Origin of the sequence: Deinococcus yavapaiensis KR-236 (assembly GCF_003217515.1) — a bacterium.
Classification (GTDB): domain Bacteria; phylum Deinococcota; class Deinococci; order Deinococcales; family Deinococcaceae; genus Deinococcus_A; species Deinococcus_A yavapaiensis.
The window spans coordinates 1-109,017 of sequence record NZ_QJSX01000017.1; the positions used below are offsets into that span (position 1 = coordinate 1).

At 65.1% G+C, this 109,017-nt stretch carries 96 protein-coding genes; 52 read left to right on the forward strand and 44 right to left on the reverse strand.

Annotated features, from left to right (window positions below):
• Positions 1-342: 342 nt before the first annotated feature.
• The 4 genes from DES52_RS18150 (at position 343) to DES52_RS18165 (ending at position 3,103) form a co-directional block, all read left to right on the forward strand.
• Positions 343-690, forward strand: coding sequence for a hypothetical protein (locus tag DES52_RS18150; RefSeq protein ID WP_110888258.1), 348 nt, complete (start codon positions 343-345; stop codon positions 688-690).
• A gap of 98 nt (positions 691-788) precedes the next feature.
• Positions 789-953 carry a hypothetical protein gene (locus DES52_RS23125; protein WP_170131149.1) on the forward strand — a complete coding sequence of 55 codons (165 nt, stop codon included), beginning with the start codon at positions 789-791 and terminating at the stop codon, positions 951-953.
• Between the two features lie 1,184 nt (positions 954-2,137).
• Positions 2,138-2,620, forward strand: coding sequence for a response regulator (locus tag DES52_RS18160; RefSeq protein WP_110888260.1), 483 nt, complete (start codon positions 2,138-2,140; stop codon positions 2,618-2,620).
• Positions 2,621-2,884: 264 nt separating this feature from the next.
• On the forward strand, positions 2,885-3,103 hold the full coding sequence (locus DES52_RS18165; RefSeq protein WP_146237371.1) for a hypothetical protein: 219 nt from the start codon (positions 2,885-2,887) through the stop codon (positions 3,101-3,103).
• On the opposite strand, the gene DES52_RS18170 is transcribed toward DES52_RS18165, so the two are convergent.
• The 3 genes from DES52_RS18170 to DES52_RS18180 all read right to left on the reverse strand — a co-directional run bounded on the left by DES52_RS18170 (position 3,090) and on the right by DES52_RS18180 (position 4,143).
• Entirely contained in the window at positions 3,090-3,452 is a 363-nt protein-coding gene (locus DES52_RS18170; protein WP_110888262.1) for a hypothetical protein, read from the reverse strand. The two genes, DES52_RS18165 and DES52_RS18170, sit on opposite strands and share 14 nt — an antisense overlap.
• 8 nt (positions 3,453-3,460) lie before the next feature.
• Positions 3,461-3,796: a hypothetical protein gene (locus DES52_RS18175; protein ID WP_146237372.1), complete on the reverse strand. Its 336-nt coding sequence runs from the start codon at positions 3,794-3,796 to the stop codon at positions 3,461-3,463.
• Positions 3,797-3,867: 71 nt separating this feature from the next.
• Positions 3,868-4,143 (reverse strand): hypothetical protein, encoded by a 276-nt coding sequence (locus tag DES52_RS18180; RefSeq protein WP_110888264.1) that lies wholly within the window; start codon positions 4,141-4,143, stop codon positions 3,868-3,870.
• A gap of 431 nt (positions 4,144-4,574) precedes the next feature.
• Between DES52_RS18180 and DES52_RS18185 the strand changes: the two genes are divergently transcribed.
• On the forward strand, positions 4,575-5,438 hold the full coding sequence (locus DES52_RS18185; RefSeq protein ID WP_146237373.1) for a GNAT family N-acetyltransferase: 864 nt from the start codon (positions 4,575-4,577) through the stop codon (positions 5,436-5,438).
• Positions 5,439-5,648: 210 nt separating this feature from the next.
• On the opposite strand, the gene DES52_RS18190 is transcribed toward DES52_RS18185, so the two are convergent.
• Positions 5,649-6,464 carry a class I SAM-dependent methyltransferase gene (locus tag DES52_RS18190; RefSeq protein ID WP_110888266.1) on the reverse strand — a complete coding sequence of 272 codons (816 nt, stop codon included), beginning with the start codon at positions 6,462-6,464 and terminating at the stop codon, positions 5,649-5,651.
• 177 nt (positions 6,465-6,641) lie between these two features.
• Here DES52_RS18190 and DES52_RS23615 point away from each other — a divergent pair, with 177 nt between their 5' ends.
• Complete coding sequence (locus DES52_RS23615) at positions 6,642-6,776, forward strand: hypothetical protein (protein WP_281268586.1); 135 nt, start codon at positions 6,642-6,644, stop codon at positions 6,774-6,776.
• Positions 6,777-7,401: 625 nt separating this feature from the next.
• Positions 7,402-8,064, forward strand: a complete 663-nt coding sequence (locus tag DES52_RS18195) for a DAPG hydrolase family protein (protein WP_110888267.1) — start codon at positions 7,402-7,404, stop codon at positions 8,062-8,064.
• Between the two features lie 49 nt (positions 8,065-8,113).
• Here the strand turns inward: DES52_RS18195 and DES52_RS18200 are convergent, their stop codons facing one another.
• The 5 genes from DES52_RS18200 to DES52_RS18215 form a co-directional block, all read right to left on the reverse strand.
• Positions 8,114-9,112 carry an acetylxylan esterase gene (locus DES52_RS18200; protein ID WP_110888268.1) on the reverse strand — a complete coding sequence of 333 codons (999 nt, stop codon included), beginning with the start codon at positions 9,110-9,112 and terminating at the stop codon, positions 8,114-8,116.
• Between the two features lie 414 nt (positions 9,113-9,526).
• The gene (locus DES52_RS18205; protein ID WP_245901128.1) at positions 9,527-10,558 is read right to left on the reverse strand and encodes an alpha/beta hydrolase; all 1,032 of its coding nucleotides are present in this window, start codon (positions 10,556-10,558) and stop codon (positions 9,527-9,529) included.
• A gap of 384 nt (positions 10,559-10,942) precedes the next feature.
• The gene (locus tag DES52_RS23620) at positions 10,943-11,077 is read right to left on the reverse strand and encodes a hypothetical protein (RefSeq protein WP_281268587.1); all 135 of its coding nucleotides are present in this window, start codon (positions 11,075-11,077) and stop codon (positions 10,943-10,945) included.
• Complete coding sequence (locus DES52_RS18210; protein WP_245901130.1) at positions 11,044-11,535, reverse strand: NADPH-dependent FMN reductase; 492 nt, start codon at positions 11,533-11,535, stop codon at positions 11,044-11,046. Before DES52_RS18210 ends, DES52_RS23620 begins: the two co-directional genes overlap by 34 nt.
• Before the next feature lie 372 nt (positions 11,536-11,907).
• The gene (locus DES52_RS18215) at positions 11,908-12,360 is read right to left on the reverse strand and encodes a MarR family winged helix-turn-helix transcriptional regulator (RefSeq protein WP_211317959.1); all 453 of its coding nucleotides are present in this window, start codon (positions 12,358-12,360) and stop codon (positions 11,908-11,910) included.
• A gap of 102 nt (positions 12,361-12,462) precedes the next feature.
• Here DES52_RS18215 and DES52_RS18220 point away from each other — a divergent pair, with 102 nt between their 5' ends.
• A complete protein-coding gene (locus tag DES52_RS18220) occupies positions 12,463-13,509 on the forward strand; it encodes an Atu2307/SP_0267 family LLM class monooxygenase (protein ID WP_110888269.1) in 1,047 nt (348 codons plus the stop codon).
• 628 nt (positions 13,510-14,137) lie between these two features.
• Positions 14,138-16,834 carry an AfsR/SARP family transcriptional regulator gene (locus tag DES52_RS18225; RefSeq protein WP_110888270.1) on the forward strand — a complete coding sequence of 899 codons (2,697 nt, stop codon included), beginning with the start codon at positions 14,138-14,140 and terminating at the stop codon, positions 16,832-16,834.
• Here the strand turns inward: DES52_RS18225 and DES52_RS18230 are convergent.
• Positions 16,824-17,801: a WD40/YVTN/BNR-like repeat-containing protein gene (locus tag DES52_RS18230; protein WP_146237374.1), complete on the reverse strand. Its 978-nt coding sequence runs from the start codon at positions 17,799-17,801 to the stop codon at positions 16,824-16,826. The genes DES52_RS18225 and DES52_RS18230 overlap by 11 nt on opposite strands.
• A 297-nt stretch (positions 17,802-18,098) precedes the next feature.
• Between DES52_RS18230 and DES52_RS18235 the strand changes: the two genes are divergently transcribed.
• The 3 genes from DES52_RS18235 to DES52_RS23130 all read left to right on the forward strand — a co-directional run bounded on the left by DES52_RS18235 (position 18,099) and on the right by DES52_RS23130 (position 20,111).
• A complete protein-coding gene (locus DES52_RS18235) occupies positions 18,099-18,551 on the forward strand; it encodes a phosphotransferase (RefSeq protein ID WP_170131150.1) in 453 nt (150 codons plus the stop codon).
• A 490-nt stretch (positions 18,552-19,041) separates the two neighbouring features.
• Positions 19,042-19,962 (forward strand): MerR family transcriptional regulator, encoded by a 921-nt coding sequence (locus tag DES52_RS18240; protein WP_110888273.1) that lies wholly within the window; start codon positions 19,042-19,044, stop codon positions 19,960-19,962.
• On the forward strand, positions 19,959-20,111 hold the full coding sequence (locus DES52_RS23130) for a hypothetical protein (protein WP_170131151.1): 153 nt from the start codon (positions 19,959-19,961) through the stop codon (positions 20,109-20,111). Before DES52_RS18240 ends, DES52_RS23130 begins: the two co-directional genes overlap by 4 nt.
• 274 nt (positions 20,112-20,385) lie before the next feature.
• On the opposite strand, the gene DES52_RS18245 is transcribed toward DES52_RS23130, so the two are convergent.
• The 3 genes from DES52_RS18245 to DES52_RS18255 form a co-directional block, all read right to left on the reverse strand.
• Positions 20,386-21,219, reverse strand: a complete 834-nt coding sequence (locus DES52_RS18245) for a GNAT family N-acetyltransferase (RefSeq protein WP_146237375.1) — start codon at positions 21,217-21,219, stop codon at positions 20,386-20,388.
• A gap of 272 nt (positions 21,220-21,491) precedes the next feature.
• The gene (locus DES52_RS18250) at positions 21,492-22,253 is read right to left on the reverse strand and encodes a class I SAM-dependent methyltransferase (protein ID WP_110888275.1); all 762 of its coding nucleotides are present in this window, start codon (positions 22,251-22,253) and stop codon (positions 21,492-21,494) included.
• 247 nt (positions 22,254-22,500) lie between these two features.
• Complete coding sequence (locus DES52_RS18255; protein ID WP_110888276.1) at positions 22,501-23,232, reverse strand: TetR/AcrR family transcriptional regulator; 732 nt, start codon at positions 23,230-23,232, stop codon at positions 22,501-22,503.
• A gap of 148 nt (positions 23,233-23,380) precedes the next feature.
• Between DES52_RS18255 and DES52_RS18260 the strand changes: the two genes are divergently transcribed.
• Positions 23,381-24,247 carry an SDR family oxidoreductase gene (locus DES52_RS18260; protein ID WP_110888277.1) on the forward strand — a complete coding sequence of 289 codons (867 nt, stop codon included), beginning with the start codon at positions 23,381-23,383 and terminating at the stop codon, positions 24,245-24,247.
• Between the two features lie 481 nt (positions 24,248-24,728).
• Here DES52_RS18260 and DES52_RS18265 read toward each other — a convergent pair whose 3' ends face one another.
• Positions 24,729-25,631 carry an NmrA family NAD(P)-binding protein gene (locus tag DES52_RS18265; RefSeq protein WP_110888278.1) on the reverse strand — a complete coding sequence of 301 codons (903 nt, stop codon included), beginning with the start codon at positions 25,629-25,631 and terminating at the stop codon, positions 24,729-24,731.
• Between the two features lie 335 nt (positions 25,632-25,966).
• Here DES52_RS18265 and DES52_RS23540 point away from each other — a divergent pair, with 335 nt between their 5' ends.
• Positions 25,967-26,152 carry a hypothetical protein gene (locus DES52_RS23540; RefSeq protein WP_245901132.1) on the forward strand — a complete coding sequence of 62 codons (186 nt, stop codon included), beginning with the start codon at positions 25,967-25,969 and terminating at the stop codon, positions 26,150-26,152.
• A 416-nt stretch (positions 26,153-26,568) separates the two neighbouring features.
• On the opposite strand, the gene DES52_RS18275 is transcribed toward DES52_RS23540, so the two are convergent.
• A complete protein-coding gene (locus tag DES52_RS18275) occupies positions 26,569-27,552 on the reverse strand; it encodes a hypothetical protein (protein ID WP_110888280.1) in 984 nt (327 codons plus the stop codon).
• A gap of 174 nt (positions 27,553-27,726) precedes the next feature.
• Complete coding sequence (locus DES52_RS18280) at positions 27,727-27,906, reverse strand: hypothetical protein (protein WP_110888281.1); 180 nt, start codon at positions 27,904-27,906, stop codon at positions 27,727-27,729.
• A gap of 893 nt (positions 27,907-28,799) precedes the next feature.
• Between DES52_RS18280 and DES52_RS23135 the strand changes: the two genes are divergently transcribed.
• From DES52_RS23135 to DES52_RS23780, 3 genes are read left to right on the forward strand one after another with little or no spacing between them, the layout of a single operon-like run.
• Complete coding sequence (locus DES52_RS23135) at positions 28,800-29,072, forward strand: hypothetical protein (protein WP_170131152.1); 273 nt, start codon at positions 28,800-28,802, stop codon at positions 29,070-29,072.
• A gap of 26 nt (positions 29,073-29,098) precedes the next feature.
• Positions 29,099-29,434 carry a CPBP family intramembrane glutamic endopeptidase gene (locus tag DES52_RS23140; RefSeq protein WP_170131153.1) on the forward strand — a complete coding sequence of 112 codons (336 nt, stop codon included), beginning with the start codon at positions 29,099-29,101 and terminating at the stop codon, positions 29,432-29,434.
• On the forward strand, positions 29,353-29,538 hold the full coding sequence (locus DES52_RS23780) for a hypothetical protein (protein ID WP_425451133.1): 186 nt from the start codon (positions 29,353-29,355) through the stop codon (positions 29,536-29,538). Before DES52_RS23140 ends, DES52_RS23780 begins: the two co-directional genes overlap by 82 nt.
• A gap of 78 nt (positions 29,539-29,616) precedes the next feature.
• Here the strand turns inward: DES52_RS23780 and DES52_RS18290 are convergent, their stop codons facing one another.
• The gene (locus DES52_RS18290) at positions 29,617-30,063 is read right to left on the reverse strand and encodes a MarR family winged helix-turn-helix transcriptional regulator (RefSeq protein WP_110888283.1); all 447 of its coding nucleotides are present in this window, start codon (positions 30,061-30,063) and stop codon (positions 29,617-29,619) included.
• A gap of 32 nt (positions 30,064-30,095) precedes the next feature.
• The gene (locus DES52_RS18295; protein WP_110888284.1) at positions 30,096-30,509 is read right to left on the reverse strand and encodes a DUF6069 family protein; all 414 of its coding nucleotides are present in this window, start codon (positions 30,507-30,509) and stop codon (positions 30,096-30,098) included.
• A 395-nt stretch (positions 30,510-30,904) separates the two neighbouring features.
• Between DES52_RS18295 and DES52_RS18300 the strand changes: the two genes are divergently transcribed.
• Entirely contained in the window at positions 30,905-31,747 is an 843-nt protein-coding gene (locus DES52_RS18300; protein ID WP_170131154.1) for a sugar phosphate isomerase/epimerase family protein, read from the forward strand.
• 340 nt (positions 31,748-32,087) lie between these two features.
• Entirely contained in the window at positions 32,088-32,969 is an 882-nt protein-coding gene (locus DES52_RS18305) for a DMT family transporter (protein WP_110888286.1), read from the forward strand.
• A 57-nt stretch (positions 32,970-33,026) separates the two neighbouring features.
• Here the strand turns inward: DES52_RS18305 and DES52_RS18310 are convergent, their stop codons facing one another.
• The gene (locus DES52_RS18310) at positions 33,027-33,638 is read right to left on the reverse strand and encodes a helix-turn-helix transcriptional regulator (protein WP_110888287.1); all 612 of its coding nucleotides are present in this window, start codon (positions 33,636-33,638) and stop codon (positions 33,027-33,029) included.
• A gap of 189 nt (positions 33,639-33,827) precedes the next feature.
• Here DES52_RS18310 and DES52_RS23145 point away from each other — a divergent pair, with 189 nt between their 5' ends.
• Both DES52_RS23145 and DES52_RS18320 read left to right on the forward strand, forming a co-directional pair.
• Positions 33,828-34,583, forward strand: a complete 756-nt coding sequence (locus DES52_RS23145; RefSeq protein ID WP_170131155.1) for a plastocyanin/azurin family copper-binding protein — start codon at positions 33,828-33,830, stop codon at positions 34,581-34,583.
• An 11-nt stretch (positions 34,584-34,594) separates the two neighbouring features.
• Positions 34,595-35,035: a CHRD domain-containing protein gene (locus DES52_RS18320; protein WP_110888288.1), complete on the forward strand. Its 441-nt coding sequence runs from the start codon at positions 34,595-34,597 to the stop codon at positions 35,033-35,035.
• A gap of 161 nt (positions 35,036-35,196) precedes the next feature.
• Here DES52_RS18320 and DES52_RS18325 read toward each other — a convergent pair whose 3' ends face one another.
• The 4 genes from DES52_RS18325 to DES52_RS18340 all read right to left on the reverse strand — a co-directional run bounded on the left by DES52_RS18325 (position 35,197) and on the right by DES52_RS18340 (position 39,424).
• Positions 35,197-35,679: a hypothetical protein gene (locus tag DES52_RS18325; RefSeq protein ID WP_110888343.1), complete on the reverse strand. Its 483-nt coding sequence runs from the start codon at positions 35,677-35,679 to the stop codon at positions 35,197-35,199.
• 154 nt (positions 35,680-35,833) lie between these two features.
• Positions 35,834-36,838, reverse strand: a complete 1,005-nt coding sequence (locus DES52_RS18330; protein WP_110888289.1) for an ornithine cyclodeaminase family protein — start codon at positions 36,836-36,838, stop codon at positions 35,834-35,836.
• Positions 36,838-37,818, reverse strand: coding sequence for a threonine ammonia-lyase (locus tag DES52_RS18335; RefSeq protein ID WP_110888290.1), 981 nt, complete (start codon positions 37,816-37,818; stop codon positions 36,838-36,840). The genes DES52_RS18330 and DES52_RS18335 overlap by 1 nt, the downstream gene beginning before the upstream one ends.
• Positions 37,819-37,942: 124 nt before the next feature.
• Entirely contained in the window at positions 37,943-39,424 is a 1,482-nt protein-coding gene (locus DES52_RS18340) for a potassium/proton antiporter (protein ID WP_245901135.1), read from the reverse strand.
• A 562-nt stretch (positions 39,425-39,986) separates the two neighbouring features.
• On the opposite strand from DES52_RS18340, the gene DES52_RS18345 reads away from it, so the two are divergent.
• The 3 genes from DES52_RS18345 (at position 39,987) to DES52_RS18355 (ending at position 43,467) form a co-directional block, all read left to right on the forward strand.
• Positions 39,987-41,366 carry a serine hydrolase domain-containing protein gene (locus tag DES52_RS18345; protein ID WP_146237376.1) on the forward strand — a complete coding sequence of 460 codons (1,380 nt, stop codon included), beginning with the start codon at positions 39,987-39,989 and terminating at the stop codon, positions 41,364-41,366.
• 272 nt (positions 41,367-41,638) lie between these two features.
• On the forward strand, positions 41,639-42,193 hold the full coding sequence (locus DES52_RS18350; protein ID WP_110888293.1) for a TetR/AcrR family transcriptional regulator: 555 nt from the start codon (positions 41,639-41,641) through the stop codon (positions 42,191-42,193).
• On the forward strand, positions 42,178-43,467 hold the full coding sequence (locus tag DES52_RS18355; RefSeq protein ID WP_110888294.1) for an MFS transporter: 1,290 nt from the start codon (positions 42,178-42,180) through the stop codon (positions 43,465-43,467). Before DES52_RS18350 ends, DES52_RS18355 begins: the two co-directional genes overlap by 16 nt.
• A 110-nt stretch (positions 43,468-43,577) precedes the next feature.
• Here the strand turns inward: DES52_RS18355 and DES52_RS18360 are convergent, their stop codons facing one another.
• Positions 43,578-44,660: a carboxypeptidase-like regulatory domain-containing protein gene (locus tag DES52_RS18360; protein WP_110888295.1), complete on the reverse strand. Its 1,083-nt coding sequence runs from the start codon at positions 44,658-44,660 to the stop codon at positions 43,578-43,580.
• A gap of 493 nt (positions 44,661-45,153) precedes the next feature.
• Complete coding sequence (locus tag DES52_RS23150) at positions 45,154-45,372, reverse strand: hypothetical protein (RefSeq protein WP_170131156.1); 219 nt, start codon at positions 45,370-45,372, stop codon at positions 45,154-45,156.
• An 85-nt stretch (positions 45,373-45,457) separates the two neighbouring features.
• On the opposite strand from DES52_RS23150, the gene DES52_RS18370 reads away from it, so the two are divergent.
• From DES52_RS18370 to DES52_RS18385, 4 genes are all read left to right on the forward strand, one after another.
• Positions 45,458-46,270, forward strand: a complete 813-nt coding sequence (locus DES52_RS18370; RefSeq protein WP_170131157.1) for a GNAT family N-acetyltransferase — start codon at positions 45,458-45,460, stop codon at positions 46,268-46,270.
• A 190-nt stretch (positions 46,271-46,460) separates the two neighbouring features.
• A complete protein-coding gene (locus DES52_RS18375) occupies positions 46,461-48,485 on the forward strand; it encodes an HD domain-containing phosphohydrolase (RefSeq protein WP_110888297.1) in 2,025 nt (674 codons plus the stop codon).
• A gap of 196 nt (positions 48,486-48,681) precedes the next feature.
• On the forward strand, positions 48,682-50,742 hold the full coding sequence (locus DES52_RS18380) for an ATP-binding protein (RefSeq protein WP_110888298.1): 2,061 nt from the start codon (positions 48,682-48,684) through the stop codon (positions 50,740-50,742).
• Between the two features lie 234 nt (positions 50,743-50,976).
• Positions 50,977-52,380, forward strand: coding sequence for a DEAD/DEAH box helicase (locus tag DES52_RS18385; RefSeq protein WP_110888344.1), 1,404 nt, complete (start codon positions 50,977-50,979; stop codon positions 52,378-52,380).
• Between the two features lie 274 nt (positions 52,381-52,654).
• Here DES52_RS18385 and DES52_RS18390 read toward each other — a convergent pair whose 3' ends face one another.
• The 5 genes from DES52_RS18390 to DES52_RS18410 form a co-directional block, all read right to left on the reverse strand.
• Complete coding sequence (locus DES52_RS18390; RefSeq protein WP_110888299.1) at positions 52,655-53,200, reverse strand: dihydrofolate reductase family protein; 546 nt, start codon at positions 53,198-53,200, stop codon at positions 52,655-52,657.
• A gap of 264 nt (positions 53,201-53,464) precedes the next feature.
• Positions 53,465-53,968, reverse strand: a complete 504-nt coding sequence (locus DES52_RS18395) for a cupin domain-containing protein (RefSeq protein WP_170131158.1) — start codon at positions 53,966-53,968, stop codon at positions 53,465-53,467.
• A gap of 449 nt (positions 53,969-54,417) precedes the next feature.
• Positions 54,418-56,505 carry an ATP-binding protein gene (locus DES52_RS18400; protein WP_170131159.1) on the reverse strand — a complete coding sequence of 696 codons (2,088 nt, stop codon included), beginning with the start codon at positions 56,503-56,505 and terminating at the stop codon, positions 54,418-54,420.
• A 358-nt stretch (positions 56,506-56,863) separates the two neighbouring features.
• Complete coding sequence (locus DES52_RS18405) at positions 56,864-57,304, reverse strand: hypothetical protein (protein ID WP_110888302.1); 441 nt, start codon at positions 57,302-57,304, stop codon at positions 56,864-56,866.
• Between the two features lie 137 nt (positions 57,305-57,441).
• Positions 57,442-57,816 carry a hypothetical protein gene (locus DES52_RS18410; protein ID WP_211317960.1) on the reverse strand — a complete coding sequence of 125 codons (375 nt, stop codon included), beginning with the start codon at positions 57,814-57,816 and terminating at the stop codon, positions 57,442-57,444.
• A gap of 130 nt (positions 57,817-57,946) precedes the next feature.
• Here DES52_RS18410 and DES52_RS18415 point away from each other — a divergent pair, with 130 nt between their 5' ends.
• The 7 genes from DES52_RS18415 (at position 57,947) to DES52_RS18450 (ending at position 66,494) form a co-directional block, all read left to right on the forward strand.
• Positions 57,947-58,702 (forward strand): DeoR/GlpR family DNA-binding transcription regulator, encoded by a 756-nt coding sequence (locus DES52_RS18415; RefSeq protein WP_110888304.1) that lies wholly within the window; start codon positions 57,947-57,949, stop codon positions 58,700-58,702.
• 84 nt (positions 58,703-58,786) lie between these two features.
• Complete coding sequence (locus DES52_RS18420; RefSeq protein ID WP_110888305.1) at positions 58,787-62,674, forward strand: PAS domain S-box protein; 3,888 nt, start codon at positions 58,787-58,789, stop codon at positions 62,672-62,674.
• Positions 62,667-63,077 carry a response regulator gene (locus DES52_RS18425; RefSeq protein ID WP_110888306.1) on the forward strand — a complete coding sequence of 137 codons (411 nt, stop codon included), beginning with the start codon at positions 62,667-62,669 and terminating at the stop codon, positions 63,075-63,077. The genes DES52_RS18420 and DES52_RS18425 overlap by 8 nt, the downstream gene beginning before the upstream one ends.
• A 125-nt stretch (positions 63,078-63,202) precedes the next feature.
• On the forward strand, positions 63,203-63,679 hold the full coding sequence (locus DES52_RS18430; RefSeq protein WP_110888307.1) for a MarR family winged helix-turn-helix transcriptional regulator: 477 nt from the start codon (positions 63,203-63,205) through the stop codon (positions 63,677-63,679).
• Between the two features lie 61 nt (positions 63,680-63,740).
• Complete coding sequence (locus tag DES52_RS18435) at positions 63,741-64,667, forward strand: VOC family protein (protein ID WP_110888308.1); 927 nt, start codon at positions 63,741-63,743, stop codon at positions 64,665-64,667.
• A gap of 42 nt (positions 64,668-64,709) precedes the next feature.
• Positions 64,710-65,627 carry a VOC family protein gene (locus DES52_RS18440; protein ID WP_110888309.1) on the forward strand — a complete coding sequence of 306 codons (918 nt, stop codon included), beginning with the start codon at positions 64,710-64,712 and terminating at the stop codon, positions 65,625-65,627.
• Between the two features lie 504 nt (positions 65,628-66,131).
• The gene (locus DES52_RS18450; protein ID WP_110888311.1) at positions 66,132-66,494 is read left to right on the forward strand and encodes a hypothetical protein; all 363 of its coding nucleotides are present in this window, start codon (positions 66,132-66,134) and stop codon (positions 66,492-66,494) included.
• A gap of 63 nt (positions 66,495-66,557) precedes the next feature.
• Here the strand turns inward: DES52_RS18450 and pstS are convergent, their stop codons facing one another.
• Both pstS and yczR read right to left on the reverse strand, forming a co-directional pair.
• Positions 66,558-67,586 (reverse strand): phosphate ABC transporter substrate-binding protein PstS, encoded by a 1,029-nt coding sequence (pstS, locus tag DES52_RS18455; RefSeq protein WP_110888312.1) that lies wholly within the window; start codon positions 67,584-67,586, stop codon positions 66,558-66,560.
• A gap of 647 nt (positions 67,587-68,233) precedes the next feature.
• A complete protein-coding gene (gene yczR / locus DES52_RS18460; RefSeq protein WP_110888313.1) occupies positions 68,234-69,676 on the reverse strand; it encodes a MocR-like transcription factor YczR in 1,443 nt (480 codons plus the stop codon).
• A 60-nt stretch (positions 69,677-69,736) separates the two neighbouring features.
• Here yczR and yczE point away from each other — a divergent pair, with 60 nt between their 5' ends.
• The 6 genes from yczE (at position 69,737) to DES52_RS18485 (ending at position 73,430) form a co-directional block, all read left to right on the forward strand.
• Positions 69,737-70,363 (forward strand): membrane protein YczE, encoded by a 627-nt coding sequence (gene yczE, locus DES52_RS18465; RefSeq protein WP_170131160.1) that lies wholly within the window; start codon positions 69,737-69,739, stop codon positions 70,361-70,363.
• Positions 70,364-71,013: 650 nt separating this feature from the next.
• Positions 71,014-71,895: an alpha/beta fold hydrolase gene (locus DES52_RS23325; RefSeq protein WP_211317961.1), complete on the forward strand. Its 882-nt coding sequence runs from the start codon at positions 71,014-71,016 to the stop codon at positions 71,893-71,895.
• Complete coding sequence (locus DES52_RS23330) at positions 71,892-72,245, forward strand: alpha/beta fold hydrolase (protein WP_211317962.1); 354 nt, start codon at positions 71,892-71,894, stop codon at positions 72,243-72,245. Before DES52_RS23325 ends, DES52_RS23330 begins: the two co-directional genes overlap by 4 nt.
• Before the next feature lie 83 nt (positions 72,246-72,328).
• Positions 72,329-72,682, forward strand: a complete 354-nt coding sequence (locus DES52_RS18475; RefSeq protein WP_110888314.1) for an aminopeptidase P family N-terminal domain-containing protein — start codon at positions 72,329-72,331, stop codon at positions 72,680-72,682.
• An 8-nt stretch (positions 72,683-72,690) separates the two neighbouring features.
• Entirely contained in the window at positions 72,691-72,900 is a 210-nt protein-coding gene (locus DES52_RS18480; protein ID WP_110888315.1) for a hypothetical protein, read from the forward strand.
• Positions 72,901-72,947: 47 nt separating this feature from the next.
• Positions 72,948-73,430, forward strand: coding sequence for a M24 family metallopeptidase (locus DES52_RS18485; protein WP_170131161.1), 483 nt, complete (start codon positions 72,948-72,950; stop codon positions 73,428-73,430).
• Between the two features lie 484 nt (positions 73,431-73,914).
• On the opposite strand, the gene DES52_RS23625 is transcribed toward DES52_RS18485, so the two are convergent.
• Positions 73,915-74,820, reverse strand: coding sequence for a ParB/RepB/Spo0J family partition protein (locus tag DES52_RS23625; RefSeq protein ID WP_110888317.1), 906 nt, complete (start codon positions 74,818-74,820; stop codon positions 73,915-73,917).
• On the reverse strand, positions 74,810-75,568 hold the full coding sequence (locus DES52_RS18495) for a ParA family protein (RefSeq protein WP_170131162.1): 759 nt from the start codon (positions 75,566-75,568) through the stop codon (positions 74,810-74,812). Before DES52_RS18495 ends, DES52_RS23625 begins: the two co-directional genes overlap by 11 nt.
• Positions 75,569-75,758: 190 nt before the next feature.
• Here DES52_RS18495 and DES52_RS18500 point away from each other — a divergent pair, with 190 nt between their 5' ends.
• Positions 75,759-76,235 carry a hypothetical protein gene (locus tag DES52_RS18500; protein WP_110888319.1) on the forward strand — a complete coding sequence of 159 codons (477 nt, stop codon included), beginning with the start codon at positions 75,759-75,761 and terminating at the stop codon, positions 76,233-76,235.
• A gap of 542 nt (positions 76,236-76,777) precedes the next feature.
• On the opposite strand, the gene DES52_RS18505 is transcribed toward DES52_RS18500, so the two are convergent.
• On the reverse strand, positions 76,778-78,037 hold the full coding sequence (locus tag DES52_RS18505; protein ID WP_110888320.1) for an MFS transporter: 1,260 nt from the start codon (positions 78,035-78,037) through the stop codon (positions 76,778-76,780).
• A gap of 89 nt (positions 78,038-78,126) precedes the next feature.
• On the opposite strand from DES52_RS18505, the gene DES52_RS18510 reads away from it, so the two are divergent.
• Entirely contained in the window at positions 78,127-78,366 is a 240-nt protein-coding gene (locus tag DES52_RS18510; RefSeq protein WP_146237378.1) for a hypothetical protein, read from the forward strand.
• 673 nt (positions 78,367-79,039) lie between these two features.
• On the opposite strand, the gene DES52_RS18515 is transcribed toward DES52_RS18510, so the two are convergent.
• From DES52_RS18515 to DES52_RS18540, 6 genes are all read right to left on the reverse strand, one after another.
• Positions 79,040-80,881, reverse strand: a complete 1,842-nt coding sequence (locus DES52_RS18515) for a glycoside hydrolase family 3 protein (RefSeq protein ID WP_110888322.1) — start codon at positions 80,879-80,881, stop codon at positions 79,040-79,042.
• A gap of 39 nt (positions 80,882-80,920) precedes the next feature.
• Entirely contained in the window at positions 80,921-81,985 is a 1,065-nt protein-coding gene (locus DES52_RS18520; protein WP_110888323.1) for an ABC transporter ATP-binding protein, read from the reverse strand.
• On the reverse strand, positions 81,963-83,870 hold the full coding sequence (locus DES52_RS18525) for a dipeptide/oligopeptide/nickel ABC transporter permease/ATP-binding protein (RefSeq protein ID WP_110888324.1): 1,908 nt from the start codon (positions 83,868-83,870) through the stop codon (positions 81,963-81,965). Before DES52_RS18525 ends, DES52_RS18520 begins: the two co-directional genes overlap by 23 nt.
• The gene (locus tag DES52_RS18530; protein WP_110888325.1) at positions 83,867-84,853 is read right to left on the reverse strand and encodes an ABC transporter permease; all 987 of its coding nucleotides are present in this window, start codon (positions 84,851-84,853) and stop codon (positions 83,867-83,869) included. The genes DES52_RS18525 and DES52_RS18530 overlap by 4 nt, the downstream gene beginning before the upstream one ends.
• Before the next feature lie 99 nt (positions 84,854-84,952).
• Positions 84,953-86,584, reverse strand: a complete 1,632-nt coding sequence (locus DES52_RS18535; RefSeq protein ID WP_110888326.1) for an ABC transporter substrate-binding protein — start codon at positions 86,582-86,584, stop codon at positions 84,953-84,955.
• A 118-nt stretch (positions 86,585-86,702) separates the two neighbouring features.
• Complete coding sequence (locus DES52_RS18540) at positions 86,703-87,728, reverse strand: LacI family DNA-binding transcriptional regulator (protein WP_110888327.1); 1,026 nt, start codon at positions 87,726-87,728, stop codon at positions 86,703-86,705.
• Positions 87,729-88,771: 1,043 nt separating this feature from the next.
• Between DES52_RS18540 and DES52_RS18550 the strand changes: the two genes are divergently transcribed.
• Complete coding sequence (locus DES52_RS18550; RefSeq protein ID WP_110888328.1) at positions 88,772-90,049, forward strand: ABC transporter substrate-binding protein; 1,278 nt, start codon at positions 88,772-88,774, stop codon at positions 90,047-90,049.
• Positions 90,050-90,168: 119 nt separating this feature from the next.
• A complete protein-coding gene (locus tag DES52_RS18555) occupies positions 90,169-90,393 on the forward strand; it encodes a hypothetical protein (RefSeq protein WP_110888329.1) in 225 nt (74 codons plus the stop codon).
• Positions 90,394-90,580: 187 nt separating this feature from the next.
• Here DES52_RS18555 and DES52_RS18560 read toward each other — a convergent pair whose 3' ends face one another.
• Positions 90,581-91,615 (reverse strand): M23 family metallopeptidase, encoded by a 1,035-nt coding sequence (locus DES52_RS18560; RefSeq protein WP_110888330.1) that lies wholly within the window; start codon positions 91,613-91,615, stop codon positions 90,581-90,583.
• A 523-nt stretch (positions 91,616-92,138) separates the two neighbouring features.
• The gene (locus DES52_RS18570; RefSeq protein WP_110888332.1) at positions 92,139-95,243 is read right to left on the reverse strand and encodes a PxKF domain-containing protein; all 3,105 of its coding nucleotides are present in this window, start codon (positions 95,241-95,243) and stop codon (positions 92,139-92,141) included.
• 398 nt (positions 95,244-95,641) lie between these two features.
• Here DES52_RS18570 and DES52_RS18575 point away from each other — a divergent pair, with 398 nt between their 5' ends.
• From DES52_RS18575 to DES52_RS18605, 7 genes are all read left to right on the forward strand, one after another.
• The gene (locus DES52_RS18575) at positions 95,642-97,462 is read left to right on the forward strand and encodes a PAS domain-containing protein (protein WP_110888333.1); all 1,821 of its coding nucleotides are present in this window, start codon (positions 95,642-95,644) and stop codon (positions 97,460-97,462) included.
• A complete protein-coding gene (locus tag DES52_RS18580; RefSeq protein ID WP_110888334.1) occupies positions 97,425-99,410 on the forward strand; it encodes an ATP-binding protein in 1,986 nt (661 codons plus the stop codon). The genes DES52_RS18575 and DES52_RS18580 overlap by 38 nt, the downstream gene beginning before the upstream one ends.
• 418 nt (positions 99,411-99,828) lie before the next feature.
• Entirely contained in the window at positions 99,829-100,284 is a 456-nt protein-coding gene (locus tag DES52_RS18585; protein WP_110888335.1) for a MarR family winged helix-turn-helix transcriptional regulator, read from the forward strand.
• Positions 100,281-102,353, forward strand: coding sequence for an MDR family MFS transporter (locus DES52_RS18590; protein WP_110888336.1), 2,073 nt, complete (start codon positions 100,281-100,283; stop codon positions 102,351-102,353). The genes DES52_RS18585 and DES52_RS18590 overlap by 4 nt, the downstream gene beginning before the upstream one ends.
• 219 nt (positions 102,354-102,572) lie before the next feature.
• Positions 102,573-103,994, forward strand: a complete 1,422-nt coding sequence (locus tag DES52_RS18595) for a hypothetical protein (protein WP_110888337.1) — start codon at positions 102,573-102,575, stop codon at positions 103,992-103,994.
• 671 nt (positions 103,995-104,665) lie between these two features.
• Positions 104,666-105,784, forward strand: a complete 1,119-nt coding sequence (locus DES52_RS18600; RefSeq protein WP_110888338.1) for a hypothetical protein — start codon at positions 104,666-104,668, stop codon at positions 105,782-105,784.
• A 566-nt stretch (positions 105,785-106,350) separates the two neighbouring features.
• Complete coding sequence (locus DES52_RS18605) at positions 106,351-107,208, forward strand: tyrosine-type recombinase/integrase (RefSeq protein ID WP_170131163.1); 858 nt, start codon at positions 106,351-106,353, stop codon at positions 107,206-107,208.
• A gap of 76 nt (positions 107,209-107,284) precedes the next feature.
• Here DES52_RS18605 and DES52_RS18610 read toward each other — a convergent pair whose 3' ends face one another.
• Positions 107,285-107,980: a hypothetical protein gene (locus tag DES52_RS18610; protein ID WP_110888340.1), complete on the reverse strand. Its 696-nt coding sequence runs from the start codon at positions 107,978-107,980 to the stop codon at positions 107,285-107,287.
• Between the last annotated feature and the right edge of the window lie 1,037 nt (positions 107,981-109,017).

The following is a 109,017-nucleotide window of genomic DNA, read 5'->3' on the forward strand; positions in this document are numbered from 1 at the left end:
CGCTCGACGCCGAGGCGAGGCTGGTGGTGAGGGTGAGGGCGGCGAGGGCGGACAGGGCGAGCGTGCGGATCGTGCGGGTCATGGGGAGTCTCCTTGGCGAAGCGGTCTCGCTTCTGATGGAGACAGTGTCGCCGTGCCGTGTTCAAGCGCCGCGTACAAGATGTTCACGACTCGCGTGGGCCCATGCTCCTCGACGCCTTCGGAGCGACGACTACTCAGGAATAAGTACGAGGGAGAAGGGCGGTCGTACCGAGTCCTCAGGGCGCGCGAACGGGAGGTCGGCGCGTACCTTGAGGTCATCAGCGAACGAAAGCACGAGCGCTGAAACAAAAGGAGCACGACATGACCACCAAGACCCTGACCGCCTTCGCCACCCTCGCCGCCCTCGCTACCTTCACCTCCGCGTCCGCTCACACCATCGAACAATTCCTCGACGCCGGGAGCGGCAGCAGCAGCAGTTTGACGGCCAAGTACCGCCCCATGCGCCCCGCCTTCAACGCCGCCCTCTCGTACCGCTCGCCCGTGAACCACGCCAACGTGGTGCTCCAAGCGAAGACGCACCGCAAGTTCAGCGCGTTCTCGGCAGTCGTGAACATCACAGCCAACACCATGACGAAGCGGTTCGAAGCGAGAACGGCGATCGCCGCGCAGGCGCGTGGCCCCATGCGATTCGCCAGCAAGTCGGTGTGACAATTCTTGTCAGGTTACGCACGCATAGATCGACCAAAGGGGGAAGGATCATGACGGAACATCAAGTTCGAATGGCGCAAGAACACGGGATGCATCGCGTGGCAGATTTTCAGCGGCAAGCGGCGTTGGAGCGGCAAGTCACTCGAGTGTCCCTGCGTTCGCGACTCGGTCGTGCGCTGGCCATGCTCGCCGAGCGCCTCGCCCCAGACATCTACGCGACGCCCGAGGTCAGCAGGCCCTCGGTGAAGGAGGCGGGCATTTGACGCCGAACAATCGACGATACGAAGGAGGAGGGCGCCCGGTGGGCGCCCTCCTCCTTTTACACGCTGGGCGCGCCGAGGCGAATCTGCAGGCAGATGGGCGACGGAAGCTTCCCCGATCTCGACACTCTCGCCTTGGCCAAGAGCAGCTTGGTTTGGAGATCTCAGCCGCTCTAGGCTCGTACGGCCCGGACTCGGTCGAATTCGAGCGCGGAGCCGTCGCTTTGTCGCCTGTCCTCCACGGGGACAACAGGTGCCTTCTCGCGGCTCATTGCAACACGAGTGCCGCATCGGCCTGAAGTCCTTCTAAGACGAACTTCAAGTGACTGGAACGCGCAAAACGGAGGAGCGTCGACTCAAGCCGACCAGCTTTCGTTGTCATGAGTGCCGATCAAGCCTCCCTTACCCAACACGAGTCCACCCACTCATCGGAAGGACGAGAGTGCAGATGAGCTTCCAGAAAGCTTCGAGGGCGCTTCATGGCCAACGACAAGTGATCCGAGCGCTGCCCCACCTACACGCAATCGGCCCTCACGTACGGACGAACGACCATTCGTTTCCGAGCGCTGACGTGATTCACGGACCCTGGAACGCAAACATCCAACACTCGATGCGGCCGTCACCCACGAACGCATGGCCGCTCGCTCAGACGTGCTGGCGCCACCCGCCGCGCTGAGAACCACGACACCAACACGCCTCGAGGACGTCACACGATCCGCGTGAGCCCAACCCTTGATTGGCCGAGGCCGCAAGACCTCTTGACAACTCGCACTCTCGGCGCCGCGAGGCGCACCGTGCCCGAACGGGTACAGGAGGATCACTCTGATTTCTTCGAGAACGATCGCTCTGGGTACATTCGAGTTAGGCTCCATCGCATGGGCGGCCAGCCCTCACTCCATCAACGCCACGGGTACCCTCAACAACGGGAGTGTCACCAGCAACTTCAAAGAGGCGGGCATCGGCGCGAACCAGAATATCGATGACACCTCGAGCGCCATGGGAACGGCCGTGTTCGCCTGCTTCACCCGCGGGGGCAACCACCCTCAAGACAGCAAAAAGGAAGGCCCGAGCACGCTCAGCACCTCAGGTACGTTCAATTTCCTCCACATGACCGACGCGGGAATCGAACGAAGCTCGGTTCCCGGTATGCCTGTTTCCTTTGCCAACCCGGTCAGTGAGGCACGCGTATGAACGACGTGTCACGTCAGGCTGGACGAGCCTACCCTGAGGACGAGACGCATCCGTTCATCCTCGTGATCGAGGACAACGAGGCCGACAGCGACCTGCTGCGGCAAGCGTTCGCGTGCGTGACGTCACCGCGCATTCCGGTCGTGCTGCGCGTCGAGCACGACGGCATGGCGGGCTTGGAGGCCGCGCGACACGTGCAGCCTCGCCTCATCCTGCTCGATCTTGGGCTGCCCACGCTCGACGGTCTGGAGGTGCTGCAAGCCCTCAAGGCGGACGCGTTGACGCAGAGCATCCCGATCATCGTGTTCACCGAGCAGGGCGCCGATGAACAAGTGATGGCCGCTTACCGCCGCTACGCCAACGCGTACGTGCGGAAGGTCGGAACCTTCGACGAGATGTGCCGCGTCGTCGAGGCCGTGACGCGCTTCTGGCTCGGCTCGGTGCTGCTGCCCGGCGACGGATGGCCTCGCGTACCGACTTGAGCGTGGTAGGACGAGAAACTGCACGGCTACGTTGCCTGCCCGCCGCCCTCTTGCGGCCGTCGCGGTATTGTCCTTCCTCGAGCGACGCCGAGACGCTCACGCTTCACGCGGTGTTCCGCTCGCACTCGCCGCGAACACCACCTCAGGTGTCCAGGGATGTCCCCGGCATCCCGCCGTTTCACATCGCCGGGTTTCGACGTCCACGCACCTCTGGACGGCTTCGATCTCGCGCGCGTCCAGATCTACGCGGATGGCACAGCGTGCGTGAGTCTCCTCGAGCTGCCACCACGCGGCTTCACGGTCGCCGTGGGCGAGCGGACGCTCGGTGACGTGCTCGGGCCGCGCCTCGTGCTGGCGCCGAGGGACGATTCCTGCCTCGTCGATCCGCGCAAGCTCGCCGAGGAGGACGGCCAACAAGCAAAGGACGCGGCCGAAGCCGCGCCCGTACGATCTCCAGCGCCTCGCCAACCTAGCGCAGCGTGAACTCGTGATGCCGTTGCGTTTCGCTGTCGAAGAGCGTCACGTGACGCTGGTCCACCACGCTGTTGAAGTCCCGTCCGCTCAGCGCGTCACGGCCACTGAACGCGCGGTCTTGTAGTTGTAACGACAGCCGCGTTTCCGTGCCCCAGTCGTACAGTTCGTACTGTCCATCTCGGAAGGAGCCGCTGATGTTCACGCTGCGGTCGTCATCGTAGACGTTCGTCACGAGACCGATTCGCCCGGTGAAGTTCGTACTGCGGTCATCGTCGTGGCTACGAACTCCGAGGTACGCCCGATCGGCGAGAAGGGACGCGGCGATCAACGCGATGCCTTTGCGGGTGCTGGTCTGCATACGTCACCTCAACGCGTGAGTTGTTCGTTCACGAAAGTCCCGAAGTAATCGATGCTGCTGGCTCCCGCTTGCTGAAACGCTTGCCGAAGTTGCTCTTTCACTCGGTGATCGTCGCGTGGCATGTCCACCAAGACCACCAAGTGTTCCCTTTGCAACGCCTCACGGTACTTCGTGATTTCGCGTTGCTCGTCCGTCATGCCTTGCGCGTTCCGCACGAGGCGCACCAGCAATCCACCACGGTGACCTCGGCTGTTCAACTGCCGAATTCCCATGGAGCCTTCCAGCACGCTCAAGTGTTTGGCGTTCATGCCCAGCGTGGCGAGCGTGTCACGTAATGCCGACACTTGCTCGGGTCGATTGAAAACGCCGTACAGTCTCGGGCGAGGAATCAACCCGAAATGCGAGACGCGCGCGCTCACCGGCTCCCCTCGCTCGAGGTCTGTCTACGTCGGCGCGGCACTGGTAGAACCAGCGGCACCATCTTGCGGTACTTGAACGTCCGCATGGCCTCGTCGAAATGGTGGGCAGCGTCCCCGGATCGGCCTTCGTCGCGCCAGCGTTCGAGGTGGTCAGGCCGAACGCCGGGCGTCAAGAGCTTCGGCAGCTTCTTGAATGCTTGGCTTGCTCGACGCGCGGCACGCCGCGCGCTCAAAAGCAGCGCCGTGAGGTAGTTTTGTCGTGTGTGCTTCATCTCTTCCCTCCGTCCGCGAGGTGACCGCGGCGTCTGGGACGCACGACGCTGCGTCCGGTAATTCTGATCCCGGTTCGCGTGCCAAGCGAGCGTCGTTCGTTGAAGGACGAAAGCAGGAGGCTTCCGCTTGTCACAAGTCGTGATGCACTTCAACGTTCGATTCATGGTAAGCGCGCCTCCGACTTGCCATTCCCTTCGGGCTTCCGTTGTGAAGGAGTGGTAGGGTGTTTGGCCTGGACGATTCGGCATCGAACGGCTCGTCGCGGCCTACATCAGCGCCTCGCCCGTTTCCACGCTCGCATCCCTCGAGCAGCGCTCTTGCGGTACGCTTGATGCACCTCAGCACTCCTAATCGAGCGCGTCCATCTCATCGTGCATCGCCTTCGGACGCCACGCTCGGCCCCCACCGTTCGAAACACCGGAGGATCCGCATGACGTCCAGCCAGTTCCATTTCGATCCACAGATGGCCCCGCTCGACCTTCGAGTGCTCGTAGAGCAGCGCGACGCCTTCTATCAGCACACGCTCGACGGGTATCGAGCGCTGCCGCCGGACTTCCAGCAGCGAGCGGGCATCGAGCGCATCCCGTTCAGCGCGGGCGTCTTGCACTTGATGCGCGTGCTTCCCCTTCCGACGTTCAACTCGGTGCGCGGCTTCGGTCTTTCGGCGCCCGCCACGGAAGAGGACATTGCCGCCCTCCTCGCGACGGTGGACGCGTGCCGGGCGCCCGCGTGGGGCTTGGTCGTCGATCCTCGCACGCGACCAGCCGACCTTCCCGTCATGCTCGAAGCGCACGGCATCCGAGAGGTGTACCGGCAGGTGGTGCTGTACGCTTCCGCGTCCACTGCACGCGCCGCCCTGGAGCTTCTGCCAGAGGGCGGACCCGTGGCGGTGGAGATCTCGCAGTCGAACGTGTCGGCGGCGGTCGCGCTTTTGATGTCGCAGTTCGGCATGCCCGCGTTGGCACAGGAGTTCCTCCCGCTCACCATGACGACGTTGGGGTGGAAGGGGTACGTCGTCGAGGAGGAGGACGGGCCGAGCAGCGCCGGATTCCTGACCGTGTTGGAAGAGAGGGCGTTGCTGCACACGACCGCGACACGTCCGGAGAGTCGGGGGCGCGGCGGGCAGCGCGCACTCATCGCGAGGCGCTTACGGGAAGGCTTGACGTTGGGGTGCGAGCACTTTTTCGTGGACGTCACGGCCGGTGAAGTGAATACGAGCCGGCGGAACTTGGAGCGGATGGGCTTCCGCCCCGTCTTCGAGGTGGCGTACTTCACGAAGGCGAGCTCGAACTGATCGGAAGGGCGAGAAGGGCAGGACGAACCTTCGCTGACACGCAAACAATCGCGACGGGCGTACTACAAGATTCCAGCTCTTCTGGAGCGGCGAGGTGCGCCGAAGGCAAACTGGGAACACTCGAACCGGCTTGCCTTCGTGCGCCAGCGAGGCAGATGACCTCGTGAGCGTCTGTCGTGGTCATCGGCTTTTCGTCACGCGCTTTTCGGGTTAGGCGCGAATGGCTTGTACGGTCAGCAGGTCGCTGTACACAATCGTCCTGCCGTCCTGCGCCTGATTGTTGTCCGACCAAAGCGCCGTCAAGTCACGTTTGAGCGCTGCTTGTCCAGCCTCGTCGAGAACGGCGAAGGCGCGGTTGGTGGGGCCGTAGTAAGTCGCGAAAAACTCGACCGTCCGCTCGGGCGAGAACGGATAGTCAAACTGGTACGAGCCGTGCGTCATCACAACGTCGCGCACCCGGTCGCCGAGACGCTCACGCACGGTGTCCTCGTTGCCCCACAACAACGGTGACGGCATCGGCGCGGGCGGCACATGCCGTCCGATCACCTTGAACATCTGACCGATGAAGCAAGTCGGCGTCCAGTTGCCCATCACGATCCGCCCTCCTCGCCGGCACACACGCGTGAGCTCTTTCGCGACCAAATCCGGGCGGGGAGCGAACATCGCCGCGAACAAACTCAGGACCACATCGAAACTCGCGTCAGGATATTGCAGGTCTTCCGCGTCCCCCTCTTCGAAGGTCACGTCGACCTGCTCTTTACGGGCCCGTTCACGCGCATGTTCGATCAGGTTCGTGGCGATGTCCACGCCCGTCACGATCGCGCCGGCTTGCGCGGCGGGAATCGCTGTCTGACCTGCACCGCACCCCACGTCGAGCATGCGCTCGCCGAGCTTGAGGTCGGCGCGCTTCAAAAACTCCAGCGCGCCGGGCAAAAGCGGCGTGGCGAAGGTGCTGTAGTCTCCGCTCATCCAGGTGGCTTTGAGGCGGGCCTTCAGGGCGTTCATGTCCGTCTGCGGCTGCGTCATTTGAACTCCTCCTTCTGGAATGCGGCTGCGGTCCGCCGAACGCCAGCGTTCGGGCCCGACAAAGAAGCGTCATGGTGGCCAAGCGTGACCGGATGCAAAGGGAGCGGGGATGGCCGGGCCGGTCACCGTGCTGGGACTCGGGGCGCCGTCCGGGGCGGTACACGTCGGGAGTTCTCGATGACGACGATCCTCTGCTTCTGGATGGACGTGACGCTGGTCGGCGTGGCGGAGTTCGGCGCCGTTCGCGGCGGTGCCGCGTGCTCGATCGCTCTTCACGGATCAGCCACGGCGCTCGTTGCTCACCTGGGTTGAACAAGCCGCGCGGGCAAGCTCCTTGGACTTCCCTGTTGTCCGAGCCTCCGGAAATGACGGAGAACGGCGCGCGGGTCTTTGACAATTCATCTTAATTCGTGTGGACATCGCAATACTTCATCGGCGCGACAGCCAGTACTCACCTTTTCCCGGCGAAGCGCTTGTCGGGGAGACGCCGAGAATGGCCTCGACGACACCCGCGAGGAAGACCGTAGGACAACGACCGGGGATATTCGGCGGAGTTCAAACAAGAAGCCGGCCGGTTGGTCAAGCAAACCCGACGTCACGCTGGCGCGTCGCCCGAGACCTCGAACGTGGCGAGTCGCTGCTGCACGAGTGGGTGCGCGAACATCACCAATAGGGCGCGGCGGCCTTTCCGCAGTCATGCAAACCGCGGCTCAGCCCCAAGCAGCAAGAAATCAAGCGCCTGAAGCGGAAGAACGACATCTTGCCCCAGGAACGAGAAATCCCAAAACAAGCAGACGCGTTCTTCGCTCAGGAGGTCCGGCCTTTTCGGTTCGAGTGAATCCGAAGAAACCCATCCCTCCCACCGCCATGCCTCCACCCATGAAGGGCGCCGGGAGGAATCACGGCCGAATCATGAGTTCCGGTGCACCCTGCACGTATGACGCGCTCCACCGGTCCCGCCCGCGCCCACCCCTTACCGCCCCCGCTGGACTTCGGTTGGCGCATGCGCACCCTCGACACGGCACAAACCTCGTTGCATTTCCGCCGCGACGGCCTGATGGAACTCACCATCGACCACGCGCTCCTCAAGAACATTCATCCCGCCATGCTGCGCTGGTGGTTCGAAGGCGTCCACCTCGACATGCCCTACGCGGGCCGCGTGTATCCCCGCTACCGCGTGTGGCACCCGCGCGATCACATCGCGCTGACCAAACCACGCCTCGTCCGCGACGGCCGGGTGGGCGAAGGCGCGCACTTCCGCATCATGGAAGTTTTCGGACGTGACGAACGTTACCGAGTGGACTCCGTGGAGTACGTCGAGAAGCTCGATGACACCGGCATTCGCCTCGTGAAGTTCTTGGCGGGCGTGCCGGTCTTCAGCTTGGAGCACTGGTTCACGAGCGTCCCGGGCGGTACGCGGTACGAATCGCAAATGCTGGTCGGCACGTCGAGTCCGATGTTCCGGCGCGTCTTGAACGGCCTGCTCACGCGGCGCGTCTTTCCGGAAGCGATGGGCCGAGCGTGGTTGCGGCACAACATCGAAGAAGTCGGGAACTTCGAGTTCTTCCTGCCGGACTTGTGGTCCACGCGGAGCATTTGAAGTCGCGCCGCTGTGCGGGGCTTCCCGACGCGTCAGGGCCGGAAGCGAGTCACGCGTCGACCTCCATCGCTCGTGGCGTCCGCCACGTCTCCTCCAAGAAGGCGAGGCGGCGCAGCGCATGCGGTCCCTCCCCCGCTTCATGGCCGGAGTACGGATACACGGCGATGTCCTTCGCGCTTCGCACGCCATTGAACGCCGCGAAGACCGTGCTCGGCGGGCACACCTCGTCCATCAAGCCGACGCTGAAGAGCGCGGGCGCCTTCACGCGACGCGCGAACGACACGCCGTCGAAGTACGCGAGCGTCTCGAACACCCGCTCGATTCGGTCGCGGTGCGTTCGCAAGTACCCGGTGAGTTCGGCGTACGGCTGCGCGTTCGTGATCGCCACCGCCCGTTCGAAGTGGCACAGAAACGGCACGTCGGCCAGCAACGCGCTCACGTCCGGCATCAAGGCCGCCGTCGCGAGGGCGATGCCGCCGCCTTGACTGCCGCCCGCCACGGCGATCCGCGCCGCGTCCACGCCCGGCAGCGCGCGCGCCGCTTGCACCGCGCGCGCCGCGTCCGTGAAGACACGGCGGTAATAATAGGTTCGCGGATCGAGCAGACCCCGCGTGAGGAAACCTGGGTGTTGCCCGCCGAGCGGCGCGGGGTCCGGATCGGGCGTGTCGCCTCTGCGCCACACGCTGCCTTGCCCGCGCGTGTCCATCACGAGGTGCGCGTACCCGGCGCTCGCGTACAACAACCAGTCGCTCGGCAAGCCGCGACCACCGCCGTACCCGATGTACTCCACGACGCACGGCACCGAACTCGGGGCGTCTCTCGGCGCGATCAGCCAAGCGCGCACCGCTTGCCCGGCGTATCCCGCGAAGGCCACGTCGTGCACGGTGAGGCGCTTGAGCGGCGTGTCGACCGGGCTGACGTCGAGCAGCAGCGGGTGCGCGTGGGCGTCCGCGAGAGTGTCGGCCCAGAACGCGTCGAAGTCTTGGGGTTCACGCACGGTTGGCGTGTACGATCGCAATTCCGCTTCTGACAAGTCAAACCACGCCATGGACACCTCCGGAAGTCACGGTGACCTGGGCGCCGCGCACGTGCCATCGCACCTTCCGGTGGAATGCAACGCGCTCGGTACGTCGAGGTCCGCGTGCAGACCATCTTCGTCGCGCCGCAACTCTACGTCAACCGCACCGCACCGCCTCGCCCATCAGCGCCGTACTCCGCGAGGAAGGGCACGTGAAGACTTCCGGGCGATCGCAACGCGGGACGAACTTCCTCGCCGTGGCGCTCGTCACGCTCGTCCCGTGGTGATCGCCGGGAAGCGGCTCAGGCGGGCTTGCGGCGAAACTGACCGATGCCCGACAACACGGAATCGTGGTGACTCCCTGCCGTCAGCCAGCGGGGATGTCGATTGGCGAGACTGCTGTTTTGTCAGCTCGGGAGATGAATGCGTCGACGAAGTGTCTTGTCATTCGGACGGCTCGTTCGGAGGGTCGAGGCGCAGCCCACGCCGTAACGCATCGAGGCTCCGCTCCAGGAACACGCCGGATACCGACGCGCCCGGCATGAACAGCTCACTCGCGTGGAACGCGCCGTCCACCTCGAAGAACTCGCATGGCACGCCCGCCGCCGTGAGGCGACGTGCATACTCCCGGTCTTCGAGGTAGAACAAGTCCAGCGTTCCCACCCCGATCCACGCGGGTGCGAGGCCCGAGAGGTCCTCGCGTCGGGCGGGCGCGGCGTACGGGGGCGCGTCCTCCACGCGAGGCGCGCGTCCCAGGTAGGACGTCCAGCCCAGCCGATTCGAGCCGGGCGTCCACACGAACTCTCCCCGCCCGTCGTGATCCGCGCGCAGGACCGTTCGGTCGTCCAGCATGGGATACAGCAGCAACTGGAACGCCGGGCGTACCTCTCCCCGATCGTGCGCGAGTTGCGCGAGGCTCGCCGCGAGTCCCGCCCCGGCACTGTCCCCCGCCACGGCGATTCGCTCTCGGTCCACTCCGAGCTCGGGGGCGTGTTGGTGAAGCCACGTCAGCGCGGCGTAACAGTCCTCCAGCGGTCCTGGAAAGGGCGTGCCGGGCGCGAGACGGTACTCGACGTTCACCACGAGCAGCCCGAGTTCGTTCGCGAGGCGCGCGCACTGCCGATGGTACGCGTCCGCAGAACCGGTGATGAAGCCGCCGCCGTGGATGTACAGCAACGCTGCCGAATTTTGCTGCCCGCCGAGAGGTCGGTACAGCAGCACCTTCACGTCCGGTGCGCCCGCCGGGCCGGACACGTCTCGCGTCTCGAAGCTCACGTCGATTGGATCGGAGACACGGCGCGGAACGCGGCCGAGTCCCGCGACGATCGCGGCGGTGACGGCAGGATGCCGCAAGCGCAGCAGCGGAGAGCGCAACTCCGGATGCAGCCGCGCGTACGACGCGGCACGTCGTGAGTACATCCACATGCCGAGCGCCCCCAGCGCCAAACCGAAGCCGAGCATTCTTGTGGTGTTCATGGAAACCTCCCTGGTACGGAGCCTACCGGACGGACCAGCCACCGTCGGACGGCAGGAGCGCCCCATCATCGTCGCCGGTCATCCGCACGTTGCTCCGTGCGGGACGCTCGGGCGGCGTCCGCCCTGAGGATCGAAGGTCGCTTCGATGTTCTTGATCCTTGACCACTTCCTAGTTTGGAAGCACGCGTGCGGTCTGCGCGGCGTCTCTCCTAGATTGCATCTGGATGCACGGCAACGATGAAAGGGTGCTCGCGACTCTCCACGTCGATCAAGCACTTTCGAGAAAAGAGGAGTCCGGACGGGCGTCGGCGCACGCGGGTCGGCAGGCGTCGAAGATCCGCGCCTTCGAGAGCGCGTTTGGCCGGGTGCTTTCGAAGGTTCCGTTCAGGTGGTCGGCTGGGCCGTGGGGTTGCGCGCCGTCTTGAGGACGGTCGCCCACCAAGCGAGTTCGTCGAGCATGCCCTGCACGCCCGGCACGAGGTACGTCAAGTCCTCGATGGTCTTTTTCTGCTGCAACACCGCGAAGAAATCTCCACCCTGCAGGTGAACGGACGTTCGGATCGGCACCATCTGAAGCTCGATCGCGACGAGGCGCAATTGTTCGATCGCGCGGGCCGCGCCGACGGAGCCGTACCGACGAACGCGACGGGCTTTTTGTTCCACTCGGGGTACGCGTAGTCCAGGGCGTTTTTGAGCACGGCGGTCGGGCCGTGGTTGTATTCGGCGGCGATGATCACGAAGCCGTCGAACTCCGTGAGTTTCTGCTGCCAGCGGATCGCCACTTCGTTCTGGCTGGGCACCCAGGCGTTCGACGCGACCTCGTTGAACAGCGGCATCGGAAAGTCTCGCAGGTCGAGGAGTTCGAAATCGAGGTCGGTGCGTTGCCGTGCGTGGCCGAAGAACCACGTGGCGGGCTTGTCGGCGAAGCGGGTGTCGCGGGTGCTGCTGAGGATGATGCCGATCTTGGGGTTCGTCATGTGCGCCTCCTGGCGTGTGTCGCGTGCGGTGGACGTTCGTGTCCCGAGCGGTCGGTGGAGTGTGGAAGTCGTTGGTCAGGCGTCGAAGGGCCCGATCCAGGAGCGGCCGATGTTCATCGGCCGCTCCTGGACGGCCAGCACGAGGGCGGTGGAAAGGCGCGGGCTGAAGGCCCGGAGGATTTCCGCGAAGCCGATCAGGCGGATCGCGCGGAGTCGAAGTCGTTCGTGGGGGCGTTCGCGGGCGTGACGATCTTGGGTTTGGGCTGGGCGAGGAGGGCTTGCAGGGGCCAGAGGGCCGTATGCATGGAGTGCTCCTTGTGCGGCGGAAGCGTGAACGTCTCGGTTTAGGCCTAAAGCGTTGAGGCCAAATAATCAGCGAGGAGTTCGCTCAAGTCGACGTAGCAGCGTCGACAGTTCCACCTGCTCCTCGGGAGTGAGGGCCTCGAACTGCCCGACCAGCCAGTCCTCGTGGATGGGAACGAGGGTGTCGAACAGCGCCCGCCCGGCGGGCGTGAGGAACAGCAGCTTTTCCTTGCCGGCGGCGCGACGTTCGATCAGGCCGCGCCGGTCGAGGACGAGAAGCAGTTGACTGGAGTTGCCCTCGGTCACGAGCAGCTTCTGGCTGAGGTCCCGCTGGGTGAGGCCGGACTGACCGCCGATCGTCGCGATGACGTTGAACTGAGCGGGGCTGAGGTCGTGCGTCCGGAGGACCTCGGTCCAGGCTTTGGTGACGTGCTGGGTAAAGCGAGCCATCCTCAGCCAGGCGAGCACGGCGGGACGGCCGGTGCTGGCGTGGCGGGTCGCGGGAGGAGGCGCTTGCTTCACGAAATCACTTTAGTGCTAAAGTGAGCCTTCGTCAATCTCAACAGGAACTGACGCGGCCTGATCCGACCATCAATCGTTCCACACATCTCGCAGGAGACCATCATGCAAATCGGCATCGACTCGTTCGCCGCCACCGTCACGGACCCCGCCACCGGCCTCGCCCTCTCCGGCGCCGACCGCCTCAACCACCTCGTCGAGGAGATCGAACGCGCCGACACCGCCGGCCTCGACGCCTTCGGCGTCGGCGAACACCACCGCCGCGAGTACCTCGACGCCGCGCCCGCCGTCATCCTCGCCGCCGCCGCCGCGCGCACCCGCCACATCCGCCTCAACAGCGCTGTCACCGTCCTCAGCGCCGACGACCCCGTCCGCGTGTTCCAGCAGTACGCTACCCTCGACCTGCTGTCCAGAGGCCGCGCGGAACTCGTCGTCGGACGCGGCTCCTTCGTGGAAGCCTACCCCCTCTTCGGCCTCGACCTGCACGACTACGACGCGCTCTTCGCCGAGAAGCTCGACTTGCTCCTGAAGCTTCGCGACGTGGAACACGTCCACTGGCAGGGCCGCTTCCGCGCGCCCCTTACCGGGCAGGGCGTCTACCCTCGCCCGCATCAGCAGCAGTTGCCCGTTTGGGTCGGAGTGGGCGGCACGCCCGCGTCGTTCGCGCGCGCCGGAACGCTCGGCCTGCCCTTGATGGTCGCCATCATCGGCGGGGACTTCCGCCGCTTCCGTCCCCTCATCGACTTGTACCGCCGCGCGGGCATGGCCGCTGGACATGCCGAAGAGACGCTGCGAGTGGGCGTGCACGCCTTCGGCTTCGTCGCGGAGACCTCCGAGGCGGCACGGGACGCGTTCTACCCGGGTTGGGCGCGGATGCTGGAAACCATCGGGCGTGAACGTGGCTGGGCCGCTCCGTCCCGCGCGCACTTCGACGCCGAGTGCGGCCCGACCGGCGCGTACCTGATCGGCGGTCCGCGCGAGGTGGCGGACAAGGCGGTGTGGGTGAACGAGGTGCTCGGCGGCGTGTCCCGGCTGACCTTCCAGATGACGAACGTGGCCATGGCGCACCCGCGCATGCTGCGCGCGATCGACCTGCTCGGAAGTGACGTCGCGCCCCGCGTGCGTGAGCGGTTGGCAGGGGTCGGGCGATGATGCCGAGCCCGGCGCGGACGTGGCCGCGAGCCTGTGTCGGGCGCCTTTGGCATCGTTGTTCGGACGAACGTGACGTGCAGTAGGGGAACCAACCGTGACGGGAGGTTACGGAGGGATTCCGAAACGCGTCACGGGCGCCCTCGCCCAAGCTTGGCTCATCGCGCCGGAGTTGGCAACCACCTGTCCTACAGGGAAGGCGAGCTGGTCATCTCGCTGACCTGTACCTGTGGTGAGCTTGGCTGCTGGCCTCTCCTCGCACGAGTGGACATCACTGAACATGGGGTTCGTTGGCTGGACTTCGAGCGACCGCACCACTCAGCGTGTGATGACGAAGAAGTGGTCACTCGGGACGACCGCCGTGCGCTCGGGCGCGAGTGTAAAGCTACGAAGGGTTCGGCTCGTTCGTCCTCGGCCATGCGGGCGTAGTCGGCGGCGCGTTCCGGAGAACGCAATCGAAACGGTGGCGCACCGGGCGCTCGGACGGCTTCAACGAAGGAATTCATGCTCGTACCGTGCGGGCGAAGCGGACGGGCGCACAGCCGGAAACGACTTACCCGGATTGTACCCGTGAGCGCTCCCCTCGCGGAATGCGTGAAGGCCAGAGCGTCAAGCCTTGCCATAATGAAGCGTGGCGCCTTCGTCCGACCCGCTGCCCATCCAGAACGATTTCGCGCCACCCACCCCCCTGCCTCACGAAATCGAGCGCCCCCGCCTGCTGACGCGGCTCGACGCGCTTGGAAACGCGCGCATCGTGGTGCTCACCGCCGGCAGTGGGTACGGCAAGACGACTGCGCTCGCGCAGCACGTGCGGCGCTGCGGCGACACCACGGTGTGGCTCACCCTCACCGAAGACGATGCCGACGCGAGCGTCGTCGCGCGTCGCGTTCGGGAGGCCGTACACGCCGCCCTTTCCTTGCCGCGCTCCGCGGCGGCGTCCGCCGCGCCCGAAGCCGAAGGGCGAGCACTTGCCCTCGCGCTGCGCGCCGCGCCGTGCCGCGTACGCCTCGTCCTCGACGAAGCGCACCACCTCTCCAATTCCGGCACGGCGTGGCTGCACGCCCTCGTTCACGCGTTGCCCGCCGGACATCAAGTGCTCGTCGCGACGTACGACGCGGCCGCCCTGCGCCTCGCGCGTCTCGTGGCGGACGGACGCGCCGCCTTGCTCGGACCGGACGACCTCGCCTTCGACGCGCAGGAGGCGCGCGCGGCGCTGCAAGGCCGAGCCGCGCCTACCACCCTCGAAGGCTGGCCGGTCGGCGTCGCGCTCGTCGCGTCCGGCGCCTCACCGCTCCTCGACCCGGACGACCTCGCCCGTGATGCCCTCGCGCGACTGCCGGACGCCTTGCGAGGCGCGCTCGCAGAAGCGAGCGTCACGGATCGTTGGGCCGAGGACGCTCCTTCCCTGGCGCATTTGCCCGCCGGTTGGCTCGTGGATGCGCGCCGCGCCGGATTACCTCTCGTTCCCCTGGGTGGCGGTGCGTTTCGACCGCACGCCCTGCTTCGGTCGGCCCTCGATGAGGAACTGCGCCGCCACCCCTTGTGGCGCGCCGAGCTGCACTCGCGGGCGAGCCGCGCCGCCGAAGCGGACGGGCGTCCATTGGAAGCGTTTCGGCACGCCCTCGCGGCCAACCGTCCCGAGGACGCCCAGCGGCTCGCGGCTCGCCTCGTGCCCGACCTCGCCGAGCGGCTCGAGCACGCACTCGTGCGTCGCCTCCTCGAAGCCTTACCGACCGACGTTTTGAGCGACGAGTTGCGTCGCCACTTGGGCGCGGCGCGCTGCGCGACCGGGGACTTTCAAGGTGGCGTGCCGATCCTCGAGGCGTTACGCGCCGAAGGTCGAGCGGACGCGCGAACGCTGTACTGGCTGCACGTCGCGGCGGGTCGCGCGGGTCATTACGCGACGTCGCTGCGTCTCGCCGACGAAATCGAAGGGCTCACGCACGATCCGCGCGCCTCCCTCACGGCGGCGCGCGTCCGCTCCGCCGCACTTCACCTGCTGGGCCGTTACGACGAGGCGCGCGCCGCCGCCGAGCTGGCCTTGCGCTTCGCGCGCGACGATCACGACCTTCCTCAGCAAGCGCTCGCTGCCTACGCGCTCGCCTTGATCGACGTGCAGCGAGGTGAACTCGGCGAGGCGTGGCGAGGCTTCACCGAAAGTTCCGTTCAATTCCGCGCGCTCGGTCGCCCTCTCGCGGCCCTGCCCGCCGAGCACATGCTCGCCGTTCTCGACGTGACGCGAGGCGACCTCGACGCGGCGCGCGGGCGCCTCGACACGGCCATCGCGCAAGCGGAAGCGGCCGACGACATGCACCTCCCGTCGTTGCTCGGAGCGCGCGGCTCGTGGCACGCCGCGCGCTCCGAGTGGGCTGAAGCGGCCGCGTGGTACGGCCGCGCCCTCGATGCGAACGCGCACAATCCCCGCAGCGCTTTTCACCGCGTCTCCCTCGGCGCGAAACTGACCGAGGCTCAGCGTCGCGCGGGCAACGCGGAGGCTGCCCGCGCGGCGCTCGACGCCGCCCTGCTCGCCGCGCGGGACTGCAACGCGCCGGAAGCGCTCGCCGACTTGGCGTTCGCACAAGGCGCGGCCACGCCCGACGCTCGCCCCGGATGGCCGCGCGAAGTCACAGGCGTCGCCACTCCTCTCGTACCGTTGCGTCTTTTCACGTTGGGCCGCTTGCACGTCACCCTCGGAGAGCGAGCCGTGAAGCTTCCCTTCGCGAAGTGCGGGGAAGTCCTCGTCTGGCTCGCTTTGCACGGCCCGACGGCTCGTCAGCGGTTACTGCACGAACTGTGGCACGGCTCAGGTGATCGACGACACGCGGAGTACTTGCGAGTCGTCGTGCGGCGCTTGCGCGCCGCCCTCGGCGGAAGAAGCGACTTCGACCCGGTGCCGAACGAAGGCGGCATCTACCGCCTCTCCGAACGCTTCACCGTGACGGTGGACGTGCTGACGTTACGCGCCGCCGTGACGAACGGCGATCCGAGCGCCCTGCGAGCCGCACTCGACGAGGTGCGCGGCGTCTTCCTGCCGGAAATGGACGGCGAGTGGGTAGATACCTGGCGTGCGCGCGCCCACGAGGACGCGTTGCTGTCCGCCGTGACGCTCGGAGCGTCTCGCGAGCGCGCCGGGAAGCTCGATGACGCCTTGGAGGCGTACCGTCGGGCGCGCGACCTCGACGCGGTTTCGGAAGCGGCCGCGCGAGGCTTGACGCGCACCGCGAACGCGGCGGGACACCCCGACGTCGCGCGTCGCGCTCGCGAGGAGTTCACAGTCGCATGGCGAGACACCTTCGGAGACGACCCGCCCGCCGACCTCAAGGCGTGACGAACAACAAGCGACGCACGCTGAAGCGACCTTCGCCCGCCTTCTGAGAAACGTTCGTCCAAGTCCATCCGTCCGGGCTCACGTAGCGTGCGCCGTCCGCACCGGTCGCGACGAAGGTGCCGCCACCGAAAGCCACGTCGAGGAGGCCCACGCCGCGCCCCAAGTCGGGAGACTCCACCCAAGTCGAGCCGTCTTTCGATGTCGCGAGGAAGCCGAAGGTGCCCGCCGCGACGAACACGCCGTTCCCGAAACCCACGCCGTCCGCTTGCCGCAATGCCTCGATGGGCGTCCACGTGCGCCCGAAGTCTTTGGAAACGAAGCGGTCCTCGTTGAGGGAGCCGACGGCGACGAGCGTCTTGTCGCCGTCCCACGCGATGTCCGTGAAGGAGACGGGTGGAAGGCGACGCGAATTCGCCACCGTGCTTTCAAGGACGAGCTTGCCATCCTTCACGCTCATGACCGTGACGCGCGCCTCGCTTCCCACCAAGAAGAACTTCCCGCCGAAGAAGCGCACCGCTTTGAACGTGACGGCCCGACGGATCGTTTGTGGGTCCGTGACGGCGGGCGCGCCGGTCGCGCCCGCTCCCCACGTCGTCCACGTCTCACCGTCCGGCGAGGTCGTGATCGCTTCACCGCCGCCCACGGCGACGAAGAGGCCGTCGCCGAACGCGACGTCACGCAGCGTTTGAGCGGACGCCCAGTTCTCGAAGCCGAAGGGCACGTCACGCCATGTGCGCCCCTCGTCCTTCGAGAGCAGAATGGTGCCTTCGCCCACCGCGACGAAGCGGTCCGTGCCGCGCGCGAGCCCCACGAGCTTCCCGCCGCGCGGTTGGGCGTACAGCTTCGTCCACACCTTCCCGTCGAGCGAGGTGGCGATGAACGAGGAATTGCTGCCGCCACGATCCACGGTGTCGGACCCGACACCCCAGAACAACCCGGCCGCCACCGCGCTCGACGGCGCAGCCATGAGAGCAGCGGCCAGAAGGACCGCGACGCGGCGGTAGGAACGACGGACAGCGAGAGAAGACAGAAAGGAGGTGTGTTTCACCCCGCGAGCGTGCCAGCTCCCCCGGGTACGATTCGGGTACATTTCGCGTAGCAACGTCATACCCGGACCTGAATCGAAAGGAACGGAGGGCGCGCACGGTCGGCGTGCGGAACCGTACCCGACCCGCTCGCAGCGCTCTCCGCACACTTCGACCTCCTGGGTGGCGAGGCGAACGCGACGGCGTAGCGCGTCGCGTACGTGGAGACGACTCGGCGTGTGAGCGCCTCCTACGCGAGGTTGCCGCGCGTGGTCGTGCATGGAGACTTCAACAGCGTCAACATTCTGTACGAGGACCCTTCCGTGACGGCCGCGCTAGGCCTCGAGTTCGCCTGCGTCGGCGCTCGCGTGCTCGACATCACGACGGCGCTGATGGAAGTGCTCGTCCGGACCGAGCCGGACTGGACGCTCGCTCGCGCGTTCCTCCGGAGGTACGGCCCGCTCGAGGAGGACGAGGCGAACGCGCTCGCCGCGGCGATGCTGCTGCGGCAGGCGGCGCTGGGCGTGTGGAGCGTCGGGCAGGTCGAGGCGGGCGCACCGGAGGCGGCGCGGGCCGGAGCGCGTCTGCGGGCGCTGCCAGAGCTTCTCGTGTGGCTGGGCTCGCATGACGCGAAGCTCACGACCGTGGGACTCCACGAAGGCGAGCGGTTCGAACAGCTTGAAGCACGGTGAAATCCCGGCCCCGTCCCCGATGCGATGGCCGTGGAACCGCCCGAAGCCGACCTTCTCGTAGGCGCGACGTTCGTCACCGCCGAGTCGATCAGGATTCGTGTCGCTTCGTAGCGAACGACCAGGACATTCCGGGTGAAGTCATCGATCCCGGCGCTGCCCGAACCCAGAACAGTTGGGTCGGCTCGCCGAGGAATACGTCGAGCCCCGCGATATCCACAAGGTCGCACAGTCCTGGGTGCGGGCAGTCTGAACCCCGAGGAAAACGCGGGACGGGTTGTTTACCTTTTCTTTTCAAACCGATGTTGCGCCTGCCTGCCTACCCACGTCGAGCAGGAAGAGTTCGCGTTACCGCCCTGTCGTCATGACGCTCGAACGGGTCACGTTCGCAGGTATCAATAATTGTAGGGACCGGCCCGAGTGGCGGCCCCGCTCCGCAGGTGTGAGGGGCGCCCTTGACCTTCCCGTCACTGGAACCCGTAGCGTGCGTGACATGCCCGCCCGCCTGACCATCTCCCGCTTCGCCGTCCTCACCGGCCTGTCCGCCAAGACCCTGCGGTACTACGACGACGTCGACTTGCTTCGCCCCGACCACGTCGATCCACTCACGGGGTACCGCCTCTACGGCGTCGCGCAGATTCAGCGTGCCGTCCACATCCGGCGCTGGCGCGAACTCGGCGTGCCGATCGACGAGATCCGCACGCTCCTCGACCAGCCCACCCTCGCCCGCGAGGTGCTTTCGCGTCACGAGGAACGCCTCACCACCGAGATTCACGACCGCCAAGTGTCCCTCGCGCACCTGCGCCGCATCCTTCAGGAGGACCCCATGGAATACCGCGTCGAACAGCTCCCTCAACGTCAGATCCTCACCATTCGTACGCGACTCGTGCCGCCGCACTACGAGGTCATTCCCGAGGCGCTGCGAGAACTCGTGACGTATCAAAAGACCCGGGGGTACCGCGTGGCCGCGCCGAGCTTCTTCGTTCATCACAACGACGACGCGGGCGACGGCAGCCTCGTGGAGGTCTGCGTGCCCGTCGAGGGCGAGGTGGAGCCCGCCGGGCGCATCGAGGCGCGGACGTTTCAGGGTGGCCCGGCCTTCGTGGGGCGCTTCGTCGGACCGTACGACCGGACGGGCGCGGCGTACGCCGTGGTGGTGGAGGAGGCGCTTCGGCGTGGGCTGCGCATCACAGGCGTCACGGTCGAGTTCTACGTGAAGAGCGTTCCAGACACGCCGAACCCAGAGGAGTACGAAACGGATATCGCGTTCTTGCTCGACGAGTCGAACGCGAGCGAGGACGACGTGCCGAGCGTGCGTGAAGCCGTGATGCTAGGACGTGCCATGAGCGTCCGCATCGACGGCGAAGTGAACGACGACGAAGGGCTTGTCTCCCGCGGCTGGGTGGTCGAATGACCATTCCCTCCGCTCGCTTCTACATCCTGCACTCCAGCGACCGCCGCGAGATGCGCGAGTTGCCCGCTGATCCCGACGCGCCGACACGCTGTAAGACGCGGTCGGCGGGAACATCGAGTACACCTCCCCTGCCTGGCACGGCTTTGTAAAGCACGAGGGCATCATCAACGACGAGGGCGCGTTCTACCTTCCGCCGGACACGTACGGCTCGCTAACCGTCGGCTTGGACTTGAGCATCTACGAGCCGTGGCGCGGTTTCGTGGTGATCGATCGTGCCCGGCGAGTCAGGCTCGAACGCTCAGAAGCGAGAAGCGGAAACCGCTTGATTCCACGAGCACGACTTCATGCCGCAGGCCTCTTGAACGACCGCGTCGGCACCGGCTCGTCTCTGCAAGGCGCTCGCCCTCGCCTTCGACCGCACGCTCATCCTTTTCCAGGTCCGACGAGACTGCCACGCGGCGTCCACGTCGTTTTGATCTGTGCCACTCGGAAGCCGTTCTTCTCCAAGTTCTGCTGGCTGCGCGACGTGAACGCCGTCGTCACCGTCGCGAACTCGCACACGCCCGCCACATCCGCCAACCGCGCTCGGATCAAAGCCATTTGCGCGCCGCGACCACGCATCGCCGGAAGTGTCGTTGCCCCCGTCAAGAAGGCAGTCTCGTCGTGCACGTATAAAGTCGCCACGGCGGCCGGTTCACCCTCGACCACCGCGAGGTAACGCCGAACATCCGGCGCGTTGTGTTCGAGTACGGCCAAGGCTCGTTGCGCTGGATGTGTGAATGCATAGCCGCTCAACAGCACCTCGTTGAAGGTTTCCATTTCTTCGCCAGCAGCCAGTTCACGGACCATCACGCCCGGCACCGTGACGGTTCGAGGCGCGGTCGCCGTGGCGTACAAGGTGGCGCCGACGCCGCAGGGCGTGAATCCTCGATCGAAGAGGGCGGCTCCGACAGTGGGCGTGAGACGGGTGGCCCAAACGCTCACGCTGGGGGTGATGCCTGAGGACGTGTAAAGCGAAAGGACGTCATCGAGAGCGGGGCACGTGAGGTCGTTCAGGCCGACGACACTGTTGTACCAAGGAAGGTGTGGGAGGGTCGCGACACGATGTGCGAACAGTTCGCCGTGCTGAGCGACCGTCACTTCGTAAGGATTCCCAGGAAGCTTGGCGGCGCGGAGAAGGGCCTCACGGCCCTTACGGGCAATGGTGGACTCCAATCGTTCGATCAGCGTGGACGTGAGCACGGGTGGGGCTACCATAAAGTCTCCGGCGTGACGGCGCTCCTTGCCGTTTCTTCCCTTAGCTTACACGGCCCTCGAGATTCTCCTCGAAGAGGCTGAGGCGCGCATCGCCCGCGATCTTCACGCTGACCGAACGATTGCGTCGTCAAGGTCGCGACTTCGACGAGCTGGGCCGTATCAGCGACGCCCAGCCTGCTTCTGAAGGCCCGTGCTGCTGCCCGGTAACGCACGACCCGCCATGTTCACCTCCACCGTGCATAGCGTATTCAATCGAGTCTCCCGGTTGGGCTTCAGTCCTCGCGGACGACTTTGGCAAGAGCAAGACTCGCTGTCACCGTCCACCGATCGCCTCGGACGGTCGTTACCAGCCAGTCATTCAAGGCCGCTTTGGCTCTCAGCCAAGCCGCTTCGGAGCACGCAAAGCTCTGCCGGTAGCTTTCAAGCAAGTTCAGCGCATCGCCGCGCGAGAGCCAGATTGTGGTCGTCACAGGTGCCACGTGTACCTGCTCAAACACCCGGCGCAACGTGCGCTCCAAACGTGTCTCCAGCGCTCCCTCCTGGACGTGATGTACAAACAGCGATGCGATTTCCGGATGGGCCTGGGTTGCCTGCTGCAAGCCCTGCCAGAACTCACGGAGGTGGGAGGAATGATTGCTGGTCACCCACAGCGTCCCTCCTCTTGCCATTGAACGCCCGCATGCTTGCAGCGCCTGCTCAGGATCAGTGACGTGAAGCAGCGCGTGAAGAAACGTGATGGTACTGAAACGCCGCTCGTCCAGGGGAAGGCCACTGGCCTCAGCGACATGCCACTCCAAACTTGGATACCTAACGCGCGCAGCATGGATCGCAGCCGTGTCTTGGTCGACCCCGACCCGTTCGCAAGTCACGGGCAAGCGCCCGAGGAAATCGCCTTCTCCGCAAGCCACGTCGAGCACATTGCTTACGCGGCCAAGGCGCTGAGCAACAATGGCGTGTGGGTTCCAAGCCACTGCTTCGAGCACTTCCCGCCGAAGATCAAACGGTGCGCGGACGTGGCGTTGATCCAAGGTCATGCTTTAGCGTAGACGACCCCGAGAAGTCTGCAAACGACAAGTTGTGCGTCAGGACAGCCGAAGCAACTTTGAGCCGAAATGAGCTCATGGTCTTCGCCTGGCCAAAGCCGAGGTGCGATGCAACGAGTTGCGAAAAGACGGTTTCGATGCGTTTGTGAAGCTTGCCGTGCTTTCAGGATTCCAACTTGCGACGTAGTGGGCTGTCAACTTTGGTTTGTCTGCCACGTGAGCTGGACTTTGTGGCTCCTCAAGGAGTCGAGGGAAAGCTCAAGGTGGCCAGTCGATCGAGCCACTCATTCAAGAGGTGCTGCTCTCCCGACGAGAGTGTGCCCGCCGTTTCGGGCAGCACGGCTTGCAGGGCCACGGCGCGCGCCGCCACCCGTTGCGCGTGAGCTTCTTCGCTCGGAGCGCTCGCCGGCGGGGTGATGGTGATCGCCGCGAGCACCGCTTCACGCATGATGACGGACAAGTGAGGATCGCGCGCTTCGAACGGCGTGCCGATAAGAGATCGCGTGAGCCCTTCGCCCGCGGCGGACATGAGTTGCACGGCGAGGGAAACGCTCACTTTCAACCGTCCCGCTTGCGCCACGCGGGTGACCAATTCGTGCAACACCGCTCGGCCGTCACGCGCCGACGACGTAGCCGTTCGAGTTAGCGGATCGCCCTGGATCAGGACGTACACGGCTGGGTTCGCCAGCCCGAAGGCGACGTGCGCGTCCCATCCGCGCCGCAGGTCCTCGATGGGATCGTCGCTCGGTCGATGGAGGACCTTGTCGTGCACGTATGCGGCGAACGTTTCGTGGGCGGCCGCGTCGAGCAGGCCTTGCAAGTCGCCGAACTGTCGGTAGAGGGTGGGGACTTGGACGTTCGCGGCCGCGCTGATCGCTCGGGTGGAGGCGGCTTCGCGGCCACCTTGGGCGAGCAGGTCGGCGGCCGCTTTGAGGATGCGCTCTCGAACGGTTGCAGTTCGCTCCTGCATGTTAGCCAGGATAGCGCGTAAATGTTATCGACCTTGCGTTATCGGTGAAATAGGATTAGTGTTATCCATGTTAACGCCGTTGTTCACGGCAACGCTTTACGCCCGTCGAGTTTCACGGCCCCCGCCCGCCATCCGCAAGGAGAAGTTCATGATCGTCGTCACAGGAGCCACCGGTCGACTCGGCCGCACCATCGTCGAGCACCTCCTCACCCGCCTTCCCGCCGAGCACATCGGCGTGAGCGTGCGAGATCCCAACAAAGCCGCAGACCTCGAAGCCCGCGGCGTCCGCGTCCGCCACGGTGACTTCAGCGATCCGTCCAGCCTCGCCCACGCCTTCGAGAACGCCGAGCAGATCCTGCTGGTCTCCTCCAACGCCCGCGCTCAAGGCGGCGACCCGCTCGCGCAACACCGCGCCGCGATCGACGCCGCGTGCACCGCCGGCGTCGATCGCATCGTCTACACCAGCCAAATGGCCGCGAGTCCCACCTCCGCGTTCCCGCCCGCCGTCGACCATGCGGCCACCGAAACGATGCTTCAGCAGTCCGGTCTGGCCTGGACGGCCCTTCGTCACGGCTTCTACGCGTCGAGCGCCCTGGTCTTCTTGGGCGACTCGCTCGAAACGGGCCTGCTCGAAACGCCCGCCGACGGCAAGATCGCTTGGACGACGCATGCCGACCTCGCTGAAGGAGCGGCGATCGTTCTCACGGACTCCGGTCACTTTGACGGTCCGACGCCGCCGCTCACCGGCGCGCACGCGCTCGACTTCGCCGACCTCACGAGCGTCGCCTCCGAGTTGCTGGGCCGCTCCGTTCACCGCCAAGTGGTGCCAGAGGGCGCCTTCGCCGCAAAGCTCCCGGCGCGTGGTGCGCCGAGCGGCGCGGTGAACATGCTGCTGGGATTGTACCGAGCGAGCCGCGCCGGGGAGTTCGCCATCGTCGATCCATCGCTCGAGCGAATGCTGGGCCGCCCCGCCACAACAATTCGTGACCTGCTCGCACACCACCTTCAGCGCTGACTCCACCCGTCGAAGTCACTCACGGAGTCGAAGGCTTGAAATCGACCGTTCTGTGTTGACATGCCCGTAGCAGGACTCTGTCAGAAGTGGGTGACTGAGCGCCGCCCACCTCGTCGTGCCCGATCTCGACCTTCATGCAGATCCCGCGTAATTGGCCGCGCGCCTTTTCCGACTTCCTGACTCCGTGCCTGAAGACATCCGACCATTCCAAGCAACATGCCTGCCTCCCTCGCTACCCGTGCGGCCTCCTCGCGCTCCGATTTCCGACCAGAACATTCACTCTGTGCGTATCGCCACGTACGACCCGTTCCGGTGTCGTTCCATGGCCTGAGTTTCAGATGAATCAGCGCAGCTTGGGAGCGTCGAGAAGCGTCTCCAGCAGCATGCTCCATAGCAAGTGTTCTCTACCCGTGGTGCTTTCTCACAACATCCGTTGGCATGTCGGGTTCGACCCTCGAACTCGGATCCAGGCTGCTCTCGATCAACCTGGTCGGCGCGTGGTCATGTGTGTGCGTACGGAAGTCCACCGCAACTCCGGGTACCGATTCGTGTCGAGCGGGTCGAGCTTTCCTTGGCCGCTGAACATGTCACGCATGTATTGCATTCCCTGCCATGCCGGGAAGGTCTCCCTCGGTTGCGGCGCCACTCGCTGCGCGACCTTGATCATCAGGCCGAGCATCCTCAGGCTCCCGACATGCAGCGTTTGGTAACGCTCGCTCGTCACCTCGCTCATCACCCCGGCGAGTTCCCGCGCGCTGAGCGTGTCGCCCGAGATGCGCAGGAAGCGTGGCGTCCTATCGTCCATCGCAGCGGCAGCGACATAGACGGCCACATCGTCCTTCGTGGTGAAGTCCAACGGCTGATCGGCGTTGCCCCAGTACAGGATGCGGTGAATCATAGGCTGGATGATTGGCATTTCCGCGCCCAGCATGTCCATGAATGCACCGTTGAGCACCGATGTGACCTGAATAGGCGCAAGGTCAGCGCGGGCCATGAATTCGCGCCGAAGGTCAAGGTTGCGGTTATCACCCGGCGTGGTCCTCGTGAAATCCTCCGAGTAGTCCGACGGGATAAAGCGCGGCACACCAGCCTGGACAGCGGCATTCAGCAACACCCCCTGACGGCCCAGGATGACGTCATGGAGACCGTTGAGGGCAGAGACGACGCACTTGGTTCCCTGTAGGACCCCGGCCATCGCGCCCACGTCGTTGGGATCGGCCTCGGCGAGTGTCAGACCGAGGGCGGTCAGGTGCGTGCGGTCAGCAGCCGAGATATCAGGGCGAACCAACGCCAAGACCACCGCGCCACGTGAGATGAGAGCCCTGGCGATGCGGGAGCCCAGGTCGCCGGTCGCACCGGCGAGCGCGATGGTGGGTGGGGTCATATGGCGTTCATCTTGGACGCGTGGTGGTGCCAGCGTCAAATGACTGGAGGCAGCGTCCATCCCCGCTGGTAAGAGACGCTGCTTGCTGACCAACGAAGGGGTCGAATCACGAGTCATGAAGCTATTTCACGGCTCGTGTCATTCCTCCTAGGTAGTCGACCGACACTACATCTCAACTCCAAAACAAGCAGTTGGGCATCGTTGAACGAGTCGATTCCAGGCAACACCAGAACCACGGGGTACGACGCGAGGTCGAAGTAACCTCGATCGTCTGCCCGCACATCACGAGGACGTGCCGGGCGTCACTCGTCCACGCGCGCCACTGTCCGCGGTGCATGGCAACCTTCAACTTCCCGCTTCGGACGCGGGTGAGGTCACTCGTCATGACTGGTGGGCGGGAGGATCTCGATGCCGATCACGCCGAGCTCACCGCTGTGCTCGATGCGGTCGATGAAGTCCCCGTGTGCTTTGCCGAGCAGTTCAGCAACCTCGAGGCGATCCTACAGGCGGGCGGGGCGTAATTTGACTCCCCGGAGTGGAGTTCGTGGTCGGGGATTTCGGCGCGCATGACGGACGTCCACAAGCGTTGGCGTTCGTGCGCCGTGGCGATCCCAGCGTGTTTGGCGTGCGTGGCGAGTTCACGAAGGCGGTCTTGCACCTTGCGTTTTCTCAACGAGCCTGACCCTTGCGAGGGGAGCGCCAGTCTATTTGTACCGACAGTGATGGCGGCGCGCGTCGCGTTGGGCTTGGCGTGGAAGGCGAGCGCGAATTACTCTTCGCGGTCTTGCGAGGTGAGTTCGGGTCGTGGGGTGGCGCGTCCCTTGGAGATCGCCTTCTGCGCCTTGCGCGTCATGCACTCAGGATGTGTCGGGCGCGGGGAGGGTTGTAGGGCGCAGGCCCTCCCGCCGGGAGGGCCTGGCATGAAAGGCGAGCGGTGTTACGGCAGTTGGAAGTCCTTCCCGGCGAACGACACCAGGTACGTGGTCGGTGTGGGAACGTCGACTGCGTCAGGATTCAGTGTGAACGCGCGAACGCCCACGGTGTACGTTTTTCCAGCGCCAGCGGTCAACGTCAAGTTTTTGAGGGTGCCTTGCGTTGCACCGCCGACATTGGCGGACGTGAGGAGGGTACACGCGAGGCGGCTGTTGAGGTTGCCCGTGCAGTCGTACACCTGCAGGTAGTACGTGGTGGCGCCCGGCACGGCACTCCACGTCGCGCGGACCGATGTCGTGCTGGCGGCCGTGACCGTCACGTTTGTCGGCGCGGGCAGCACTGGCGTGACGTCAAGAACGGAGGTGTCCTCGTAGACTTCTCCGTCGATTGTAGTGCTTGCTCTGTAGGTGCCTGCGACCGCGGCAGACGCGTGGATGGCAGCTCTGAACGTCTTGTTGGCAGGGGCGGGGAAATTCAGTTGCCATCCTGCTGGGCCTTCGAGGTAGACGAAGGAATTCGGACTGGAGCCATCGGCGCGGCGTACCTTGACGAAGATGCCATGAAGTTTCGGCACGTCCGTGCTTGCGCCATTGTAGGTGGAGGCATTGTAGGTGCCCATCACCAAGTCGAGGCCGTACGTGTCGAGTTGGATGCTGCGCGTGACGCCTCCTGTGGATGCGGTGATGGTGACAGGCGTGTCGCTGAGTTTTTTGATGGTGACGATTCCATAGTTGTCAACGGTCGCGACGTTGGAGTCACTCGACGTCCAAGCGATGGTTGCACCGGGAATGTCAACGCCGCCCGAGTCCTTCGCGGTGGCGTTGAGGTCGTACGTGCTGTTGACTTTGGCTTTGTTGTTGCTTGGGATGCCAGTCACGGCGATGGTGGCGATGGAGGGACCGGTCGACGCTGCGTTACAGGCGGCGAGCGTGAGCGTGAGGGCGAGGAGTCCGGCTGGGATGGTGGCCGCCTTGATTCCAGTGCTCATGGTTTCCCTCCTGCCTTCGGTGAGCTGGGAAAGAAACCTGCCTACCAAAGGTGAACGTAGCGTACGTGATGCGGGATTATGTAACGGTCAGTAAACGTAGTCAGGGCTACGGATGGACGTGCGGTGTTCTCGTTTAGTACACCTACGATTCTTCTGAATTTCATTTGGTGCGTGTCATGGTCGCTGTCTCGTCTGAGGTCGCTGCTCGGTGAGGGTGCGGGCGCAGGCGATGATCGGGTCGTCGCTGCTCAGCAGGAAGACGTGGATGAGGAGTTGCTCGACTTCTTCGGGGGTGAGGGTGTCGCTGAGAAGGGCGAGGTAGCGTCGCGTGAACGCGTCGACGAGGGAGTTCATGCGTGCGCTGCTTTCTCGAGTGCGCGTTGGGCGATGGCGTTGGTGCGTGAAGGCAGCCGCCGCAAACGCCCTGACAGCAGGTGGGAAGCCCGCTACACCGCGGGTGGCCCCCGGCCGTAAGCAAATCCAAGAGCATCTACGGCAAGGCTCGCGCGGCCGTCACCGAGAAACTCACAACTGCGCTCACGGAAACCGTCCTTACCGAGGCGGGGTGGGTGCGAGGACGGTGGCGGACATTGCGGGACACGCAGACGTCTCGATCCCCTTGAAGTTGTACCCGCACTCCCCCGCGGAGGAGCGTAAAGCGGCGTTGTTGCGCGCGTCGGCTGGGCTGGGTGAATTGCTGGATGCGAACTCGTAGGGGGAGGGGTAGCCCGAAAGGGCTAGACGCGTCGTCCTTTTTGTTCTTGCCAACTGCTTGCTGTAGGGTTTGGAATGCTGTGTTTGGCGGCGTGTCCCTCGGTTTTCGCGTGCGTAACGCTGGTGTATTGAGGTTATTTGTAGAGGCGTAGGGGTACGGTTAGGGGTATCAGGGCATGACTTTTGAGAAGGTCCGTGCTGAACGCCTGCTTTAGTCTGGGGCAGTCATGGAGAAGTCCCTTGTAAACACCATTCATTGCCAGTGCGACCGATCCTATCGGTTTCGGCATCAAGGCTCAGAACACCTTGTTTACGTATTCGACAAGCGATGGCCGTGGAGTAAACCTGCGTGGCGCCTTTGGGGGATGTGGCCGTCAACCATCGAAAAATTCGTGTGTAAATGCGGGCGGAACTTACACGTTCATCGGCGGTGATGCCTACTGGGCCGTCAACTTTGGACCGGTGCCACCCGAGGCGGAGAGCGCACGCTGAAGGGGAAATCGAGCCGTTCCGAGGACGGCGAGGAGGACCCAATGATCCAGCCGTCAGGTCACGCCACCGCCACCACGTTCCCGAGAGGTCAGGGAGTACGCGTGGCCGTGCTGCTAACCGCCCTCAACATGCTCGTCGCCGCGACCGTCGGGTTGATCGCGCTGAAGTTTACGTACAGCGTGAACGCGTCGCTCGTGGCGCTCGTCGTGATGAGCGTCTTCACGCCCCTCGTCGTGAAGGCGCTGAGGTTCTGGGAGGAGGTGGGGTTGAACCGGCCCCACGCGTGGCGCGTGCTGATAGTGCCCTTCTGGTGACGCTGGTCCTGCCGTCCCTGGGAGGCATGCACGTTCCGTCCGCCAGGACGATCCTGCTGCTCGCGAGCGGGCACCGGCTGACCGGCTGGCACGAGGAGTTGTGGTCACGTGGGCTGATCCTGCGGCTGCTGAGCTCCTCGGGGGTGCGGCGCGCCGTGGTGGTGTCGTCGCTGTTGTTCGCCGCGCTGCACCTCGGGAACGTCCTTTACCGCGAGCCCTTGATCGTGGCGGCGAGGCGGTGGGCGAGCTGTGCTTGGGCATGGCGTACGCCGCTGTTCGGATGCGGACGAGGTCGTTGTGGCCGGCGATGCTGGTGCACGCCCTACATGACTTCACGCTGCACTTCACGACGTTCCCGGTAATCGCGCTGAACGTCTTCCAGGACGTGGTGCTGCCGGCATACGCGCTTGTCGTGCTGCGTGGCGTACCTCAGGCAGCGGCGACACCCGACCCTTCGACGCCTTGAACAAGCCCGCCTGACCTTTACCCGAACGTCGTGCCTGAGCGGGGTGTGGACGTGCGCGGATGCAGTCGGGGCGGGCAGTCAGCTGCAGGTGGCGGACGCGACGGCATTCAAGTTGCGAGCCACCGTCCCGAGCAGTTCGCGTAGGGCACCGAGCTGAGCTTCGTCGAGTCCAGCGCCCGACACCTCGGCCAGATCGCGCCAAAGTCCCTCGATGTCTGCCCGCAGCCCATGTGCCTGCTCGGTCGGCGCGATGCGCAGACTGCGCCCGTCGGTCGGGTCCGTGCGGCGTTCGAGCAATCCGGACGACTCCATGCGAGAGACCATCTTGTTGATGGTGGGGGCCTGCACGCCGAGGCGGTCCGCGAGGGTCGATTGCGTCTGGGGGCCTTCGTTCCAAAGCACGAACAGCAGTTGCTCCTGGCCTGGATGTAAGCCGCGCTCGGCGAGTAGGGTGGTGGTGCGGGCACGGTGGGCGCGGCACACGGCGATGATCAGCTCGTTCAAGCCGGACTGGGAAGGCAGCATGGTGTCATATGGTATCCGTTCGTTCTGTGTCGTCACTTGGCGTGGCGGCCAGACGGGGCGAGCAACGGAATCAGCCACACCACGATCACGCCGACGATGATGTGCAAGGGGGCGGTGGCGAGGGCGAATCCCTCGTGAAGCGGCTGGATGAATTGCGGGAGGGTGCTGAGGACGGCGAAGGTGACGCCGACCGCACGGAAGATCAGGGTGGCGTTCGTGACACGACGGGCCAATCGCTGATACAGCAGTGCGCCGATCAAGGCCGGAAGGATGGCTGTCACGGTGATGGACAAGAGGTTGAGCTCCTCATAGGCGCGTCCGGTGACGGCGACCGACGCGTAGTACCACGCGTTGGCGACGATAGCGGCAACGACGCCTGCGATCAGACCCGCGCGCAGGGCGGTCGGGATTGCGGGAACGGTGGTTGTCTGAGCGGTCTGGGTCATACTGGTCTCCTCGGGTTGAATGCACGTCACTCGTTTGGATGAGCCGCGCGACCAGGGGTCCTTTCGGAAGCGGATTCAATCGCGGTCACTGATTAGCCGGCTAAGAATAAGTTAGCCGGCTAATCTAAATTTGTCAAGTCCAGATCGCCGTGAGGTTGAGAGACGAAAAGTGAATAGCCAGGCGGCCCCCAAATGAGGGCGGAACCTTCCGATTCGTACAAGGCGGTCCGTGCATTCGGCAAGGTCGCGGCGGTCACCGTGGCGGACAGCACGCCCGAGCCGAGCACCACGCCGATCTAAGGTAAAAATACAGGCGGTCAAGGAGAAAGCACGCCGAGGCGCGAAGGATCATCGACGCGGCGCCAATTCACGACACCTCGAAAGGTAGGATGCTCATGGACCTCTTCGTCTTCCGCCCCCTCTGGGGCGTCGCGACGCCCCTACGTGACGCGCTTCCCGCCTTCCGCGCCCAAGGATACCGAGGCGTGGAAGCACCCCTCCCGGACGTGGCGCACGCCTCGGGCTTCAAGGCACTCGTGCGCGAGCACGACCTCGAATACATCCCGCTGATCTTCACCAGCGATCTCGGCGACGGGGCCCCCAACTTCAAGGCGCATTTGGACAGCTTCCAGCGGGAACTCGACGTGGCGTTGACCTTCGCGCCGACCCTCGTGAACGTGCACGCGGGCGTCGATCATTGGAGCGAACGTGAAGCGGACGCGTTCTTCGCGGGCGCGCTCGACGTCGAGCGCAACGCTCCCGTGCCCGTCGCGTTCGAGACGCATCGTGGCCGCACGCTCTTCACGCCTTGGGCCACGCGCAGGCTCGTCGAGACCTTCCCGGACTTGCGCCTCACCGCCGACTTCAGCCACTGGGTGTGCGTGTGCGAGCGTCTCCTCGACGATCAACTCGACACGTTTCACCGAATCGCACCGCACGTCGTGCACATTCATGCGCGCGTCGGCTTCGAGGAAGGACCGCAAGTCTCCGATCCACGCGCGCCCGAGTTCGACCTTCACCTGAAAACGCACGAACGGTGGTGGACCCTCGTGTGGGAAGCGCAACGAGCGCGAGGCGCGCAGCGCTCGACGCTCACGCCCGAGTTCGGCCCACCGCCGTACCAACCGGTCTTGCCGTACACGCGGGCGCCCGTCGCCCCGCTCGCCGACATCTGTGATTGGATGGCGAACCGTCAAGCCGAGCGGTTCGCGAACTTCGAGCGCGCTCGAATCCCGTGACGAAGGTCGGCCTACAACCGGGAATCGGAGTGCTACGGTGATCTTCCATGTCCAGGTACCACTTCGAAACCGCGAGGACCAGGACGCCTTGTGGATCACGACGTCGATCCTCGGCGAGGCTCCTTCGAACTATCCTGGCAGCACTCGGAGGAAGCCGCGCCGAATTTGGCGAAATCGCGTGTGCCGCGCTCGTTTCGAGCTGTGAAAGCGGCCGTGCGCCCGAGGAACGTCTCCTGGTAGGAAGTGCACGTTCCGAGATGTCCGGCGACCGCTCGGTGCGGCGCGGCGCGGTGAACCTCCGGTGTCGAGCCGGGCGGCGTCTCATCGATGCGAGGCCGTCATGATCTCGGCTTGGCGGGCGGCCCTGCCGTTCGCCTTCGTGCTGTTGTGGAGTACCGGATTCGTCGGCGCGAAGCTGGGGTTTCCGTACGCGGAACCGTTCACGTTCTTGAGCATTCGCTACGCCCTCACGGTGCTGTTGCTGCTGGTCATCGCGTTCGTCACTCGCACCGCCTGGCCGCGCGGCTGGCGCGAGGTGGGGCACATCGCGCTCAGCGGCCTCCTTCTGCACGCCCTTTACCTCAGCGGCACGTGGTACAGCATCTACCTGGGCCTTCCGGCGGGCGTCGCCGCGCTCATCGGGGGGTTGCAGCCGATCCTCACGGCGGCGATCTCCCCGCTGTTCGGCGACCGCGTCACGCCACGGGTTTGGGGGGGATTGCTGCTCGGGTTGAGCGGCGTGACGCTGGTCGTGATCGAGAAGCTACTGCTCGCGCAGCACCAGCCGCTCGCCGCTGGCGCTCTGCTCGCCTCGGGCATCGGACTTCTGTCCACCACGGTGGGCACGCTGCATCAAAAGCACTTCTCCGCGCGGATGCCATTGGTGAGCGGCACGATCGTTCAGTACGCCGCGACCCTCGTGGTGGTGTGGCCCGCCGCATTGATGTTCGAGAGCAGGCGAATCATCTGGTCGGGGTCGTTCGTCTTCGCGCTGAGCTGGCTGATCTTGGCGCTCTCGGTCGGCGCGGTCTTTCTGCTGCTGTACCTGTTGCGTTCTCGCAGCACCACGCGGGTCACCAGCTTGCTGTACCTCGTGCCGCCCGCGACCGCCGTGGAGGCGTACCTGCTCTTTCACGAAACGCTCGGGCTGGGCGCCGTGGTGGGCATGTTGGTCGTGGCGGGCGGCGTGTGGCTCGTCGCGACCGACCGGAAGGCCACCTGACCGCCCGCGACGTGATGCGAGCAGGGCGGGCGGCGGAAATTTCCGCCGCCCGGTTTTCTATCCTCCGCTTCGGCCGATGGTGAGGCGGCAGGCCCGTTCGCCGTCTCGCTGGCAGGCGGGCCGTTCCGCTGGCAGGCCCGTGGCGAGGGTCAGGACGCGTGGCGCGAGATCGCAGACGGCTTCGAACTTGCGGCCGACGGCAAGGTACGGGCAGTTGTAGGCGTGAACTTCCCACCCGCCCGGTGTTCGTTCGAGGTCGACCAGCGGGCCTGAGAGGTCGAGGTGGTGGACGGCGGCTTTGAGGCGGTCCTCGCCGTTGAGACCGTGAAGTTTGGGGGTGAGTTCGTGAACGAGGTGTTCGGTGAGGTGCGTCATCAGGGCCGGAAGTTCCCCGTGGGCGTTGGCCGTGGTGAGGACCAGCTCCAGCAACTGGCGGTATTGCTTCGGAAACAAGCCTTCGGCGGTGTCGGTGAGCTGGTACGTCTTCGCGGGCCGACCGACGCCGTCGGAGTCGACAGGACCGCCTTGCTGCACGAAGCCTTGACGTTCGAGCAGGTGCAGGTGATGGCGAACGGCGGTCTCCGCCAAGCCGAGATGATCGATGAGTTGCTTGATGGTCGTCGGTCCGTTGCGCTTGAGGTGGGCCAGCATCGCCTCGCGTGACTCCATTTCCACAATTTACGCTATTGCATTAGGGATTATGCGCCGCTACGGTAAAGAAAGCGCTTCGGACGGTTCCAAGCCCACCAGACCGAAGGGCACGCACCGAAGTCCCTCGAGCACGTCGAACGTCACACGACCGATGCAGAGCGACCATCTTCCCTTACGCCTCGTTATCCTCTTGCGGGAGGTCTACTTATGATCCGATTCATGGCGGCGCTCCTCGCCTGCACCTGCCTCACGTCCGGCCTCGGGCAACTTCAGCCTCGAACGGAATTCACCGTCGACTTCAAGCACCTGGCGACGTCGCGAGACCCGAACGCGGCAGGCACGGTCCGCGTCGAGACACTCGGCAGCCTCCGTCGCACCACCCTGACCTTGAAGGGCCTCGCGCCGCGAACCGTCTACGCCGCGCACTACCACGCCCTCGCGCCGAATTACACGGGCGACCCCTGCCTCTCGAACGGCCCCGTCACCGTCGGTTTCCCCACCTTCACCTCCGACAGCCAAGGTCGCGCGACGACCACCATGCTCACCGCAACGAAAAAAATCGCGGACAATGCCGGCGCGTACATCAACGTGCACGTCCAGCGCGACCTTTCCATCATTCCGCTGTGCGCCGTCATGACAGGCAGTCCGTCCAGCCAGCCCGCGGCGACCAACGCGCCCAATGTCAACGTGCCCACGCCGAACCGTCCGCTGACGCAAACGATTCGCATCGTCGACAACGCCTTTCAGCCGAAAACGCTGACGATCGCCGTCGGCACGACGGTCGAGTGGACGAATCAGGGACGGGTGTCGCACAATGTGCTTTCCACCACCGGCGCGTTCGGCTCGGACGATCTCCCGGCGGGCAGCACGTTCCGTCACACCTTCACGCGCGCCGGGACGTTTCCGTACTACTGCTCGTATCACGAGGGCATGGCCGCCACGATCGTCGTGACGGGTCCGTGAAGGAGGTCCGTATGAACGCAGGAAAGCTTGGACTCACGCTCGTCATGACGGCGCTGCTCGGAAGTTGCATGATGACGCCGCGCAGCCTGGCGTTTCGTCACAATCCGGTGCCCGCCGACGCCGCCGCGAACGGCACCGCGGTCGTCACGACCGACTTGTACGGCGCGGTGACGACCACCCTCACGTTGTCGGGCCTCACGCCGAACAAAGCGTACGCCGCGCACTACCACGCGTTCGGGCCTGCCTCGAGCACCGACCCGTGCGCCTCGAACGGTCCCGTCAGCGTCGGCTTTCCCCCGTTCACGGCCGACGCCATGGGAAACGCCCGGGTGAGCGTCACGAGCGAGTTGGCGAAGATCACCGGGGACGCGGGCGCGTACATCAACGTGCACTTCGCGGACGACCTGACGGTCATTCCGTTGTGCGCGCCCATCAAGACCAGCAAAGGCTGAACCAAGAGACGGCACGCTCGGAAGAACAACTTGGCGGCGTGAGCACGGGGCCGTTTTCGACGTTCGTCGAGAACGGCCACCCCTCGTTGAGCCGAGAGAGCGGACGAACTTCGGCGGCCTACGCTGCCTCGCCGTGGAAGTTCCGTTTCGAGCCTTTGTGGTCACGAAGGCGGCCAAGCGACTTGCCGCTCTTCGAAGGCGCGCCGAAGAGCGGCCGTCAAGTTCCGCTGCAAGCGCCGATCGGCCAGCTCGACGATTCGAGGATTTGGAAAGCACTGCGGCCGCACGTTCAGCACCGCTCGCACGACGGCTTCATCCGGCCATTCAGGATGGGTGGTCGCCAAGGCGAACAAGGCGAACGCGGCGCTTCGGCTGACTCCCGCCAAGCACGACACGTGCAAGTGCGTCGGTCGGTGCGTTGCCAAGAACTCCTCGATGGCTCTCAGGTGCTCGGCGTTTGGCGCGATTTGCCCCTCGGCGTCGAACCATACATCATGCACGCGCAAGTTCAAGCGTGGTCCCTCGTGCTCGGCCAGCCGCCTCGACCCGTCGCTCAAGTGCGTTCCCGGATCGAGCGCCACGATCACCGCCTGCTCGTTCGACAACGTCGGCATGTCCGCTTGTCCGCTGATACTGACTCGCACGTCGGCCTCCTCTCCATTCCGCTCGCCGCGCGTCCGAACTTCGACCCACGGAAAGGCGTGCGCGTCACCGAGGCGCACAGGACGCTCGCCCTCGAAAGCTCCCTCTCGGGCGGCGGGCGACGCGTCCTCCCCGTTCGCCTTCTTTCGCTACCGCCTACAACGAAACGGACTTCAAAGCTTGCCGCGCCGTCGCGACGCGCAACGCCATCCCGGCGAGCGCGGTGTCTTGGAACGACACGCCCGTCGAGTCGAACACCGTGATTTCCCGGTCGTTCTCGCGTCCGGGCCGAAGGGCCGCGCACACCTCGCCCAACTCGGCGTGCACGTCTTCCACCCGCATCAAGCCCCGAGCGACGGGCGCTTGCAACTCCCCGATGCCGACGCTCTGCCCGCGACGGTCCACCACCACCTTCGCGCTTGCCACGAGCGCAGGGTCGAGTTCCTGCTTTCCGGGCGCGTCCGAGCCCATGGCGTTCACGTGCGTTCCCGGCGTGATCCACTCCCGCTCGATGATCGCTCGCGTGGCGGGCGTGACGGTCACGACGAGGTCCGCTTCATGGCAGGCCGCCTGCCCGTCCATGACCACCTTCGCCGTCACGCCCGGAAGGTTCAGGCGATCCACGAAGGACTCGGCTCGCTCGCGCGAGCGCGACCACACCCTCACTTCGCGGACGGACCGCACGTGCGTGAGCGCTTCGATTTGCGCCCGCGCTTGGCCGCCCGTTCCGAACAACGCGACGACCGACGCGTCCTCCCGCGCGAGGCGGCGCGCGGCCACCGCGCCCGCGGCGGCGGTGCGGAACTCGGTGATGGCGTTCGCGGCGAGCAGGGCCGCGGGTTGCCCCGTCCGCGGGTCGCCCAGCAGCATCGCCGCGCTGTGCGTCGGAAGGTGACGCTCGACGTTGCCGGGAAAGTAGGAGCCCATCTTCAGTCCGAACACCTCCAGCATCTCCTCGCCGTTTCCGAGGCGCAAATGAGAAGTTTTGAGGCTGTAGCGTCCCCCGTTGAGGCTGTGCCCCACGACCGGAAGGACCGTCGCTTGGCCGCGCGCGTCGGCCGCGAAGGTCACGTCGATCAGCTCGATCACGTCCGGCCAGACGAGCAGCGAGCGAATGGTCGCGTCGTCCAGCACGGCGAGCGTGACGGGTCCATGCGACATCAAGCGTCTCCCTCGGTCAGCAACTCCACCAGCAAGTCCGGATCGAGGTTCCCTCCGCTCAGCACCGCCACCAGCGGCCCCGTCTCGCCGAGTTCCTCGCGTCGGTACAACGCCGCCGCGATCGTGACGGCGCCGCTCGGCTCGGTGACGAGGCGGGCGCGCAGAGCAGTTTGTCTCGCGGCGCGGCGCAACTCCGACTCGGTGACGGTGACGATGTCGTCCACGAAGGCCTGAACGTGCGTCCAGTTCAGGGCGCCGAGGTGTTGGACGCGCAGACCGTCCGCGAGGGTCTGCCCGACTTGCTCGGCGGGGTAGGTCACGAGGTTGCCGCTGCGAAGGCTGTCCCGAGCGTCGGCGGCAACTTCCGGTTCGACGCCGATGACGCGCGCGTCCGGACGCGATTGCTTGATGGCGGCGGCCACACCGGAGATCAGGCCGCCGCCACTGACGGGCACGAGGACCGCGCCGACGTCGCCGAGATCCTCGAGGATCTCCAAGCCCACCGTGCCCGCCCCGGCGATGATGCGGGGGTCGTCGTAAGGCGGAACGGGCGAAAGGCCACGTTCGCGTGCGAGTTCCTCGGCTTTGCGAGCGCGGTCCGCGCTGGCAGGGCCGACGACGACGACTTGCGCTCCGAACGCGCGGGTCATGTCGAGTTTGAGGCGTGGCGCGTTGCTGGGCATGACGATCACGGCGGGAATGCCGAGTTGCCGCGCGGCGTACGCGACGGCCTGAGCATGATTGCCGCTGGAGTGCGCGACGACTCCGCGCGCGCGTTCCTCGGGGGTGAGGGTGAGCAGGGCGTTGAAGGCTCCGCGCAACTTGAACGCCCCGGTCGGCTGGAGGCTCTCGGGCTTGAGCCAGAAATCCTCCAAGGGAAAGGGCACGAGGGGAGTGCGAACGACATGAGGTCGGACGCGTCCTTGCGCGGCTCGAAGGGCGTCGAGGCTGACGAGGGGGGTGGTCGTGTCAGGATGCATGGGAAACCTCTTTGGCTGCGTGGAGAAGACTCGCTTGGTGATTCACGGACATTATCGCCTGGGTTGGGAAGAGGGCCGGTTCAGCCCTCCGCGCGCTCGGCGATAACGGCGCTCTCCACGGGCATCAAGGCGCTTGAGAGCGTCGCTGCGCGATGCGTTCTCGCACGGCTTCGAAGAACTCGGGACTGCCCAGCACTTGGATCTCGTCGCCCGCCTCCAAGGTGGTGCTGCCGTTGGGCACGATGTACTCGCCCGCGCGGTGAATCAGCAAGATCAGCGCTTCCGGCGGGAAGTTCAAGTCCACGATGCGGCGACCCACGACGGGAGAATCCTCGGGAACCGTGACTTCCACGAGGTCCTGCTTTCCCGCTCCGGTCGGCGTGAACGACAACCGCCGCGTGTTCTTCGACTTCGTGGTCTCGACGACGTTCAACTGCCGTGCCACGAAGGGCAGTGTGGTGCCCTGCACGAGGAGGCTGGTCAGCATGATGACGAACGCGACGTCGAAAATCGTTTGGGAACCCGGAAGGTGTTCGAGCAGCGGAAAGGTCGCGAGGATGATCGGCACGGCGCCGCGCAAGCCCACCCAGGCGACCATGGTCTTGTGCGCGCTGGGCGCTCGGGCGAGCGCGAGGCTGGCGAAAACGGCGAGCGGACGCGCGAAGAACATCAGGAACAGCGAGATCAGCAAGGCCGGAACGGCGAGGGCGGCGACTTGGGAAGGAAAGACCAGGAGGCCGAGCAGCAGGAACATCCCGATCTCCACCAGGTACGTGAGGCTCTCGTGCCACTGGCGCAACGATCGCTTGTGCACGAACGCGCTGTTCCCGAGGATCACGCCCGTGATGTAGACCGCCAGGAAGCCGCTACCGCCGAGCAACGCGGTCGTTCCGTACGTCAAGCCGACGATGGCGACGGACAGCACCGTGTACAAGCCTTCGGAAGGCAAGTCCACGCGGTTGATGAACCGCACCGCCAGCCGACCGAAGCCGAATCCGATCACACTTCCGATCAGCATCTGCTGAAGAAACAAGGGAATGATCGCGTACCACGGAGTGTTCGGGTGCCCGACGAGGTGGGTCAAGCCGATCACCAAGAACACCGCCATCGGGTCGTTCACGCCCGACTCGAACTCCAGCAGCGGTCGAATTCGTCCTTTTAAGCCGAGGGCGCGCTCTTTGAGCACCGAGAAGACGGCGCTCGCGTCCGTCGAGGACACGACGGCGCCCAGCAGGAAGCTCGTGAGCCATTCGAGGCCCAGCAGGGCATGCGAGACCACGCCGACGAGGGCGGTCGTGAGAATCACGCCGAGCGTGGCGAGCGAGAGGCCCTGCGCGAGCACGGGTCGCGTCTGCTTCCAGTTGGTTTCCAGTCCGCCGGTGTAGAGGATGAACGCCAGCGCGACGATGCCGATGGCTTGCGTGAGCCGGTAGTTGTCGAACGCGATGCCTCCGGGGCCTTCGCTGCCGGCGAGCATGCCGATCACGAGGAACAAGACGAGGCCGGGCACGCCGAGTCGACCGCCGAGTTTGCTGGCGAGCATGCCGACGATCAACAGGATGGAGGTGATCAAGATGGGAAGGTCGATGAAGTTCGCGTGCTCCACTGGAAACCTTTCGTGACGTTTCGTTGGTCGTGATGAATTTTCTCGAGTGCGCGGCGAGGAGGAGGAATTGCGTTCGGCGGCGTTCCCCTTCGGCCCCGTCGATCGGATGGCTGTTTCGATGACGCGGAGCCTTCCAACGTGCACGTCGCCAGCCACGATCCAAGCGAACGGAGTGCGACGGCTTTGCCGAACGGGCACGACCGATCGGTACGGCGCGCCCATGCGAGTGAAGGTGGCAGGTGAGGCGGCCTCACCTCTTCGTACCTTAACGCACGTCCTCCTCGCGAACGCATGACGAAGGGCCTTGATACGCCTGCCGCGTCGCTCACCTCCTCGCTCGGGGTAGGGCGTGACGTTCGACCTCGATGCCGCATGCGTCGCGAGCAGCTCGGGGCGAAGCGGAAAACCGCGCGTGAATGTGACGGTTCAGGGCGAGGCGCTCCGGGGAACGGGGTGTCCTCGGTGGCGTCGGCGGGAGGATCGGGTGAGCCGAGGGGCGGAATTCGTCATCGTCCTTCTCGTCCTCGGCGGGCAGAGTACTGTGTGGCTGGAGGTTTCCACCATGACCAGCACTCCTGGGAACGCCAGCACCGAGCCGTTCCTCGACGATCTCGAAGCGCTCACGCGTGATCTGATGACCGAACACCGAGTTCCCGGCTTGGCCCTCGGCTTGCTGCGAGACGATCGGCCTCACGTCCTGTGTCTCGGCGTGACGAGCGTGGAACATCCCCTTCAAGTCGACGAGCACACCCTCTTCCAAATTGGAAGCCTCACGAAGACGTTCACGGCGACGGCCATCTTGCGTCTCGTCGAGCAAGGCCGACTCGACCTCGACACGCCCCTGCGAACGTACCTTCCGGAGTTGCGCCTCAAGGACGAGTCCGTCGCGGCGCGGGTGACACTTCGACATCTGCTGACGCACGTCGCAGGGTGGATCGGTGACTTCTTCGAGGATACCGGCAACGGAGATGACGCCCTCGCTCGGTACGTGGACCGCATGGTGACCTTGGAGCAGATCACGCCCCTGGGAGAGGTGTGGTCGTACAACAACGCCGCCTTCTGCCTCGCGGGCCGCGTCTTGGAAGTCACGACGGGCCAGACGTACGAACAGGCGGTGCGGACCTCGCTCCTGCGCCCGCTGGAGATGAACGAGTCGTTCTTCTTTCCCGCCGAGGTCATGACTCGCCGCTTCGTCGTCGGGCACGTGAAGCGGGACGGCGACGTGCGGGTAGCGCGTCCTTGGCCGATTCCCCGCAGCAATCATCCGGCGGGTGGCTTGGCGTCGAGCGTGACGGACTTGCTGAAGTACGCCCGTTTCCAGCTGGGAGACGGTCGAAGCGAGGCGGGGGAGCGCGTGCTCGCTTCGGAGACGTTGCGGGCGATGCAACACCCGGAATCACGAGCCCACCTCGACTGGATGATGGGGTTGGGGTGGATGTTTCCGAAGGTGGGAGAGGAGCGCGTAATTCAGCACAGTGGGGAAACGAACGGGCAGGTGTCGGAGTTCTGGGTTGCGCCCGAGCGCGGCCTGGCCTTCGCGTTGCTGACGAACGCCGCGAGCGGCGGGGCGCTCGCGCAGAAGGTGTCGGAGTGGGTGCAGCAGCAGTTGCTGGGCGCGGATCCCGCCGTGCCGGAAGGGCGAGTCGTCGCCGACGAGGACTTGGAGGCGTTCGCGGGAGCGTACGACAAGTTGGACGACGGAGCGAGCCTCGATTTGGCCGTGCAAGAAGGTGCCCTCGTCGCGCGGTTTCAGCCGGGCGTGAGCTTCACGGGGGAGCGGGTGGAAGCGCCGCCCGCGTCGACGTTGCAGTCGTGCGGCGACGACCGGTTCGTTGGTGTGGACGGGCCGGGACACGGGCAGGTCATCGAGTTTTTGCGGGACGCCACGGGAAGCGTGCAGTACCTCAGGGCAGGGCGAGTCTTCGTTCGTCGGCCCTCTTGAAAAATCGCTCCGCCTTCACGTTGTCGCACCGGTTTGGGCCGAGAGCGGGCTTCGATCGGCACCGAGGCGAACTGACTTGATGGACATGAATTTCTGCCTTCCCCGTCCGCGCGGAGACGGATCCCCGCAGTTGGGGCGCCTGATTGTCGCCTTTCGAAGCGGGCCGTGCTCGGCGTGCCGCGTAGCCACCGACCGCTCGGCGTCCTGCGGACTGCGGCCATATTTCCTTCTTTTCACTTTACAAACCGTCCGGACGGTTTGTAAAGTTAGGAATGGCTCGCTCCAAGCATCCCGAACTCACTCGGCGCACCCTTCTCGACGCCGCACGTCGCGTCCTACGCGACAAAGGGGCCACCCTCTCGCTGGACGCCGTCGCCTGTGAAGCAGGCATCAGCAAAGGCGGTCTCCTCCACCACTACCCCACCAAAGACCACCTTCTCGTCGCGCTCGCACACGCCCTCATCGACCAATTCCACGATCGACTCAAAGCCGCCCACGCCGAGGAGATCGCCACGCACGGAAACGCTCCGGGCGCGTGGCTGCGCGCCTACGTCCACCTCAACTTCACTCCCCAGGAAGGCGGTGAAGCGCTCACCGCCGCGCTCGCGCCGCTCGCCGCCGTGCCGGAGGTCCTGCACGGCTTTCGAGAAGCCCAAGCATTCCTCGTCAAAGAAGCGGAAGCCGACGGCCTCCCTCCCGGTCGTGCTCATGCCATCCGCCTCGCCTGCGACGGCCTGTGGACCTCACGGACTTCCGGGCTGCCCGACTTGACCGAGTCCCAGCGCGCCGCGCTCGAGGAGGAGTTGCTGTCATGGACCCGCCTCTGAATCCACAGCCATCCCCGACGGCCCTCCTGCACCCCGATCCCGGCTTCGGCTGGCAGCGTCGCTTCTGGGCGATCTTCAGCGGCCAAGCCTGCTCCTTGATCGGCTCGGCCCTCACGCAATTCGTGCTGATGTGGTGGATCACGAGCACCACCGGCAGCGCCGCCGCGCTCGCCACCGCCGGCATGGCCGCCTTGCTGCCCCAAGCGCTCCTCGGCCCGTTGGGTGGCACCCTCGCCGATCGGTACAGCCGCCGCGCTTTGATGATCGGCGCCGACGTCGTCAGCGCCGCGTGCATGCTCGTCCTCATCGCGCTGTTCCTCACGGAGCGCGTGGAGTTGTGGCACGTGTACACCATGATGAGCGTTCGCAGCGCCATGCAAGCCTTTCAAGAGCCCGCAGCGGCGGCGAGCACCGCCATGCTCGTTCCCGCCTCCTTCCTGCCGCGCGCCGCCGGATTGAACCAAACGCTGCAAGGCATCATGACGATCGCCGCCGCGCCTCTCGGTGCGCTCGCGACAAGCGTGATGCCCTTGGGTTTCGCCCTCGGCATCGACGTCGTGACCGCGCTGCTCGGCGTCGTTCCCCTGCTGCTGTTCCGCGTGCCTCAAGTCAAACCGACCTCGGCACAAAAGACCAGCTTGTGGAGCGAGTTTCGAGAAGGCGTCACCCTCGTGTGGCAGCACCCGGGACTACGCCGTTTGTACGCGCTGCTCGGCGTGATCGTGCTCGCCATCTTGCCGTCGTTCACGCTGCTGCCGCTCCTCGTCAAAACGCACTTCGGTGGTGGCGCGAGCGACGTCGCGCTCATGGAAGGCTTGTCCGGCGTTGGCATGATCGTCGGAGGCGCCGCCATCGCCGCCATCGCCCCGCAACGACACATGCCCTGGATTTTGCCGAGCTTCGCCGTCGCGTGCCTGTCCCTCGCGCTGACGGCCCTCGCTCCGAGCGATCTGTTCTGGCTGGCCGTCGTGTGGTGGGTCACGAGTGGCGTGGCCTTCATCATGGGCAGCGCGCCGTTCACGGCGCTCTTGCAAACCACGATCCCCAACCACCTGCAAGGCCGCGCGCTGTCGCTCCTCGCCGCCGTCATGGGCCTGGCCGGTCCGATCGGACTCGCGTTGGCGGGCCCATTGGGCGAGTGGCTCGGCGTGCGTTGGCTGCTCGTCACGCAAGGCCTGTTGGGAATGCTGGCGAGCCTGCTGGGCGTTCTCTCCCCGACCCTGCGGCGCCTCGACGCAGCGGCGGAACGGCCCTCCACCGAGCGCCTTCCTTGAAGCGAGCGCCCAGTCCCCACGACCTCGATCGGTCGCTCGGTCGGGTGACATCCGGGGCGGGCCTCTGCGAGCTTGGCGCTCCGATCTCGCTCGTGCTTCCGGCGTTCGCGTCACCGCCAGGGCGCGAGCGAAATGCTCGTGAACATGTTCGGCGCGGTCACGGTGGTGCCCGGAACGTCGGCGCCGTAGACGCCGAACAAATCTCCGGCGTTCATCCGGCCGTCCCCGTTCGAGTCCTTCCAAGCGGAGAGTCGATACCGCGCGTTCTCCTGAAGGTCGTCGAGGCGGTATGGAGCGCTGGTCCCGGACGACGTGATCGTCGTCGTTCGTTTCGTCGCCACGTCGCACTCGTCTCCCTTCATCACGCACACGGTCACGACTGCGCCCTTCACGTCCACATCCGCACGTAGCTCTCCGGACACGTACATCGCGTCGCTTTTGCTCGTCGTGGGCTTCTCGCCCAAGCGCACGGTGAACTCCAGCACGTCACCGATGGTGTTCGAGCGTCGGAAGTCGCTCGTCATCGACAACTCGTAGTTGCTGGGATTGCGCGCCCCGATCAACACCGTCTGCGGCGCGCCGTTTTCGGGCACGTACCGCGCCGACACCTTGTACCGCCCGATCGGGATGTCGCGCAGTTGCGAGCCCACCAGGAAGCCCTTGACGACCTTGCCCGGGCTTCCGTCGATGATCGCGCCGACCGGCGTCAACGTGACTTCCACACGGCTCAAGTCGAAGCCGGGCGCGTTCACCGCGCCGTACATCCACAACGTTCCACCGTAATAACCCCCGTCGGGCCTCTTACCCGTGAGTTGCCACGTGAAGTCGCGCACCGCGCCGATCCGCGTGGCGAATTCCGAGCGGTCGCCGGGAACAAGCTGGAACTCGTAGACGGTCCCGTGGTACTCACGGCTGAGTCGGGCGCCGCCACGCCAAGTGCCGATCTCGTTTTTGGGCAGGGTGATGGTGTAGCGGCCCTGCTTGTCGGTGGTGCCGACGGCGTTCATGTTGTAGTGCAAGGTGTTGTCCGCGTACACGTCCACCCCTTGGATCGGCTGACCGGTGGACATGCGCACCACGCCCGTCATGGTGAAGGGCGTGGGCTTGCTGGTCCCCGCTTCGCCCACGCCGAGGACGAGCAGGCCGCTGAGCAGGAGGCTCGCTTTCGTTGAGGTCAAGTCGTGCATGTTCATGGGGTTGGCTCCTTCGACGATGTGTGAAAAGCGGGTGGTGTGGCCGCGACGACAGCTCTCGTGGCCGACACCCTCCCGTCAGGGCTTGAAGCACTCGGCGTACATGAATTCCAGGAAGTCGTCCGCGTCGGTGAAGTGCCGCCGCTCGCCCCGCTTGCCTTCCAAAACGGAGGCTCGCCAAACGGCGCCCTCACGCTAAACGCGCACAACGTAGATTCGCGGTCGCGTTTCAGGGTCCTCGAGGCTGATGTCTTGTTCCATTCGCGCCTCCACGGCGACGTTTCTGCACGAGAACCCGGCGCCTTCATCTCCGACTCGAAGGCAAGCGTGCCCCGTCGGCACTTGGCGCGGTACCTCACGCGACCGCTCGAATCGGCGAGACGCGTCGCTCCGTTCGTCAACTTGATGATGGGCATCCTCCTTCCGAGTCGCTTCGCGAACTCACCGCGTCGCAGTGAACGCAGCGTAGAGGCCGCAGGATGTCACCGCGATGTCACTCGCCGTCCCCGCCGATTCCGTCGATCACGAACGGGCCGGGAAGCGCCCGGCCCTCCGTTCTCTCCTCGACGTGGGGGCGAAATTCACGCTCCGTCGTTCCGTTCGAGTGCCATCCATCCGACATCCGACCCTTTCCGCTCGAAAGGGTCGGATTGACCATGCTGACGGGCGAGCGGTGCAGGCCGACGCTCGAGAACATCGGCTTTTGGCGCACGGTCCGCGCGCAAGTGCATCGTTTGAATCACTTGGTGACGAGACATACAATGGTTCATTCTAAACGTATCGACCCGGAGGTCTGCATGATCGTCGACGAGTGGATGCACTTGGAGGAAGTCGAAGCGCAAGTCCTGGCGGATCTCGAGGCGGCCCTTGGCGCCCACGACCGCGCCCACCTCGGCCTGACCGTGAAACACGTTCACGGAGCCACCATGATGCTCATGGCTCGGTACGCTCCTATTCAAGAGTTCAACCGCGTCATCGGCGTCGGCCTTCAAGGTCCCGTGACGGACGCCGTCTTGTCCGATCTTCGAAGCGCGGCGCGCGACGGAGACGTCGCGAACATCATGATTGGTCTTCACCCCCGCGCGCAGCCCTCAGACTTGCCGCAGCGTCTTCTCGACGCGGGCGCGACCCCCGCGCGGGCGTGGGTGCAAATGGTCCGCGGCGCGAACGCCATGGACGTCCCCGGGACATTCGCGATTCATGAGGTCGACGAGGAAAACATCGACGCCTTCATGAACGTGTTCGCACGCGGTTTCGGAATGCCGCCGGACTTGCAAGCGCTGGCGGTCGCGACCATCGGCCGATTCGGATGGCGGCACTTTCTGGCGTTCGAGGAGGACGTGCCCGTCGGATGCGCCAGCTTGTATCAGCGCGAAGAGTACGCGTGGTTGGGCAACGCCACGACCTTGCCGGAGCGCCGAGGCCGAGGCGTCCAGTCGGCGCTGATCGCGTTCCGCGTTCGTGAGGCGGCGAGGAGCGGCGCTCGCTGGGTGTTCACGGAAGTGGCCGAGGACTTGCCGAACAAGCCGAATCCCAGCGAACACAACATGCGTCGAGCAGGATTCACGGTCGCGTACCGACGCGAACACTTCGTCTTGAGCACCGCTTGACGGCTCGGGCGGCCTTCCTCCGACCTTCGAGCTTCGATCACCGCAGCCTCGAAGAAGCCTCTGTCTACCAAAATGCACACCATGCGATCGTACGAGAGGCTCGAGTCGCGTCGCTCGATTGAACATGCCTTAGCTCCAACGTGCGTTTCAAGGGTAATGTGAGGCGGACGCCACGTCCAGGAGGACACTTGTGCCTGCAATCGAGCATCACCCTCTCACGCCCGAGCAGCTGCTCGACTTGCAACGCCACGTCACCTCCCTTCTGGTCGCCAGCAACGCCTCCCACGACGTCGTCAGCCTCATCCTCGACCACGTTCGCGTCGCTCTCAGCGCGCACTCTGCCAGCGTCGACCTTCAAGACGCCGACCGCTCGGTCCTCCACCGAGTCGCCGCCATCGGCTACACCTCCGAAGCCTTGCAAGGTTGGCGCGACGTTCCGCTCACGTCGGGCGCTCCCATCACCGACGCGGTCCTCGAACGACGCGCCATCTACCTCACGGCCACTCAGTGGGACGCTCAGTATCCGCATCTCGCGGGCGTGCGCCTACCGAGCATGCAAAGCGTGGCCGCCCTGCCCCTGGTCGCGAGCGGTCACGCCCAAGGCGTCATCACCTTCGCGTGGGACCGTGAACGCGTGATCAGCGGCGGCGAGCGCGCGTTTCTGGAAGCGGTCGCCAGTCAATGCGCCCAAGCACTCGAGCGGCTCACGCTGCACGAAAGCCAAATGCGGCGTGCGCGTCACCTTCGCAAGTTGCTGAAGTTCAGCGCAGACATTACCTTGGTCCTCGACAACACGGCGCGCGTCACGTACCTCAGTCCGAGCGTCACCCAACTTCTCGGGTACCACCCCGCCGACCTGGTGGCCTTGAGCTTGCCCGATGTCCTCCACCCCGACGACCTGCCCGGCCTGGAGGATCAATTCACGCGGGCGATCTTGACGCCGGACGTGGCGTTGCGGGCCGTGGCTCGCGTGCGTCACAAACACGGCGGTTGGGTTTGGATGGAAGTCGTCGGACGCAACCTGCTCGGGGACGAAGACGTCCGCGGCTTCGTGTGCAACGCCCGCGACGTTACCACCTCCTTCCAGGCCATCAAGGCGTTGCGGGACAGCGAACGTACCGCTCGCTCGCACGCGACGCGCTACCAACGCCTGCTCGACCTCATCACGGCGGTAGACGCACACGCCGACGAGGACGCCCTGATCGTCACGGTCCTCGAGCGGGGCTTGGCCGTCATGGATTACAACCAGGCGTTTTATCACGACGTCGAAGGCACGACCATTCGGCAGCGCTTCGCGCGCGGCGAGGACCTCGACGAGGCCCTCGCGGTCCTGCCCGCCACCATGAACCTCCATGAGCTCGGCGCGTCCGGGCGGGCATTGTTGCGTCACGAAGTGTACTTCGCGGCGGCGAACGTGCCGATCATGAATCCGCCGGAGCCCTTGCCGCGTCGCTTCTGGCGGGCGTTCTGCACGTTTCCGGTGTTGGTCGGCGGGGAGTTGCGCGGAGCGTTCACGTTCGTCAGCTCGCACGGCAACGAAGTGCACGACGACTACAAGCAGCTGATGCGCAGCTTGGCCGGTCACCTCAGCGCCCTGTTCGAACGGCACGCGCACCTGCGCATGCTGGATGTGGCCCGCGAGGAGACGTTGCGGACCATCGGCGTGACCCTCGAGTACCGCGACCTCGAAAGCAAGGGGCACACGAACCGCGTGGTGGCGCTGGCGCTGCGACTCGGGCAGGCGTTGGGTCTCACGGGTCCGGAGCTCGACGCGTTGCGGTGGGGAGCGTACTTGCATGACACGGGCAAGATCGCCACGCCGGACGAGATCCTCCTCAAGCCCGGTCCGCTCGACGCGCAAGAGTGGGAAGTCATGCGCCGACACCCCTTGGTCGGTTATCAAATGTTGTCGCGCATTCCCTTGCTGCCGCCGACGACGCTGGCCGTGGTGATGCATCATCACGAGCATTGGGACGGCGGCGGATACCCGTCGAGGCTGCACGGCGAGGACATTCCCTTCGCCGCTCGGATTTTCGCCGTGGTAGACGCGTTCGACGCGTTGACGTCCAAGCGGCCGTACAAACTTGCTTGGTCGCACGAAGCGGCGTTGACGGAGTTGGAGCGGGAAGCAGGACGACACTTCGATCCGGATGTCGTTCGGGTGTTCGTGCAGGTGATGCAAGACGACGATCGGCGACACGACCTCGAGGCTTGAAGTCGGCGCCGGGAGACCGATTCGAGCACGCGGAAACGTCTCGAAGCACAGCGCCGCGCGAGGGATTCCGGGCACGAAGGCCCTTTGGTGCGAATGAAGGTGGCGCAGCTTCTCGCTCGCGATGAAACCGCGCCGAACGCCGTAGCCACCGTCGAGAAGGGCGGACGCCGCGCCTCCTTTGCTACCTTGAAGCCGGATGGCCCTCCCCTCTTGGCACCTCGATTTGTTCGGCCAACCGCGCGTACGAGACCCGGACGGACAGGACGTTCGTGCGGATCGCAAGTCTCTCGCCTTGCTGGCGTACCTCGCGTTGGAAGGCGTCACGCCTCGTTCCCGTTTGGCCGGTCTGCTTTGGCCCGACACGCTGGAAGCGACCGCCCGGAACAACCTCGTCCACAAGTTGAGGCGGCTTCGAGCCCGGACGGATACGAACCTCGTGGACGCCGGGGAAAAGACGCTGGCGTTGCGCGGCGACGTGATCGTGGACGTTCACGAGGTTCTACGCGATCGACGCCACGGGCGGCACGAAGTCGTGCTGAACGCGGTGGGGTTGCTGCTGGACGGCGTGGATTTCGACGATCTGCCCGACTTTCAAGATTGGCTGCTCGCTTGGCGCGAACGCCTCGACACGTACCGCTGGGAAGCGTTCGATCACGAGCTCGCGCGGCTGGAAGGCATCGGTGAGTACACCCGCGCCGCGGAGATCGCGGCGCGGTGGGAGGAACTCGACCCGCTGTCCGAGGATGTCGCCCGCCACAGCATGCGCTTGCAGCACCTCGCCGGAAATTCGGCCGGGGCGCTTCGAACGTACGCGCGGCTTCGGCGAACGCTCGAGCGCGAACTGCAAGCCCAGCCTCGAGCGCGAACGCGAGCCCTCGCGGAGGAAATCGAGCGCGGCGAGCAACTTCCCGCGCTCGGCACGCCTCCCGCCGCACCCTCGTTGCCGCTGAGCGTGTTCCGCCCCCCCGCGTTGATCGGCCGTGAAGACGCGTGGGCTCGCATGGAAGCGGCGTGGCAGGCGGGACAATTGATCTACCTGACGGGCGCGCCTGGTACCGGCAAAACCCGGCTCGCCCTCGACTTCGCCCGTTCGAAGGGCGCGACGCTGCGGCTCGAACACCGACCGGGCGACGAGACGGTACCTTACTCGTCGAGCGCCCGCTGGGCCCGTCAGATGCTACGGCACGCGCCGCACCTGACCCTCACGCCTTTTCAGAAGCGCGAGTTGTCGCGCATCCTTCCGGAATTCCGCGAGGGCGACGTTCCCTCCATGAGTGGCGACACCGACAAGTTGGCGTTCTACGAAGCGCTCGCGCAAGTGGCGGACCTCGCGCTCGCGAACGTGACCGCCGTGGTGTCCGACGACATTCAGCACGACGACGACGCTTCGCAGGAATCCGGGCGGTACTACGCGACGCGGGCGGCTTCGGACGCGTCCGTCACGCCGCAACCTCGCGTGCTGCTGACGTTTCGTCAAGGAGAGCTGTCACCGCAAGCGGACGCCGTCATGCGCGGCCTCGTGGAGAGCGGCCTGGCGGTCCTGATCGAGCTTCAGCCGCTGGGCGTAGCGAACGTGCGCGCGCTCCTCGACAGCCTCGACTTGCCGTTCGCGCCCGACCTCGACCTCGAGCTGTACCGCTACGCCGGGGGAAATCCGCTGTTCGTGCTCGAAACGATCAAGTTCCTGGCCGAGGAGGGCTTGCTCGAACGCGGCTTGCCCGAACGGCTCGCTCCGCCCGGTCGTACGGGATCGGTGTTGGAGCGGCGGCTCGCCCGACTGTCACCCGCGGCCCTGAACGCGGCGCGTGCGGCGAGCGTGCTGCGCGGAGACTTCACGCTCGAACTCGTGGCGGCCGTGCTGCGCGCGCCCCTCTTGGAGACCGCGAGCGCCTGGGTCGAGTTGGAAGCCGCTCAAGTCGTGGCGGGCGAGCGCTTCAGTCACGACTTGCTGTACGAGGCGGTATGGCGAGGAACGCCGGACACGGTGCGCCGCTTGCTGCACCGATCGGCGGCTCGCGTGCTCGCCGAGTCGGGCGGGCATCCTCGGCGTGTCGCGGAGCACTGGCGAGAGGGAGCGCAACCGCTCGAGGCGGCGAGATGGTTCGAGCAGGCCGCCCGCGCGGCGAACGCGGCTTTGCGCACCCACGAAGCCCAAGACTGCTACCAGAACGCCGCTGAAGCTTACGAAGCTGCGGGTGACTCGGAGGCGGCACGTCGAATGTCGGCGCGCTCCCTCCTCGACCCTTCCGGTCGCTGAAGAATGGAACCTCGCCGGGCAGCGAACCGGCAGTAAAAAAGCCTCGCGAGGACGTGATGACAAGTCAACGTCACCTGCGCGTCGCGTTCATCCTCGTGATCGAAGCGACGAGAGGGGCGGAGCGACCTGGACTTCGCGCGTTCACGCGCGACAATCGTGCCGCACGACCCTCGTTCGGCGCTCGAACGTGCGAGACTGTTGGGAACGCGAAGCTCACCGCTTCGCTTCGGCAAGATGCCGAAGAACGGATTCACTTTGACGCAAGCAACATCCGGCGCGCCGCGCGCCGCTTCATTCGACGACTTTCACCTGCCCGACGTGATCGGACAGGCCGTACGCGACCTCGGCTTCACCGTGCCGACCGACATTCAACTCAAAGCGTGGACGCCCGCGTCTGAGGGCCACGACGTTCTCGGCACGGCCGCCACGGGCAGCGGAAAGACGGCGGCGTTCCTGCTGCCGATCCTCACGAGGCTGTGCCGCAACAAACAGGCGGGCACGCGCGCCTTGGTGCTCGCGCCCACGCGCGAACTCGCCGCGCAAATCGAGACCGTCGCGCGGTCCTTGACGCGCTTCACGTCCCTGACGGTCACCTCGGTGTACGGCGGCGTGAGCGAAAAACCGCAAATTCAAGCGCTGAGAAACGGCGCGAACATCGTCATCGCCTGCCCGGGGCGACTGCTCGACTTGATGCGCGCCAGTCACGCCCACTTCGGCGGGCTCGAAGTCCTCGTGCTCGACGAGGCCGACCGGATGCTCGACATGGGCTTCCTGCCCGACATCAAGAAGGTGCTCGCCCAGTTGCCGCGCGAACGGCAGACGATGCTGTTCTCGGCGACGATGCCAAACGCCATCGAACGCCTCGCGCGTGAGCTGTTGAGGACGCCCGTGCGTATCGGCGTGGAAAAGGTCACGCGCGCCAATGACCTCGTGGAACTCCGCGCCTACCACGTGCCCGAAACGTCGAAGGCGCCGCTCCTCATCGAGTTGCTCGGGCGTGGCGAGGTGGACAGCGCCATCGTCTTCACGCGCACGAAGCACCGCGCCAATCGCGTCGCCGAGAAGCTCGCGCGGGCCGGCGTGACCGTCGAGCGCATTCACGGCAACCGCAGTCAAGCGCAGCGGGACGCTGCCTTGAGCGGCTTCAAGAGCGGCAAGTACCGCGTGCTCGTCGCGACGGACATCGCCCAGCGCGGCATCGACGTCGAAGAGCTTGGCTTCGTCGTGAACTTCGACGTGCCCACCACGCCCGACGACTTCGTGCACCGCGCGGGACGTACCGGGCGAGCGGGTCGCGCGGGCGTCGCGATCACCTTGGTCTCGCCGGGTGAAGCGAGCGATTGGCGCGCCATCGAAACGCGTGTGGAGCGCCGCGTGCCCCGCTTCACCTTGCCCGGCTTCGACGTCAACGCTCCGGGCGAAGCCGTGGAGAGACCGAAGGCCGAACGGCTCGCGGAAATGCGCGCTCAGAAAGCGCAAGAGCGGGCGCGTCACGAAGCGCGCCGCGCCAACGCGGCGGCTCAGCAACGACCGTCCGGAACGTCGAATTCCGCCAGCGTTCCCGCCGAGCCTCGCGGCACGCGCGGAAACGGCCGTCGCCGCAACTCCAGCGCGAGCGCGGCCACGCGCGAGCGATGAAGTCGGGAGCGCGACGCTCCTTGCTCTTCACCAGGACCGGCGGCAAGCCGGTCCTTCTCGTTGCCGCTTCGAATCGAAAGCTCCTCGAAGTGCGGTCGTGGCGTCATCCAAGCGACCTGCCGGGAATGAAGAACCGATTTAGCGTGCATCGACTTGACCCACCGTGAATCCCGCGCTATCGTTATCGACATCAGCGGCCCGAGTGGCCGCTTTTCTCTTGCCTCGCGAGACGGCAAGCGGCAGTCGATTCACCTAGGGTCCGCCCTTCCTGGCGTCAGAGTTCGGTCGTGGGCGAATAGATCAAAAGCATCACGTCCGCGCCGAGGTTCCTCGAAGAGGTGAGCTTCAGCGGAAGTCGGTCCTCGCCGGAGAACAAGCGCTTGCCGCTTCCGAGAACGAGTGGATAGACCATCAGGCGAAGCTCGTCCACGAGGCCGTGCCGCAAGAGCGTCCGCGCGAAGGAGCCGCTGCCGTAGGTGAGGAGGTTCCCGCCCTCTTGGCGTTTGAGCGTTCGTACCGCCGTGACCACGTCTCCTTCGAGCGCGGTGGCGTTCCACTCCAAGGTTCTCGGGGTAGTCGTGGCGACGAACTTCGGCAAGCTGTTCATCCGTTCGCCGAACGCCCCCGTGTCCGTCGCGGTCGGCCAATACCCGACGAAGTCCTCGTAAGTCACGCGGCCCAGCAGGAGGGCGTCGCTTTCGAAGAGTTCGTCGTGCTTGAAGCGACCGATGTCCGGACTGGAGTAGCCTCGCTGCCACGAAGAGGGTTCTTCCATCACGCCGTCGAGGGTCAGGAATTCGGTCACGACTACCTTGCGCATGCCTGCTCCTTTCAATGCTGGTTCGCGATTTCATCCTAGCCCCTGGCAGGGCGCACGGTTGTTCAAGCGCCCGAGCAAGGGAAGCGACGAGGCCTCCGTTGGCGTAGTCGAAAGCGGGCTTGATGCTTCCTGGCGCGGCCATTCTCGGTCGACGAGGCGCTCGAGCGTCTCGAATCGCCCGCGAGAACCGGACCTCTTCGAAACGTCAGGTGGGACGACAGCGAGGATCGCCGACGGTCAAAGCGCGTGGACGACCTTCGCGAATCATGACGGTCTCACTGCCTTGGGCCGTTCGCCGTGCGGGTGGATTCGACGTCCCCACGCGAGCGTCACCTCGTCCCTGAAACGCCAAAGGAGGCCCGCGCGCCAAAGGAGACCTTTAAGGCCGCTCGAGCGACCTCGACCGTCACGGGTTTCGACGTACAGGGCTTCGAAGAAAGCTTCTCGGCGCAACGCGGGCTCCACCGTCCAGTTCACGACGGCGGGGGCGCCGCTGGCGTTGCACATGGCGTGCGGAACTCGCGGCGGAACTCGAAACGTCTCCCCGGCCTTGTACGTGCGGTCCTGTCCGTGCATTCGAACTCGCAGTTCTCCCTGTACGACGGTGAAGGTTTCGGTTTGGCTCGGATGCAGATGAGCGGGAGGATACGTTCCGTGAGGCGCGTACACGGCGCGTACCGTCACGCGCGCGCCGTTCGTGGTGCCCGCAGTTTCGAGAAACTCGATGCGGTTGCCTTGGCTGTAAAGCACGCTTCCGACGTGGGTCATCTCTTCCTCCTCCGACGCGGCGCGAACACCTCCTCGCCGCCCATGCATCCACATTAAGGAGGGTCGCATGATCCCGCCGTGATCGAACGGCCCTATGAATTCGCTGAAAGGCACGCGGGCTCGCCGACCTTCGACGACGGGAAGGCGATCATGGAGCAACCGAGGACACGCGAACCGCCCGCCCTCTTCAGTCGGCCATCGGAGAGCTCGTCAAAGCGGAGCGAAGCATTCGTGTGCGACATCTCGCGTTCGTCAGCGAGAGGGAGCGACCGAGGCTTCGTTCGAGCGTCACCTTGAAGGGCCTGTCATCCGTGTGCCGATGGCTTTTTCGCGTGGCAGTCGGAGCGCTGCGAGGCGCGTGGCGCGAACCACCGGAACGTTCGCGCCCTCCACGATTCGCTGCTGGCGTTGGAACGGCCGCGCCGTGCTGTTCGCTGCCGCTCGGCCGCCTATTGAACGCTCACGCTGAGCAGTTGGCTTTGCACGCGCTCGGCCGCGAGACGGGCGGCCGTGGCTTCGTCGGAGCGCCCCAGCGCTTCGAAGGCGGAGGCGGCCGAGGCGTAGAACTGCGCGGTCTCGGCGAGTTGGTATCGATCCTCGGCTTCTCGGGCGGCGCGCAGGAAGGCCGGACCGGCCAAGTCGAGCTTGCCGCCTTCCTGCCAGTGCCGAGCGACACGCGCCGAATGGCCGTCGAGGCGTTCCAAGGTGCGCGCCGCCGCGCGGTGCAGGAGGGCGCGCACGCTCGCGGGAATGCCCCTGCTCACGGTCTCGTACACGAGGTCATGCCAGAACCCGTGTCCGCGCACGATTCCGGCGGCCTCCAATTCCTCCCACGCGGCGGCAGTATCGAGCAGGGGCGCGCCGAGCACCTCGGCAACGAGTTCCACGTCGAAGTCGCTTTGGAGCACGCTGGCCGCGCGGGCCGCTTGCAGGGCCGGCGCCGAGAGCCGCGCGAGGCGCCGGGAAATGACTTCGCCGACGCGGGCCGTGATGGGAAGCGAGACGGCGGAAGCGGCGCCGGAGGCGAAGGTTCCACTTTCGATGAGGTGTTTGACGATCTCCAGCAGGAACAAGGGGCTTCCGCCCGAGTACCGAGCGAGCCGTTGGCGCAAGGTGGGGTCGGTGGGCACGCCGAGGTCGTCCATCAAGGCGCCGAGCAAGTCTTCACCGAGCGGTCGCAGCCGGATGTGAACGGCGACGCCTTGCCGTACGAGTTCCTCGACGTCACGCATCACCTCGGGCATCAACTCCCCGCTTCGGTAGGTGCCGATCACGCGCGGCGCGGGGTTTTCGGGATCGTGCGGACCGGCGAACATGTTGGCGAAGAAGTACAAACCGTCGCGCGTCGAAGGATGATCGTAGAACTGGATGTCGTCGGCAATGACGGTGCGGATGCCGCGGTACGCTTGGCGCGAGAATACCAGCATGGCTTGACGGTAGCGAAGCAGGTCGGCGCCCGAGCTCAATGGCTCGACGATTTCGCCGGGAGGTGCGTACTCGGGCAGCACACGGCCCACCTCTCGCCACACCCAAGGCTCCAAGTCGAGGTTGGGCGCACGTTCGGCCAGCGCGCGGTAGTTGCGCGCGGAACTCGTGAACGGCTGGTGCACGTCGCCCGGCCGCCCTCGGAATTCGATGAACACGCCCTTGCTGGCGGCGAAGTCCGTGACGAGTCTCGTCTTGCCGACGCCGGGATCGCCCTCCACGTAGATCATCTGGCCGCGTTCCCAAGCTTCGTCGAGTCGCGCCCACTCCTCCTCGCGTCCGATCAGGTGCGGCGGGCGCAGCACGGCGAGCGGCAGGGCGGACGTTTTCACGGGTGCGGGCGCGGGCACCGTTCCGCGCTCGATTTCGCGGGCCAGTTGCACGGTCTCGGCCAGCGGCTCGGTCTGGAATTCACGCCAAAGGACTTCCTTGCACTTCTGGTACGCGCGAAGCGCCGCCGGACGATCTCCCAACAGGTAGTGCAGCCGAATGACGTGCCGCCACGCCTCTTCGGACACGGCGTCGAGATCCAGGAGCGTCCGGGCTTGCACGAGGGCCGCAGCGTATTCCCCTGCGCCCTCCAGACGAGCGATCTCGGCGCGAACGGCGAGACCGCGCCATTCGGTGTGGCGCTCGCGTTCGGCGGTCACCCAGTCGTCCAGGTCGGGGCAGTCGTCATAACGCAGACCGGCGAGCAGTTCCGCGTTCTGAGTCAAGATCTCGTCGGCGCGGCCTTGCGCGAAGTGGTCGCGAAGGCGCGCGGCGTCCACTTGCACGTCGGGAGACAGCGTCAGCAAGTCGCCGCCCGTCACGAGATCGGCGTTCGCGAACAAGCGCAGCTTGCGCAGCATCTGCGAGAGGTTGTTGCGGGCGGTGTGCTCGGGCGAATCGGGCCACAGCAGTCCCACCAGCTTTCCGCGTGGCGTGGCGCCTTCCAACGCCAAGTAAGCGAGGCACGCGGCGAGCTTGCGTTCCGGACGCTGCTCCAAGCCGTCGGGGCCCCGCAAGTGAACGGGGCCGAGTAATTGGACGTGCCAGGCGTTTTGACTCATGTGGATCGAGAACATTCTAAATCAAACTTCCATTTTCCTCTCCTTGTTTTGTCGGCGGGTTCTCGCGCCGCTCCTGAGCTTCCCGTTGTGGTTCGAGCGCCCCCGGAGCGGCAGGCAAAGCGGACTCTCGGCGCCCCCGGGTGACGCCGACGGCGCATGAGGAAGCGACGATCGCGTTGCTCGTCGCGCTCGTTCCCGGCAGTCGCATGTCAACGCGCCCCGGAGCAATATGCCGCTGCCTGCCGAGCAGCGGTTCTTTATGCGCCCGACGCCCATTCATGCAGCGCGGAGCACGCCGCCCCGTCCATGTTCCGTCGGCGAGGTCGGGAGCGTCAGGGGCCGCTTCTCGATAGGGTCTTCAGTTCAGCAGCGTGGCCTTGATGTACACGCGCCCGCCCTTCTGGGTTCCCTCGAACACGCTGAGGCACATGTACGAACTGCGCGAGGGCGCGCCGAGCGAGTTTTGAGCATCGACCTTTCCGAAATTACGGTAGGTCCCGGCGTAGACGAAGTACATCGTCGGCAACGCGGCGCTAAACTTCGCGGTCGCCGGAGCTTTCAGCTTGTTGCGCACGGCCTCCCGGCACTTCTGGATGAAGAACACGTTGTTCGGCACGCCTTTCACCGTGAAGACGTCCACCTTCGGGAAGGCGTTTTGCACCGTCACGTAGTGGTGGGTTTCAACGTCACCCTTGCTCCTCGATTGCTCGATGTCGGCCGAGATGATCGCGGCGGGTTTCAAGGTGACCGCACCGACCGTGGCGCTCAAGGCGACGCCCAACCACACCGCTCGCTTCATACCCCTCCAGCTTACGTTTTTCGCGTGAGGATGTCGCTTCCGTCGAGCGGGGACTGTGTCGGCGAAGGCGGGTCTCCACGAACCTCGATGCCGTTCGGTTCGTGAAGCGACCTCGGGGAGAAGTCCGCATGAAACGCTCAGGCGAGGACGGGCACGTCTTCGAGCTTGTAATACACGGGCAGGCCGCGCTCGCGGGCGAGTTTCACGTCGTTGTCCGCGCCTTTCGAGTCGCCCGGGAGACGCAGGACCGCCGAGCACAGCTGTAGGAGTCGGTGGGCGGTGGGGTGCAGGATCTCGTCGTAAAGGGCGTCGCCGACGTGCTCGCCGCCCGCGACGTGCCAGATGGGCAGCGCGACCCATTCGCCGATCATGGGGACGTAACCGGCTTTGAACAGCGTGTACGAGACGCTTTCGAGGTGGCGCAAGTTCGCGGCCATCTTCTCGGGGGCGTCTCCGGTGCCGCTGCGGTACGGTCCGGCGATCAAGATCATTCGTGGTGCGGGGTGAGTCATGAACAGCCTCCTTCGTGCGCCGCTCGAGCGCGACCGAGTGATCGCCGAGCCGCCCGTCCACCTTAAACCGCAACTTCGTGCAATGTCAAGAAAATTCGTGCAGAAGTGTAGACTGACGTCAGGAGGCGTCGTGCTCACGAGTCAACGCAAGCAACACATCCTCGCCGTTTTGAAGCGCGACGGCCAAATCGTCGCCAAGTCGCTCAGCCAAGAACTCGGCTTGTCGGAAGACACCATCCGCCGCGATCTGCGCGACCTCGCGGCCGAAGGGCTCTTGCAGCGCGTCCATGGCGGCGCGCTGCCCGCCTCGCCTGCCGTCGCCACCTTCGAAGAACGAACGCGCATCGCGCCCGAAGGCAAGATCGCGATCGGGCAGACGGCCGCGAAGATGATACGGCCCGGTCAAGTCGTGATTCTCGACGGCGGCACGACCGCCGTGCAGGTCGCACGCCACTTGCCGCGAGACCTTCAAGCAACGATCGTCACGCACAGCCCCACCATCGCCGTCGAGCTCGCCGCGCATCCCACCGTCGAAGTGATCGTCATCGGCGGTCGCCTGTTCAAACACTCGATCGTCGCCGTCGGCGCGGCGGCGATCGAGGCGATGAGTCACGTGCGCGCCGACTTGTTCTTCATGGGAGTGACCGGCGTGCATCCCGAGGCCGGCCTCAGCACCGGCGACCTCGAGGACGCCCTCGTGAAGCGGGCCTTGTCGAAGCGAGCCGCGGAAACGGTCGTGCTCGCGTCGAGCGAGAAGATCGGCGTCGCCTCGGCGTACGTGATCGCGCCCGTGGCCGAGGCGAGCACGCTCATCGTCGAGCGCGACGCCGACCGGGAAGTGATCGCCGAACTCGAACGCTCGGGCCTCTCGCTCGTGCGCGCTTGACGACGAAGCCCGCTCGGACGGCGACGCCGAACTTCTCCCCTCCAACTCGACACGGTCGGTGGTCCCAACGCTTAACATGGATTCGTGACGCAGGAGTCCCGTGCCGCCGCGCCCGCCATCGAAACGTCGTACCTCGACGTTCTCTTCGAGCAGACACGAATGGCGCACGCCCTGTACGACACGAACCTCCGGTTCCTCCGAGTGAACGAGGCGTTCGCCCGCTTGACGGGCATCGCCGTGGACGCGCACGCGGGCCAAACGCTGTGGGACGTCGTTCCGGGCATTCCACCTGCCCTTATCCAAGCGTATCGAGCGGTCCTGAGCGACGGCGAACCCCTGCGAGACTTTCACTACGTCGTTCCGACACCTCGCGCACCCGGCGGATACTGCTACCGCCGAGCGAACGCCTTCCCCGTGCGCGACGGGCAGGGCGTCGTCACGCGCCTCGTGGTGACGATCGAGGAACTCACTCCCCAGATCCTCACCGAGCAGGCGCGTGAAGCGAGCGAGGCGCGCACGAGACGCTTGCAAGACCTCACGAGCGCCTTGTCGAGCGCCGTCACCGTCCACGACGTCCACCAGCTCGTCTTGCAGGAAGCGAGCCGCGCGCTCGGAGCGTACGCCGCGACCCTCATCGTGCCGATCGACGAGGACACGCTGTTCGTCGCCGGAGGAACCGGCTATAGCGACGACGTCCTCACGTCTTGGAGGCGCTTTTCCAAGACGGGACGCTTTCCCGTCGTCGACGCGATTCGCGAGCGACGAGCCATCTTCCTTCCCACGTCCGACCTGTCGCAGAGCTACCCGGACATGGTGCCTTTGCTCAAGCCGAACACTCGCGCCGTCGCCGCCGTTCCACTCATCGCGAATGACCGCGTGCTCGCCGCGCTCACCTTGTCCTTCGACGACGAGCAGGTCATCACCGAGGAGAATCAAGCGTTCAGCCGAGCGGTCGTGCAACAGGCCGCGCAGGCGTTGGAGCGCGCGCGCCTGTACGACGAGCAGCGGCGCGCGCACGACCGCGCCGCGTTGCTCGCCCGAGTCGGTGAGACTCTGGCGGCGTCGCTCGACGTTCGCGTGACCCTCGAACGCATCACGGCCCTCACGATCGAGCACGTCGCGGACTGGTGCGCGATCTACCAACCCGCGCCGCACTTCGACGATCTCCCGATCGAGCGCCAGCGTCTGTTGCTCGTCGCGGTCGCGCACCACGATCCCACGCAAATCGACACGCTCCGAGCGATGCTGCACTTCCCGAGCGACCCGGCCTCGCCCATTAGCAACGAGCACGTCTACCGCACCGGCACGCCCCTGCTCGTGCCGGCCTTGCCGCCCGAAGCGATCGACGCGATTCCCGAGGAGGAGCGGCGCGCCATGACCCGCTCGCTCGGCCTGCACTCCCTGATCACGGTGCCGCTCGTCGCGAACGGACGCAAACTCGGCGTGCTGGGCGTCGCCACTTCGAGTTCGGACCGCACCCTCACGCACGACGACTTGCTGCTCACGCAGGAACTCGCGCACCGAGCGGCGTTGGCGCTCGATCTCGCGCAGTTGTACGAAGCGGCCGCGTTGAGCGAGCAGCGCCACCGCTCTTTGGTCGAGGCCACCTCACAAATCGTGTGGGTGCGCGCGCCCAGTGGAGAGTTCGTCGCGGATCAGCCCGGCTGGCGAACTTTCACGGGGCAGACGGAAGAGCAACTGCTCGGCTGGGGTTGGTTGAACGCGGTGCATCCCGAGGATCGACCGCGCGTTCGGCGCACTTGGCAAGACGCGTTGGAATCGCAAGCGCTGTACACGACCGAGCAGCGGTTGCGGCGACACGACGGGCAGTACCGCGTGATGCATGTCCGCGCGACTCCCGTTCGGACGAGGGACGGCGCGATTCGCGAGTGGGTCGGGGCGCAAAGCGACATCACCGAGCGCGTGCAAGCCGAGCAGCAAGTGCGCGACAGCGAAGCGCGCCACCGCGCCTTGGTCGAGCACGCCGCCGTCGGCATCGTGCGGACCTCTCCTCGGGGCGAGCTGCTCGACGTGAATCCCGCGGCGGAGAAGATCTTGGGGTACTCGCGCGAAGAGTTGCTGCGCATGACGTTCATGGACTTCACCTACCCCGAGGACGGCGGCGAAGCGGGCATGTCGTCGTTTCGGCGCTTGATGCGCGGCGAGATCGACGCGTTCAACTTGGAGAAGCGCTACGTCCGCAAGGACGGCCGCGTGGTGTGGGCGAATCTCTCGGGGTCCGCCGTGCGTGACGAGCAGGGCGCCCCGCTGTACAGCGTTTCCATCTTCGAGGACATCACCGAGCGCAAGCGCGCCGAGGCGCGACTTCGGGAAAGCGAGGAGCGATTCCGGCGACTCGTCGACGCGAGCCCGACCGGAATCGCGGTCGGCGCGTCGGACGGCACGCTTCACCTTCCGAACGACGCCTACCTTCGCATGCTGGGCTTCACGCGTGAGGAGTACGAGGCGGGCGCGTTGAACTGGACGGCGCTCACGCCGCCCGAGTACGCGGAGGTGGACGCGCGAGCGTTTCGTCAGGTGTTCGCTCAAGGCACGTCCGAGCCGTACGAGAAGGAGATGCTGCGCCGAGACGGAACGCGCGTTCCCGTCGGCTTGGTCCTCGCGCGCTACGATCAGCATGACGAGACGTTCGTGGTGGGGTACGTGCAGGATCTCAGCGTGCAGAAGGCGGCGGAGCGCGCGCTGCGCGAGCATGGTCTGGAACTCGAGCGCCGCGTGGAGGAGCGCACGCGCACCTTGGCGGAACGAACCGCCGCGCTCGACGCCTTCGTGCGCTTCGCGGAGTTGGCATCCTCTACGACCAGCGTGGAGGACTTGACGCGGCACGCGGTGGAGGTGCTGCGCGCGACGGTCGGGCCGGTGAGCGTCGCTTACTACGAGCGGCGCGATCACGTGTGGAAGGCGGTGACGTGGTCGGACGACATCCCCGCCGAGGCGCTCGCGATGATTCGCGCGGGCATCCCGGTGGATCAGCCGACGTTCTCGGAAGCGGTGCAAGGGCGGCGGGCGTACTACATGGAAGCGTGGAACGCGGAACGCGAAGGCCTCGACGACTCGCGCATGTACGGTGCGGGCGCGCTGTACCCGTTCTATTCGGGCGAGGAACCCGTGGGATTGCTGAACATGGCGACGATGCGGACGTCGACGTGGTCGGGGCGCCACAAAGCGATCTTTCGCGCGGTGGGCCGAAGCTTCGCGTTGGCGTTGGAACGCAGCGAGCAGACGCGGCAGTTGCAGGAACGCACGCGCGAGCTGGAACGCTCGAACGCCGAGTTGGAGCGCTTCGCGTACGTCGCGAGTCACGACCTGCAAGAGCCGCTGCGCACGATCGCCAGTTACAGCGAACTGCTCGCCGTTCGCTACGGCTCTCAGATGGACGACAAGGGCCGCTTGTTCTTGAAGTTCATGACGGAGGGCGCGCAGCGCATGAAAGTCCTGATCGACGACTTGCTCGTGTTCTCGCGGTTGAATTCGGTGCGTGAACCGCTGCGCACGGTCGACGCGAACCGTCCTCTCTCGGAGGCCTCGTCGCGGTTGCAGGCCTTGATCGAGCAGGCGGGCGCGCGCGTCGAGTCCGAGCGGTTGCCGTTCGTGCTGGGAGACGAGGGGGAACTCACGCAGCTCTTCCAGAACTTGATCGGAAACGCCGTCAAGTTCCGTCGTTCGGACGAGCCGCCGGTCGTGCGCGTCACGGCGCGCGCGGAGGACGCGATGTGGCATTTCACCGTCGCCGACAACGGCATCGGAATCGAGCCGCAGTATCAAGAGCGGGTGTTCGGGTTGTTTCAGCGGCTGCACACGCGAAGCGAGTACGACGGGACCGGGCTGGGGTTGTCGATCGTGCGCAAGGTCGCCGAGCGTCACGGCGGGCGCGCGTGGTTGGAGTCGAACGTGGGAATCGGGACGACCGTGCACTTCACGCTTTGCAAGGCGGAGGGCGGCCATGACTGACGTGCTGTTGGTGGAGGACCACGACGCGGACGTGCTGTTGGTGCGCGAAGCGGTCGCGTCCTTCGAGCAGAAGGTGAGGCTTCATGTCGTTCGTGACGGCCTGGCGGCGTTGTGGTTCTTGCGGCGGCAAGGCGACTACGCGCGGTGCCCGTCGGTTCAGTTGGTGCTGCTCGATTCGAGCATGCCTCGCATGAACGCGTGTGAAGTGCTGCGGGAACTTCGCACGGACGAGGCGACGCGCGACGTGCCCGTCGTGGTGTTCAGCAGTTCCGCCCGACCTCGCGACGTCCACGCGTGTACCGAGGCGGGCGCGAACGGGTACGTCGTGAAGCCTGTCGATTTGGCGAGCTTCATGGACGTCGTGCAGGGGCTTTTGAAGGACTGGCTGCGGGCGAGTCGCTGATCGCGAAGAAAGCAAGAGGCCACGGTTCCTGCGAGGCGGCGCGGACAAGAATTTTCGGGCGCCTCCGCTCGACATTTCGAGTCTAATCCCTTGTATTTATCTGTTAAAACACCTATATTGAAGGCATGAGCCGCTCGCTGCGTGACGAGATTCAACAACACCAACCTTTTCGAAGTTTGGAAGAGGAAGCGGCGCTCAACCTCTTCCGCACGACGCAACTTCTCGCGGACCGAGGCGAGGCGTTCTACCGCGAGCACGGCCTTACCCCCACCCAGTACAACGTGTTGCGCATCCTGCGCGGCGCGGGCGACGGAGGACTCGGGCGCAACGAGATTCGCGAGCGACTTTTGAGCCGCATGCCCGATGTCACCCGCCTTCTCGACAAGATGGAGGACATGGAGTTGGTACGGCGCGTGCGCAGCACCACCGACCGTCGCTGCGTCCCCACCGCCCTGACCGAGAAGGGCCGCGCGCTCGTCGACGCCATGGACGAGCCCGTAGCGGCGATGCACCGCGAGCAATTCGGGCACCTCACGCCCGGGCAACTGCACACTCTCGTCGAGATCATGACGCAAATTCGCGCCCGCCTGCCGCAAGAGTAACGTGGTCGCGCTTCTGCCTGATATTTGTTTCAACACTCAGTAAGCGAACAAGGAGCCCCGCATGAACCTCCCCACCGTCCCGTACCTGACCTTGCCCTTCGATCAAGTGGGCCAAAACCCGACTCGCCACGCCCTTCCAGCCAACGTCCAGCTCGGTCCGGTCGTCCTTCAAATCGCGGACCTGGACGCCTCCCTCGACTTTTACACGAACGTCATCGGCCTGCACCTTCACGGGCGCGAGGAAGGCCAAGCGCGCGCCGCCCGCCTCGGCACGCCCGAGGGTGAAGTCCTGATCGAGCTGCGCGAGAAGAAAGGCGTCAAGTACGCTCCGCACCGAGGACGCCTCGGCCTCTACCACGTCGCCGTCCTGCTCCCGACCCGCGCCGACCTCGGCCGTTTCATCCGCCACGCTCTCGGCCTCGGCGTGCACGTCGGCCAGTCCGACCACCACTACAGCGAAGCGACGTACCTCAAGGACCCCGACGGCCTCACCGTGGAGGTCTACCGAGACCGCCCCCGCGACGAGTGGCGCGTCACGCAAGACGGCGAGATCATCGGCGGAGGCGACCTCCTCGACCTGGGGGCGCTCGACGAAGCGGCGGGCGACGCGCCTTGGCGAGGCGTCCCGACCGGAACCACCTTGGGACACCTGCACTTTTACGTCGGCGACCTCGACGAAGCCGCGCGCTTCTACCACGCCGGGCTCGGCTTCCCGAAAGTTTCGTGGAGCGCCTTCCCCTCCGCCCTCTTCCTCGGCGCGGGCGGCTACCACCACCACCTCGGCCTCAACACCTGGGCGGCGGGAAGCGCCCCTTCCGGCGACGACGACGCGCGTCTGCTCACGTGGGACCTCGTGCTGCCCGACGAAGCGACCGTCGAACGCACCGCTCGCAGCCTTCGCGCCGAGGGCTTCTCGGTCACCGTCACGCCGAGCGGCCTGCTCGCCGACGACCCCTGGGGCATCACCGTCCGACTTCGCACCGCCTGACCCCGTCCGTTTCACCGCCCTGCCCCTCGCTCGGAGATCACCATGACGCACCCCGTCCCCCACTCCCACCCCACCTCACGCATCGACCCAAAGCTCAGCCTCGGCGAAGTCGCCCTCACCGTCCGCGACCTCGACCTCGCCGTTCGCTTCTACCAAGTCGCGCTCGGGCTCACCCTCCTCGCCGTGGAAAACGGCCGCGCGGTGCTCGGCACGCCCGACGGGCACCCCCTCGTCGCCGTGCGGCACGATTCGCAAGCGCCCACGCCGCCCGCGAACGCCAGCGGCTTGTACCACCTCGCGGTCGCGCTTCCCACTCGGGCCGACCTCGCCCGCTGGCTCAAGCACGCCTCGCAACTCGGCTTGCGACTCGGCCAGTCCGACCACAAGACCCACGAGGCGTTCTACTTCAACGACCCCGAAGGGAACGGAATCGAGATCTACCACGACTGGCCGCGCGATCAGTGGCCCTTCAAGGACGGCAAGTTCACCTCCTTCGACGGTGCCGCCATCGACATCCCGAACTTGCTCGGCACCTTGGCCCCGAGCGACGCGGGATGGACGAACGCGCCCGTCGGCACCCGCATGGGCCACGTGCACCTCAAGATGAGCGATCCGAACGCGACCCGCGCCTTCTACGACGACGTCATGGGCTTCGACATCACCGCCGACGGCATGGGCGCCGTGTTCGCCGCGGCGGGCGGTTACCACCACCATCTCGGCAACAACGCCTGGCACAGCCGCGGCGGCCCCACACCTCCCGAGGCCGCCCAAGGGCTGCGACACTACACGATCGAGTTGTCGAACGCCGCGGAGTTGGACGCCGTCACCGCGCGGCTCCGAAACGCAGGCACGCCAGTGCACGTCGGCCTTTCCGGCAACGTCACCCACGACCCCTCGGGCAACCGCTTGCTGCTGCGCGCGGCGCCCTCGACGGTCGAGAGTGCCCTGGCCGCCTTGTGACGGCCACGACACGCTGACGTCTCCTTGCGTCCCCGTACGCTGCGGCTTTCATGCCCTGGCTCGAAGGGGCATGGTGAACTTCACCGGCCATACCCTGCATGGATCGGGAACGGCTCATGCTTCCCGCCGGTCGGTCCCAAGGTACGGCGCGAAATCGATAGTACTGCAGAATCACGACGTGTGATGGAGAGCCTCTTGGCGAACGCCTTGAAGTCCAGCCGCGAAGCGTTTCGGCGCGAAGGTGCGTGAGCGCCGTCCTCAATCCCGTTGTCGTCACCGTGTCGTCTGCAGGTGCGCTCGACGGCCGGGATGAATACGATGACGCCATGACTTCGAACGAACCCAAGGGCGAACTCCGCCAACGTCGCAAGATTCCTCCAATAGGCTTTCGGTCGCGACTCAACGCTCGACCTTCGATTGCTCGAGGCACGTGCGCCTTTCCCGGCCAACGCCTCCTCGACGCGCCGAGCCTCGAGCTCGCTTCGCGGCCGAAAGTCGAACGTCATGACGCCTGACCTCCTCGCGGAGCTCGAGGAAGTCGTCTTCGTCGCCTTCCTCGACGAAGACGCGGTCCTCCTCGAAACCGACGAGGAAGCCCGCGCCTTCGTCGGCGTTCGCCGTGACGTCCACGACGCCATGCGCCTCGTCATCGACCGGCTCATGCAAGGTCTCGGGGACAACAGCGAAGACGACTTTGCCATCACGCCGCTCGGTCCGTTGTCGAACGGCGGTCTGCTTTGGCTCGTCGAGGGGGACCGCGCGGGTTCCGGCATCGTCGAGGCGACGCGGCTCGACGGTGAGCCCCTCTCGCAAGCCATGATCGATTGGCTTCGGCGCACTTGGACGGACGAGTCGGCGAGCGCTTGACCTCGGCGGTCCTTCGCGCCGTGTGAGCGCACGGCGCCCGACCTTCACGTTGCAGGGTGCGGCTCAGCGGAAAGGCTTGCCGTCGAAGGTGAGGGTTGCGAGAAGTTTCTTGGCGCGGTTCGCGGCGTCCGTCGAAAGCTCGCCGTAGTACAACGAGGCGTTGTACTGCTGGCCGTCGTCGATCATCCACGCGACGAGGTCACGTGTCGCCTTGGCTTGCGCTTCCGTTCGGCCCGCATAGCGTTGCTCGCGGCGCAGCAGGACGTAGATGTAGTTGCTGATCGGGTAGGCGCGCGCGACCTTCGCGTAGGTGATGTTCGCCGTGCCGTCCGCCGTCACTTTCGAGTTCCCTGCCGCTTCGATGCTGCTTTCGGTGGGACGCACGAACGTTCCAGCGGCGTTTTGCACGTTGCCGAACGTGAGGCGATCCTTGAGTGCGCGTGACAAGCCCATATACCCGATCGCGCCGGGAATGGCTTGCACGGCCTTGGCGGACTTGTCTTCGCTGTCCGTGGCGGCGCCAACGGGCCAGTCGACGATGACGCTGTCGTTCACGCGCGCTTCCCACTCTCGCGACACTTTCGTCAGGTAGTTCGTGAAGATGGCGCTGTATCCGGAGGGATCCGAGCGGTAGACGGGGGTCACGAGAAGGTTCGGCAAGGTGACGCCCGGGTTCAGGCGCGCGATGCGCTCGTCGTTCCACGTTTTGATTCGCCCGAAGTAGATGTCGCTCAACACTCGCCCGTTGAAGTTCAAGGGGCGTTCGAGGCCCGGGACGTTGTACGTCATCACGACCGCGCTGAGCGCCACGGGAATGTGAAGGACGTCCTCGGCGTCCCGGACTTCCTCGTTTTCGTCAAGGGGAATGATCGCGGCGGCGAAGTCCACGCTGCGCGCCAAGATCGCTTTCTGCGCGGCGGGCGAGGTGCCGGGTTCGAAGTCGACCGTGGCGTTCGAGCGTTTTTGGTACTCGTTGAACATCTTCGTGAAGAGCGTCGTGGCCGCCGTGGTGGTGCTCGCCTTGATGGTGAGCGCACTGACGCTGGTGGTGGCGAGGGTCAACAGCACGGTGACGGACAGGTACTTCAGCATGAGGATCTCCTTGCGAAAGGGTGGGGGCACGTTGACGCCGATGGTGAAACGGGGGACACCACCCGTCGATCCGACGGGTGAGAGAGGACGTTCTTGCGGGTTGCTCTCGGGGCGTCGTCCGGTATTCGATGAAGCGGTTTGATAAAGGTCGTGAATCAGGTGGTGATGTTATGAATCGCTGCCGTGTCGAGCCTCCCGCTCGGTGATGGCATCGTGGCAGCGATTTTCTTACAAGAATCTCACTTTTGTAGCGTCCACAACGTGATGAAGCGAAATTAAATCGCGTTGGGCTACAAAGGAGACAATTTGTAGGACTTCAAACATCTGAAGAAAGAGCGGTTCGCTAAACTCGTCAATCTTTTTCCTTACGGGATCGATTTATGTGTAGGTCAAGAGGATGCTAGGGAAGCGATCTATTAGTAATAGTTGAACAGTTCTTTTACACATGGCATTTGCCTCGAGAAGACAGTCCAAAAATAGTGAGCGACGCCTTTCATCACAGTGCGCACACTTCTTGCGAGATGGGCACAGCGACCCTTTGCCCAGCGATCCCATGCAAGCGAGCGCTTCGCGACTCCTCGGTCGAGGCCGCACCCGAAAGCGACCGGCCGTCCACGAAGCCCAAGCATGTCGTCGAGCGACTCGAGTCAGACGATTCCGAACTCGGTGTGGTTCCTCGCAATGCGACCCTCGACGGGCAGCGTTCGGTAGGCGAGCGAAAGGCGCTTCAGCGCTTCTCGAAGTTCCGCTTCCGGAAGAGTGAACGGCAAGCGCAACTGTCGTTCGAAGAGTCCGTCCGCGCCGAAACGCGCGCCGGACGTGAGGCGCACGCCGTATCCTTCGGCGCGCGCGCAAAGGGCAGATCCCACGGGCGCGGGCAGCGAAGCCCACACGGACAATCCTCCCCGCGGCAACGAGAACGACCACTCGGGCAGCTGCTCGCGCAGGAACGCCGCGACGACGTCCCGCTGCGTTCGCAGCACCGTCCGCCGGGCCGTCAGGACGTCCTCGGCGTTCTCCAGCAGGATACTGGTCGCGAGTTGCTCCACGAGGGGCACGCCGAGATCGACCGCCGCCCGCGCGGTCATCACGCGGTCGACGACCTCGCGCGACGCCCGAATCCACCCGACGCGCAGCCCGCCCCAAAAGACCTTGCTGGCCGAACCGATCGTGACGACGTTCGCACGGTCGTCGACGGACGCCAGCGGCGGCGGCTTGTCACCGTCCAACGTCAGCTCCACGAGCGTTTCGTCGACGATCAGAGTTGTGCGGGTTCGTGCGGCGGCGAGCGCGACGAGCGCACGCTGCGTGTACGGCATTAAGTGTCCCGTGGGGTTGTGGTAGTCGGGGATGAGGTACGCGAGGCGTGGCGCGATCTGACGCATGGCGAGCGCCACGCCCTCCGCATCCCAACCCTCGTCGGTGAGCGCGACGGGAACGACGCGGCACCCGGCACCACGAAGCGCGTCGAGGGCGTGCGGGTACGTGGGTTGATCCACGAGGACACGATCACCCGGAGCGACGAGCGCGCGTAGCAACAGATGCAGCGCGTGCTGCGCGCCGAATGTCACGACAATCTGCTCCGGCGTCGTCGGCAGACCCCGTGCGGCGAAACGCGCCGCGATACGCGCGCGAAGCTCGGGCAGACCCGTCGGGGCGTAGCCGTGCGACGAGAGGTGCGCGGGCAAGACCTGCAGGGCAACTTCGTAGGCGCCCCGCAGGGCGACGGGCGGCGCGCTCAACGCGGCGTACGCCAAATCGAACATCTCGCCTCCCCGATCGGCCGCAACCAACGGTGTGTTCACGGGCGTCGCGTGCCGTGGCAAGGTGATGGTGCCGCGCGTGCCGTGCCGCGTGACGACGAAGCCCTCGTCACGCAAGGTGGTGTACGCCGCCGTGACGGTGGTGCGGCTCAGACGCAGAGCGGCGGCGAGATCACGCTCGCTCGGCAAGCGCGCGCCGAGCGGCAAACGCCCGTCGAGCACGGCTTGCCGCAAAGCTTGGGCGAGCTTGCGGTGCGTGGCCTCGCGACCGGGCGACAGGACCAAGGCTTCCGCGAGCAACGTCGCATTCAGATGGTGGTCGCGCATCAAGCCACTATCCGCAAAGTGGCCATGGAATACAAGTCCACAAAAGTGGAAGCTGGACGTATGCTCTTTCGCCGCTTGCTGCAACTGTACCTTGGCCTCGCGTTGTACGGAACGTCCATGGCGCTCATGGTTCACGCGAACCTCGGCCTCGACCCTTGGGACGTCTTCCATCAAGGTGTCGCCGCTCAGCTCGGCTGGTCGTTCGGCACGGTCGTCATCGTCACGGGCGCGCTCGTTTTGCTCGCCTGGATTCCGTTCAAGCAACGTCCCGGGCTCGGCACCCTCAGCAACGTCGTGGTGCTGGGCGTCGTCGCGGACGCCATGCTCGCGCTGCTACCGCCCGTTCCTTCGATCTTCGCGCGCGCCCTGCTGTTCACCGCCGGCCTCCTTCTCAACGCCGTCGCGACGGCCGCGTACATCGGCGCGCGCTTCGGCCCCGGCCCACGAGACGGCCTCATGACGGCCCTGGTGAAGCGCACGGGCGGGTCCGTACGATTGGTACGCACCTGCATAGAAGTGAGCGTGCTGCTGCTGGGGTGGGTTCTGGGTGGCGGCGTCGGCGTCGGCACGGTCGCGTACGCCTTATTGATCGGGCCGCTCGTCCAGCCCCTGCTGCCAATCCTGGACGCCACGCGGGCGAGCACGGCGCTTCCCGACGCTCCGGTCGCCACGTCGAGAAGCGCCTGAAGCGCGTCACCGGCATCGCCCTCGTGGCCAGCTCCTTTCGGGAAGCGACGGCCGCCCGTACGAATCACGACGCTCCGTCATCACGGCTGATTCGCTGTCCTCGCCGCTCAGCGTGACTCCACCTTCCCGAAACGTTCGAGACCCGCGAAGTGTTACGGCGAGTGGCGTGCAGTCCAGTTCCGTGCACGCCTTGTTCTCGGCAGATTCTTGGAACGCTGACAGCTCGCCACGTGTGCGGGTCTCTTCCAAAGCTCCCCCTGCTTTCGTGCGCCATGTACCATGCCCCGTGTCCCTCGCCGCACACTCCCAGAGCTTCGGCGAGCAGGTGCGCGGCGCCCTCGCTCGGCTCGACGCGCCGGGCGCCACCGTCACGCTTCTCACCGCCGAGAGTCGAGCGCCTTACGTCAGCGCCGGACGGGCGGACTCACACCGGGCACTGGAGGAGGACGCTCGCTTCCTCATTTACAGCGTCCCGAAAACGCTCATCGCCGCCGACTTGCTCACGTTCGTCGCAGAGGACCGACTTCTGGCCGCAAGTCGCCCGGGTCGTATTTGGCGAAGTCAGCAAGACCCGCAATCTCGACTTCGTAGAAGCCGAGCGCGCCCTCGGCGCAACGCGCGCGATTCACTACTGGGTTTCGCGGGGAGGCATGTACGTCGCGTCGTGCACCCGCTCTTACCATCCCGTGCGCGTTCCGGACAGCCTCCGCGAAACGCATCCGGCCGTGACTCACCTGCACATGGTCGACGCGACTCTCGCGAACAGCGACGATGCGGGCATCGACGGACTCGCGTCGCCCGACGTGGGCGTACTCGAAGCTGAAGTGAGCGTCACTGACCCCTGGTTGACGCGCGGCCTGCCCGACACCTTCGATATCGTTCCCTACAACGGCCCGTGCTTCCTGACCACGCCGACCATCACGAGCCTGCCCCTCGGTGAAGCGACTGGCGTGATTCGCGTGAAGCACCCCCTGGTCTCTTCACAGCGTGGGAAGCCTGCCCGGATCGCACGACACCCCGGGCGTCCAGCAGTACATCGCCCAGGGAGCGTACAACGTCATCACCGCACCGTTCAAAGGAAGGCATGTCAACCTTTTCTATTCGCACCCCGAGTTCGGCTTCGACGTCCTGCAACTCGGGTGGGGCCACAGCGTCCGTCTGCTCGCCAATGCCCTCGCCTTCCAGAGCGCGCGGCGGTCCACCCCGCTTTCTCCAAAGGCGCCGAACCGTACTCTCACGCGCAGTTCGTCGCCGACCTCGAGGGTTTGCGCCAGCAATTGAATCTCGGGAAGATCACCATTCTCGGCGGTTCCTACGGCGGCTTCATCGTCTTGGAGTACGTCCGCACCCACCCCGAGAATCTGCATGCCGTGATCTTGCGGGACACGGCCGCCAGCAACCGCTTCGAGGGCATCGCCAAACAGCGCGCCGCGCTCAAGACAGCGTCCTGCCCATGGATCCGGACAAGCTGCATCGCATCTTCACCGGTGAAGTTTTCAGCAACGACGACTTCCGTGACTGCTTCGAAATGATTCAGCCGCTTTACAACGTCGACTACGACCCCGAGGAAGGCGCGAAGCGGCTTGCGCGCATTCCCTTCCGGTACGAAACGCACAACTGGGCGTTCAGCCGCAACCAACGTCGGTACGATCTCGCCGAACGGCTACATGAAATCCAAGTGCCGATGCTCGTCACGGTGGGCCGTCATGACTGGATCACGCCACTCAAAACGTCCGAGGAAATCGCCGCGAACCTTCCGAACAGCGAACTCGTCATCTTCGAGAACAGTGGGCACTCTCCGCAACTCGAAGAGAAAGAACACTTCCTCGACGTCGTGAGGTCCTTCCTGGCTCGGCACGTTCCCGTGCCCACCCGAGGCTGATGATGCTGAACGGCATTCCTCCTTAGGAAACCGCGGAGCGCGCACGCACGTTCTTCACGCGCGTTCCCACCCTCGACGCCCTCGTGCTGTTCGACGATCAGTACATCCTGTTCTACACGAGCTTCGCGTTCTTTCCGACCGAACGGCCCATCGCCCTGACCGTCACCGTCGACGGGGAACGCGCCCTGTTCGTTCCACGCCTCGAAGGCGATCACGCCCGGCAGGTCAGTCAGGCCGAACACGTCGAGAGTTACCGGGAGTTTCCGGACGAACGACACCCTCTGCTGCAACTCGCGGACGTCCTGACGAACTTGGGATTGCGTTTTGCGCCCATCGGCTTGAACCACGACGTGACCCGCCGGTCATGGGGTACTTGGGACCTCTGCTGTCCGAGGTGTTGCCCGGCGCGCGACGTCACCGTGCGCATCGCGAGGTGAATCGCCAAATGGCCTTGAAAATACCCCTCGACCTCGACTTGATTCGCGAAAGCTGCCGTTCGGGGCACCGAGCGCACGAACTGCTTCAGCAGTACACCCGTCCCGGCTTGACCGAAACGGAAGTGCCGGACCGTGCCACCTCAAAAGCCACGGCGGAAATGACGCGCGCGTGCGCGCCGCACTCCAGCGGCGGAAACAAGTGGATTAGGGGTCCCTGACAATGTACCGCGGCCAGATCGGTCGAAACGGCGCACTGCCGCACGCCATGAACATCAACGCGACCTTTCAACTGGGAGACACCTTGGTGACCGGGGCTGGCGCGGCCGTTTGGGGTTACCTTAGTGAACTCGAACGCACGATGTTCCTAGGCGAACCCGCACCTCAGCCACGTCAATACTTCGATCTGATGGTGGGTGCCCAAGACACCGCGTTCGCACGACTTCATCCCGGTGCCACCCGCACTCAAGTCGACCGCGCCGTGCGTGACTACTTCGATCATCACGGCATTACCAATTTGTGGCGTCACCACACGGGACACGGTCTCGGTCAACGGATTCACGAAAGCCCCTTTCTGGACCTCGGGGACGACACACCTCTCGAGCTGGGTATGGTGCTGAGTGTCCAGCCCGGCTCGTACGACCCCGCGTGGGGCGGCTTCCGACACTCCGACGCGGTGCTCATCACACCCACGGGCATGGAGCTCCTCACCATCTACCCGCGCGATTTGCAGAGCCTCATCCTCGCCTGAGCTTCGCGGCAAGGGTGATGCGAGCCGAGCCTGGGCAACTCGAGAGCCTGCACCTCACGCCCGTACCACCAAATTCGACTCGGCGACACGGACGTGAGGTGTCCGACACGCAGACGATGTTCGATAACGCGCCCTGGGGCTGGAAGTAGGCGGAAAGCTCGACGGGAAGAGCGTGAACCTCGCGCCACTCGAGCTGCATGATATGGTCAAGTTCAACAAGACGCTCTAGGCGGTCAGGCTCTGACCTTGGGCTGCGTTCATTCACCACTGGGATGATCGCAGCCTCACCCTTGAACTCCTTTCGAGGCTTTTATTTCGGCCTTGCGAACCGAACCCCGTGAACGTGTCTAGGATGATTTTGTACGGCGTCAGTGGGACTGGGGCGAGATCGATCGTGGCAATGTGCCGTTCGACGGCTTGTGTGATCTCGCCTCGATAATGCCCATCGGGATCGACGGCTTTTGCCTGAAGTGACGAAAGCCCGCTAGCTGTCGACGAGTAAAGCGTCGAGTTTGGCGAGCAGGGATTCGACGGCTTGACGCTTTTTCGGGGGAAGCGCGGCGACGCGGTCCCATCGCCGCAATGCGCTTTGCACTCGCCGTACCTGCTCGGGCACGTCGCTTGGCGGCGCCTCGCGAGCGGCGGCACGCTTGATGTCTTCGAGGCTGGCGCCGCTCGCGGCGAGGGCGAGCAACTCGGCGCGGCGCGCTTCGTCGGGGGTGGAAGCGATGAGGCGCCCTTTGGTGTAGTCGAGCCCGCCGCGCATCGCAGCCAGGACGTCCTCGGGGAACTTGAGGATGGGAAGGTGGTGCACGAGGTATGTTTGCCAAGTCCCTCCGATGACCTCGAAGAGGCGCTCGAGCGTGGCGAGGTCGCGGGCAGCGTCGTCGGTGGCAGTCTCCCCTTTTCGAAGCGACGCCCGGAGCGCGCTGAGTCGCGCCGGCACTTGTTCGGTTGGCACGTCGAGTCGCGTGGCGATGAGGCGCGCGGTCGCGTCCGTTCGGTCGACCGGATCGAGATCCGCGCGTTGCAAGTTCTCGACGATGGCGACTTCGAGGGCGGCGCGATCGTCGAGTTCACGCACGAGGACCGGGACTTCCGTGAGGCCGGCGCGGCGCGCGGCGCGCCAGCGCCTCTCCCCTGCTACGATCTCGTACCCGCCAGATGTTTTGCGCGCGAGCAGCGGTTGCAGCACGCCACGTGCCTTCAGAGACGCGGCGAGCTCCTCAAGGGCCGCCTCGTCGAAGTGTCTGCGCGGTTGGTTGGGCATCGGCTTGAGGTCGTCGACGAGGACGTTGACGACTTCGGAAGGAGCTTCCCTGCCCACATCGCCGATGATGGAGGCGAAGACACCTTTGCGGTCGAGGGTACGCTTCGATTTAGTGGACACGCGCGCCCTCCACGGCGGTGACGAGTTCTTGGGCGGTGCGGCGAATCTCGTGGTCGGCAGGCGAGTTCGGCGCGAAGAGTCCGACGGGCTCTCCGGCGGCTTGCGCGTCGTTGACCATTGGGCGGTATGACATCGGACTCGCGAGGGGCGTCAGTTGGGCTTGCAGCGCCTCCAGAACGGCGCGGGCATGCTGCGTGCGACTGTCGTAGACCGTCGGGACGTACAGGCCGACGGCGAGCGCAGGGGAGAGCTTGCGGTACTTTTTTGCCATCGCGTCGACGGTGGCGAGACCTTTGATCCCCTTCCAGTTGACGGGAACGGGAACGATCAAGCGGTCGGCGGCGATGCAGGCGAGGGCCGAGAGTTGACCGAGACTCGGGCCCGAGTCGATGAGGACGTAGTCGTACTCGTCGATCGCGTCGAGAGCGAGGCGCAGATTGAGGATGCCCCCCGGATTGCCCGGCAAGATGACTTCGAGTTCCGCGAGCTCGATGCTGGAGGGAATCAAGTGCATGCCGTGCACTTCGATCGGCTCGGGAAGAGGCGCTTCGTGCGCGGCGGCGTGGTAGACCGTGCGGTCCAACGGTGCGTCCATAACTCCGAGCGACTCGCTCAGGGTGCTTTGCGGGTCGGTGTCAATGAGAAGGACGCGCTTGTCGTAGTGGCGGGCGAGGGCGTACCCTACCTCGCGCACGACGTAGCTTTTTCCCGCGCCTCCGACGAAGTTAAATGCCGTCAGACGTTGCATGTTCATCCAGAATACCGAAGTTCGTCGGCTTTGTTACAACGTTGTAACAAGCTCGCGCCGCCCACGGAACGTCGGCTTCGACGAAGCGCGTCCAACTCCGTTTCTCAGGCGAATTCGCTGGGCTCCGGGCACGATTCGTGGTAGGCATGGACTACCAATACTTCCAGGCCATCCGCCTTCGAGGAGACGAATGAAAAAGTTGCTCGCCCTGATCGCCCTCATCGTCACGTGCTTCGCCGCCGCCCAATCCTCACAAGCGACCAACATTGTCGGTAGGCCACTCTGCCTTCTCGATCAAGGCAACGTCGACATCCAGATCAACGACAAGGCGTTCCTCTTCGCCGACGCCGCCAAACAGCTCGACGAGCTCCTCCGCGCCCATCTCGCCGCGCGGCACGTTCCCCTGACGGACGCCAACTGCAGCCAAGGCAATCACGTCACCGCCACGATCCTCGTCACCGACGCCCTCGAAGGCTACCGAGCGTACAGCGTGCAACTCTACGTCGAGAACATCGCTATGAGCTCCCTGAGGGCTCCACGAATCTGGAACAAGAGCACCCTTCTTCTCGCCAAGCACACCCCGAACGACGCCCTCACCATGCTTCGCGACGCCTTGACCGCGATGATCGATACGCTGGCGGCCGACTACGCCAGCACGACCAAGTAATCCCGGCCGTCCAGAGACGACGAGAAAGAGCGGCAGGAGGGAAGCTTGCCATGAACCAACCGAACGCCTTCGTACTCGGGCAACCGTCCATTCCACGCCTCACCGACGCGACCGAATCCAGGAGGCCACCCCGGTAGCGTTCTTGTCCTCAGCCCGAGACACGTTCTATTTGAAGCGGACGCCAGCGACGAAGAGCTTCTGCAACGACACGGCACTAACGACGAAGCGCGAGAAGCGACCTTCACGGCAACTTCAAGTTGTGAACTCAGGAATCGTCTCGGCGTAGCGAACGAGGCGGTAATGTACGAAGAAAGGCCCCCGATTCGACACCTTACAGGAGATCGGCATGACGAAACACAGCACGACAAAGCCCGCCCCTCGTCTCACCGTCGTCATCACCTACACCGACACTCCCCCCAGGTTCGACATTCGTATCGAACTCGTGACCCCCGGCGAATCCTGAAGAGGCAAGAAATCAAGGACGAAGCTCTCTGCTCGAACGGTGCTGCAGGAGAGAACTCTCCATTGCTTTCCAGCGCTTCTCAGAACGGCTCGGCTGAGCGTGGCCGTCGCGCCAGCACCGCGAAGCGAAGGGCGAGAAGCAACAGCACGCCCACGTACCCCGCCACCGCCGACCACCCTCCGGCCGACCAGAACAACCCTCCGGACAGCCCGACGATACTGGACCCCAGGTAATACGCCAGCAAGTACAGCGCCGATGCGTGGCCACGATGCGAAGGCGCGACGAGGCCAACCCAGCCGCTCACCACGGCGTGCGTGACGAAGAAGCCGCAAGTCATCAGAATGACGCCCAGCACGACGGCTGTCAGCGGAGCGGCCAGCGTCATGAGCAAGCCGAGCAGCGACGTCAACACCCCGAAGATCACCACCTTTGCGCGCCCGAATCGGTCCGCCACTGCGCCGCTCAGGGGTGACGCGACCACGCCGAACAGGTACGCCGCGAACAGCAAGCTCATTTGCGCGTGGCTGAGGTGGTAGGGCGTGACGGTCAAGCGAAATCCCAGATAATTGAAGACGGCGACGAAGACTCCGAGGTTCAGGAATCCCAGCACGAACAACGGTTGAAGGAGTTCGAAGGACAGGTGTTGCCACCAGATGCGGACGTGATCGCCGAGACGTGTTTCCGTGCGACGGTCGGCGCGTGGCGTGGCGGGCAGCAACCATCGAAACCCCACGGCGGCGAGGAGGCACGTACCCGCCAGAACCGCGAGCGCCACGCGCCACGAAGTCACTTCCATCATCGCGCCCACGCCGACGCGGCCGATCATCCCGCCGAAGGCCGTGCCGCCCACGTAGACGCCCATGGCGCGTCCCAAGGCGCGTGAGTCGATCACTTCTGCCAAAGCGGCCATCGCGACGGCCGGGACACCGCCCAGCACCAGTCCGACGGCGGCGCGCGCGAGCAGCACGAGCGGCCAGGTGGGCGCGAGGCTGACGGCCACGGTAAGCAGGGCGGCGCCGACCATCGACGTGAACAGAACGGAGCGACGAGTGAAGCGGTCCGCGACGGCGCTCATGAGGAGGATCGCGAAGGCGAGCAGACCAGTCGTGACGGAAAGCGCCAAGGCGCTCTGCGTGGGACTGACGTGGTAGGCGACGGTGAATTGAGTGAGCAGAGGTTGCGCACAATAGATCAGCGAGAACGACGCGAATCCGACGAGAAAGAATGCCACGCTCACCCGCTGGTAAGCTCGGGTTCCCGGAAGGGCGAGAGGAGCGATACTGCTCGGCGCGCTCGGACGACGTGCGCTTGTCGTGGAGGTGGGCGTCCTCGGCAGCATGCGGTCAATCTAGCCCCACGTCCACGCGGCGTCCAATCGACGGATGCTCAAAGGCGTGTGGTTCTCGCCTGACCAACTTGCGCTTCCACATGACGAGGGGAGCGAATCTGCAAATTATCGGCGGCACGGGAAGCGGGAGCAACACCGGTGCGACTTGCTGCGGAGATGCCGGCGGGCCGATCTCGAACGACAACAAGGTCGTGTCCGTCAACTCCTTCGTCGTCAACCATTATGGCGCGGGCGCCGGGTTCAGCTTTCGAACGGATACGCAAGTTGCTCGGGATTTCCTGCGGCAGTACGTTGACCTCGACGCCGTCACCGCCCCGTGATCTCCTTCGCCGTATTTCAGCAACCCGATCTCCAACAGTCGAGGCCGGTGGAAAGGTACACGCGGCTTTCCACCGGCCTTCCTACGGGCTACCGGCGAGGTCCAGCAGGACGTGTCTCGAAATGCCTCCACCGCCTCGCCGACCTCGTCGGCGGCCCAACGAAGGTAGCGACCTCGTCCGACGGTGGAGAGGGACCGGGCAGAGGAGGGGAGAGCGAGCGCGGCTTTCGAAAGCTCGGCCTTCCGCCTTCGCGATCGAGCGGAGACGGAAGTTCAAGCAGCCGGGACGCTTCTCCATTCAATGCAAGGTGCTTGCGCATACACGAATTGCGCGGTATACTTTTAAGCATCAAGGTCGGCCGAGAGGCCGACCTTTTCATTGGCGCCGAGCAGCCCGAGCACGCGTGGCCCCTCCGCCTCGTCGCCGTCCTCGAGGTAGACGACTCCGACCTCGGGGGCGACCCTTGGAAACATCGACGCGTCGAGCGTCTGGGGTGCCAGAGAAAGGAGGCCCAGGCGTCTCCTTTCGACCTCGGCTCCTTCGCCTCACGACCAGGACCGTACCGAGAAGTTCGGGCTCGACGACGACGAACGACAACATGCACTCCCGGCCGATCGCCGCACGTCCGCGACTGCCTTGACTCGACTTCTCGGGAGCCGAGCACGGGCGACGTTCAGGCACCTGTGACCGGCTCACGGGAAGTCAAGCCTTCTCCCATTCGGAAGAGCGGCGTCATGGCGTCGGTTCGACGAGAGTCGTGCGCCGAGCGCAGCCAGTCGAGCGACAGTCGGCCGCTGAACGGGGCGAGTCCGAACAGCACGTCGGCGACGCCTTGTCCTTCGGTACCGGGAAGCCAAGCGGCGACGAGCGCGTCCCACGCCTGCAACTGCTCGGTGATGACCAGTGGCCGTCCGGACAGCAGCACGACCACCAGCCGTTCGCAGCGAGCTCGCACCCGCTCGATCACGTCGAGATGCTCGGGGCGAAGGCCGAGGTCGGCGCGGTCGCCCATGCCTTCGGCGTAGGGCTCTTCCGCCACGACGACCACGCCGACGCGGTAGTCACGCGTGACGTCGCCGTTGGCGCTGTAGAACACACGGTCGTGGCCGGCCGTGGCGCGAATCGCTTCCAAGAGAGTCGTTCCCGAGGTGGTGGCACCGCGTCCGCCCATCCAGCTGATCGTCCACCCGCCGCATTGCGCGCCGAGGTCGTCGGCGTCCGCGCCCGCCACGAGGATGTCCTCACCCGCCGGGTCGAGCGGCAAGACGTCACCTTCGTTCTTGAGCAGTACGAGCGACTTTCGGACCGCTTCGCGCGCGAGCTCGCGGTGGGCGGCGCAACCCACGACGTTCAGTAGGCCTTCGTCGGTGTGAGGTCGTTCGAACAAGCCGAGCGCGACCTTCGCTGTTAGAATGCGCCGCACCGCGTCGTCGACGCGAGCCTCCTCGACTTGACCCGCCTGCACGGCCCGCTTGAGGCTGGTGATGAAGCGCTCGTAATCGAACGGCACCATCACCATGTCGACGCCCGCGTTGATGGATTGCGCCACGCAGGCGTCGTAGTCGGCTGACAGCTGATCGATGCCCGCCCAGTCGCTCACCACGAATCCCTGGAAGTTCAGCTCGCCTTTGAGGACGTCGGTGAGCAGAAAGCGGTGCCCGTGCAACTTCAAGCCGCGCCAAGAGCTGTACGAAGCCATGACGTTCAACGCGCCCGCCTCGATGGCCGCTCGGTACGGAGGCAAGTGCACTTCGCGCAACGTCTCCTCGTCTATGTCCGCGTCACCTTGATCGATTTGCCACGCGCCGAGGTCGATCAGTTCCACGAAGTCCTGCCCCATCTGCGCGATGGCCAAGGTGCGGTCCACGTCGAGGGTCGCTCGGTCCACGCGCCGAGAGGTGCCCCAAGTGGTGGCGGCGTCCGCGACGAAGTGTTTCACGCTCGGCAGCACCGACGTGCCGCTGTTCCACCCGTCGCCTTCGAAGCCTCGGACAAGGGCGACGGCGAGCTCCGACACGACGTTCGGGTCTTGGCTGTACCCTTCGTACGTGCGGCCCCAGCGAACGTCCTGCGGTACGCTCACGGCCGGAGCGAAGCTCCAGCGGACGTTCGTGGCGGCGACTTCCAAGGCGGTGGCACGACCGACGCGGCGTACCAAGTCGGCGTCGCGCGTCGCGCCGAGGCCGATGTTGTGCGGAAAGATCGTCGCGCCGACGACGTTGTTGTGGCCGTGCACGGCGTCCACTCCGTACAGCAGTGGAATTCGCAGGCGTGACTGCTGTGCTTCGTCGATGAAGCGCGTGACCATGGCGCGCCACCCTCTCGGCGTGTTCTCCTCGGGATTGCCGCCGCCGCCGCTCAAGACGGAGCCGAGGGCGAGCCTCGCGACGTCGCCGGGCTTGACACTGTTCTTCTCGGGTTGCGTCATCTGCCCGATCTTCTCGTCGAGGGTCATGCGCCCGAGGAGCTCCTCGACGAACTGCTGCTGATCGAATGTAAGGGGATGTTGGGGCATGAGGCTCCTTTTGCTGAAGTCGGGACGGGCGCTCGGCGCTCACCCTGAGGCGGACGATGCCGTGGGCCGCGAGGAGGGCTGGCGTGAGAGGTGCGGATCGTGCAGGATGCAGCGCGCTTGGTGTTCGGCGCCGACGTCGTACATCCTCGGGAGGGCCGCGCGGCACGCTTCGCGCGCGTGCGGGCAGCGCGGCTCGAACGGGCAGCCGGGCGGAAGATTCTTGAGGTCCGGCATTTCGCCGCGCGCTTCGAGCGCTTCGGGCGCCTGCTTGGCGTCCGGGTTGGGCGCGGCGCTTTTGAGCAGTTGCGTGTACGGCATTTGCGGATGGTGAATGACTTGCTCGGCGGGTCCGATCTCGACGAGATGTCCGGCGTACATGACGGCGATGCGGTCGCTCATGTAGCGCGCCCCGGCGAGGTCGTGCGTGATGAACAGCATGCTCAAACCTTCTTGATCGCGAAGGTCGAGCAGCAAGTTCATGATGTCGAGGCGGATGCTGACGTCGAGGGCACTGGTCGGTTCGTCGGCGAGGATGAGGTCCGGGCGGGCGGCGAGGGCGCGGGCAATGACGACGCGTTGGCGTTGCCCGCCGGACAGCTCGTGCGGTTTCTTGGCGGCGTAACTCGCGCCGGGTGACAAGCCGACGCGGTCGAGCAAGTCGTGGACGTGCGTTTGCACGTCGTCACTCTTGGCGAGGCCGTGGATCTTGAGGGGACGCGAGAGGATGTAACCGATGGTGTGCAGCGGGTTGAGGCTGGCGAAGGGATCTTGGAAGATCATCTGGACGCGCTTGCGAAAGCGGCGAAGACGCGCGCCGTTCATTCGGTTCGGCACGTCCTCTCCGGAGAGGCGGGTGGTGCCGCGGGTGGGTTCGTGCAGGCGAGCGATGAGGCGAGCGATGGTGCTCTTGCCGCTGCCGCTTTCGCCGACGAGGCCGAGGACTTCGCCGCGCCGGATGGTGAGGGTGACGTCGTTCACGGCGGTGACCGCTTGGCCTGCCCGGCCGACTTTGAACACTTTCGTCAAACCTTGCAGTTCCAGCGCGGCGACGGTCGTCGGCCCGTTGGAACTACCGGTGGAGTCAATCGCTGGCGAGCGGTGCATGCTCTTGCTCCTTGAGGGCGGAATCGACGGTGGGGTCGTACAGGAAGCAGGCGACGGGATGTCCGGTGGTCTGCTCGAACGTTTGAAGGGGTCGCGTGTCGCACACGCCGGGCATGCGGCTCGGGCAGCGATCGAAGAACGGGCAGCCCGTCAGTTCACCCGCGAGGGACGGAGGTCGGCCGGGAATGCCGACGCGTCGTTCACGCGGGCCTTCGAGCGGTGGAAAGGCGCTCATGAGTCGGCGCGTGTACGGATGCTTCGGATGAGCGTACAAGTCGTGGGCGGGCGCTTCCTCCACGACTTCCCCGGCGTACATGATGGCGATGCGGTCGCTGGTTTCGACGAGCAAGCTGAGGTCGTGCGTGATGAAGACGATGCTGATGCCGAGGCGGCGACGCACCGCGTCGATTTCTTGCAGGATCTGGCGTTGCACGACGACGTCGAGGGCCGTGGTGGGCTCGTCCATGATGACGAGCTTCGGTTCGAGCGCGAGGGCGATCGCGATGACGACGCGTTGCTTCATGCCGCCCGACAGTTGATGCGGATACGCGCCGAGATAGTCTTCGCGAATGCCGACGAGCGCGAACAAGTCCTTCGCACGCGCTTCGAGCGCGGCCTTGTCCTTGACGCCGTGCGCTTGCATCGCGTCGAACACCTGCTCGCGAATGCGAAGCACGGGATTGAGGATGTTCATGCTCGCCTGGAACACCAAACTGTACTTCTTCCAGCGCACGCGGCGAAGTTCCTCGGCCGACATGTCGAGCAGATCTCGACCTTCGAGGATCGATTGCCCGCCGAACACGGCGCCCGGCGCGTCGAGCAGGCGTGTCGCGGCGAACGCCAAGGTGGATTTGCCGCAACCCGACTCGCCGGCGAGTCCGAGGACTTCGCCGGGGCGCACGTCGAGCGTGACGCCGCGGACGGCGCGCACCTTTCCGCGAGGCGTGACGTACCCCGCGTCGAGATCGTGAAGGGCGAGCAAGGCCGAGTGCGGCGCGGGCGTGGAAGGAGTCTCGACCGCGCGGCGCAGGACGCGGGTCGCCTTTCCGGCGTGCACCACCTTGGGATTGGCGACTTCGTCGATGCCGAAGTTGATGAGCGCGAAGGCGGTGCCGAGCAAGGCGATACACAAGCCGGGCGCGGCCACCCACCACCAGGCGCCTTGCAGCAGCGCGCCGCGCGCTTGCGCCCAGTACAGCATGGTGCCCCACGTGACTTGGCTGACGTCTCCCATTCCGAGGAAGGCGAGGCTCGCTTCGCTCAGCACCGCGTACAGGGCGGTGCCGAAGAAGCTCGCGGCGATGAGGCCCGCGAGGTTGGGCAGCATCTCGGCGAAGATGACGCGCGCGGGTCCTTCGCCGCTGGCGATCGCGGCGTGCACGAAGTCCCGGTTTCGCAGCGTGAGCGCTTGCGAGCGAAGGACCCGCGCTCCCCACGCCCATCCCGTGAAGCTGATCACGAGGATGATGGACAGCACGCCGCCGCCGCGTAGAAATGCCGCGGCGATGATGAGCAGCGGCAAGCCGGGCAGCACGAGGAACACGTTGATCACGACGTTGAGGACCTCGGCGATCTTTCCGCCGAAGTACGCGCTTGCCAAGCCGACGGTCGTGGCGATGGCGGTCGCGACGAGGCCGGCGGTCAGGCCGATCAGCAAGGTGAGGCGCGCGCCGTACAGCAGTTGCGCGAAGATGTCCTGCCCGAGCGCCGTCGTGCCGAGGAGGTGCTCGCCGCCCGGCGGCAAGAAGGTGCCGAAGGCTTGCGAGGTGGGACTCACGGGCGTGAGGATCGGCGCGAACATCGCCATCGACACCAAGACGAGCAGGAGGACGACGCCGGCGAAGGCGCGCGGCGAGCGGCGCAGGACGGCCGTCAAGCCGTTCACGCGGTCTTCCCGTCTCGAACTCTTGGATCGAGGAGGGCGTAGAGGGCGTCCACGAGGAAGTTCGCGAGGAGCACGGCGAGGGCGATGAACAAGAAGATCGCTTGCATGAGCGGGTAGTCGAGGTTCGTGACGGCGTTGTACAGCTGCAAGCCCAACCCCGGGTAGCTGAAGACCGTTTCGGTGAGGATGCTGCCGCCGACGACGAAGCCGAGCGCCATCCCGAAGGCGGTGAAGCTCGGGAGGAGCGCGTTGCGCAGCACGTAGCGGTTGAGAAGGCGACGTTCGCTGAGACCTTTGGCGCGCGCGAAGGCGATGTAGTCCTCGCTCATGACGCTCATGACGTTGTTGCGCATCGTGATCAGCCAGCCGCCGGCGGCCGTCACGACGATGGTGAGGGCGGGCAGCGCGGCGTGGCGCAGCATGGACGACCACCACTCGGAGCTGAAGGTCGTGAGGAAAGGATCGAGGTTTCCGCTGAGGGGAAACAGGCTGGCGCGGAAGGCGAGAAGGTACAGCAGCAGCAACGCGAACCAGAAGTACGGCATGCTGTTGAGAAACAGCGCGATGGGCGGCAGCGAGTCCGCGATCACGCCGCCGCGTCGCCACGCGCTGTACAACCCGAGGGCGCTGCCGATCAGGAACGCGAGGAGGGTCGTCAAGCCGACCAGGCCGATCGTCCAAGGCGCGGCTTGCGCGATGATTTCGCTCACGGGCGTCGGGAATTGACCGATGGAACGACCGAAGTCGCCGCGAAGCATGTCGCCGAGGTACGTGAGGTACTGCGCGAACACGCTGTCCTTCTGGTCGAGTCCGTACGCTTGCGTCAAGGCCGCGACGGCTTGCGGATCGAGCTTGCCTTGGTACTTGGCGAGCATCGCGCCGATCGGATCGCCGGGCACGAGGCGCGGCAAGATGAAGTTGAGGGTGACGGCCACCCACAAGGTGAACACCAGAAGGCCGAGTTTACGAAGCAGGTATGGCATGCGGCCCTCCTCGGGCGCGTGCGGCCGAAACGTGACGGCGAAGTCTCGAGTCGTTGCTCGGGCAGGGGAGGGCGGGCTCTGGAAGCCCGCCCGTCGTGCTTACTTGGGTTTGACGTTGAGGTACATCAAGCGCGCGCCGATGGTGTCGTCGGCCGTTCCGGCGTTGTACGGAGCTTGCTTCGTGGGGAAGCCGGTGAAGCGCGAGGTGTTGTACAGCGAGAACTCGAAGCGGTCCGTGAGGGGCAGCCAAGGCATGTCCCGCATGATGGTCGAGGCGATGGTGTTGATGGCTTTCTTCTGCGTGGCTTCGTCGCTGCTGGAGCGGAATTGAGCGAGAGCCGCCGTGATGGCGGGGTTGGTGTAACGCGCGAGGTTCGACGCGGCGGTCTTGCCGACGGGCGCGCTGAACTCGGGACCGAAGCTTTGGTTGTACAGGTAGTACGGCGTGGGTCCGCCGCCCCATCCCCAGCTGATGCCCATGTCGTACGTGCCGGTTTGAAGACCTCCGGCGTAGCTGCTCCACGCTTGCTGATCGATTTGGGTGTTGATTCCGACCTTCTTGAGGTTCTCGCTGATGACTTGCGCCATGGTGATGAAGTCCGTCCAGCCCGCGCCGACGAGAATCTTGAAGGCGGGCAGGGCCTTGCCGTCCTTGCCGAGGCGTTGGCCTTGCGCGTTCTTCTTGTACCCGGCTTTGGAAAGAGCGGCGTCGGCGGCGGCCGGGTCGTACTTCACGGTGGTGTTGCGAGCGCTGGCCGTCAGCCACTCTTGCTGCTGCCCGGGAATCATGCCGCTGGGGTGGGCGGCGTTCGCGACGCCCGCGTAGGCTTTTTGCGCGACGTCGCGGGTGTCGATCGCTTGCGAGAGGGCGCGCCGGAAGGCGGCGTCGTTGAAGGGCGCCTTGGCGGTGTTGAAGTACAAGAAGTTGTCGCCCGTGACGGGCCAGTAGTACGTGTTGTTCGCGCCCTTCTTGGCGTAGCCGCCTTCGGGATCGGAAACGCCGATGTATCCGTAGTCCGCTTCGCCTTTGAGAAGCTTGAGAAGCGCGGCGTCGTTGCTGTTCGTCGAGAGCCAGACGATGGCGTCGACGTACGGTTGGCTTGGCATCCAGTAGTTGGCGTTCTTGAGGACGCGCAACGCTTGCTGGCTGTAGGTGTCGAACACGAAGGGGCCGGTCCCGACTGGCTTTTGGTTCGTTTCGGTGAGCGGGCTGGTGATGGCGCTCCAAACGTGCTCGGGCACGATGGGTTGGTGAGCGATGTACTGAAAGGTGGACACGTTGGCCTTGGCGAAGGTGAAGGTGACGGTCTTGCCGTTGGCCTTGACGCTTTCGAGGCCGCTCTTCCAGATGGCGCTCGTGTCGAGCGCGGGGTACTTCTTGAGGTAGTTGAAGGTGAAGGCGACGTCGTTGGCGGTGAAGGGCTTGCCGTCCGTCCACTTCACGCCGTCGCGGGTGGTCACGCTGAGGGTCGTCGCGTCCTTGCTCCAGGCGTACTTCGTTCCGAGAACGTTCGTGACTTTGCTGTTGAGGGTGTTGATGTAGAACAGCGATTCGTAGATGACGCTGTTGGTGGGCAGCAGGTGTTGATCGCCGGGCGTGAAGGGGTTGAGGTTGTACGAACCCCACTGCGTGGGCCGCACGACGGTGAAGACGGTTTTGGGTTGCTGCGCGAGGGCGGACGTGGTGAGGGCGGCGGCGAGCAGGGCGGTCAGAGCGGCAATTCGTTTCATGAAAACCTCGCTGGGTGTGACGTGCCAATGGATGGAAGAGCGGCGTGCGGCAAGAAAAGGCCCTGGCACCGACTTCGAGGAGTCGGCGCTCGACGGGCGCGTGTTCGGTCGGCGCGCGTCACGGGCTCATGGAAGCCTCCTGGCTCGGTGGCGCCGTGGAGCCGCGCGTGACGAGGGTGGCGGGAAAGCGAACGTGAGGGTCGGCACTTTGACCGCGCGTGAGTTGGATCAGCAGTTGCACGGCCGCTTGGCCGATTTCCTCGAGGGGTTGGCGAACGGTGGTGAGGGGCGGGTCGGTGACGGCAGCCGCGTGAATGTCGTCGAAGCCGACGATGCTCAAGTCCTCGGGAACGCGCAGGCCAAGCGCGCTCGCGGCGCGCAAGGCGCCAATGGCGCTGAGGTCGTTCGCGGCGAAGATCGCGGTGGGACGCTCGGGCAAGGCGAGCAGGATTCGGGTGGCGAGTTCACCGCCCGTCTCGGAGAACTCCCCTTGTTGAAGGTAGGCGTCGGGAGCGCTCAAGCCCGCGTCGCGCAGGGCGGCGTGGTACCCCGCTTGGCGGTCGAGGGCGTCTCGCAGAGTCGTGTCGTGCTTTCCCGCCAGGTGAGCGATGCGGGTGTGGCCGAGTTCGACGAGGTGCCGAGTGGCGAGGTAGCCTCCCGCGTGGTTGTCGACTTGCACGGTGCGCTGACCGTACGCGCCGAGCGTGACGACGGGGATGTCGTTGCCGAAGATGTGTTGTTCGTCGGCGGTGGGAATGACGACGAGCACGCCGTCGGCGAGGGTTCGCAGCAAGGTGGCGCGCTCGCGCTCCAGGGCGGGATTGCTGGCGGTGGTGAAGATGGCGAGGTTGAGTCCGGCGGCTTCGGCGGTGGTGCTGGCGCCGTGCAGGATCTCAGCAACCCAGGGCCAGTTGAGTTGAGGCGTGAGTACGCCGATGAGGTTGCTTCGCAGGCGTTTGTTGCTCAGCGCGCGAGCGGCGGGATTGACGACGTAGCCGGTTTGCTCGATGGCGCGCCGAACGCGTTCGCGCGTTTCTTCGGTCATGCCGGGTTTGTTGTTGATGACGTTCGAGACGGTCATCTTCGAGACCCCGGCGACCCGGGCGACGTCGGCAATCGTGACGGTGGCGGGCGTATCGATCATGGTGCCTCACTCGCAGCGTACTTTATCGGTAAAGAGATTTACCGATAAAGTACCAGGGGAAGCGGGCCCTGTCAAGCGGTCCCGACGAAGTCGAGAGCTACGGCAACCCACCGACTCCACGGAAGCTTGACCCGCCCGCGACGTGACCGCCCAGGAGGACGCGGCGAACTCCATTGTGCTCGGCGAGCTTGAAGCCATCTGCCCACGCCGACCGAGCTTCACACGGCCGCCGAGCCACGGAGCCCACCGAGTCGACGGAAGCACAGCGGAGAACGGCAACCTCTCAGCTCCTCGCCGCTTGCTTCACCCGCACGCGTGCGTCCTTCGGCTTAGAAGTTGTTTCACGACCGGGCCGTAGGGTTGCTCGGTCGTCGAAACGCTCGTCCCTGACCGCCTCCGGCAACTCGGCGAGCCAATCTTGCCCGTCGTGTCTCACCTCAAGGGTGTCAGACCGTTTGCAGGCCCGGTGCGACCCGTGCGGGCATCATCTCCGTTCTCAGGGAGGGCATTCGCTGGAATGCCCTCCCCAAAGGCTACGGGTCCCGAGCGGCGTGACGTGTTGGCGACGGCGCCGCGACGGGCGAACGGCGTGCGTGTGGCAACGCCTTCATTACGTCCTCCTCAACGAATCGCACGCGCTCTGCCTCGTCGGCTGGAGTCGAGCCTCTCTTGCCTCAGCGAGTGTCCGAGCTGTGAAAGGGGGGATCTCACAGGCCGCAGCTGGACAGATCGCGTCGAACTTGACATCTTGCGCCACGTCATCGTTGATCGCAACAGTCTGCCGATTGCCCTTCTTCTTTCGCGGTCCATCGGTCTTTTCTCTTAGTGTTCGGTGCTCTCAGCGGCGCCTTGATTGAGTTCGAGTGCAGCTCTGTCGTTCATGAATCGAGAAGAGCTGTCAAGTTTTTCATGGCCTCACGTCACCATGAATCTTAAGATCTATTTACATTTCACAGAAGAAGTTTAAGAAGTAGAGCACGCTCAGTCCGTCAAGACGGCGACGTCAACGCGTCTCTGGCCATCCCGCTCACGCTGAGGACACCATGAAATCGAAACTCCTGTTGCTCGCCCTGGCTGTTGGCATCACCATGCCCAGCTCCTCAAACGCTCAAAAAGCGCCCGTTACCCTTACCATCGTCTGCGGCTCCATCGGAGATGAATTCGAGCTCTGCAGAGACAACGTCGCCGCGTGGAGCAAAAAAACCGGCAACAACGTACGGGTCCTCGAAACGAGCGCCAATTCGTCCGAACGCCTCGCGAACTACCAACGCGTGCTCGGTGAACAAAGCGCCGACATCGACATCTACCAAATCGACGTTGTCTGGCCCGGCATCGTCAACGAGTACATGATCGATCTCTCCCCGTACTTCAAAGCCGCCGATCAACGTCAGTACATCTCCGGCATCCTCAAAAGTTACAAGATCGGCAGCAAGCTCGTCGCGGTTCCTTGGTACACCGACGGCGGCGCCCTGTACTACCGCACGGACCTCCTGCAGAAGTACGGCTACAAAACCCCACCGACCAGTTGGAACGACCTCGTCACGATGGCAGAACGCATTCAGGAAGGCGAGCGTAAAACCAACCCGAACTTCGTCGGCTTCGCCTACAACGGTCGTGCGAACGAAGGGCTGACATGTTTCGCATTGGAAGTCATGAGCGCTTTCGGCGCGGGAACGATCGTCGACCTGAACGGCGCCATTACCGTCAACAACCAATGGTCGGCGGCGGCCTTGGACTTCGCCGCCAAACGCTTCAAGAACATCTCTCCGCAAAACATCGCCGCATTCGATGGAGAGAAGACACGCACGCTTTTTCAAGAAGGCAACGCGGCATTCATGCGACACTGGCCCTTCGCGTACGCCCTCGCACAAGACCAAAACAGCGCCATCCGTGGAAAGTTCGGCTTGGCGCGCCTCCCGAGCGGACCTCGCGGGCGCTTCCCAGCCACTCAAGGAGGATGGGGCCTGGCCGTTTCGAAGTTCTCCAAGAATCCAAGTGTCGCTGCGGACTTGATCAAGTTTCTGACGTCCGCGGACATTCAACGGGAACGGGCGTTACGCAAGGGATACCAGCCGACCGTACAAAGCGTGTACAGCGACGACAGAGTCGTCAACGCCTACCCCTACTTCCGGTCGTTCGTGGGACGCGTTCCCGTGTCCCGTCCCAGCGCTGTGACGGGTGCGAAGTACGCACGCGTGTCAGCCGCGTTCGCTCAAACAGTCCAGGACGTGCTCAGCGGCAAGAGTGACGCGAAAGAAGCTCTGACGGCACTTGAAACGCAGTTGAACGGCATCAAAGGAAGCGGCTGGACGGAGAAATAACCCACTGACTCAACGGAGTCCGCGATCAATGGGCCACGCACCCCAGACCTGACCGGCTATCGGATCGTACATGCCCGCCAAGGTCACGTCATAGCCGCAACGGCAACACGGAGCACTTCATGTCGATGCAATCACGTCCCGCCGTCCGCTTCCGTGCACTGACGAGCACCCCTCATCAGGAACGCTGCCGCGCCGTACACTTCAGCTTCCACCATGGCAACCAGACGATCGCGCAAGCGTGCACCGCCCTAAATCTGCCGTGGCAAACGCCGCTGGACGTTGAGCGATACCTCGTGTACTACCGCGCGTGGTGCGAAGGCATGAACCTCGCGCCTCGCTCGTGATGCACCCACCCTCCAGCAACCAAAAACCATTCCGTCCCGAGTGAAGGATGTCCACCGCCCACGTCTTGATGACGTGGGCTTTCCGTTGTCTCACGCTAAGACCGCCTAACAAAACCTGACGTGCTGCTTGAGGGTGATCAGGCAACACGCCAACTGCGTGAACGCCAAGAAGATGTCTGCGCGCACCTCATACCTCACCCGCACGCGCCTCTGTCACCTTGACGGCGCGAACTTCCACCTCTTGACGCGAAATTCCACCCACCTCGAACAACTGCCGTGCTGCTCGGTAAGCAGCGTCGGCCGCTTGCAACCGCTGTTTCGTCGAGGCTACGACCGCACTCCCCAAGGCGGTCACGCCACGCTTCGCGTCGGCCAAGGTCACCTCGGCGCGTGCAATCAACGCCAGGCCACGCTCCACCTCGACGCGCGCCACGGTGCCCAAGGTGTACAGCTCGCGCAAAAGCTCGTAATCCGCGCGCGCCGCGCTCAACGCGCGTTCGGCGGCCGCGACGGCCTTCGAATTCGACGGCGGCGATTTCTCGGCGGTGGTCGCCGTGCTTTTCGCCGCGCTCACCGCGAGCGGTGTGCCGCTCATCACGCTCGCGACCCCGGCGGGCAAGGACGGGTCGACCACGTATCCGCGCACGTCGCTCAGCATGACGTGCATGTGGTACCCGGTGGAGTTGCCGCTGCTGCCCTCGTACCCGAGGATCGCCCCGACCTTGACGCTCGCACCATTCTTGAACTCGCCGAAGGAAGCAAGATGCCCGAGGGTCAGGCTGACCCCTTCGGGCACGACGAGCTTCACCCAGCGTCCGAGCCCCACGAAGTTGCCCTTGGCATCCTTCTGCTGGCCGGTGTACGCCTTCCCGGCGTAGGGCGCATGCACGACCGCGCCTTTCGTGCCGTCCTTGCCCGGGCGGCCGAGGGCGATGTCCCAGCCGTTGTGTCCGGCGTTGCCGTAGCCGTAGCGGTCCACGGTGCCGCCCGTCGCGTCATCCGTGTGACGTCGGTTGTCTCCATATCCTTGCGTGACGCGGTCGCCCGCGCTTCCGGCGATGGCGTTCAGAAAGCCGACGGCGAGGGCGCCCGTGGGAAATGAAACGCCCGCCGCGCTTCCCGACCCCGAAAGCGTCGACCCGACCGTAATGCCGAGCGCCAGCACCGGGTGGACGAACAACGCGCGACGTCCCTGTCGGGCGCGCCGTGATGTCTTCGACATGCGTTGCTTCCTTTCCGGTAGTCCCGCCACTCGTCAATGAGGTGGCTTGCCACGGATGTTGTCCTCGGGCGCCTCGACGAACACCTCCAGCTCGTAGGGCTCCCGGATTCACGACATCGTGGGCGCGCGTGGTTAAAACGCCCACCAAAGGAGGTAAGAAGCAGGTAAATGCAGGTAAAGATCTCGTGTCGTCAGAAACCGATCCGGCCGCCGTCCAGCCTCGACGCGCTCACGGCGAAGGCGCCGTCGATCTCCTCGGGATCCTTCGTTCTTCCCGAGGTGGCGCACGTTCAAGTCGTTTCTGGGCAGCGCAAGCAAGCCGGTCGAGCACGACCGAAGCCCGCCGCGAGCCTCGGCCATGAGGCGTCCGAGCGCGAAACGGCGTGGCAGGTGCCGCCAAACCGTCCGTCTTCATCCATGGCCGCAACCCCGCGTGAAAGCGTGCGGAAGGCGGCCCGAAGTTCGGGCCGCCTTCCGTGACAAGACACCTTTGTTTTCTCGACGCCGTCCGGCTGGAACGGCGTTACTTGACGAACTTGAAGAGGACGGTGCGAACGCGGCCTTCGCCGAGGTCGACGTGCAGAGCTTGGCAGGTGTTCAAGAAGTTCGAGGGCGACTTCCAATTGACTTGGTAGTATCCGTCGCCCAGATTTTGCAGGACCGAGATGCCGGGAACGCTCGACCCGACGCCGACACTCGGCGTCGAACCGCACGTGAAGGTCGTCATGGTGAGCGTCGCGCTCGCCAAGGACGTGACGGGGGCGCCGAAGGCGTCGAGCAGACGCCACTTGACGGGCGTCATCTTGCCCGCCTTCGTGGTGTTCAACACCCCGTCGGCGAGAGGCGACGAGAACCCGCCGAAGTTGTACGCCACCGTGTACGCCGCCGTCGCCGTGCCCGTGTTGCCCGCGCCGTCGGTCGCACTGCACGTCACGCTCTGCACGCCGACGCTTTGGGTGTTCACGCCGTCACACGCGGACGAGCTCACGCCCGAGAAGTTGTCCGAGGCGTTCGGAGTGGCCGTGGCAGTCGCACCGAGCAGCACCGAGGCGGGCGTGACGATCGGCGCGAGGGTCGGCGGCGTCGCGTCACGCTTGATGGTCACCGTTTCGGACGTCGTGCCCCCGGCGCTCGTCGCGGCGCACGTGTACGAGACGCCACCGGTGTCGGACGTGACGTTCACCGTGGCGCAACCGAGGCTGGAGGTTACGTTCGACTCGGCGTCGCCGACGGTCCAGGTCACCTGGACGTCGCCACGGTACCAGCCGTTGGTGCCCAAGGAGCCCGTCACGCTCGGAGTGATCAGCGGCGGCGTGGTATCGGGGGGCACGACGGTGTAGGCCGCCGAAGCGCTCGTCTTGTTGCCCGCCTTGTCCCACGCGACGCAGTTGACGGTCTTGAATCCAGTCGTGTACGTGTTGGGTTGATCGCACTCGAATCCGTTGAGGCCCGACAAGGCGTCCGCGGCGTTCTCGGTGACGACGGCGACGCCGTCGAGAGTCACGGGATTGGGGGTGACGACGGGCGCGAGGGTCGGCGGCGTCGCGTCACGCTTGATGGTCACGGATTTGTTCGCCGTGCCTCCGTCGCTGGTCGCGGTGCACGTGTACGTCGTGTCTTCTTGATCGCTGGTAACGTTCACGTCGCCGCAGCCCGTGCGTGACGCCACGGTCGAATCGGGATCGGTGACGGTCCACGTCACCTTGACGTCGCCGCGGTACCAGCCGGAGTCTCCCTGCAGTCCTTCGATCGTCGGAGCGATCGCGGGCGGCGAGGTGTCCGTGACGACGGTGTAGGCCGTCGAAGCGCTCGCCTTGTTGCCCGCCTTGTCCCACGCGACGCAGTTGACGGTCTTGAGTCCGGTCGTGTACGTGTTGGGTTGGTCGCACTCGTATCCGTTGAGGCCCGACAAGGCGTCGGTCGCGTTGGGAGTCACGGTCGCGGTTTGGTCGATTTGCACGGGGTTCGGCGTCACGGCCGGCGCGACGGTCGGCGGCGTCGCGTCGCGCTTCACGGTGACCGACAAGCTCGAGGTGCCGCCCGCGCTGGTCGCCGTGCACGTGTACGTCGTGCCTGCCGTGTCCGTCGTGACGTCGACGGCGTCGCAGTTCGTCTTGCCGGTGATCGTCGATTCGGCGTCGGTGACGGTCCACGTCACCTTGACGTCACCGCGGTACCAACCGAAGTCTCCCTGCAGCCCTTCGATCGTCGGTGCGATCACGGGCGGCGAGGTGTCGACGACCATCGGCGTGCCACCCGTCTGGTACGCGCCAAGGTCGCACTTGGACGTCGGGCGCGGTACGCCGCGCTGGTCGGTTTCACCGACGTCGCATTGGCCCCGACCGCGAGCTTCGCTGTTGTCGGCGATCGCCTTCGTCTTGGTCGGCCCGCCGTTGTCTTGCAAGGCGCCGAGCTTCGCGTCCGCGGGGAGGTTGCCGAGAAGGGAGAGGCCGCTGCCTTTCAAGCTCTCGATGATGTTGATTTGTCCGATCAGGCCGCCGCCGAACGTGAAGACTTCTTGGCCGTCGGGGCTCGCGACGTTGTCGCCGACGATGCTGCGGGAAATGCTCGTCGTGCCTGCCAAAGCGCCGTTGAAGGTGATCTGTTGATGCACGAGGCCGCCGCCAACGGTGTACGCGATGTTCACGGCGATGGTACTGAGCTTGATGTCGGCGGTTCCGCCTTTGTTGACCATCCCGCCGCCGACGTTGGCGATGTTGTTGGCGATGGTGGTGTTGGTGACGTTGGCGCCGCCCGGCACGGCGATGAGCAGACCGGTCGGCGTGGGGTTGACTTCCGGGTTGATGGCGCCGCCTCGTTCGTTGAAGAAGGCGCCGCCCTGAGACGAGGCGGTATTGTCGGACAGGGTGCTCTCGACGATGTTGACCTCGCCGCCGAAGTTGTGCAGGCCGCCGCCGTATCCGCCTTCACCCGGATTGGTGTTGTCGGGACCGACCGCTTTGTTTTCCGAGAGGGTGCTGCGTTCGATGGAGAGGATGCCTTCGATGTTGGCGATGCCGCCGCCCGTCGCGATGACCGTACCGGTGGTGGTGTTGCGAGTGATGGTGCTGTCGCGAACCGCGAGGGTACCGGTGTTGAGGATGCCGCCGCCCGCGCTCGCGCCGAGGCTCGACGACGTGGTGGCGTTGTCCTTGACGGTGACGTGGTCGAGGGTGAGGGTGCCTTGATTTCGAATGCCGGCTCCGTCGGTACCGAAGCCTCGCGTGATCGTCAAGCCTTGCAGGGTGACCACGGCGCTGGTCGCCACTTTCAGGACGCGGACCGTGCCTTGTCCATCGAGGGTCACGCCGACCGGAGGAGCGATGAGGGTGAGGTTCTTGGTGATTTCGAGGGGCGCGCTCAACGCGACGGTTCGTGGCTCGGCGAAGGTGGCGCCGTCGAACACGATGACGTCTCCGTTCGCGGCGGCGGCGATCGCCGCGCGTAACGAGCCCGGGCCGCTGTCGGCCGTGGTGGTGACCGAGCGCGTCGTGACGGCCATCGCTCGAATGGCGGGGCTCACGGTGGGCGTTGAGGCGCGAGGAAGGTCCGGGGTCGCCACGCGGCCGCAGGCGACGACGAGAAGCGGCAAGAGGGTCGGGAGGAGCACGCGGATGTTGAAGGGCATGTGAACCTCGTGTTCGAAAGGGCGATGAAGACGCGATCGGCTGTTGTATCGACGGGGTGGACTTTTGAAACCTCCTGCTCATGACGGGTCGGGAAGGGTGGGGAGAGAAGCGGACGCCCATCGGTTCACGGAGTCGCTTCACTCTCGCCGAGCGAGGATTGGCGGTGCCGCGACGCTCGTGCGAACGTCTGGAAGTTCGAGGGGAAAGCAAAGGACGAGAGAACTCGTCACGTATCTTACTATTGCGTGAGGAAAATTTATAGATTTCTCGCTTGACTTTCGGACTTCGTTGTGAAAACAAGGTCTAGACGTCGAGCAGCCCGCTCGAACTTCGAGCGCTCTTCTCATGAAGTCACCAAGGAGACAATGCTGTCTTCATTGTTCTTTAGCATGGTCGAGTGCCCGCGTCGCTTTCCTCGAGCGCCCTCGCGTTGCTCGACGATCTTCCCGTTCCCGCCCTCGTCAGCGACTCGACCGGCGTCATCCTTTACGCCAACGAAGGCTTGCGGGCTTTGAACGGCCAATGGTCGAACGGGCGGTCCGACGTCCGCTTCGCGGACGTCGTCCACCCGGACGACCGCTCCGCTTGGACGGCCGCGTGTCACGCGGAGCACGCCACGACATACGACCTTCGCGTCCGCACGGACGGCGGCTACCGCTGGTACCGCCTGCAAAGCCGACCTCGCCCGATCGGCGACTCGCTCGCCCACATCGTCAGCACCTTGCACGACATCGACGTCCTCAAGCGCGTCGAGCGTCGCGCGGACGACATCGAGGCGATCACGCGCGCGCTTTCCACCGCCACGGGGTTGCAAGGCGTCATCGACGCTCTTCCCAGCATTGCCGCCGTGCTCGACGCGTCACGAGTCGACCTCATGCTTTTGCGCGATGAGGGCCGCGAGCTGTACCTCGTCGGCAGCACCGATTCCTCCGTCAGCGCGCCAAGGCGCGTGTTGCCCCTTCCTTGCAGCGTGCCGGCCGCCGACGCCCTTCGCACGAAAGAAGTCTTGGTCTTGGACGCTCGAACGCTCGAGGAGCGCTACCCGCATCTTCCCGACGGTTTCGATCGGCGCCCCCGCCAACTCGTGGCCCTTCCACTCCTCGCCGAAGACAGGGCGCTCGGAGTGCTCACCTTGGAGTTGCACGAAGCGCTCGAAGCGAGCGCTTCGGACCGCGTGTTCTTGGAGACTCTCGTCGGAACGGTCGCGCGAACCGTGGACCGCGTTCGTCACCTTCAGCGCGAGCGCGCCGTGCACGCGCGCCTCGAAGCGATTCTCGACGCGTCTCCGACGTTGATGTGGACGTCACGCACGAGCGAGGACGTCTTGCACTTCAACCAGACGTGGCGAACGTACACCGGCTTTCCGGCCACGCTGCCTCGTCACGAGTGGGAGCAAACCGTGCATCCCGATGACGTCGCCTTGATTCGCCGAATTCGAGCGGACGGTCGTTCGGCGGGACGTTCCTACGCTCTCGACGTGAGGTTCCGCCGTTCGGACGGCACCTACCGCTGGCATCACGTGACCGTCCAGCCGTTCGGCGACGAGGAATGGCTCGGCGTTGCGACGGACGTGCACGATCGCCGCGAATCCGAAGCGAAGTTGCACCTCACGCTGGAAGCGGGAGGCCTCGGCGTGTGGACGTACGACGTGACGACCCGCCTCATCACCCGAACGCCGGAAGTGATGCGGTTGCTGGGCTTCGCCGACGCCGTCGGGCCTGTCGGCGCGTTCACCGCGCGCGTTCACGAAGAAGACCGCGGGCGCGTCGTCGCCGCCCTCGACGACGCCGTGCGGCCGGGCGGCCTCGATCACTTGAAGCTGGAGCACCGCTTCTTGCGCCCCGACGGCGCCCTCATCTGGCTGGAGCAACTCCTGCGCGTCGAACGCGACGAGCAAGGTCACGTCCTGCGCGTGCTCGGCGTCACCGCCGACGTCACTACGCGCAAGCACCACGAGCAACGCCTTTCGCTTCTCGCCGAGGCAGGGGAGACTCTCGCGCAGAACCTCGACGTGCACGAGACGCTCGAACGCCTCTCGGCGCTCGCCGTGCCTCGCTTGGCCGACTGGTGCGTCGTGTACCTTCCTCAGCTCGACGGCGTGCTCGCGCCGATCGCGGTGCAGCACAGAGACCCCGGCAAGGTGGAGGTCGCGCGCCGCTACATCGACGCCTTCCCGGCGCGTGGACGACGAGGCGGGTATCGGCCGGTCTTTTCGTGACGGCGAGGTGCTGCACGTTCCGGATTTGCCACGCGTCCTCGCCGACTTGGCGCCCTTGCCGCCAGGCTGGGACGAGTTCATGGACATCCTCAAGCTCCGCTCGTTCCTGGTCGTGCCGCTCGTCGCGCACGGCAAGACGCTGGGTCTGCTGAACTTGTGCGCCGCCGAGTCGGGACGGACGTTCGGTGAGGAGGACTTGCTGGTCGCGCGCGAACTCGCCGGCCGCGCGGCGCTCGCGCTCGACAACGCCCGCTTGTACAAGGAGGCGCGCCAGCTCAACACCACCCTGGAGTCGCGCGTTCGAGAGCGCACGGCCGAACTCGACGTTCGCAACCGAGCGCTCGAAGCGTTCGCGGAGCTCTCCAGGGAGTTCGCGACCGAAGCAAGTCCGCTCAAGCTCGTGGGCCGCGCGCAAGAGATCTTGGTCGCCTTGCTTCCGAACAGCGTCAGCACCTTCTACGAAGTCGAAGCGGACGTGTGGACGCTGCGCTCGCACCGCGGTACCTTCCGCGATCCGCGCTTGCTCGGCGTGCTGTCTTGCGGCTTGCCGCGCGGCACCACGCTCAACGTGGACCGACCGTTCGATACGCGCGCGCCGTTTTATCAAGAGCGGTACGATCCGAACACGGTGCCGACCGCCGCGCACGACCTCACCTCGATTCGCTCGTCGGCGAGTCTGCCCGTGCTGGTCGGCGGGGAAGCGCGAGGCGTGTTGATCGTCGGGTCGTACGAGCCCCGGTCGTGGTCGCTTCAAGAGCGGGCGCTGCTGGAGACGATCGATCGGTCGCTGGGCGTCGCGCTGGAACGAGCGGACGCCCTGAAGGCCGTTCGGCACGAGCGGACCTTCCTGTCGGGGTTGCTTCAGAGCTTGTCGGAAGGCATCGTCGCGTGCGACGCGCGAGGTCGGCTCAGCTTGTTCAACGCCGCCGTCGAGACGTTGCATGGCAAGGGGGTGGAGGCGGTGCCGCCCGAACGTTGGGCCGAGCATTACCGCTTGTATCGCCCCGACGGCGTGACGCTTCTTTCGCGTGACGAGGTGCCGTTGTACCGCGCTTGGCAGGGCGAGGAGGTGCGAGATGAGCTCATGGTGGTGAGGCGCGCGAACGGCGAGCACCGCATGATGGTGTGCGTGGGAGGCCCGATCGTCACGCCGTCAGGCGAGAAGCTCGGAGCCGTCGTGGCGATGCGGGACGTGACGGACCGCGACCGAACGGAAGCCGCGCTTCGGCAGGCGAACCGTGAACTTCGCCGCAGCAACGAGGATCTCGAGCAATTCGCTTACATCGCCTCGCACGACCTTCAAGCGCCGGCGCGGGCCGTGACGAGCTTCGCGGGAGCCCTTCAGCTGCGGTACGGGCATCTGCTCGACGAGCGAGGGCATGCGTTCCTCACGCAGATCGTGAAGGGCGGGGAGCGCATGAAACGCCTCGTGGACGACCTGCTGACGTTCTCGCGAGTCAACACGGAGCAGCGTCCCTTGGCCCGCGTCGACAGCGCCCACGTCCTCGCCGACGTGATGGAGTTGCTGAAACCCACCGTCGACGCGAACGACGCGGAGGTGACCCACGACGCGCTGCCGCTGGTTCGGGCGGACGAAGGGCAGTTGTCGAGGGTGCTCGTGAACTTGGTCGGGAACGCGTTGAAGTACGCGCGGCCCGGCGTACCTCCTCGCGTGCACGTCACGGCGAGCTGCGAGGGCGAGATGTGGCGCTTCGCCGTGAGCGACAACGGCGTGGGAATCGAGGCGCGCTATTTCGAGCAGGTGTTCGTGCCCTTTCGTCGACTTCACTCCGGAGACGACGTCGAGGGCAGCGGCTTGGGGTTGACGGTGAGCCGAAAGATCATCGAGCGCCATGGCGGTTGGCTGTGGGTGGAGAGCGCTCCGGGCGCGGGAAGCACGTTCTTCTTCACGCTTCCGGACGCCAACGTCGAACCCGACGTCGAGTGAACGGGTGAAGTGCCCGCGGCGCGCGCCGAGTCGACCGTTCGTGACGTCGATTCGAAGGATGCCTCCAGGTCGCCGTGGACATTGCGAGGGCGTCAAGGTCACGAACGACCGCATCCGCGTGCAGGCCGTCCAGACCGTGCGGACACGGTTGTAGCAACACGGCAGGGCCGTGTCGCCGCTCGGCGTGACTGGTCGCGTCGTGACAACGTTGCCGCTGCTTCTAGACTGCCTTCAAGATGATGCTCGACCGTGCCTTGGACATCCTCGGCACGCAGGTGGAATCTACGCGGCGCTCGCCCTCGTGGTGAAGGTATCGCCATGCCGCTCCTTGGTCACGCCGCCGCGGTATTCCACAAAGTCAACGAATCACTTTTCTGACTACTTTACTTTAGTCAATTACATACGATAGGATATCGTCATGACCCTAGCCCCCGCGACGCCGGACCTGCACGAGGAAGTCGACCGCTTCCTGCATGGCCTATGGCGCTTCAACCGAGCGCTCACCCAACGCCTCGAACCGCTCCTCGAAACCAAGCACGGCATCGACCCCAAGACGTACATCATCCTCAAGTCCATCGACTCCGGCCACCACTACCCCAAAGTCCTCGCCGACCATCTCAAAATCCCCTCCACCCTCATCAGCCGATACCTCGACGGACTCGTCAAACAAGGCCTCCTCGAACGCCACATCGACGAACACGACTCGCGCCGTATCCGCCTTACCCTCACCGAGCACGGCACCAACGTCATGCACGACAGCGAGGAAACCATTCACGTCCTCACGCGCAGCCACCTTGCCAAGCTGGAGCCCGGCGTTCTCGCCGGGCTCCTCAAAGCCCTCGACTCTCTCAACGACCAAGGACCCGACGCATGACCACCGTCAACCGCCCGCCCGCGCCCGTCACGGACGAACCTCAGTACAGCTTCACGCAGCAGGAAAAGAACATCACCCTCATCGGCTTGATGGTCGTCTTCCTCCTCAGCGCCCTCGACCAGACCATCGTCAGCACCGCCATGCCGCGCATCATCGAGCAGCTGCACGGCTTGGAGTACTACAGCTGGGTCACCACCGCCTACCTGCTCGCCAGCACCGTCCTCGTGCCCATCTACGGCAAGCTCAGCGACCTCTACGGACGCAAGCCGATCTTGCTGATCGGCATCGTGCTGTTCTTGATCGGCTCGATGCTGTGCGGCATGGCCGGCGAATCGTTTCTCGGCGACCTCTTCGGCGGCGGCATGATTCAACTCATCGTCTTCCGCGCCATTCAGGGCCTCGGCGGCGCCGCCCTGTTCACGAGCGCCTTCGCCATCATCGGTGACATGTTTCCTCCCGCCGAGCGCGCCAGATTCGGTGGTCTCTTCGGCGCCGTCTTCGGGCTTTCGAGCGTCCTGGGGCCCGTCATCGGCGGCTTCCTCACCGACCACGGCAGCGTCAACTTATTCGGCGCGTTCATTGAAGGGTGGCGCTGGGTCTTCTACGTCAACCTGCCCCTCGGCGTCGTCGCGCTGTTCATGATCATCGCCAAGATGCCTCGCCTCACGCACCGAGCTCAAGGCAAGATCGACTTCCTCGGCGCCGTCCTCATCATCGCCACGACCATTCCGCTGCTCCTCGCGCTCACCTGGGGTGGCACCACCTACCCTTGGGACAGCGTGCGCATCATCAGCCTCTTCGCCGTCAGCGCCGTCAGCTTCGTGCTGCTGCTGCTCGCCGAACGCCGTAATCCGGACGCCATCATTCCCCTGGGGCTCTTTCGCAACGCGACCTTCACGATTTCCAACCTCGCGAGCTTCTTCGTCAACGTCGCCTTCATCGGCGTCGTGATGTTCCTCCCGTTGTTCATGCAATCCGTGCAGGGCGTCAGCGCCACCAACTCCGGCCTCGCCATGCTGCCCCTCATGGCCGGCTTGATGTCTTCCAGCATCATCTCGGGAAACATGGTCGCCAAGAGCGGCAAGTACAAGCCCTTCCTCGTCGGCGCGCCGCTCGTCTTGATGGTCGGTGTGTTCCTGCTCACCCAAATCGACGTGGGCACGACCCGCCTCGACCTCGGCTGGCGCATGTTCATCGTCGGCCTCGGCCTCGGCCCCGCCATGAGCTTGTTCAACATCGCCATCCAGAACGCGGTGCCCATGAGCCAGCTCGGCATCGCCACGTCGTCCTCGCAATTCTTCCGGCAGATCGGCACGACCATCGGCGCGGCCATCTTCGGCACCTTGCTCCTCAACAACTTGCACTCCGAACTTCCCAAGTACCTTCCGAACGTGCCCGGCTTGGAGAACGCCGCCCAGAACATCAACCTCGGCGAGATGCGCGCCAGCAACGGCAACAACGACACGGGCGCCCAGATTCGCGCGGCCTTCCGCCAGCAGTACGCCCAGATCGAGCGGGCCTTTGATGGGGACGCCGCTGCCACGCGCGCCCTGCTCGCCAATCCGCAGCTTCCCGCCGAACTCAAGGACACCTTGAAGAACGGCGGCCTCCGCGCCCAGGTGCACGCGCAACTTCAGCAGCAAGCGAACGCAGTCGCCGGCGCCCTCGCCAACGGTGAAGCCGGACGCGTCGCCCTCTTGAACGACCCGCGGACGTCCGCCGAGCTCAAGACGCAGCTCGAAGCATTGCCCGCCCCTGCGCTCGCCACGCCTCAAGCCGCCCGCGTCACCGCCGCGCGCTTTCAGCAAGGCCTTCTGGCCAGCGAGGACACCCTCGTGAAGCAAGCCACCGCCACCGCGCTCACTAAGATCGAGTCGACGTTGGACGCGCAGGCCGACAAACTCGCCCGCCAAGTCACGAGCGGCATGAAGCTCGGCTTCACGGCCAGCGTGACCCACCTGTTCGCGACGAGCATCTGGATCGTTCTCGTCAGCTTCGTGATCACGTTGCTCCTGCCTGTCGTGCCGCTTCGCCAAGGCGCCCGTCCGGCTTCGACTCCGTCTCACTGATTCCGCGGCGGGGAAGTGAGGAAGGGCGCCTTTGGGCGCCCTTCCTCACTTCCTGCTTCATTACGACGAATCGAAGCGAATCTCGGCCCGCGACGTACGAGGTGACACTTGAGACTGGAGCGAGCACGGCGCCGCGACACCGGAGTGGGTGGCGGCCGTACGGCGCCGCACGAGGCTTCCGACAGGGGGGAGTAAATTTGGTATGCTCGCCTTCAAGCCATGCCGCGCACGAAACTGCCCGACGTTCTCGAAATGGCCGCGTTCGTTCGTGGCTGGCTCGCCAGCACGACGGCCAGCGACGACCTCGTGCGGGCCCTCGAGGCGGGTGACGTCACGGTTCTCAAGCTCGGCGGCCTCGCGCTCGACGAGTCTCTCAAGCTGCACTATCACGCGTGGAAGCTCGTGGAACTCGCGTCGGAGCGTGGACGCAGGCTCTCGTCGAGCGACGTGCGCGAGCTCGTTGGGCGTGGCGACGTGCCGAGCGCGCGCCTCGAAGACTTGTGGAAAGCGCGCGTGGTTCTCGTGCGTCCGCTCGGTACGTACGTGCACCTTCCGCCGCGCACGCCCGCTACGGGCCTCAAGGCGGCGGCGCGCCTCGGCCTCGTGGACGCGCCGCACAGCGAGCGCCAATCGGCCGAGGACGCGCCGGATATTCGCTTCGTGCTCGCCAACACGCCGAGCCAGGAAATCGACCGTGCGACGCGCGGATCGGACGCTTGGAACACCGACACGCTCGCGTACGAACGCTCGGGCGTGCTGATCACGTACGGCGAGGACGGCGTGCCGATCGACGTGGCGCGCGCCGAACTCAGCGAGATGGATCCGCGCACGTCGGACGTGTGGCGCCTCTTGGTCGCGAAGACGCTCGAAAGCGGCACGGACGACGAACTCGTCGCGATCACGGTGCAACCGGGTGAGCTCGCGCTCGCCATGGGGTTCAAAAAACACCCCAAGGGTGGGGTGCGCGGCGAGGACCTCGTGAAGTGCGCCGACGCCATGACGCGTCTCGAGCGCTTGTGGTTGCGCGTGACGGTGGACGTCACGCCGGGAACGATGCTGCCCGACATGCCCGGCGAGCGCGTCGCGTCGTTGGAAACGGAGACGAAGGTCATTCACGTCATTCGGCGCGGTTCGGCGCGCACGGTGGACGGACGGCGCATTCCGCGGTATTGGCAAGTCGCTTTGGGGTCGTGGGCGAAAGTCTGGCCGAAGGCGTTCGCGCCGCTTTTCCGCAGCCTCGTGGAGTTACCGGCGAACAACGCGACGTCGGTGTGGGCGAAGCAGATCGGGGCGGAATTGGCGTTTTTGTGGGGATTGCGCGCTCGGTCGGGCGAGGCGCAGCGTGTGACGGTACGCGAGTTGTTGTCGAACGCGATGCTGCTCGCCGACGTGGAGAAGCTGCGCGCACGCGGTGAGTTGTCGGTGGCGGTGGAGCGCTTCGCGCGTACGCTCGACTCGCTGCTGGAGCGTGGAGTGCACGCGGGCTGGTCGTACGACAAGTCGGATTTCGAGCGTATGACGGCCGCCGAGCGCACTCGGCGCTTTTTCGATGCTTGGCTGGGCGCGTCGGTGATCGTGGTGCCGCCCGCGGCGGTGTTGCACGCGCTGGCGGGGCGACCGCCTTTCGTCCCCCCCAGGTGACGCGGGTAAAACGACTTGCCGAAACGCGCGCCTTGGGCTGTGCCGCCCTGCATTTCGAGCTCGGCGCGACCGAAGTGTCCGTGCGGCGGGCGTGAAGCGTCACGCGGCACGCGATTGCATTTCTCCCCCAGTTGACTCGGGTCTTTCCCCCCGATTTTGGCGCGTTTTCTGCAAAGCGTTCCCCAGGTGGGTCGGGTAAAACGCGCATAACATCCCCAGCCGGGTCGGGTAAAACGCGCATAACATCCCCAGCCGGGTCGGGTAAAACGCGCATAACACCCCCCAGGTGCCACGGGTAGAACGCGCATAACACCCCCCAGCCAGGTCGGGTAAAACAAGGGACACATGCGAGAAAAACGCGTGCAGAACGAGAAAAGACGAGGCGACCCGCAAATGCTTCGCTTGAGCGGCACCTCCGAGGAAGTCGCGGCGTCGGAATCGCCGAGCGGTGAAAAAAGCGTGTGATACGGTGATTTCAACGTATCGAGGAGGCTTTCTTCCACCCTGCGCCAGAGTGATTGATGCCCACATAAAAAAAGTTCCCCGAAGGGAACGCGAGGCCCGACGCCGAGTCGGGGTGAGTTTTTACAGCTGCTCAGCGACTTCTTCCACCCGAAGTCAGCGTAGCAGAGGTCTTTCTTGCACTGCAAGCACGCGAGGACATTCCGATCTTGACGGCCGCTTCACCCACTGCTTTCGAACTGCTCGAGCAACTTCGCGCGACGTACGGCGATTCGTTCGCCGACAGCCTCGCGGCGTTCGCGAGCGCTCCTTCCGTCGAGCGGGTCACTCCCGTCGTCGAGGCGCCGCCGTCCTCGCCCGAGGGATACTGGTTGCGCGCGGAAGCGTTGCTGAAGCCGTTGCAAGCGCGGCTCGGAACGTTGTACGGCCCGCTGGTGTCGATCTTCACCCTCGCCCTTTTGCATCAAAAGGCGGGGGAGACCAGCGCGACGTTCGTGGCGCCCTTGTGGGTCCTGGGTGTTCTGAGCGGGCTCAGCCGCGACCGCGTAGAGGAGCTTTTGGCGGGGCACGCGGACGTCTTGGCGAAGTTCTGCTACAAGCGTGCGTGGGCGGTCAACTACCAACCGATCGGTAAGGACGTGACGTCGACTTCTCGTTGGGCGGGCCAGGTGTTCCTCGTGCCGATTCCGAGCGCGCCTTTCGACGAGGACGTGATCTTCCAGCCTCGCGTAGCCGGATCACGTGCGTTGTTCACGGCGTCCGGTTACCGCGACCTCGCCCTCGACGTGCATCGTCGCTTCACCGAGGCGGGTTGGCGCGAGAAGCACGGGGTGGAGCGAGCGCGGTACGGGCAAGCGAAGAACCCGGGATTGCCGAGCGGGTCTCGCCTCGCCTTGCTCGAACAGCTCATCGCCGATCGCTTCGGACGTGGCGCGATCGACGACGCTCGGCAACGTGAGGTGTCGCGTTTGGAGTCGGCGCACGACGTTCTCGCCGCGCTGAAGGTGGGCCCGGACGCTGGGCGCGACGGCGTGGGCCGTTGGGCTCGCGCGGTGTCCGAGGCGCTGGGAACGCTGTTGGGGGATGAGGCGCGAACGAAGGTGTGGTTGTCGGCGTGCTGGGCGGCGTGGCGCGTGACGCGCGCGGGCCTCGCGGACGGATTCGCGTTGCTGTACGAGGGCGTGTTCGAGGTGCTCGTGCGGCGCGCGGATGTCGTACCGCGATCGGGCTCGTCGCGCGGTGCGGCCTTGAATTGGGTGTTGAATTCGCTGGGCTTGCGGCGGCTTGATCAGGCTGCGCGGCGGTCGTCGGTTTCGCTGGTGGCTTGAGCCATCTTTAGGGTGGCTATCGTGCGACGCCCTGCTGTTTCGCCTGTAAGAGGTCGAGGCGGGTGGGCGTCCTTCTGCTTGTGGACGCGTGGAGGACCACGGCTAACGGTGTTTGACGAGGAATGGTCCTCGAGGATGCTTGCTGGCGAAGGCTGTATTCACAACGCGCGATTTGAAGGGGAATTCACGGATGTTGGCGCCGACCATGTCGCTTTCGCTTTTTTTCACATGTGCTCGCCACTCTGCCTTGCCGAAACTTCCCCGTGATTATCACTCTTGGTCAGTTTTGACGAGCAAAACGACGTAGTGTCCTAAAGTCTTTTGAACATCTCCTTTCTCAAAGGAGATTAAGAGTAATTGGGGGTAAGTCTTTTTCACCATATATCCGATAAGGGCTGTCCTCACTATATCGCTTTGCCTTTCTTGCGTGTCGGGATTGGCTTGCCGTTTCTTTCCTCATCCCGCTCTCGCTATGGCATGAGCAGGGGAGACGGGGACTCATGTCTGATACGTCACTTTGGACGAAGCACAGATATCTGGTTCTCGTTGGATATATTATGAATCCCATGGCAGAACTGCACGCCTCGTCCCACCGAAGCGCCCACGACGTTCTAAGACGCCACCTCGTCGTCGGCGACCTCGAAAGCGTACTGGATCTCGTCGCCCAGCACTTCCCCGGCATGCCCGGCGACCGTACCCGCCGCACGAACGTCGAAGGTGCCCGCCTCTACCTTCGCTGGGCGCGCGAGCAACAGCACAGCGTCCTCAACGCCGACGAGCGCGTCGCCCGCGCGTACCACGATCACCTGATCGCCAAGCACGGCGACGCCACGACCTCCATCGCCAACCGCCTGTCGCACGTCCGCACCCTTTACCGCGCCTTGTTCCAACTCGGCGCCATCACCATCAATCCCTTCGAGGCTCTTCGGCAAGCCAACCCCGATCGAATCGACCGCCGCGAGATCTTCGAAGACGACGAACTTCAACGCCTCCTGCAACACGCCACCCTCGAAGAGCGAGCCCTCGTCCTCGTCGGCGCGCACGCCGGCCTCGCCACCCGCGAAGTCCTCTCGCTCACGTGGACGCACGTGCACCTCGACCGCGGTTGGATCGATCTCGGCCGCGTCATCCCCCTCACGGACGACGCCGCGCACGCCTTGGGCAACCTCGCCAAACGACGCGGGCACGGCAGCCTCCTGCCCTCCGACGAGCGCGTCTTCGACCTCGCCGACGACACCGACCTTCGCCGCCGCCTCTACCGACTGTGTCGAGGCGCGCGCGTGCCGTACCGACCGTGGCGGGCCTTACGCAACACGGCCGCGCAAAAGTTGCTGATGGCAACGCGCAACCCCCGCCGGACCGCCAAGCGCCTCGGGTTGCGTGGCACGCCGCGCGCCAGCGTTCGCAAGCTTCGCGAAACCTAGGCGCGCCTTTTCAAGGCGGGCAGTCACGACGCCCGCCTTGAAAAGGCCAGGTTTCAAAATGCGTCCGCTTCGCCGCTCAGGATTTGCAGTCGAGTTGCACGCGCACGCTCGGATCGGGCACCGTGAACTTCACGCCGACGTAATCGGGAATCTTCGGGTCGATCAGAACAAGGAACTTGTTCGGCCTCGGCACTCCCTGCAGAGGCGTTCCACGCGGATGCGAGAACTTCAGCGTGAACGTCATCACGCCGCCCGGCACGACGTTCTTGCTCCACGCTTCGAGCACGTCGTTCTCGTCCACTTTGAGCGTCTTGCCGTCGGGCTGCACGAGCACGAAGCGCGTGAAAGGCTCCGATCCGAAGCCGGCGCTCATGAGGCTGAGGCTCTTGTTCGAACCGTTCCGCACCTCCAAGTTGACCGCCCAACCGGGAATGTCCGGGCTGCCCGCGTCGGGCAGCCGAATCGGATTGATGGACGTCACCTTCACGCGCCAGATGCCGTTGAAGAAGGTCTGGCTCATGCAGCCTTGCAGCGCCGTGACTTGGTTCGCGCCGCCTTGAGCGCCAGAGGACGCCAAGGTGAGGGTGCTTCCTTTCACGGTGGCGTTCACGCCGAGCGACTTGAGCGCCGTGACGGGAACGTACGTGCGGCCGTCCACGACGATGGCCTTGTCGGACAGCGCGGCGCCGTTGATGACGAGATTAAGTTGCGTCGTCGCCGCGAAAGCGACGGCGCCCAAGGTTAAGAGCGGAATGAGGAAGTTCCACTTCATAAGTTCCTCCGGCCCACTCGGCGGCGTGGCGCTCGTCGAGCGTGGACTCGAGCGTTTCGAAAAGCCGGGGCCGCGCAGCGTGCTGTTGCGGCCGGTCTGCCTTGAACCTCGTGAAGGGCGACGACGGACGCGCGACGATGAGAGACGTCATCTCGATTGTTTCAAACAGTCACTCATCATAACGACGACCATCCTTTAGGACACGTTATTTCGCTCTCATGGAAAAACGGCCGTTCCCTCCTTCATAACGCGAACACAGAGCACGAGACGCGAGCCTTCGAGGGCCGCGAGTCCGCTTCGGCAATGGAGAGAAATTCATGCGATGTGGGAGACGTCGCGCGAAACCGAAAGATGTTCGGATCCGCGAAGCACCTCCTCTGCGCTCGCGAAGGTTCACGGCGTGCTGGCCAGCTCTCGGCATCCAACGCCGCGGCGCCGGGAAGCAAGCGATCCTATCGACGAGCGCCATCGAAGCTTCGCGAGGTTTCACCGGACGCACCGGAGGTGGTTCCTGGCAGGAGCGAGAACGTTCTGACCTTCAGACGCGGGCTTCGATGCGTGATCCTTCTCGATCAACGAGGCGGACGGGACACTCTTTCTCGCAGGAGACCGCGTTGGGAGGCGAGCGCGAATGATCGAGGCCAACTTCCGTTCAACACGTGCCCCGACCCTTCTCACGCCGCCGCTTTCAATCAAGGAGGAGACTTCATGTCCGCCCCGCAACGAGCCCAGAGCTGGAATTCGTACGCAGATCGCTACGCGGGCTCGACGCCGAACTCCTCACCGCCGACACCGCCCAAGCGTGACTACGTCGTTGGAGTTTCTCGGCAGACCGCGCGCGAGTGGGTGCGTTGATGGCGCGGGTCAGAGAAGTGCTCGACATGGAACGTGGAGGAGCGCCGCAAGCGTCGGATCAACACGCCAAAACGAGGGCTATTGGCACGTCAACTTTGATCTGTCATTCGAGACGGGCACAACCGATGCCGTTTCGTCCGCACTTCCTCCGATCGCGGCGTTTCATCACAGGTGTCGGACGC

Coding starts and splice junctions, on each gene's coding strand:
- DES52_RS18150 (WP_110888258.1), top strand. CDS start 343: ATGACCACCAAGACCCTGACCGCCTTCGCCACCCTCGCCGCCCTCGCT.
- DES52_RS18160 (WP_110888260.1), top strand. CDS start 2,138: ATGAACGACGTGTCACGTCAGGCTGGACGAGCCTACCCTGAGGACGAG.
- DES52_RS18170 (WP_110888262.1), bottom strand. CDS start 3,452: ATGCAGACCAGCACCCGCAAAGGCATCGCGTTGATCGCCGCGTCCCTT.
- DES52_RS18180 (WP_110888264.1), bottom strand. CDS start 4,143: ATGAAGCACACACGACAAAACTACCTCACGGCGCTGCTTTTGAGCGCG.
- DES52_RS18185 (WP_146237373.1), top strand. CDS start 4,575: ATGACGTCCAGCCAGTTCCATTTCGATCCACAGATGGCCCCGCTCGAC.
- DES52_RS18190 (WP_110888266.1), bottom strand. CDS start 6,464: ATGACGCAGCCGCAGACGGACATGAACGCCCTGAAGGCCCGCCTCAAA.
- DES52_RS23615 (WP_281268586.1), top strand. CDS start 6,642: ATGACGACGATCCTCTGCTTCTGGATGGACGTGACGCTGGTCGGCGTG.
- DES52_RS18195 (WP_110888267.1), top strand. CDS start 7,402: ATGACGCGCTCCACCGGTCCCGCCCGCGCCCACCCCTTACCGCCCCCG.
- DES52_RS18200 (WP_110888268.1), bottom strand. CDS start 9,112: ATGGCGTGGTTTGACTTGTCAGAAGCGGAATTGCGATCGTACACGCCA.
- DES52_RS18205 (WP_245901128.1), bottom strand. CDS start 10,558: ATGAACACCACAAGAATGCTCGGCTTCGGTTTGGCGCTGGGGGCGCTC.
- DES52_RS18210 (WP_245901130.1), bottom strand. CDS start 11,535: ATGACGAACCCCAAGATCGGCATCATCCTCAGCAGCACCCGCGACACC.
- DES52_RS18220 (WP_110888269.1), top strand. CDS start 12,463: ATGCAAATCGGCATCGACTCGTTCGCCGCCACCGTCACGGACCCCGCC.
- DES52_RS18230 (WP_146237374.1), bottom strand. CDS start 17,801: ATGGCTGCGCCGTCGAGCGCGGTGGCGGCCGGGTTGTTCTGGGGTGTC.
- DES52_RS18240 (WP_110888273.1), top strand. CDS start 19,042: ATGCCCGCCCGCCTGACCATCTCCCGCTTCGCCGTCCTCACCGGCCTG.
- DES52_RS23130 (WP_170131151.1), top strand. CDS start 19,959: ATGACCATTCCCTCCGCTCGCTTCTACATCCTGCACTCCAGCGACCGC.
- DES52_RS18245 (WP_146237375.1), bottom strand. CDS start 21,219: ATGGTAGCCCCACCCGTGCTCACGTCCACGCTGATCGAACGATTGGAG.
- DES52_RS18250 (WP_110888275.1), bottom strand. CDS start 22,253: ATGACCTTGGATCAACGCCACGTCCGCGCACCGTTTGATCTTCGGCGG.
- DES52_RS18255 (WP_110888276.1), bottom strand. CDS start 23,232: ATGCAGGAGCGAACTGCAACCGTTCGAGAGCGCATCCTCAAAGCGGCC.
- DES52_RS18260 (WP_110888277.1), top strand. CDS start 23,381: ATGATCGTCGTCACAGGAGCCACCGGTCGACTCGGCCGCACCATCGTC.
- DES52_RS18265 (WP_110888278.1), bottom strand. CDS start 25,631: ATGACCCCACCCACCATCGCGCTCGCCGGTGCGACCGGCGACCTGGGC.
- DES52_RS23540 (WP_245901132.1), top strand. CDS start 25,967: ATGGCAACCTTCAACTTCCCGCTTCGGACGCGGGTGAGGTCACTCGTC.
- DES52_RS18275 (WP_110888280.1), bottom strand. CDS start 27,552: ATGAGCACTGGAATCAAGGCGGCCACCATCCCAGCCGGACTCCTCGCC.
- DES52_RS18280 (WP_110888281.1), bottom strand. CDS start 27,906: ATGAACTCCCTCGTCGACGCGTTCACGCGACGCTACCTCGCCCTTCTC.
- DES52_RS23135 (WP_170131152.1), top strand. CDS start 28,800: ATGATCCAGCCGTCAGGTCACGCCACCGCCACCACGTTCCCGAGAGGT.
- DES52_RS23140 (WP_170131153.1), top strand. CDS start 29,099: ATGCACGTTCCGTCCGCCAGGACGATCCTGCTGCTCGCGAGCGGGCAC.
- DES52_RS23780 (WP_425451133.1), top strand. CDS start 29,353: ATGCGGACGAGGTCGTTGTGGCCGGCGATGCTGGTGCACGCCCTACAT.
- DES52_RS18290 (WP_110888283.1), bottom strand. CDS start 30,063: ATGCTGCCTTCCCAGTCCGGCTTGAACGAGCTGATCATCGCCGTGTGC.
- DES52_RS18295 (WP_110888284.1), bottom strand. CDS start 30,509: ATGACCCAGACCGCTCAGACAACCACCGTTCCCGCAATCCCGACCGCC.
- DES52_RS18300 (WP_170131154.1), top strand. CDS start 30,905: ATGGACCTCTTCGTCTTCCGCCCCCTCTGGGGCGTCGCGACGCCCCTA.
- DES52_RS18305 (WP_110888286.1), top strand. CDS start 32,088: ATGATCTCGGCTTGGCGGGCGGCCCTGCCGTTCGCCTTCGTGCTGTTG.
- DES52_RS18310 (WP_110888287.1), bottom strand. CDS start 33,638: ATGGAGTCACGCGAGGCGATGCTGGCCCACCTCAAGCGCAACGGACCG.
- DES52_RS23145 (WP_170131155.1), top strand. CDS start 33,828: ATGATCCGATTCATGGCGGCGCTCCTCGCCTGCACCTGCCTCACGTCC.
- DES52_RS18320 (WP_110888288.1), top strand. CDS start 34,595: ATGAACGCAGGAAAGCTTGGACTCACGCTCGTCATGACGGCGCTGCTC.
- DES52_RS18330 (WP_110888289.1), bottom strand. CDS start 36,838: ATGTCGCATGGACCCGTCACGCTCGCCGTGCTGGACGACGCGACCATT.
- DES52_RS18335 (WP_110888290.1), bottom strand. CDS start 37,818: ATGCATCCTGACACGACCACCCCCCTCGTCAGCCTCGACGCCCTTCGA.
- DES52_RS18345 (WP_146237376.1), top strand. CDS start 39,987: ATGACCAGCACTCCTGGGAACGCCAGCACCGAGCCGTTCCTCGACGAT.
- DES52_RS18350 (WP_110888293.1), top strand. CDS start 41,639: ATGGCTCGCTCCAAGCATCCCGAACTCACTCGGCGCACCCTTCTCGAC.
- DES52_RS18355 (WP_110888294.1), top strand. CDS start 42,178: ATGGACCCGCCTCTGAATCCACAGCCATCCCCGACGGCCCTCCTGCAC.
- DES52_RS18360 (WP_110888295.1), bottom strand. CDS start 44,660: ATGAACATGCACGACTTGACCTCAACGAAAGCGAGCCTCCTGCTCAGC.
- DES52_RS18370 (WP_170131157.1), top strand. CDS start 45,458: ATGATCGTCGACGAGTGGATGCACTTGGAGGAAGTCGAAGCGCAAGTC.
- DES52_RS18380 (WP_110888298.1), top strand. CDS start 48,682: ATGGCCCTCCCCTCTTGGCACCTCGATTTGTTCGGCCAACCGCGCGTA.
- DES52_RS18385 (WP_110888344.1), top strand. CDS start 50,977: ATGCCGAAGAACGGATTCACTTTGACGCAAGCAACATCCGGCGCGCCG.
- DES52_RS18390 (WP_110888299.1), bottom strand. CDS start 53,200: ATGCGCAAGGTAGTCGTGACCGAATTCCTGACCCTCGACGGCGTGATG.
- DES52_RS18395 (WP_170131158.1), bottom strand. CDS start 53,968: ATGACCCACGTCGGAAGCGTGCTTTACAGCCAAGGCAACCGCATCGAG.
- DES52_RS18400 (WP_170131159.1), bottom strand. CDS start 56,505: ATGAGTCAAAACGCCTGGCACGTCCAATTACTCGGCCCCGTTCACTTG.
- DES52_RS18405 (WP_110888302.1), bottom strand. CDS start 57,304: ATGAAGCGAGCGGTGTGGTTGGGCGTCGCCTTGAGCGCCACGGTCGGT.
- DES52_RS18410 (WP_211317960.1), bottom strand. CDS start 57,816: ATGACTCACCCCGCACCACGAATGATCTTGATCGCCGGACCGTACCGC.
- DES52_RS18425 (WP_110888306.1), top strand. CDS start 62,667: ATGACTGACGTGCTGTTGGTGGAGGACCACGACGCGGACGTGCTGTTG.
- DES52_RS18430 (WP_110888307.1), top strand. CDS start 63,203: ATGAGCCGCTCGCTGCGTGACGAGATTCAACAACACCAACCTTTTCGA.
- DES52_RS18435 (WP_110888308.1), top strand. CDS start 63,741: ATGAACCTCCCCACCGTCCCGTACCTGACCTTGCCCTTCGATCAAGTG.
- DES52_RS18440 (WP_110888309.1), top strand. CDS start 64,710: ATGACGCACCCCGTCCCCCACTCCCACCCCACCTCACGCATCGACCCA.
- DES52_RS18450 (WP_110888311.1), top strand. CDS start 66,132: ATGACGCCTGACCTCCTCGCGGAGCTCGAGGAAGTCGTCTTCGTCGCC.
- pstS (WP_110888312.1), bottom strand. CDS start 67,586: ATGCTGAAGTACCTGTCCGTCACCGTGCTGTTGACCCTCGCCACCACC.
- yczR (WP_110888313.1), bottom strand. CDS start 69,676: ATGCGCGACCACCATCTGAATGCGACGTTGCTCGCGGAAGCCTTGGTC.
- yczE (WP_170131160.1), top strand. CDS start 69,737: ATGCTCTTTCGCCGCTTGCTGCAACTGTACCTTGGCCTCGCGTTGTAC.
- DES52_RS23325 (WP_211317961.1), top strand. CDS start 71,014: ATGTACGTCGCGTCGTGCACCCGCTCTTACCATCCCGTGCGCGTTCCG.
- DES52_RS23330 (WP_211317962.1), top strand. CDS start 71,892: ATGATTCAGCCGCTTTACAACGTCGACTACGACCCCGAGGAAGGCGCG.
- DES52_RS18480 (WP_110888315.1), top strand. CDS start 72,691: ATGGCCTTGAAAATACCCCTCGACCTCGACTTGATTCGCGAAAGCTGC.
- DES52_RS18485 (WP_170131161.1), top strand. CDS start 72,948: ATGAACATCAACGCGACCTTTCAACTGGGAGACACCTTGGTGACCGGG.
- DES52_RS18495 (WP_170131162.1), bottom strand. CDS start 75,568: ATGCAACGTCTGACGGCATTTAACTTCGTCGGAGGCGCGGGAAAAAGC.
- DES52_RS18500 (WP_110888319.1), top strand. CDS start 75,759: ATGAAAAAGTTGCTCGCCCTGATCGCCCTCATCGTCACGTGCTTCGCC.
- DES52_RS18505 (WP_110888320.1), bottom strand. CDS start 78,037: ATGCTGCCGAGGACGCCCACCTCCACGACAAGCGCACGTCGTCCGAGC.
- DES52_RS18510 (WP_146237378.1), top strand. CDS start 78,127: ATGACGAGGGGAGCGAATCTGCAAATTATCGGCGGCACGGGAAGCGGG.
- DES52_RS18515 (WP_110888322.1), bottom strand. CDS start 80,881: ATGCCCCAACATCCCCTTACATTCGATCAGCAGCAGTTCGTCGAGGAG.
- DES52_RS18520 (WP_110888323.1), bottom strand. CDS start 81,985: ATGCACCGCTCGCCAGCGATTGACTCCACCGGTAGTTCCAACGGGCCG.
- DES52_RS18530 (WP_110888325.1), bottom strand. CDS start 84,853: ATGCCATACCTGCTTCGTAAACTCGGCCTTCTGGTGTTCACCTTGTGG.
- DES52_RS18535 (WP_110888326.1), bottom strand. CDS start 86,584: ATGAAACGAATTGCCGCTCTGACCGCCCTGCTCGCCGCCGCCCTCACC.
- DES52_RS18540 (WP_110888327.1), bottom strand. CDS start 87,728: ATGATCGATACGCCCGCCACCGTCACGATTGCCGACGTCGCCCGGGTC.
- DES52_RS18550 (WP_110888328.1), top strand. CDS start 88,772: ATGAAATCGAAACTCCTGTTGCTCGCCCTGGCTGTTGGCATCACCATG.
- DES52_RS18555 (WP_110888329.1), top strand. CDS start 90,169: ATGTCGATGCAATCACGTCCCGCCGTCCGCTTCCGTGCACTGACGAGC.
- DES52_RS18560 (WP_110888330.1), bottom strand. CDS start 91,615: ATGTCGAAGACATCACGGCGCGCCCGACAGGGACGTCGCGCGTTGTTC.
- DES52_RS18570 (WP_110888332.1), bottom strand. CDS start 95,243: ATGCCCTTCAACATCCGCGTGCTCCTCCCGACCCTCTTGCCGCTTCTC.
- DES52_RS18585 (WP_110888335.1), top strand. CDS start 99,829: ATGACCCTAGCCCCCGCGACGCCGGACCTGCACGAGGAAGTCGACCGC.
- DES52_RS18590 (WP_110888336.1), top strand. CDS start 100,281: ATGACCACCGTCAACCGCCCGCCCGCGCCCGTCACGGACGAACCTCAG.
- DES52_RS18595 (WP_110888337.1), top strand. CDS start 102,573: ATGCCGCGCACGAAACTGCCCGACGTTCTCGAAATGGCCGCGTTCGTT.
- DES52_RS18605 (WP_170131163.1), top strand. CDS start 106,351: ATGGCAGAACTGCACGCCTCGTCCCACCGAAGCGCCCACGACGTTCTA.
- DES52_RS18610 (WP_110888340.1), bottom strand. CDS start 107,980: ATGAAGTGGAACTTCCTCATTCCGCTCTTAACCTTGGGCGCCGTCGCT.